Genomic DNA, 115,343 nt, shown 5'->3' on the forward strand with positions numbered 1-115,343 from the left:
TTCGGCAGCTTCTCGGCGGCCACCGACGCACTCCTGAGCAGCAGGTACGCGACGACGACATCGCCCGAAGCCAGCAGCAGGCGGGTGGTGTTGAGCCCCACCTTGTAGATGTTCCTGACGTCGTCGCCGGTCGAGGTCAGGTCGGTGATCATCGCGCCGACGATCGCCTCCAGGTCCACTGCGGCCTTGGCCAGCTGCTCACGGGCGCCGGTCAGCTCCTCGCCGCCGGGACCGGCCGCGAGGAACTTCTTGATCTCCTCGGAGAGGGTGTTCAGCGCGGTGCCCTGGTCGCGGACGATCTTCCGGAAGAAGAAGTCCTGGCCCTGGATGGCCGTCGTGCCCTCGTAGAGGGTGTCGATCTTGGCGTCCCGGATGTACTGCTCGACCGGGTACTCCTGGAGGTAGCCGGAGCCGCCGAAGGTCTGGAGCGACTGGGCCAGCTGCTCGTACGACTTCTCCGAGCCGTACCCCTTCACGATCGGCAGCAGCAGGTCGTTGAGGCCGTGCAGCGCCTTGGCGTCCTCGCCCGCGGCCTCCTTCTCCTGGATCGCGTCCTGGACGGAAGCCGTGTAGAGGACCAGGGTGCGCATGCCCTCGGCGTACGCCTTCTGCGTCATCAGCGAGCGGCGCACGTCGGGGTGGTGCGTGATGGTGACCTTGGGGGCGGTCTTGTCCATGAACTGCGCGAGGTCGGGGCCCTGCACGCGCTCCTTGGCGTACTCCAGGGCGTTCAGGTAGCCGGTCGAGAGCGTCGCGATGGCCTTGGTGCCGACCATCATCCGGGCGAACTCGATGATGCGGAACATCTGGCGGATGCCCTCGTGCTTGTCACCGATCAGCCAGCCCTTGGCGGGGTGGCGGTCGCCGAACGTCATCTCGCAGGTGTTGGACGCCTTGAGGCCCATCTTGTGCTCGACGTTCGTCGCGTACACGCCGTTGCGCTCGCCCAGTTCGCCGGTGGTCCAGTCGAACTCGAACTTCGGCACCATGAAGAGCGAGAGGCCCTTGGTGCCGGGGCCCGCGCCCTCGGGGCGGGCCAGCACATAGTGGATGATGTTGTCCGACATGTCGTGCTCGCCCGAGGTGATGAAGCGCTTCACGCCCTCGATGTGCCACGAGCCGTCGTCCTGCCGCACGGCCTTCGTGCGGCCCGCGCCCACGTCCGAGCCGGCGTCCGGCTCGGTGAGGACCATCGTGGAGCCCCACTGCTTCTCGACCGCGATCTCCGCGATCTTCTTCTGCTCGTCGGTGCCCTCCTCGAAGAGGATCCCGGCGAAGGCCGGACCCGAGGAGTACATCCAGATCGCCGGGTTGGCGCCGAGCAGCAGCTCCGCGTACGCCCAGATCAGGGAGCGCGGCGCGGTGGTGCCGCCGATCTCCTCGGGCAGGCCGAGCCGCCAGTACTCGGACTCCATGAAGGCCTGGTAGGACTTCTTGAAGGTGTCAGGCACGGGGGCGGTGTTGGTCTCCGGGTCGAAGACCGGCGGGTTGCGGTCGGCGTCGGCATAGGACTCGGCCAGCTCGTTCTCCGCGAGCCTGGCCACCTCGTCGAGGATGCTCCGCGCGGTGTCGACGTCCATCTCTGCGAACGGCCCGGCGCCGTACTGCTTGTCGCGGCCGAGGACCTCGAAGAGGTTGAACTCGATGTCGCGGAGATTCGACTTGTAGTGCCCCATGGCGACAGCCCTCTCGTAACGCATACCTGTAACGAATACCAGCAAGTAGCTATGATGATGCTACCCACGAGTAATAAGACGCAACCCCTTTCGGGCAAGTGTGACGAGACCGCCCCTGCGGCCGGACCCCTTTACTCAGTACTCTTGCGCGCATGTACGGCTACGACTCGAACCAGGGCGCCCAGCAGCAGTACGCCGCGCCGCAGCCCGGCTACGGGGATCAGCCGCTCTACCCCGAGCCGTCGCCGCCCTCGCTCGCCGACGGGGTGCGGGCCTTTACCACCGGCTCGATGGCCGCCGAGGACTTCCAGCAGATCTTCGCCACGTCGAAGGTCTACTGCCCGCGCGGCGACAACCCCGGATTCCTCGCCCTGCACAACACCCAGCAGCCGGTGATCCCGATGTTCACCTCGCTGAAGGAGCTGCGCAGGTACGCCGGGAAGGAGTCCAAGTACTTCGTGATCACCGGCGCCGAGGTGATCGACCTGCTGCCCACCGGGTACGGCTTCGTCCTCGACATGGAGGGCGAGCACCGGATGGTCTTCGACGCGAAGGCCGTGGAGCAGATGGTCGACTTCGCGATGCGGCGGATGTACGGCTGAGGCTCCCCGTACGCGGTTCGATCCGGCCATTTCCGGGCTGAAGCCGGAGCGGCCCGAACCGGCATGAACAGGTCTGCACTGTCCTGAACCACGGGGTCGGCCACGAGGTCGGCCACGGGATCGGAAGGATCCCGGGAATGGCCATGCCTTGCTAGATGTTCACCGTTCAACTACTTTGAATGCCGAGCATCCTGCCAGGAGGGCCGCCATGCCTGCCGTGACCGTCGAGAATCCACTGACCCTGCCGCGCGTCCACGCGCCGGACGGCGCCGTGCCGCGCCCCGTGCTCGCGGTCTCCACCGCGCCGGGGGGCTTCGAGGGCGAGGGGTTCCCGGTGCGCCGCGCGTTCGCCGGGATCAACTACCAGTACCTCGACCCGTTCATCATGATGGACCAGATGGGCGAGGTGGAGTACGCGCCCGGTGAGCCGAAGGGCACTCCCTGGCACCCGCACCGCGGCTTCGAGACCGTCACGTATCTGATTGACGGCACCTTCGTCCACCAGGACTCCAACGGCGGTGGCGGGACCATCAACGACGGCGACACCCAGTGGATGACGGCCGGTTCCGGCCTGCTGCACATCGAGGCGCCGCCGGAGTCGCTGGTGGTGAGCGGCGGGCTCTTCCACGGGCTCCAGCTCTGGGTGAACCTCCCGGCGAGCGACAAGATGATGGCCCCGCGCTACCAGGACATCGGCGGCGGCCAGGTCCAGCTGCTCACATCGGCCGACGGCGGCGCGCTGCTGCGGGTCATCGCGGGTGAACTGGACGGCCATGAGGGCCCCGGGATCACCCACACCCCGATCACGATGATCCACGCGACGGTACGGCCGGGCGCCGAGGTCACGCTGCCGTGGCGCGAGGACTTCAACGGCCTGGCGTACGTGATGGCCGGGCGCGGCTCGGTCGGTGCGGACCGCCGCCCGGTCCGCACCGGGCAGACCGCGGTGTTCGGGGCGGGCTCGTCGCTGACCGTCCGCGCGGACGAGAACCAGGACGCGAAGAGCCCGGACCTGGAGGTCGTCCTCCTCGGCGGGCGCCCGATACGGGAGCCGATGGCGCACTACGGGCCGTTCGTCATGAACAGCGAGGCCGAGCTGAAGCAGGCGTTCGAGGACTTCCAGCGCGGGCGGCTGGGCACGGTTCCGGCTGTGCACGGGATGTCTGAGGGCGGGCTGTAGGACGACTTGAGGCGGCGCCGCGTCAGGTCCCTCTGCGGCCGCCGGCCGCGGCCAGCGTGCGGGCGGCCTCGATGACGGCTGCGCGGCGGCGGTCCAGCGCGGCCGTGTCCGTCTCCTCGCCAAGGGTGACGCGGCATGTCCGCGGTACGGCGAAGTTCCATGAGATCAGGCTCATGACGGAGAACAGCAGGTCCTGGGCGTCGCGGAGCCGGACGTCCTCGGGTGCCCCCCGGTCGCCCGCGCGGGCGAGGCGCGCGGCCTTCGCGCGGAAGGCGTCCCGGAGCCCGGTCTCGGGGGCGTCCCCGTGCCCGCCCGCCGAGGCGCCCGCACTGTCCGGCCCCGTCGCCCCCGTTGATCCCGTCGACTCCAGCGCCTCCCACAGGAGCAGCCGGATCAGCTCGGGGTGTTCGCGGTGCCAGTCGAAGAGCTGGCCGACCGACTCGGCGACGTCGTCCGGGTCGATGGAGATCGCGGCCCCGACCTCGTCCAGCTTCGCGCGGACCACGGCGGCGAACAGCCGTTCCTTGTCGCCGAAGTAGCGGTAGATGGCCTGCTTGTTGGCCCGGGCGGAATCCGCGATCCGGTCCACTCGGGCGCCCGCCAGGCCCCGCTCGGCGAACTCGGCGGCGGCGGCCGCGAAGATCCGCCTTCTGGTGTCCTCGGCGTCGTAGGCCATGACCGTATTAAACCATCCGGTTGACTCGGGTCGTCGCGCGAGGCACCATCACGGCAAGAGGAAAACAACCAGATGGTTTATTGCTTGGAAGGGCTTCCCATGAGCACTGACGCCGCCGCGGTCACTCCCGCCCCCGCCCCCGTCACCACCGTTCCGCTGCCCGGGTCCCTCGCCGGCGCGACCATCGTGGTCGTCGGCGGCAGCTCCGGTATCGGGCTGGCAGCGGGCACGCTGCTGCGCACGGTCGGCGCCCGCTTGGTGCTGGTCGGCCGGGACCCGGACCGGCTGGCGTCCGCCGTCGACCACGTACGGAAGGCCGCCCCGGCGGGGGAGGACGACGCCGTCCTGAGCGTCGCGGGCGACGCCGGGGACGAGCGCACCATCGCCGCGGCCTTCGACGTCGCCGGCCGCGTCGACCACGTCTACGTCACTGCCGGCGGCCACGCGGCCCCGGGCCCCCTCGGCGGGCTGTCCGACGACGGGGTCCGCGCGGCGGCCGCCGACGGCATGGGGAGGACGTTCGCCCTCGCCCGTGCTGCGGCGGAGCGGCTGCCCGCGGGCGGATCGCTCACCCTCAGCTCGGGCGTCCTCCTGGCCCGCCCGCTGCCCGGTCTGTCCGTCACGCTGGCCGTCGGCGGCGCGGTGGAGGCGCTGACCAGGGCGCTCGCCATCGAACTCGCCCCGGCACGGCAGCGCGTGAACGCCGTCCGCTACGGCGCGATCGACACCCCGCTGATGCGCTCGCTGCCCGGCCTTGAGACGGACGAGGCCATCGCCGCCGCCGGAGCGTCCGTGCCGCTGGGCCGGTACGGGACGGCTGAGGAGGCGGCCGCTGTGGCGCTGTTCCTGATGTCGAACCCGTACGTCACCGGCCAGATCATCACCGTCGACGGCGGCCACGTCCTCGGCTGAGCCGAACCGGCCGCCGCGCCCGGAGCCCTCCCACCACCCGCCCGGCCCCGGCGAACGAGCCGTCGCCCGGCGCCCGTGATCGGCTGGGGGCGTGCATACCCAGAAGCCGCTGCTCCCCGTCCACGCCCGACGTCTGGCTGCCTGGTGTGCCGTCGCACTGCTCGTCACGGGCGTGGCGGCGGTGGGGGTCTGGCTCTGTGTCACGCTCAAGACCGCCGTCACCCCCGTGATGCTGGCCCTGCTCGGTACGGCGCTCCTCGGGCCGGTCCACCGGTGGCTGGTCCGGATGCGGCTGAACCGCTCCCTGGCGGCCGGACTCACCTGCGTCGCGCTCGTCGCCGTGGTCGGCGGGGCCGCGTACATCGTCGTCACCGCGCTGATCGACACCGGGGACCAGATCGTCGCCTCGCTCAAGGACGCCGGGAAGTGGATCGCCGACCACTTCGGGGTGGCCACCGGGGACGGCATCACCAACATCGCCGACAACGCCAAGAACCTGCTCGGCAAGTTCGGCGCGAACGCGGCCGGCGGGCTGCTCAACGGACTCAGCCTGATCGGCACGTTCATCGCGACCAGCGTGCTGGCGCTGCTGCTCACCTTCTTCTTCCTCCGCGACTCGGACCACGCCCGCGGACTCGCGTACGCCGTCGCACCGGGCCACGGAGCCACCATCGAGGCCATGGCCCGGCGGGCCTTCGAGGCGGTCGAGGGGTTCATGCGCGGCACCACGCTGATCGCGCTCATCGACGCCATCTGCATCACGGCCGGCCTGCTGATCCTGGGGGTGCCGGGCGCGCTGGGGCTCGGTGCGCTGGTCTTCGTCGGCGCCTACATCCCGTATCTCGGTGCGTTCATCTCAGGTGCGGTCGCCGTGCTGGTGGCCCTCGCCGACCGGGGGTTCGTGACCGCGCTCTGGGCGCTGGGCGTGGTCCTGCTGGTGCAGGTGCTTGAGGGGCATGTGCTCCAGCCGGTGATCCAGAGCCGTACGGTCCAGATGCACCCGGCGATGGTGATGATCTCGCTGACGGCCGGGGCGAGCGTCGCGGGGCTCCTGGGGATGCTGCTCGCCGTGCCGGTGGCGGCGGCGGCCTTCGGGGTGATCGGAGAGCTGCGGAAGCGCTACCCGCCGGAGCCCGGCCCGGAAGCGGGCGCCGGTTCCGGCCCGGAGCCCGGTCCGGGGTCCGGTCAGGAGCCGCGTCAGGAGCCGGGCCCGGCATCCGATCCGGCGTCCGGCCCGGACCGGGAGGCGTGAGCGGACCCGGGCTCGGGCTTCCCGGGCTCGGGCTGATCGGACTGATCCGGCTGCTCGGGCGCTGCTCCCCGCGAGCCGGCCGGCCGCCCGCGGTCTCCGTGCGAGCCGCTCTTGACCGCGTCACTCTTGTTCGCGTCGCTCTTGTCCGTGCCGCTCTTGACCGCGTCGCTCTTGGCCGTGCCGTTTCCGTTCGTGCCGTTTCCGTTCGCGCCGGGCCCCTCCGTCCCCTCCGTCTCCATCTCCAGCAGTTCGTCCGGTGCGAGGTCGGCCAGGAATTCGGAGAGGAGGTCCGACGACGGCCCCTCGGTGTCGTCGTCGCCCGGCCCCGCGGAACCGGCGGAGCCGGCCGACCCGTTCTTCGAGTCGCCGCGCGACTCGTAGAGCTCGAACCAGATCGACTTGCCGGAGCCCTGCGGATCCACCCCCCACATGTCCGCGAGTATCTCCATCAGCAGCAGCCCGCGCCCCGACGAGGCCATCTCGCCGGGGCGCCGCTTGTGCGGCAGTTCGTCGCTGTCGTCGGCGACCTCCACCCGCAGCCGCCGGGTGCCGGTCACCCCGGTGACGTCGGCGGTCAGCGTCGCGTCGCCGTCCGTGTGGATGAGGACGTTCGTCGCCATCTCGGAGACCATCAGCGCCGCCGAGTCGACCTGTTCGCTGTCCGCCCAGTCATGGAGCAGCTCCCGCAGTTGGCCACGGGCCGCCGAGATGCGTTCCGGCTGGGCCTGCGCGATCGCCAGGGACATATGGCGGGTGGTGCCCGCCTGTACGCGCTCACCCTTGCGGGACATCAGCAGGACGGCGATGTCGTCCTCGCGGCGGTCGGAGAACGGCCCCGTGTGATGGCGCTCCGGCGGGCCGTGCGCGGCCTGCACCAGGGCGTCGGCCAGGATCTCCAGATTGTCCCCGGTATGCCGCTCCAGCGTTCCGCGGATCCGCTCCCAGCCGGTGTCGAGATCGTGGCCGCCGGTCTCTATGAGCCCGTCCGTGCACATCATCAGCGTCTCGCCGGGCTGGAGCACCAGCCGGGTCGTCGGATAGTCGGTGTCCGGATGGATGCCCAGCGGCAGCCCGCCCTCGACGGGACGCACCAGCACCGTGCCGTCGGATGTGCGGACCGTCGGATCGGGGTGACCCGCGCGGGCCACGTCGAGGGTGCCGCTGGCCGGGTCGACCTCGATGTACAGACAGGTCGCGAAGCGCGGGGTCGGCGGCTCGTCGGATTCGCCCTGGTCATAGGTGTCCGTGAGGCCGTACAGAAAGCGCGAGGCCCGGGAGAGCACCGCGTCCGGCGGATGGCCCTCGGCCGCGTACGCGCGCAGGGCGATCCGCAGCTGGCCCATCATCCCGGCGGCCCGTACGTCATGCCCCTGGACGTCACCGATGACCAGCGCCACCCGGCCGCCGCCCTTGCCGTCCTCGTACGCGGTGCTCCCCGGCAGCGCGATCACGTCGTACCAGTCCCCGCCGACCTGGAGCCCGCCCCCGGTGGGGACATACCGTGCGGCCACCGCCATCCCCGGGATACGGGGGCCCAGCATCGGCAGCATCGAACGCTGGAGCCCGAGCGACAGCTCACGCTCGTTGTCGGCGACCCCGGCGCGGGCCAGGGCCTGGGCCAGCATCCGGGCCACCGTCGTCAGCACCGAGCGCTCGTCGGGCGAGAAGCTGACCGGGTACGCGAAGGCCGCCATCCAGGCCCCGATCGTAACCCCCGAGTCGACCAGCGGGACAAAGGCCCAGGAGTGCCGGTTGAGGGGTCGCACGGCGGGCCAGTACTTGGGGTAGCGCTCGCGGTAGGTGTCCGGCGTCGGCAGATAGATGGCCCGCCCCGTTCTGGCGACCTCGGCGGCCGGATAGTTCTCCTCCGTACTCATCGGGAACTCGGCCAGCAGCCCGTCCTCGGCCGGGTTGTGCCCGTGGTGCCCGATGACCGTCAGCCAGTCGCCGGTGATCCCGAAGACCGCGAGGCCGTCCGGCTCGAACCCCGGCATGGAGAGCGAGGCGGCGACCCTCAGCACCTCCTCGGTGGACCTGGCCTCGGCCAGCGCCCGCCCCGCGTCCAGCAGGAACGCCTCGCGGGAGCGGCGCCAGTCACCGGTGATCGGGGTGTGGGCCGCATCGCCCGGCTGCGGCTCCGCGACCTCCTGGAGGGTGCCGACCAGGACATAGCCATGGGCGCTGATCTGCGGCTTGGAGCGGCTGCGTACGGTACGCAGGACCCGGCCCGTCTCGTCCACGATGCGCAGCCGGGCCTCGGCGAGGGTGTCCTCGGCGATCGCCAGATTCACCGTCCCGTTGATCTCGTTCCAGTCGACGGGGTGGAAGCGGGAACGGACGGCGACCTCGGACAGACTGGTCGCTTCGGCGGGCAGACCGAGGAGCCGGGCGGCTTCCGCGTCGAGCGTGACGATCCCGGCGGTGTTGTCCCATCGCCACAGGCCGGTCGCGATGGCGGCCAGGACGTCCTCGGTGCGCATTGCCCCACTTTAAGAAGGGAGGACCGGCAGCCGCCACACAGGGTGCGCCCATGCGGCCGCTCCGGGGCCCCGGGGGCGGGCCGATAAAGGCGTAAAGGCATGGTGTGCCCGGCGGTACCCTGGTGCGAAGTACACCCTTCCCGCCTGTCTCGCGAAGAACTGGATGAACGATGCATCGGTACAGGTCCCACACGTGCGGCGAACTGCGCGCCTCCGACGTCGGCTCCGACGTCCGGCTGAGCGGCTGGCTGCACAATCGCCGAGACCTGGGCGGCATCCTCTTCATCGATCTGCGCGACCACCACGGCATCACGCAGCTCGTCGCCCGCCCCGGCACCCCCGCCAACGAGGCGCTCTCCAAGGTCACCAAGGAGACGGTCGTCCGCATCGACGGGAAGGTCTCCGCGCGCGGCACCGAGAACGTCAACGCGGAACTGCCGACCGGCGAGGTCGAGATCGAGGTCGGTGAGGTCGAGGTGCTCGGTGCCGCGGCCCCGCTCCCCTTCACCATCAACGCCGAGGACGGCGTCAACGAGGAGCGGCGCCTGGAGTACCGCTTCCTCGACCTGCGCCGCGAGCGCATGCACCGCAACATCATGCTGCGCACGGCCGTCATCTCCGCCATGCGCCACAAGATGACCGAGCTGGGCTTCAACGAGATGGCGACCCCGATCCTCACCGCGACCTCCCCCGAGGGCGCCCGTGACTTCGTGGTCCCCTCGCGGCTGCACCCCGGCAAGTTCTACGCGCTTCCGCAGGCGCCGCAGCAGTTCAAGCAGCTGCTGATGATCTCGGGCTTCGACCGCTACTTCCAGATCGCGCCCTGCTTCCGCGACGAGGACGCCCGCGCGGACCGCTCGCCCGGTGAGTTCTACCAGCTCGATGTCGAGATGAGCTTCGTCGAGCAGGAGGACGTCTTCCGGCCGATCGAGAAGCTGATGACCGAGCTCTTCGAGGAGTTCGGCAACGGCCGCCATGTCACTTCGCCGTTCCCGCGGATCCCGTTCCGCGAGTCGATGCTGAAGTACGGCAACGACAAGCCCGACCTCCGCGCCCAGCTCGAACTGGTCGATGTCTCGGACGTCTTCACCGACTCCGGCTTCAAGGCGTTCGCCGGGCTGCACGTCCGTGCGCTGCCCGTCCCGGACACCGCAGGCCAGTCCCGCAAGTTCTTCGACGGCCTCGGGGCGTACGCCGTCGAGCAGGGCGCCAAGGGCCTGGCCTGGGTGCGCGTCGGGGACGACGGCACGCTCGCCGGGCCGATCGCCAAGTTCCTCACCGAGGCCGATGTCGCGGCGCTCACCGAGCGGCTGGAGCTCAAGCCCGGGCATGCGGTCTTCTTCGGCGCCGGCGAGTTCGACGAGGTCTCCAGGATCATGTCCGCGGTCCGTGTCGAGGCGGCCAGGCGCGCGGGCCACTTCGAGGAGGACGTGTTCCGCTTCTGCTGGATCGTCGACTTCCCGATGTACGAGAAGGACGAGGAGACCGGGAAGATCGACTTCTCGCACAACCCCTTCTCGATGCCCCAGGGCGGCTATGCCGACCTGGAGGAGAAGGACCCGCTCGACATCCTGGCGTACCAGTACGACATCGTCTGCAACGGCATCGAGCTGTCCTCGGGCGCCATCCGTAACCATGAGCCCGACCTGATGCTCAAGGCGTTCGAGATCGCCGGTTACGACCGGGAGACCGTGGAGCACGAGTTCGCCGGGATGCTCCGCGCCTTCCGCCTCGGCGCTCCGCCACACGGCGGCATCGCCCCGGGCGTGGACCGTATCGTCATGCTGCTCGCGGACGAGCCGAACATCCGCGAGACGATCGCCTTCCCGCTCAACGGCAACGCGCAGGACCTGATGATGGGCGCCCCCACGGTGCTCGACGAGACCCGACTGCGCGAGCTGAACATCCAGCTGCGCAAGCCCGCGGCTCCGGCGAAGGACAAGCAGGAGAAGTAACTCTCCGTTGTTTCACGTGAAACGGCAGAACAGGCGGAACAGCCCCCGGTCGAGGGACCGGGGGCTGTTCCGCGCCCTCGGTCCCCTTCTCCGGCACGGGTGTCGACCGGAGCACACGGGACGAACCAGTACGACGGACTGATCGGCGTGCCGGTCGGGGGCAGGGACAGGGGCGGGGGCAATCTGATTCCGGCGACTCTCCGTGTGCGGCGACGCGCACGGCATGTCCTGGCCGTACAGCAGGCCCGGACGGGACGCAACGCGTGACCACGACGTCGAATCCGCCATCGAACGTCACACCGACTTCCGCACAGGGGCCGGCCCCGGGGGGAACCCCACAGGGTTCCCCGCAATGAATCGACGCCTACCGCACACACCAGTCGTTAACGGCATGGACCCGACGTGATCCGATGTGAAATGAAAGGCTCGTACATGTCTCTTCGCCGACTTCCCAGAGGTGCGCTCGTCGCGACCGCACTGGTCACCGGCGGGTTGGTGCTCTCCGGATGTGCGGGTTTCCCGGGACACGCGACCACCCCGGCGCGGGCGGTCGAGGACAACAGCGGTCACGGTGGTCCGCCGGCGGCATCCCCGACACCCGCGGCCGGCCCGCAGCTCCGACGGGCCGCTGAGCTCCAGGTCAAGGAGATCCCGGCGCTCGGCCCCAAGACCCTGGCGAAGATCCCGGACTCCGCCCGCCAGGCCGCCGTGGTCACCGGCGACGGCGCCGACTCCAGCCGCTCCACGGTCGTCCTCTATGTCCGCGATCCGGCCAAGGGCTGGGAGCCGGTCTCCGAACCGTGGCCCGCGCACAACGCGCTGCACGGCTGGACCGAGAAGCACTACCAGGGCGATCTCCACTCACCCGCCGGGGTCTTCGGCCTCACCGACGCGGGCGGCCGCAAGGCGGACCCCGGCACCCGCCTGCCGTACGACCAGGGGCCCGCCTTCGTCGCCGCGGGCACCGGCTTCCAGGGGGAGTCGCTGGCCGGGGCCTTCGACTATGTGGTGGCGATCAACTACAACCACAAGCCGGGCACCACCCCGCTCGACTGGACCCGCCCGATGGGCGCGGACCGGGGTGGCGGCGTCTGGTTCCACGTCGACCACGGCGGCCCCACCCACGGCTGCGTCTCCCTGCCGGAGGACCGGATGAAGGAGCTGCTGCGCTGGCTCGACCCGACGAAGAAGCCGGTGGTGGTCATGGGGGACGCCTCGATGCTGGGGGAGTGAAGCCGGACCCGGAACTGTGGCTCTACCCAGGCCAGGGCCTGCGGATCGAGAGTTACGGCAGGGGCAATGCTCGCCCCGATGGCGCCCTGGCTCCGAGCAGCACCTTTGTCGGCCAGGGCGAATGGGCCAGTGCGGATGGTGTGCTGATGGTGGTCGAGGTGACATCGAACGACGCCGACACGGACCGGCGGGACCGCGTGGAGAAGCCGCGCGCCTACGCCGAGACCGGGATCCCCGTCTATCTGCTGATCGACCGGGACACCGGCGAGGTCAAGGTCCACTCGCAGCCGGACGGGGTGCGCTACGAGCAGGTGGCCACGGTTCCGTTCGGGAAGACCGTCGAGCTGCCCGCTCCGGTCGGGATCGAGCTGGACACCGAGCCGCTGACGGCCTGGGTGCGCTGACGCACCACACGGAAGGAGGGCCCGGAACCGCTCGGCGGTTCCGGGCCCTCCTTCCGTGGTCCGGTCCGGTTAGGCCGGCTTCTCCTCCAGGCGCGGGAACAGCACCGCGCCCTTCGTGACCGTGGCACCGGCCGGGAGCTGCCCCCACGCACCGGAATCCCCGAGCTTCTGGTCCGCCAGCGCGCCGAGACCCGCCTCGGCTCCCAGCGAGTCCCACAGGCTCTGCGAGGTCTCCGGCATCACCGCGTTGAGCAGGACCGCGACACCGCGCAGCGACTCGGCCGCCGTGTAGAGGATGGTCGCGAGGCGGGCCCGGCCCTCCGGCGACTCGTCCTTGGCGACCTTCCACGGCTCCTGCTCCGTGATGTAGCCGTTGACCTGCTTCACGAAGTCGAAGATCGCCAGGATGCCGCCCTGGAAGTCCAGCTCCTCACCGATCAGCCGGTCGGACTCGGTGACCGCCCTGGCGAGACCGTCCTGTACGGCCTGCTCGGCCGCGCCAGCGGCCTCCGCGGCCGGCAGGGTCCCGCCGTAGTACTTGCCGACCATGGCGGCCACCCGCGAGGCGAGGTTGCCGTAGTCGTTCGCCAGCTCGGAGGTGTAGCGGGCCGAGAAGTCCTCCCAGGAGAACGATCCGTCGCTGCCGAAGGCGATCGCGCGCAGGAAGTACCAGCGGTAGGCGTCCACACCGAAGTGCGAGGTCAGGTCCTGCGGCTTGATGCCGGTCAGGTTCGACTTCGACATCTTCTCGCCGCCGACCATCAGCCAGCCGTTCGCCGCGACCCGGCCGGGGACCGGCAGACCCTGGGCCATCAGCATCGCGGGCCAGATCACCGCGTGGAAGCGCAGGATGTCCTTGCCGACCAGGTGCACATCGGCCGGGAAGGTCTCGTCGAACTTCTGCTGGTTCGCGCCGTAGCCGACCGCCGTGGCGTAGTTGAGGAGCGCGTCCACCCAGACGTAGATGACGTGCTTCTCGTCCCACGGCACCGGGACGCCCCAGTCGAAGGTGGAGCGCGAGATCGACAGGTCCTGAAGTCCCTGCCGTACGAAGTTCACGACCTCGTTGCGCGCCGACTCGGGCTGGATGAAGCCCGGGTTGGCCTCGTAGAACTCCAGCAGCTTCGGCCCGTACTCGCTCAGCTTGAAGAAGTAGTTCTCCTCCTTGAGGATCTCCACCGGCTTCTTGTGGATCGGGCACAGCTTCTGGCCGGGGAAGTCGGTCCCGCCGTCGATCAGGTCACCGGGGAGCTTGTACTCCTCGCAGCCCACGCAGTACGGGCCTTCGTACCCGCCCTTGTAGATCTCGTCCTTGTCGAACAGGTCCTGCACGAACTCCTGCACACGGTCCGTGTGCCGCTTCTCCGTCGTCCGGATGAAGTCGTCGTTCGCGATGTTCAGATGCTCCCAGAGGGGTTTCCAGGACTCCTCGACGAGCTTGTCGCACCACTCCTGCGGTGTGACGTTGTTCGCCTCGGCCGTGCGCATGATCTTCTGACCGTGCTCGTCCGTGCCGGTGAGGTACCACACCTTCTCGCCGCGCTGACGGTGCCAGCGCGTGAGCACGTCCCCTGCAACGGTCGTGTAGGCGTGGCCCAGGTGAGGAGCGTCGTTGACGTAGTAAATGGGGGTCGATACGTAGTACGCGTTCGTCCCCTGCTTCTCGGATCCAGTGGCCGCCATGGTCGAAATCCTAACTTCCTCACGGCGGCCCTCCGAACGCGATAACGGCCGGGGCCCCCGTCCGGTGGACGGGGGCCCGGTCGGCCGGTGCGCGTGCGGTGTCAGCCCTTGCGCGCCGCCAGCCAGGCCGGGAAGGCCGCGAGCAGCTGCTCGTACACCTCGGAGTCGGCCAGCTCACGGGGGGCGGGGCCCGCGTGGAAGAACGCGGCGTGCGGGGAGTCCAGCTTCCGCAGGAAGTCGAACGCCTTCGACTCGTGGTCGCCGAAGGCCACGAACTGCCAGAACAGCGGCTTGTCCGCCACGGCGGCGATGGCCTGCTTGGCCACCACCTTGGCGTCCGGTGCGCCGTCGGTCTGGAAGATCACTAGGGCCGGGGCGGTGGGGTCGGCGGACTGCTCGTGCAGGGACGCGACCTCCTCGACGGCCCGGTGGTAGCTGGTACGGCCCAGCCGCCCCAGTCCGGCGTGCAGCTCGTCGACACGGCCCTCGTACGAGTCGAGCGTCAGCTCTCCGGTGCCGTCGATGTCCGTCGAGAAGAAGACGACACGGACGGTGGCCCGCTCGTCGAGGTGCGCGGCGAGGGCGAGCGTCTGCTCGCCGAGGGCCTGCGCGCTGCCGTCCTTGTAGTACGGCCGCATGGAACCCGACCGGTCGAGCACGAGATAGACGGTGGCCCTGGCCCCGCTCAGTCCGGCCTTGTCGATCTCGGCGCCGGCGGCCTGGTAGGCACTGACGAGCTGGGGTGCGCGTGCCGCGAGGTCGGTGGGGGTGTCGGCCGTGGCTGCGGTGGTGGGGGCGGGCGCGGGCTCTGCGTCGCTGACAGCTTCGGGCTCGGCCGCAACGGCTTCCTTCTCGGGCGCGGCTGCGGTGCCTTCGGGCTCGGTCTCGGGCTCGGGCTCGGCTACGACGGTTTCGGCTTCCGGCTCGGCCGGTTCTGCGTCCGTGGGCTCTGCGTCGGCGGGCTCTGCCTCAGCCTGGTCCGCGACGGCCTGGTCCGCGACCGGCTCGGTCTCCGGCTCCGCCGTCTCGTCCTCCACCGCCTCAACGGCCTCCGCCTCAACGGCCTCCGCCTCAACGGCCTCCGCCTCAACGGCCTCCGCCTCAACGGCCTCCGGCTCAACGGCCTCCGGCTCAACGGCGACCGGTTCCGTCTCGGTCTCGGTCTCGGGCTCCGCAGCGACCGGGTCGGCTTCGGTCGCCGTTGCCCCGGCCTCAGGTGCCTCGGCCGCCTCCGCCTCGGTCGCCGCCGCCTCAGCGGTCTCCGGCTCAACCGCCGTTGCCTCAGCCGCAACCGGTGCCTCTTCGCCAGCCGCTGTGTCCTCGGCGGTTCCGGTGGCGGTGGCGGGAGCCGACTCCGGTTCCGCCTCCGGTGCGGTCTGGTCCGATGCCTTCGCCTGGGCCGGGACAGTCGGCTCGGCCGGCCTCGGCTTCGGGTTGTCGAAGGCCTCCGCCACCAGATCGGACGCGATGCCGGTGCCGGACCTCCGCGCCGGCTTCGGCACCGTCTTCTCGGCGGCGGGCACGGAGGTCGACGTCTTGTCGGCCTGGGCGGGCAGCGACACCGTGCGGGACTTCTCCGACGACGAGGCCGACGACGCGGCCCCGGACGACGCGCCCTCCGACGACGCCCGTTCCGAGGACGCGTTCTCCGGCGTACCGCCGGCGGTGGCTGCCTTCTCCTGCGAATCCGCCGCCGAGTCCTGCGAGGACTCGGCGGCGGATTCGGACGGCGTCACGGGCGTCGTCGTACGCTCGGCCTGCGCCGGAACGGTAGTGGCCGCCGACGGCTCACCGGACTCCACGCGGTCGCGTCCAAACACCTTGCGCAGCAAGCTCCGAATGCCCATGGGCGAGACCTTTCGCAATGATTCGCAATGATTCGCAATGACGTCGAGTACGAGACACATCCACGCCGACGGGAGTCGATCCCTGGCCAGGGCGGACACGTAAGGTTAGCGACCGCCTTCGGCGATCTTGGACCGGCTGGCCCTGAAGGGACGGTCTCAGGAGAGGGTAAGGGCTGTCCCGTAATCCCCGGTGGATCAGCGCGAGGCGCCGCAGCGGTGGTTGCCCGTCCGCCGTGGGTTCCGGGAAAGACCCGCGGAACTCACGCCGCCGGGCCCGGGTCCAGATCGAGCCGTGCGCGGGTCGTGTCGGCGAACAGCGCCGCCAGCCGCGCTCCGTCCGGCTGCCCCGGAGCGAACAGCCCGGCCGCGTCCGCCCGTACGACCAGCAGGGCGTACGCGTCGACGGTCTCCGAGACGCCCCGGGTCTCCACCACGTCCCACCACGCGTCGAGGTTCCTGCCGAACCAGCCGGGCAGCCCGCACGGCCCGGCCACCGCGTCCCAGAAATCGTCCAGCGAGACGAGCGGCAGCGTGCGCAGATCCACGACCAGTTCGGAGCCCATGGCAGCGGATGGTACGCGGAAGTCACCCCAGGCGTTCCGGGCCGACGGCCCCCGGACCTCCCGGTGTCTCCACGGCGAACCCGGCCTCACCCTCAGTGACCGATGACGCCCCGGCCGCTCCGGCAGGCAACCCGCCGACAACTCCCCGGCCGCTCCAGCAACCATCCGCCAAGCCCCCGCCCCTACAGCAACTCCCCGTACGCGGCGGCCAGCTCCTCGTACACCATGTCCAGCTCCGCCTCGTCGCTCCCGGGCCGTGCGGCGAGCAGCAGCCGTACCCCGAGAGGGTCCCCGTGCAGCGGTCTTATCACCAGGTCGGGTCTGGGTCTGGTGGTCGGCTGGCAGACCGTGACCACCTCGCCGGATGCGACCAGCGCGAACGCCGTGAGGTAATCGCCGTGCAGCACCCGGGGGTTGAGGCCCGCCGCGCGCAGCATCCGTCGCATACCGTCCAGTTCGCCGTCCACGGTGGGATCGACCATCCACTGGTCCGCCGCCAGGTCGGCCAGTTTCACCACCGGGTCGGCCGCGGCCGGATGGTCGGCCGCCAGCGTCACGGACTGCGGTTCGCGCTCGACCAGGACGCGGATGTCCAGGCCGTCCGGCAGGCGCAGCGGGCACCCCTCCACCTCGTGCACGAACGCCACATCCAGCTGGCCCGACGCCACCAGCCGCAGCAGCGCGTTGGCCGACACGTCCATATGGAGCGAGGTCTCGGTCTCCGGCAGCCGGGCGCGTAGCCTGCGCAGCCAGCCGGGGATGGCGCGGTTCGCCGTCGCGCCGATCCGCAGCCGGGGTCCGGCCGCCCGCGCGGCGGCGGCCTTCGCCTCGGTGACCAGGGAGCGCATCTCGTCGATCAGCGGGCGGGCCCGGCTGAGTACGGTGCGACCCAGCGGGGTGGGCCGACAGCCCGTGCGGGTACGGGAGAAGAGCTGCCCGCCCAGCGAGTTCTCGATCCGGCGCAGCTGGGTGGTGAGCGAGGGCTGGCTCATCCCCAGCTCACGGGCCGCCCGGTGGAGGCTGCCGGTGTCCGCTATGGCGCACAGTGCGCGGAGATGCCGCACCTCAAGGTCCATGGAACCCGAGAGTAGGGGCGGGCCAGGGGCCGCACCAGACCATCAAACCCCCACCGATAGCACCAAGTTATCGCCAGTTGCCATCATCCCGGCGGGGCGCCCGCACAGCACACTCTCCGGTACCACCCGTTCACCCCCACACCGGACGAGTAGGAGCCCCCCACATGAAGCACCGTAATACCGCGATCTCCGCGATCCTCGGCCTCGGCGTCGCCGCCGCTCTCGGCACCGTTGTCCCCGCCCAGGCGGCCTCCACCACGGTCGCCCCCGTGCCGCACACCGCGCAGAGCGCCCAGCACTACACGAGCGCACAGCAGGAGTCGGGGAACAAGGCGTTCTTCGACGCGGTCATGAAGTCGGTCGCGAAGAAGCAGGCGGCCCACCCCGGCCTGAAGTCGGTCACGATCACCTATGACGCGTCGGCCGCGCCCAGTTACCAGAGCCAGATATCGGCCAGCGCGCAGATCTGGAACTCCGCGGAGACCAACGTCAAGCTCCAGGCCGGCTCGTCCGGCGCCGACTTCTCCTACCGGGAGGGTGACGACCCGCAGGGTTCGTACGCCTCGACGGACGGGCACGGCAGCGGCTACATCTTCCTGGACCACGCGCAGACCCAGGAGTACGACTCGATCCGGGTCACCGCCCACGAGACCGGCCATGTGCTCGGTCTTCCCGACGACTACAGCGGCCCGTGCAGCGAGCTGATGTCGGGCGGCGGCCCCGGCCCGTCCTGCACCAACCGCCAGCCGGACGCACAGGAGCGCGCCCAGGTCGACTCGCTCTGGGCGAACGGTTTCGCCAAGGCCCTGGCCAAGGCGGAAGCGGCCCGCTCCTGACCGCAGGCTCCTGACCCGCATGCCCTGACGCCACCTCCCCGGCGTCGGCCCCCCACCCCCCGCACCCGGCGTCGCTGACGGCGCCGGGTGCGGGTGACCTGCCGGGGCGGAACAAACCGGGCCGGGCCACACACCCGGCCCGGTCTCAGCGCTGCGGGGAGGCGATCTCCCGGGCCGCGACGACCTCCTGGCGCAGTGGGGCGAGTACGCCCTCGTCGTCCCCCTTGATACGGGTCGCCACCTCCACCAGGGTCGGGCTGGACCGCAGCCCCTGCGCCAGTTCCCGCAACTCCTTCGTCACATCGCGGACTTCCTGCGGTGCGGGCGGCCGGGCCCCATGGTCGACACGGACCCGGGCGGCCGTCGTCGCGTCCACGATCCGTTCCGCCGCGACGACCAGCGGCCACCAGGCGGCGGCCCGCCTCCCGGTCGGCGGCGGCTCGGTCAGGGCCCGCTGGAACTCCGTCCGTACGACCGACAGATCGCGGTAGAGCCGCCGCCGCAGCCGCTCCCGGTCACCGGGGTCACCCGCTCCGTCCGGCGCACGCGCACCGTCGCCCGCCGGGCCGCCGCCACCCGTACCGGCCCCCGCCGGGCCGGATCCGTCCGCCGGGCCTGGTCCGCTCCCGCCGCCGAAGGCGCACTCGACGTACCGGGCGCTCTCCTCGACCGCGGTGGCGAGCCGGTCGCCGATCCGGGTGTGCCAGCTCTCCGGCCAGAGCAGATACCCCGCGACCAGGGTGATTCCGCAGCCGATCAGGCTGTCGAGCAGCCGGGGCAGCACCAGATGGAACCCCAGATGGTTGAGCTGGTCGGAGATCAGCAGGATCACCGGGGTGATGGCCGCGGTCTGGAAGGCGTACCCGTTCGCGGAGACCGCCGGGATCAGCGCCGCGAGCACCACCGTCACCGGCACGTCCCACCAGCCGCGCGGGACGACCCCGAGGACCAGGGCGGCCGTGAGCACCCCCACCGCCGTGCCGAGCGCCCGCAGCACCGCGCGGGAGAAGACCGAGCCGAAGTCCGGCTTCAGTACGAAGGTGACGGTGAGCGCGACCCAGTACGAGCGAGGAACGCTGACCACCGACACCAGCACCTGCGCCAGACCGATGCAGAGCGCGAGCCGCAGACCGTAACGCCAGGAGGCGGGCGAGAGCAGGACGGTGGCGGCGGCCCGGCGGGCCCGTACGCCGAGCGCGGCGGGGCGGCCGAGCCGGTCGTCCGTGCCGTACGGGCCGGGGCGGTCGGAATCCGCGTGGTGGACGACGGCGGCCGCGTGCCGCAGCGCCGCGTTCATGGCACGGTCGGCGGGGCCCTCCGGCTCGGGGAGCAGCAGACCGGGCACCGCGTCCGGCCGCCCGGAGGCGACCACGTCGGCCAGGTCCCGGACGGCGGCGGCGATCTCGGGGCGGCGCGAGGCGCGGCCGTGCAGATGGGCCGCCGCTGCCGCCTCCACCAGCGGAACCAGCACATTGAGCTGGGCGAGCATCCGCACCATCGACCTGCTGCGGCCGTGGTAGTGGGCGCGCCGGGCGAGGATCAGATCGTACGAGGCGTTGAGCGAGGCGGTCACGGCCTGGCGCCTGGGGCCGTACGCGGGTGTGCCCGCCGCCGCGAGCAGTTCGGCGACCGAGCGGTAGGTCGCGGCGACCGCGGTCCGCTCCGGGGTCCGCGCCCGCAGCGGCCAGCCGAGCAGGGCGAGCAGCAGCACGAAGAGCCCGCCGAGCGAGAGCAGCAGCGGCGCCTTCCACCAGGGTCCTGGCATCGGAAGACCCGCGCCGACCACGGAGTTGAGCAGGAGCAGCAGCCCCGATACGGAGGCCACCGCACCGATCGTGGAGATCATCCCGGAGACCAGTGCGACCAGCGTGAGCATCGCCACCGCGACCCAGCCGTCGCCGTACACCAGGGTGCCGAGCATGACGCCGACCGCACCGAAGCACTGCGGCACGGCGATGTTGAGGATCCGCATCCGGTACGCGTCGGCGGTGTCGCCGATGACACCCGAGAGCGCGCCCATGGCGACGAGCGCGCCGTAGCCGGGCTGCCCCGCGGCGAGACCCACCGCCAGCGGCGCGGCCAGCGCGATGCTCGCACGGACCACGGCGGCCCAGGGGACCGGCGCCGGCTGCGGGCGCAGCCCCCGGATCAGCCACTCCGGCGGCGAGACCAGCGGCTGCCTCTTCCGCGCTTCTGCTCCGACGTCGGCCGTGTCACCCATGCCCACAAGTTACGTCCTGGCCCGTGGCGCCCGCCGCTGCGCCGTACGAGTTGCCGGGACGCGGCTGCGGGTGTGCGCTGGTGGGAGGGCGAGTGGAAGGAATCTGCCATGGCCACACCCACCACACTCCGCGGACACCGGTCGTCCCACGGGCCGTCCCACCGGCGCCCGGCGGCCCACCGGCGCCTTCCGGCGGCCGCGGTGGCGGTGCCTCTCCTCCTCGGCGTCGTCTACGGCCTCTACACGGCGTTCATCCTCAGCTCGGGCCATGTGTTCAGCACCGCCAAGACGGTGCTCAGCATCGTCTCGGGGCTTGTTCTCGCGGTACTTGCCTTCGTTTTCGGCCGGATCCAGCACGCGCTTCCCAGGGAGGCGAGGGCTGCCGGGTACGGCGTGCTCATCGGCGGAGCGATGGGGTTCCTGTACTCGATGACCGGGTCGAGCGTCCTGTCGTCCTCGTTCATCGGCGCCGGGTTCGGCATCGGTGCCCTGCTCACGACGTTCTATCTGTTCTACACGCACGAGGAGTGACTCATCGCGCCGGACGGGAGCCCGCTGACGGGCTCCCGTCCGGCGTGCGCGGCTCGCCGTCGTCGGCCAGCAGCTCCACCACCGCCAGCGCGACGAGCGCGGAGAGGACGATGCCCACCGCGACGCCCGCGGTGGGCCGGTACCAGACCAGGTAGACGGCGAGGGCGACGGCCACCACCGCCCGGTCCAGCCAGATCCTGGCCCGCCACACCCAGAGCCCGGCCCGCCCGGTGCGCAGCCCCATGGCGTCACGTACGGCGCCGACGGAGCCCCGGCACGCCGTACGGACCCGTACCGCGGCCCGGCCCGGGCCGCCCAGCCAGGTCGCGAGCGCCACCACGGCGCCGGAGACGGCGATCATGCGGGCCGCCGTCCGCAGGAAGGCCGTCAGCGCGTCGAAGACGGCGGCCGCGGCGGGCTCCGGGACGCCGCCCGGTAGCCGGTCCAGATACAGGCTGCGGAAGACGGCGAGCGCCGGAGCGAGCAGCAGCGCACCGGCCGCCACCGCGAGGGCAGCGGTGACCAGGGCGCGCCTTCTGCGGACTGAGAGGAGGACGCCGCCCGCCGCGAGCAGCACGGTGACGTACGGCAGCCAGAGGGCGCCGGTCCGCAGCAGCCGGAAGGTGGTGCGCGCACGGCCCATTGCCGCGGAGTCCAGCACGGTCAGCCGGGTGTGCACCGTGGGGATCTTCGACGCGAGCGTCAGTCCGCTGTCCACGAGACGCTTCTTCGCGGCCTCCGTCACCGGGGACAGATCGATCGTGAGGGCGCTGCCCCGGTCGCTGGTCAGGGCCCGTACGGCGGCGGTGTGCGCGGTCCTGTTGAGCTGGACCCAGAGACCGGTGAACGCGTCGCTGCCGACGAAGTCCGCGACCGTGCGGTGCACCAGGTTCCTCAGCCCCGAGGTGATCGGCTGGTGGAGTGCGCCGATGGCCAGCTCGATCTCGGCCCGTTCCGCGGGCCCGACCGACTTGAGCAGTGCGTCGACGCTGACGTACTTCATGATGGCCTCCGTCGCCCGGTCGGTCACGGCGGACCGTACGGCGGGATCGGCGGCCAGCGGCCGCATCAGGGCGACATAGCGGCCGGTGTCGCCCACGACATCGCGGGTCCAGACGGCGACGGCCGAGACCGGGGTGAGGATCCCGGCGGCCACGATCAGCAGGACGGCGAGGAACGACCGCATCAGGCGGCCCGGCGGGCGCCGCTCAGGCGTCGCGGTCCGGGCCCGGAGCTCACCGGGCTCACCGAGTCCGTGGGTACCGTCGTCCGTCACGTATCCAGGGGAAGGCACCGGCCGGAAGCCCGCACTCCGGACGGCGCCATTCGGCCATTTCCGCCGCGCGCCCTGCCCGCACCGCGCCACCTGGCCTTGTCCCCGGGCGTCCGGGCGAGGCCGGATCCCGCACTGGCCGTTCCGCTGATCGCCCGGCGCTGGGACGATGGCCGGAAAACGGGAGGAACACATGGCAGAGGTCTTCATGCGCCGCCTGACCCGATGGCAGGCCGAACAGCAGCGGGAGGCCGTCGCGGACACCCATGTCGAGGTGTACCGGGGGCCGCGTGGCGAGGAGTTCCACGACCGCGGTCAGTTCCTGGAGCGCTTCGCCGAGGACATGCAGCGTCCCGGCTTCGACATGATGGTGGCCGACGGCCCGACCCTGGCCGGATGCGCGTACGGGTACGTCCTGGACCGGGACGGCGGGTTCTGGGAGGGCTTCCGGGGTGTGCTTCCGGAGGCGGTCGAGGAACTGACCGCGTCCGGGCAGGTGTTCGTCCTGGCCGAGCTGATGGTGCAGCCGTCCTACCGGCGGCAGCGGATCGCCACCCGCCTGGTCGGGCAGTTGCTGGTGCGTTCGCGGGCCGCGCTGGTCACGGCCCTGGTGGAGCCGGGGAACGAGGCGGCCAGGGGCGCGATGCGGCAGTGGGGCTGGACCCCCTTCGGCGACGTGCGGCCGAGCGAGCCGCCGGAACCGCTGGAGCCGGCCCGGCCGCGGCCCACGTACGAGGCATGGAGCCGGGCCATCGAACACGCGGGCAGCGCGGGGTAGGAGGCGGGGCGCGGGGCGGTCGGCCGGTGGCCCGGGGTTCTGGGCGTACGGGTGCGGGGGGTTCCGGGCGTATGAGCGGGGGGGGGCGTACGAACGGGGGTGCGGGGGGTTCCGGGGCGTACGGGTACGGAGGCAGGTACGGCTGCCGGGGTCGGCGGCTTCCGGGTCCAACTGCCGTGCTACAGCCAGCCGTTGCGCCGGGCCAGTGCACCGCCGGGCCCGGCCGCTGAGAGGCGGTGGCGCCCGGCCCGGCCGCTGAGACGCGGTGGCGCCCGGCCTCGCCTCCCCCGGCCTTCCCGCCGCTCCCGGGCTACAGCCCGGCGGCGGTGGCCGCCTCGCGGAACACCGTCTCCAGCATCGGACGCGTCAGCAGCCCGGTGTTCACATTGCGCCGGCTCGGGTGGTAGCAGCCGAAGAGCCTCAGCTCCTCGCGGCCGTCCGTACCGGCGAGCACCACCTGCGCGCCGTGGCCGAACACCGGTCGTGGCCGGGGCAGCACCCAGCCCGCCTCGGCCAGTACGGGCAGCAGGGCCTGCCAGCCGAATCCTCCGAGCACCACGACCGCACGCAGCCCGGGACGCAGCAGTGCCAGCTCCGCCGCCAGCCAGGGCCGGCAGGTGTCGCGCTCCTCGGTGGTGGGCTTGTTCTGCGGCGGCGCACAGTGCACCGGGGACGCCATCCGTACCCCGCGCAGGGTGAGGCCGTCGTCGGCGCCGGTCGCCGTGGGCTGCGAGGCGAGGCCGAGCGCGTGCAGCCCGGCGATCAGGAAGTCGCCCGCCGGGTCCCCGGTGAACATCCGCCCGGTCCTGTTCCCGCCGTGCGCCGCGGGCGCCAGGCCCACCACGGCCAGCGCGGCATCGGCGGGACCGAAGCCGGGGACCGGCCGTCCCCAGTACTCCTGGTCCCGGTACGCGGCCCGCTTCTCCACGGCCACCTGTTCCCGCCAGGCCACCAGGCGGGGGCAGGCACGGCACTCCACCACCTGCGCGTCCAGCGCACCGAGGTCGGCGCAGCCGGGTGCCCGCAAGGCGGGGAAGCGCCGGTCGTCGGCGCTCGGCTGCGGCTCTGACACTCCGTACTCCGACTCGGCCATCCCGCCACGGTACGGGGCCCCGGCCCACCTACCGGTCCCGGCGGCGCGGAAATCCTGTCGCGCACCCGGGAGACGTACCGCTACCCTCGCGTGGCTCGCGGTGACAGCCGGGCAGCCCGGACACTCAGCGGAATTTCAGCGGAAGAAGAGGCAGACGATGCGCCAGTTCCACGGATTCACCAGGTCGTCGTCCCTCTCTCCCACCCCCACTGAGGACCTCTGTGCCCGACACCCCGAATCCCGGCACCCCGAATGACGGAACTCCGAATGACGGAACTCCGAATCGCGGAACCCGGAATCCCGGAGCCACTCTCAACCTGGGCGTGCTCGCCCACATCGACGCGGGCAAGACCAGCCTGACCGAACGGCTGCTGCTCGACAACGGCGCCATTTCCGAACTCGGCAGCGTCGACGCCGGCAGTACGCAGACCGACACCGGCGACATCGAGCGGGAGCGTGGCATCACGATCCGTTCGGCGGTGGCGCCCTTCGTCGTGGGAGGTGTGGGAGGCCGCCAGATCAATCTGGTGGACACCCCGGGCCACCCCGACTTCATCGCCGAGGTCGAGCGGGCGCTCTCCGTGCTCGACGGTGCGGTTCTCGTGCTCTCCGCCGTCGAAGGCGTACAGGCGCAGACCCGTGTCCTGCTGCGGTCGCTGCGCCGGCTGCGACTGCCGACGCTGCTCTTCGTCAACAAGACCGACCGCCCGGGTGCGCGTACCGACAGCCTGCTGGCCGACATCCGCGCCCGGCTCACACCGGACGTCCTCGCCATGGCCACAGTGTGCGGCGCGGGCACCCCGGCCGCCCGGACGGCCGTACGGTCCCTGGAGCAGCCGGAGTTCCGCATGGCCGCCGCCGAGGCGCTCGCCGAACACGACGACGCCCTGCTCGCCCGGCTCGTGGCGGGCGAGCTGCCACCGGCCGACGAGGTACGGACGCTACTGGCCCGGCAGTGCGGGGCCGGAGTGCTGCACCCGGTCTTCTTCGGCTCGGCCCTGACCGGCGAGGGCGTCGCCGCCCTCACGGACGGCATCACCGCACTGCTGCGCCCGCCACGGCCCGCCCCGGAGCCCTCCGATCCCGCCCCGGCGGCCGGAACCGGCCCACGCGGCACGGTCTTCGCCATCGAGCGCACGGGGGCGGGCGAGAAGATCGCGTACCTCCGGCTCTTCTCGGGGGAGGTACGCGAACGGCAGCGCATCACCGGCATCCGCCGTGAACCGGGCGGCCGGCAGACCGAGTTCAGCGGCCGGATCACCCGTATCGACGTCGTGGGCGCCCCCGGCGGCCCGGACACCCGCGCGGCGCACGGCACCGCGGGCGGGAAGTCCGGCCGCGAGGCCCACGGCACCGCAGGCGGGAAGTCCGGCCGGCGGCTGACGGCGGGCAGTATCGGCCGGGTGCACGGCCTGCCCGGTATCCGGGTCGGCGACCAACTGGGCACATCCACGGACCACTTGGCGCAGCAGACCCACTTCTCCCCGCCAAGCTTGGAAACCGTCGTACGGGCATCGGTCCCCGGACATGAGGCGCGGCTGCACGCGGCCCTGCTGGCGCTCGCGGACGAGGACCCGCTGATCCGGACCCGGCCGACCGGTGGCGGCGCCACCTCCGTACTGCTCTACGGAGCCGTACAGCAGGAGGTGCTCGCGGCCCGGCTGGAGCGGGACTTCGGCCTTGAGGTGATCTTCGAGCCGGTCCGCCCGGTGTACTTCGAGCGGCCCGAGGGCAGCGGCGAGGCACTCACCGACGTCGGCCGGCACGGCCCGGACGCCGTCCTGGCGACGGTGGGCCTGCGCGTCGAACCGGCCCCGCCCGGCGCCGGTGTCACCTTCGCGCGCGAGACCGAGCGGGGCACGCTGCCCCGCGCCTTCCACCGCGCCATCGAGGAGTCCGCGCTGCGGACCCTTCAACAGGGCCTGTACGGCTGGGAGGTGACCGACTGCACGGTCACACTGACCCGGACCGGTTACGTGGCACCGCTCTCCGTCGCGGCACACTTCAGGCAGCTCACACCCTTGGTCCTCATGCGCGCACTGAAGCAGGCGGGCACCCGGGTCTTCGAGCCGTGCCAGACCCTGGAGGCGGAGATCCCGGAGGACACGCTCAACGTCGTCGTCAGCTGTCTCGCCCCGCTCGGCGCCCAGATCACCGGCTCCGCAGCGTCCGGCCCGTCCGGCTCGTCCTGGCTGGTCACGGCGGAGCTGCCGACCGGTCGCGTGCAGGAGTTCCAGCGGGCGCTGCCGGGGCTGACCCACGGCGAGGGAGCGGTCTGGTCCCACCCGGGCCGGGCCCGTCCCGTACGCGACCGGCCACCGTCCCGGCCCCGCACGGACGGCAATCCGCTGAACCCGGAGGAGTACCTGAGATTCCTCGCGGACCGGAGCCTTGCGGACTGAGTACGGGGCGGTGGGCGGGTGGGGACGGAGCCGTACCCACCCGCCGAACCACGGCACCGGCCCCTTCCGCTCAGCCTTCCGCCTCCTGCTCGGGGGTGTTCGACGCCGGCCGGGGGACGGTGTCGAGGGGGTGGCTGGACGCATTTCGCCCGGGACGAGTGGGGTTCGACGGGGGCTGGGCGGTGCGTTCCGGGTTGATGTGCCAAGGGATGTGGGTGGTCGGAAGGGGTGAGGGAAGAGGAGGCGGAGGCCCCAGGAACACCTCTGGGTTGCTCACTCCGGCGACCTCGGCCAGACCCTCAAGGTAGGGACGCGCCTCATGCTGGAGCACCTTGAGGTCGTAGCGGAATTCATCGTTGAAGGGCCACAGCGCCTCGTGCTGGTCCGGGTGGTGCTGGCCGTACCACTCGAGTTCGTGGTGCCACTTTGTGGTGAAAGGCCGTATGACCTTGTTGAGGAGGTCGGACGAGTAGTGCTCGACGGTCTCGACACCGTTGAGGGCCGCTCTGCCCGGGCCGGCAGGGCGGGTGACGTCACGCCGGAACGTGATCCAGGCATAGAGCGAGTTGATGGCCGCGCAGATCGAACCTCGTCCGTCCTCCAGCGGCTGGGCCACGATCCTGTCGGCCGCCTCATGAAAGAGCTTCTTTGCCAGGAGCCGCTTGTCGCCGTCGAATTTGATGGTGACTGTGCTCCCGGGGCCGCAGTACAACTGCGCCGATTCCAGGCGGAAGGAGTTGCGGTACAGGGCCCAGGCGATTGCCATCGCGGCGCCGGCCACCATACCTACAGCCATGAACTGGTTCTCAGCGCCCTGCCGGCTGATCGTATGGACTTCCATACCGACAAGACCGCCGAGCACCAGACCGGCTAAGCCCCAGCCCGCAGCCCGTACTGCGGCGGGCAAGCGAACTCGTATACGCGCCAACGTCCCCCCTCATGAACCGTGTTGTACGTACCGCTACCTCCCGAACGTATCTGCTCCAGGCAGAACGTGTCAGGGCTTCCTGACGGGCGTCTTCCCGGCTGCAGGGGTGGGGGGCTTCCGGCCTTGTGATACCCGTCAGGCGGGGGGCCGCGGTGGAACGACGAGGTCCGTGCCGGACAGTTCGGCCAGTGAGACGGCGACGGATCCGAGCGGCTCCTGGAGTGCGTCGAGCGCAGCGCGCATCTCGCCCGAACGTGCCCAGAGCCGTTCGTGCTCGACGGGGCTCATCCCGTCGGGACATGCGGCCTCGTGTATCTGGAGTGCCGTGTGCCAAGTGGAGAGAAAGGGGCGGAGGTGCGTGTTGGCGAGAGCTGAGGCGAGATGGGGAAGCGCTGCTCCGGTGGGGTTTTCCGCAGCCATGCGGTGCAGCACCTGGCGCGTCGTACCAAAAATGGAATGGAGCGAGTTGAGAGCCTCCCGCAGGGAGCCCTGATCCGGTTCGAGGGGTTGTACGCCCACTCTCGTGATCAGTTCGATTTGAAGGTCGAAGGCAGCTGTGCGCTCGGCCCGGCCGACACCGCTCATCCTTCTGTCCGTCACAGTGCTGGTGGAGGGGCTGTTGGCGGCGGGGACCGTGGACGTGGTGCTTCCAGCGAGTGCGGCCAGAGCATGGAGCAGAGCACGCCGGAGGTCTTCGTGGCGGGCCGGATCGGTGTCGTGGCGTCGCACCGCACGGGCGAGCAGTGGGTGAATGGTCCAGGCTGCTTCGCCGGTGACGGACGGCTGGACGAATCCTTCTCCCAGAAGTGTCTCCAGCGCCTCTGCGATCAGCTGGGGTGCTTCCCAGGGGTCGTAGGGGCTCACCGCCAGCAGCGCTTGTTCGATGACAGGCTGTGTGAGGGGAGCGGGGCAGGCGAGTGCCAGAAGCCGCAGGACATCGTCGGCGGGGCTCCGGGAATCGAGTGACCGGGTGAGCAACTGGGCCGTCAGTGGCCTTCGGCCCGATGGAAAGCGAGCGTCGGATGCTGGAGTGGGCACAGACAGAACGTCTGTGAGCGAGTTGTGCAAGCGGTTACGAATATGGCTGAAAGTGCCGGAAACCGTGAGCTCTGCGACCAGGTCGAGAGCATGGGGGTGCCCCCCGAGATCGTGGACGAGGGAGAGGGCTGCCGATCGGTCCGGGGTCGCCTGCGGCGCGCGACGTGAAACAACCAGGTGGTAGCCGTCGCGTTCCGGTAGAGGACCGATATCGATGGCCTCGGCGAAGGAGGGATAGCGCCGCGAGCGTGTGGTGATGAGGGTGGACGCCAGCAGATGGGGGCCGCGCAGCAGATGCAACTGGTCGGCGGAGAGGCCGTCGGGAACGCCGTCCACCACCCAGAGGCATGGCGCGTTGCGCTCTCCCATTGCCACGGCGAGACGGCTGAGCAGGCGTGGGAGCGGCACAGAGTCACGTTCCGGGCCGAGGACGGAGGCTACGGTGATGATCTGTTCCAGGTAGGCATCCATCGTGTCGGACGGTGTCCCGGCCTGGCAGCCATGGAGATCGAACCAGAAGATGCCGCCGGGGAAGGCGGGACTGAACCTCAGCGCGTACTCCTGGGCGAGCAGCGACTTCCCGATACCTGGCATGCCACGCAACTGTGCGGCGCGGCCGTCGCCGCCCTGCCCGCTGACCAGGGGTGCGCGATGCCGGTGCAGCGCGGTGTGGATCCGCCACTGCTCGGCGAGTCGGCCAGTGAAGTGCGGGGAGCCGGGACGGGCTGGAGCGGGGAGCCAGGGAACGTACGGCACCGCTGCCCCAGTCCCCATGGGCTGATCGAGTGTGGCGCTGTAGGCAGCGACGCTGGCGGCGAGTTGCTGCGCCGACTGATTGTCGAGGGGCCACGGCCAGTGTCGTGCATCGCGCAATTCGACCGGGTGTACGTGGGCAGCCGCCGGTTCAGGATTGACCACCAGGATGCGGCGGCGCGGGTCTCCCTCACCTAGGCCGGTCAGGTAGGCGTAGGTGAGTTCCCATTGGCATGCTCGGCGGTGCGGATACTCATCGGAGTACAGGGCCAGGAGGACTCGGGAGCGTGCCAGGGCACGAGTGATGGTCGAGGTGATGGACGCGAAGTCGTCCACGGCGCTGTCGTCGACGAAGACCCGCAGCCCCTGGTCTCGAAGAGCGACAATCAGTCCCGCTGCCCTTTCGGCATCGGACCGGCTGTAGCTGACGAAAACGTCCCATCCGTCGGTCGGAGCACTGAGCGACGATTCTCCGCCGGCCATCAACGGGCCTCCTTCATGCCGGCGCCGACTGCCTCAGTCCGATACGCGGCAGACGGGGCCGTAGACATGGCTGTTCTGGTGCATTCGTCCACCGAGCTGCCAGTACGTTGGCGTGGCCGACGGTCGACTATACGACCCCGGGTCTGTTCCTCTTGAGAAGGACGGCAACCTACGGGCACAGTCGTACGGCAGGATATCGCCACCGCAACATCCCGCATCAGCGACCACCCATGTGCGCAATGGGGACTGCGTCTACTCAGAAGAACCGACGCCAGTGCCTTCCCCCCATTGAGTTGATGCGGGGTGGAAGCGCACAGGTCCTCCCGAGCGGATTCCGATCCCTCCACACGGTGTGGCGCACCGTGGCGATGAGTCGAGTCAACTGTCTCCTCGGGGGTCGGGTGCTCGCTCGCCCATGACGGAGCCTGGGCTCAGCATGACGTGGGGGAGGCCGGGAAACGATTTCATTCCTGTGGACCGTTTGAAGTCATCGTCCGATACTCCGGTGCCATCGGACCTCGCCTTCGTGCCATGCGCCGGTGGGCGTGAGCCCGGCGGCCGTGGCGACGGCGGCGGATGCCCGGTGTTCGGGGTGGATATGAGCGATGACGGTGTGCACCGGCTGGCGGCTGAGCCAGGCGACGAGTCCCCGGCTTGCTTCGGTGGCGATGCCCCGCCCTTGCCACGGGGTTCCGACCACCCAGGCGATCTCGGCGGTGGAACCGTGGCCGGAGGCGCTGACCGTTGCCTGGACCGTGCCCGTCAGGCAGGACTCATCGCGAAGCCGGATCACCCAGTTCAGCCACGAGACGGCCGGATCGGGAGAGCCTGCGGTCATGCGCCGGTAGCGCGAGCGCAGGGCCGGCGGGGAGTCCGGAGCGCCGCCGGTGAAGGCGTGCAGGGCCGGATCGGACAGCACGCCCGCCATCTCATCGGCGTGCTGGACCTGGAGCGGCAGCAGGTCCAGCCGCCCGGTGCTGATGGCCTGTGCTTCGAGGGCGCTCACGCGGTGATCTCGGGGCGTTCGTCGAACTGACCGCGTAAGAAGCGGGTTCCGGCGCGGGCGAGGGCGACGAGAAGGGCTGTGTTCACGGCCCGCCACCGTTGCTGGGCGGACTCGATGACTTCGAGGGCCATGGCCGGGTCGGCGTCGCCGACCGCGCGGACGGGGGCGCGCACGCCCCGACGGGCGCCATCGCGCTTGATGGCCATCCCCATGCCTCTTCCCCCCCTCGATCGCCCAGTGGGACGAGACGATATGACAACGGCCGCGGACAGGGCGCCCCCCCCACTCACCCCCGCTCCCATACGGCCCGCCTCCGGCCCGCACACCGTGGAGCAGGTGCGGCGTTCTCACCCCACCGGCTTGTCCAGGACCGCCTTGCGGTGGCTGAAGGTCTCCAGCGAGTAGCGGCCGTGGTAGCGGCCCATTCCGCTTTCGCCCACGCCGCCGAACGGCAGGTCCGGGATGGTGAGATGGGCCACCGGGAGGCCGAAGCCCAGGCCGCCCGATGAGGTTTCCGTGGTGAGGCGGTCGCGGGTCAGTACCGAGTCCGTGAACGCGTACAGCGCAAGCGGCTTGTCCCGGTCGTTGATGAACGCGATGGCCTCGTCGAGCCCTTCGACCTCCACGACGGGCAGGATCGGGCCGAAGATCTCCTCGGCCATGACCGGCGAACCGGGCGCCACTTCGGCGAGCACCGTGGGCGCGAGATAGCGCTGCGCGCGGTCGCTGTCGCCGCCGACCACGACCCGGCCCGAGCCGAGCAGGCCCGTCAGCCGGTCGAAGTGGCGTTCGTTGACGATGCGGCCGTAGTCGTCGGAGGCGGCCGGGTCGGCGCCGAACAGTTCCCGTACGGCCGAGGCCAGCTCACCCTCCAGCTCGCGGGCGGTGCCGGGGTCGGTGAGGACGTAGTCCGGCGCCACGCAGGTCTGGCCCGCGTTGAGGAACTTGGTCGCGACGAGCCGGGCGGCCACCGCCGCGAGGTCCGTGCCCCGGTCGACGAACGCCGGTGACTTGCCGCCCAGTTCCAGGGAGACCGGTGTCAGATGCTCGGCGGCGGCGCGCATCACGATGCGTCCCACGGTGCCGTTGCCGGTGTAGAAGATGTGATCGAAGCGCTCTTCGAGCAGGGCGGTGGTCTCCGGTACCGCGCCCTCGACCACGGTCACCGCGTCCCGGTCGAGGTAGCGGGGCAGCAGCTCCGCGACGGCCCGGGAGGTGGCGGGGGCCAGTTCGCTCGGCTTGGCCACGACGCAGTTGCCGGCCGCGAGGGCTCCGGCCACCGGGGCCAGCAGAAGCTGGACCGGGTAGTTCCACGGCGCGATCACCAGGACGACACCCAGCGGGTCCAGCACGGTCCAGGCGGCGGCCTTCCCGAGATGTTCCGGTACGTCGACGGGTTCGGGCCGCAGCCAGCCCTCAAGGCGTTCCAGGGTGTGGTCGATCTCGCGCACGGTGAAGTCGATCTCCGTACGGGACGATTCGCGCTCGCTCTTGCCCAGGTCGGAGTGGAGCGCGGCGGCCAGCTCCTGACGGTGCCCGGTCAGCAGCGCCCGCAGGCCCCGCAGCTGTTCGGTACGCCAGGAGAGGGTCCTGGTCCGGCCGGTACGGAAGGTGGCACGCAGCCGGGCGACGGCTTCGGCGGGCTTCTCGGCGGGTCGGCCGGTGGGCTGCGCGGTGGGCTGTGCGGACGGCTTCTTGGCGGGTTCCACGGGTGCTCCTTGTTCGGTACGGAGGCTGGGCCGGTTTGTTCAGTACGGAGGGCTGGGGCGGTTCTTGGACGGCCGGTTCTCGGGGAAGAGGGGGCCGGTTGGCTCTGGGCGGTCGGCCTTGGGCTGGTTGGCGGTGGGCTGGTTTGCGGGCGGACCGGTCCCGGGAGGTCTGTTCCCGGAAGGGCCGATCTCCCGGAAGGACCGTCCCAGGAAAGCCGGTTCGGGTATTTGTATGTACCAATAATGCGGCTGCGTGGCTTCTTCCCGCGCCGGGTCAGCGGCCTCGCCGACCCCGCCCGGCCGGAGATGCGCGCCCCGGGCAACCGTTTCGTCATTCATTCGGGTACGCCGTGTGGCATTCGGTCTCAGCGGGCGGGACCCGTACCCCCCTCTTGCCCAAGGCTCGGGGAGACACCCGTGCTGTCCGGCGCGGGGAAGGAGATGGGACGCGATGGGTACCGATCACATCGACACCGGGTTGTTGAGGGAGCTGACCGAGCAGTCGCAGGATTTGAACAGCGACGCGCTCCGGGTGACGAACTCCGCACTGGCGGACTTCGCCGAAACGGCCGAATCTTCGAGCCGCCGCTGGTGGCAGCGCCGGGGCACCCTGCTGGGCGCCGCAGGAGCGGCGACCCTGCTGGGCGCCGGACGCGCGGCCGCCGCGTCGAGCACGGACGTCATGGCACTCCAGACGGCCGCTTCGATCGAGAACCTGGCGGTGAGCGTCTACCACACCGCCGCCGGGCTGCCGTTCATCAAGAGCGGCAACAAGACCGTGCTGGCCTTCATCACGAAGACCGCGCAGCAGCACACCGCGCACGCCCAGGCGTTCAACGCCGCCGCCAAGAAGGCGGGCGGCAAGGAGCAGACGGGCACGGATCCGAAGTACGCGGCGGTCGTCAAGAAGACCCTGCCGACGATCAAGAACTCGGCGGACGTGGTCAAGCTGGCCATCACGCTGGAGGACGTCGCGGCGCAGACGTACACCAAGAACATCGGCCAGGTCCACGACACCAGCCTGCGCCAGCTCTTCGCCTCGGTCGCGCCGGTGGAGGCCCAGCACCGCGCCACGCTGCTCGCCGTGCAGGCGCTGCTCGCCGACGGCAAGCAGAGCCTCATCGCGATCCCCACGGACGTCGCGAAGCTGCCCGCCAACATCGGCAGCGTCGGCTTCCCGGACGCCTTCTACCCCACCAAGATGGCTTCGCCGGTCAGTGAAGGGGCCGTCAAATGAGCAGCAGCAGGGGCAGCTGGGAGCTGCCGATCAGCGAGGGCGAGATGTCCCGTCTGACGAGCGAGATGGACGAGGCCCACCGGGAGCTCCTTCCCGTGATGACCGCCTCGGCCCGTGAGCTGTCGACGGAGCTGAAGGACCTGGAGAGCTCCGCTCCCGACCGTCGCCAGGAAGAGCGTGTGCATCTGGCGCGCCGTCGCTTCCTGACAGGTGCCGGGGCATCGGCGGCCATGCTGGCGCTCGCCGCCTGTGGCGGGAAGCCGGGCGACACCCCGGCCGGCGGGAGCGCCTCCGGCTCCGCATCGACCGGTGCTTCCGCCTCCTCGTCGGGCAAGGCCGGGCAGTACACGGGCGACCTGAAGGTCGTCGCCCTGGCGACAGCCCTGGAGAACCAGGCCGTCGGCGCCTACCAGGCGGCTCTCAAGGCGGCCAACGCGGGCAAGCTCGGCAAGGTGCCGCCGGCGGTCGCGACGTTCATCCAGACCGCCATGGCGCAGCACAAGGACCACGCCGACGCGTGGAACGGGGTGCTCTCCAGCGCGGGCAAGCCGAAAATCACCGGTGTGCCGCTCTCCGACCAGCCCACCGTCACCAAGGAGCTCGGCCAGGTCAAGGACGTCACCGGGGTGGCCAAGCTGGCGCTCCGGCTGGAGGACCAGGCCACCGAGACCTATGTGTTCGCGACGTCCAACGTCAAGAGCATGGGCGGGGTCAACACGGCGGCGACCATTGCTCCGGTCGAGGCCATGCACGCAGCGATCCTGCACTTCGTGCTGGGCCAGTACCCGGTGCCGGACGCCTTCATCGGTACGAAGAACGCCGCCAGCCCCAGCCTGCTGACGGTCTGACCCCGCGCGACCCCGCGCGGCCGGCACGACCCCGCTCCGCCCCTCCGGCTCCCGGCCGGGTGCGTCACCCTCCTCCATGACGCACCCGGCCGGGGCCGGATCGGCCGTTCCGAGACCACCGGAGACCCGATGCTCACCCGTAACCGCAGACCGCGTGCGGCGGTCGCCGCTGTGACGCTCTGCCTGCTGACCGCCGTCACCAGCTGCTCGGACAGCGGATCGAAATCCTCCTCGTCGTCGTCCACCACGCCCACGAACGCGGCTTCCACGGCGAGCGGCAAGGGCCACCAGATCACGATCAAGAACTTCAAGTTCATGCCCGCAGCCCTGACCGTCTCCCCGGGGACGAAGATCACGGTGACGAACAAGGACTCGACGACCCACACCGTGACGGCCACCGGCAAGAAGGCGTTCGACACCGGTGACATCGCCGCCGGGAAGACGGTCACCTTCACCGCGCCGTCCGGCAAGGGCAAGTACCCCTACATCTGCACCATCCACCAGTACATGAAGGGCACGCTCACGGTCAGCTGACCTCGCGGCCGGGACCTTTCCCGTACGGATCGTCCCGGTACGGATCGTCCCCGTACGGATCGCGCCCGTACGGCCTGCCGAATCTGCCCGTACCGACCGTGCTCGACCGACTGCCTGCCAAGACCGTGCCGGGAAGGGGCCCCATGCCGTCCGATCTCTCGTCAGCCGCGCCGCCCGGCCCGGCCGGCCCCGTCCGCCGGGTGCTGCGGGCGCTGCTCTGTGTGCTGGCAGCGGCGGGGCTCGCCGTCGACGCCTATGTGCACGCGCACCTCGCCGACCAGTACGACCCCGTCTCGGCCGGCATCAGCCAGGGCGATCTCTTTCGTATCGAGGCCGGTCTCGCCTCACTGGCGGCGCTGCTCGTGCTGGTCTGGCGCCGGGCCGTGTCGGACGTGTTCGCCTGGCTGGTCGCCGCGGGCGGGCTCGCGCTGATCCTGATCTACCGGTTCGTCGACGTCGGGAAGCTCGGCCCGGTGCCCAACATGTACGAGCCGGTCTGGTTCTGGGACAAGACGCTCGTGGTGATCGCGCAGGCCGTGACCATCGTCGCGGCCACCCTGCTGCTGCTCACCGGCGCCTACCGCCGCAGGTTCACCGCGCGCCGCCGGAGCCGTCGCCGGGTCGAGTGACGGCGGACGGTTCGGCCGCCGGCCCGGCGGATGCCTGCGGGGCCGGTGCGGTCTGTGCCGCGGGCCGGACCGCGGACCGTGCCTTGCGCAGGGTCACCGCGCTGAGCAGGGCCACCGCGACCAGGCAGCCGCAGTAGAGGGTCAGACCGTTCCAGGCCCCTGCGGAGTACGCGATTCCGCCCACGGATCCGCCTACCGCGCTGCCGATGTAGTAGAAGAACAGATAGACCGCAGCACCCTGCACCCCCAGCACGGCGGACCGTCCGCCGACCCAGCCGCTGGCCACCGCGTGGGCCGCGAAGAAGCCCACGGTGAAGATCACCAGGCCGGGGATGACGGCACCGAGCCGCGGTACGAGCATCACCGCGAGGCCCGCGAGCGTGACGAGCAGCGCGGGCAGCAGGACGCGCGGCCTGCCGTACCGGTCGACCAGCCGGCCCGCCGCGGCCGAGGAGAACGAGCCCGCGGTGTACGCGATGAAGAGCAGCCCGGCCGTCGTCTCGGAGAGATGGAACGGCGCATCGATCAGCCGGAACCCGAGGTAGTTGTAGACGGTGACGAACCCGGCCATCGCCAGGAAGCCGATCAGATAGAGCCTGAGCAGGGCGCTGTCCGGCAGCGCCCGGCCGATCGCGGACGCGAGCGCGCGCGGCCGTGCCTCCCGGCGTACGAAGCGTACGGAGGCGGGCACCGTCAGATGGAAGACCACCGCGCAGACCGCCGCGACCGCGCCCACGGCGCCGATCGCCCAGCGCCAGCTGCCGGTCAGGTCCAGCACACCGTCGGCGACGAGCCGGCCCGCCATCCCGCCGATCCCGTTGCCCGCCACATAGAGCCCCATGGCCTGGCCGAGCGACTCGCGGTGCACCTCCTCGGAGAGATACGACATCGCCGTGGCCTGGAGACCGGCGAGCGCGAGGCCCTGGAGCACCCGGAAGACCAGCAGCACCGGGTAGTTGGGCGCGAAGGCCGCCGCGATACCGAGGAGGGCTGCCGCGCCGAGCGAGAGGCTCATCATCCCGGTCCTGCTCCACGCGTCGGAGAGGGCGGTCAGCGGCACCACGGCGACCGCCATGGCGGCGGTGGAGACCGAGATGGTCAGCGACGAGGCCGCGGGCGACAGAGCGAAGTGCGCGGAGAGGGAGGGCAGCAGGGCCTGGACGCAGTACAGCGTCATGAACGTGGTCAGCCCGGCGGCGAACAGCGCCCCGGTGGCCCGGCGGAAACCGGGCGTCCCACGCGTGTGCGCGGCAGGCGGTATGAGCGGGTCAGTCACCGGACGACGGTAGGCCGGGGGTCGTTCATGCGTCCAATGCATGGATGCCCGATATATGTTCCGTATATGGAACAACGCCCGGACCGGGCCACCGGTCGCCCCGCACCCGACCCCGTACGGCCTGCTGTTCCGACTCCTGTACGGCCGGCCGCCTCGACCCCCGTACGGCCCGACGCCGCGCCTCCCGCCCCCTTGGCGCCGGACGGGGCGCGGCTGCCCGCGCCGCTGCTGGGGATGTGTCCCGATCTCGTGCGGTTCGTGACGGTGGCCGGACTTGAGCATCTCTCCGCGGCGGCGAGCGAGCTGGGCACCCCGCAGTCGACGGTCAGCCGCAGCGTCGCCCGGCTGGAGGCGGCCGTCGGCACCCCGCTCTTCGACCGGGAGGGCAGGGGGCTGCGGCTGACCCGGCAGGGGCGCGCCTTCCTGGCCCGGGTCCAGCGCGGTCTTGAGGAGATCGCGACGGGGTGCGAGGAGCTGCGGCTGGCCACCGACATGCCGGGCACGGTCGCGCTCGGCTTCCTGCCCGCGCTCGGTTCGGCCCCGGTTCCGCTGCTGGTCAGCTGGTTCCGCGACCGGCACCCCCAGGTCCGCTTCCAGCTGGTCCAGGACAACGCGCAGGGGCTGCTCGACCGGCTGCGCGCCGGTGAGGTCGATCTCTGTCTGACCTCACCGCTGCCCGATGAGCCGGGCATCACCACGCTGCCGGTCGCCGCCGAGCCGCTGAGTCTCGTCGTACCTGCCGGTCACCGGCTGGCGGGGCGGGACCGGGTCCGGCTGTCCGACGCGGAGCACGAGGACTTCGTGATGGCCACCTCCGGCTATGGTCTGCGCCGCCTGGTCAACAGCCTCTGCGCCGCGGCCGGTTTCCCGCCGCGCGTGGCGTTCGAGAGCGCTGAGATCGCCACGATGCGCGGCTTCGTCGCGGCGGGCCTCGGCGTCGCGGTGCTCCCGCCGTCGCCGGTCCGGGTACCCGGCCTGGTGGACCTGCCGCTCGACGATCCGGGGGCCACCCGAACGGTCGGCCTGACCCGGGTGACGGCCCGCACCCGTACCCCGGTCGTCGCCGACTTCATCGACCTGGTGCTCAGCCGGGCCCAGGAGTGCTTCGGCGCACCCGCCCCCGACCGGGAGCCGCCGGACGGCCCGTGAGTGCGTCGGGGATCACCCGTAGGGGCGGGGGCTACCCCCCGCCCGATGTGTCGTGCCAGTCGTATGGGCCCGGGAGACCGTTTCAACAACCCTTGTGTCCATGACCAGTTACGCCCTCAGGGGCCTCATCGGCACCGTGTCCGCGGCAGCCGTCGCCGCCGCTCTCACCGCCATATCCGTGCCCGCCGCCCACGCCGCCCACGCCGCGACGGCGCCCGCTCCCGTGCTCACCTGGCGGGACTGCGCCCAGCCCGGCGGCCCGGCAGGCCAGGAGTGCGCTGAGCTGCCCGTACCACTCGACTACCGGCACCCGGACGGGCCGCGGCTCACCCTCGCGGTGTCCCGGCTGCGCAGCGACCGGCCCGCGGCGCGGCGCGGGACGCTCCTCGTGATCCCCGGCGGGCCCGGCGGATCAGGGGTGCAGCGGCTGACGCAGAAGGGGGCCGCGCTGCGGGGGCAGTTGGACGGGGCGTACGACATCGTCAGCCTCGACCCCCGTGGCGTCGGGGGCAGTTCCCGGGCGGGCTGCGGTCTCGACGCGGCCGACCGGCATCTGGTGACGGTACGGTCCTGGCCCGCGGCGGACGGCGGGATCGCGGAGAACATCGCGAGATCCCGGCGGACCGCCGATGCCTGCGCCCGCAACGGCGGCCCGGTCCTGCGCAGCCTCACCACCGCCAACGAGGTCCGTGACATCGACCGCTTCCGGCAGGCGCTGGGCGAGGAGAAACTGTCGGCGTGGGGGCAGTCGTACGGGACGTACGTCGGGGCCCAGTACGCGCAGAAGTATCCGCAGCACACCGACCGCTGGGTCCTGGACAGCAACGGCGACCCCGACCCGTCGCGCGTCGCCCGCGGCTGGCTGGCGAACATGGCGGTCGGCGCGGACGACCGGATGCCCGACTTCGCGGCCTGGGCAGCGGATCCCACCAGGGCGGACGACGGGCTGCGACTTGCCCAACGGCCGGACGAGGTGAGGCCGTTGTTCCTCTCGCTGGCCGCCAAGCTGGACCGGGAGCCCAAGGAGACGACCACCCCGGGCGTGCCGCTCACCGGCACCCTGCTGCGGCAGGCACTCCAGAACGCGCTCTCCGACGACGCCGCGTTCCCGCAGCTGGCCCAGCTGATCAGGGCCGCGCAGGACCCGGCCGCGACACCCGTCCTTACGCCTGATCTCTCCCAGGCGATGCCCGACGCGGACGCCGCGGTGACGATCGGGGTGATCTGCAACGATGTGCGCTGGCCGGACCCGGTTTCCTCGTACGGGCCCGCGGTCGCGGCGGACCGGGCCGCCCATCCGCTCACCGCGGGGATGCCGGCCAACATCACGCCCTGCACCTTCTGGAAGGACGCACCGGCCGCGCCGCCCGCCCGGATCACCGACCGGGGGCCGTCGGACATCCTCATGATCCAGAACCGCCGGGACCCCTACACGCCGTACGCGGGGGCCCTCAAGATGCGGGCCGCGCTCGGTGACCGGGCCCGGCTGGTGACCGTCGACAGCGGCGGGCACGGTTCGTATCTGGGCACCGGGAACGCCTGCGGGGACCGTACCGTGACGCGGTTCCTCACCACGGGGCAGCGGCCGGCGCACGACACGGAGTGCGCGGGCTGAGAACGGCGGCCGGAGCGGAGCAGGCCGGGAAGACGGAACCGGCCGGGGAAGCGCCCCGGCCGGTTCCGTACGGGTGCCTCAGTCGTGGGCGGCCAGCAGGTGGTCGAGGCGGGCGTCCGGGAACGCCCGCTGGAAGGAGTTGGCCTGCCACTTGTCGGGGAAGAGCGCCAGCACCTCCTTGTCGCGGACCCGGGTCAGCGCCTCGCCCTGGACCAGCCGCGCACTGTTCAGCGCGTCGCCGCCCGCCGCGTCCGTCGACCTGGCCAGGTGGTACGGCAGGAACTCAAGACGGACCGGCGAGGAGAACTCGCCCGCCATCCGGTGCGTCACCACGTCGAACTGCATGGGCCCCACCGCGGCCAGCACCGGCGACTGGTCCCCGCGCCGGTCCGAGACCAGCACCTGGACCACGCCCTCCTCGTCGAGCTGGGCGATACCGCGCCGGAACTGTTTGGAGCGGCTGATGTCGACCGGGCGTACGGCAGCGAAGTGCTCGGGCGCGAAGGTCGGCATCGGCGGGAACATCGCGGCCGGCCCGTCGTACAGGGTGTCGCCCACCCGGAGCGCCGCCGCGTTGCCCAGGCCGACGACGTCACCGGGGTAGGCGGTGTCGACCATGGAGCGGTCCTGGCCGAAGATGCTGTGCGCGTACTTGGTGGCGAACGGCCGCCCGGTCGCGGCCCGGGTGACGGTCTCACCGCGCTGGAAGACCCCCGAGCACACCCGCAGGAACGCGATGCGGTCCCGGTGCGAGGGGTCCATGTTCGCCTGCACCTTGAAGACGAGCCCCGAGAAGGGCGCGTCGACCGGGCGGGCGCCGCCGCCCTCCAGCTCGCGGGCGTGCGGTGCCGGGGCCAGGTCGACGATCGCGTCGAGCAGCAGCCGTACCCCGATGTTGGAGACCGCCGCGCCGAAGAAGACCGGTGTCGACGTGGCGCCCAGGAAGGACTCCGGGTCGAACTCGGCGCCCTCGGCCTGGAGCAGCTGGAGCTCCTCCGTCGCCTGCTCCCAGCGGTCGCCCTCCTCGGTGGCCGCCCGGTCGGCCGTGATGATCTCCTCGTCGGCCTGGTGGGCGCCGCCGGGGGCACGGGTGTAGCGCAGCATCTGCTCGGGGGAGCGCGCGTCGATCAGACCGCGCATCTCGCCGGCCTCGCCGACCGGCCAGGTCACCGGTGTGGGCCGGACGCGCAGCTCGCGCTCGATCTCGTCCAGCAGCTCCAGGGCCTCCCGGCCCGGCCGGTCCCACTTGTTGACGAAGGTGATCACCGGGATGCGGCGGTGGCGGCAGACGTCGAAGAGCTTGCGGGTCTGCTCCTCCAGGCCCTTGGCCGCGTCGATGAGCATCACCGCGCAGTCGACGGCGGCGAGCACCCGGTAGGTGTCCTCGGAGAAGTCCGCGTGGCCGGGAGTGTCGAGGAGGTTGAGCACATGGCCGCGGTGGTCGAACTGGAGGACCGCCGACGTCACGGAGATACCGCGCGCCTTCTCCATCTCCATCCAGTCGGACGCGACCGCGCGCCGCCCCGACTTCCCGTGCACGGCGCCCGCCTCGGTGATGGCGTGCGCGTGCAGGGCCAGGGCCTCGGTGATCGTCGACTTTCCCGCGTCGGGGTGGCTGATGACCGCGAAGGTCCGCCGCCTGGCGGCCTCGCCCGCCACTCCGCTCACACCCGTTCCGCCGGGGGCGTCCCCCTTGCCCGCGGAAGTCCCGTACGTCTGCACCCTCGCCACCAGTCCCTCGTCCGTCCGAACCACCAGTGTGCGGCAAGGCGCGACCCGCCCGGGACCGGCCTCCGGCGTGGCCGGGTGCCGGGTGCCCGCTGTGGGACCCTCCAGGGGCGGGGCAGGGGCAGGCCGCCGGGGAAGCACCAGGGACGAGGACAGCGGATGAGTGCACGGTTCGAGGAGATCGACTGGCGTCCCACGCCGCTGGGCGACATCAGCCTGCGGCGCCGCAGGGACCCGGCGTCGGGCGACGACGTGTACGAGGTGAAGCTCGGGGACGAGTTCCTGATGTCGAGCCTCTTCACCCTGGGTGAGACCGAGCTCACGCGGCTCGGCCTCACGGGACTGCCGGACACCGCGCTGGACGTCGCCGTGGGCGGCCTCGGCCTCGGCTACACGGCGCGGGCCGCGCTCGACGACCGGCGGGTGGCCTCGCTGCTCGTCGTCGACGCCCTGGGCGAGGTCATCGACTGGCACCGGCGCGGACTGGTCCCGCTCGGCGCCGGGCTGGCGTCGGACCCCCGGTGCCGGCTGCTCCACGGCGACTTCTTCGCGCTGGCCACCGGAGCCGGCGGCCTGGACCCGGAGGAACAGGGCCGGCGCTTCCACGCGATCCTGCTCGACGTCGACCACTCGCCGCGGCACGTCCTGCACCCGAGCCATGCGGCGCTCTACCGCCCCGAGGGGCTGCGCGCGCTCGCCGGACTGCTGCGTCCCGGCGGCGCCTTCGCCCTGTGGTCGAACGACCCGCCGGACGCGGAGTTCACCGCCGTACTCGCGGAGGTCTTCGCGCGGACGGAGGCCCATGTCGTCACCTTCGGCAACCCGCTCCAGGGGGGAACGTCGACCAATACGGTCTATGTGGCGCGCAGGGGCGAGCCCGGCGAGGCTTAGGGGCTGTCCGGCGGGCAGCCCCAGGGGGAACGGAGCGGGAGGCCATCGGGAACTGGCTGTTCCACTCTGTCTCCGGCACGGGGCCCAGCGGCGGGCCCGTGAGGAGGAGAGCCGGTGGACACCCCCCTGAAGATCGTTCTTGTTTCCGGCAGTACGCGCCGGGATTCGGCCAACACCGCGCTGCTCGCCACCGTCGAGCGGCTCATCACGGAGCGGGCCGGTGACGTCGAAATCCGCTGGCTGCGCGTCGGCGAACTGCCCCACTACGAGCGGGATCTTGAGCTCTCCGGAGCCAGCGAACCCGTCCTGGCCGCGCATGAGGCGGTCGCGTCGGCCGACGCGCTGGTGATCAGTACCCCCGCGTACAACGGCGAAATGCCGGGAGCGTTGAAGAACGCCCTGGACTGGTTGTCGCGTGCGCAGGGCGGCGCGGAACAGGGGGCGCTGCGCGGTCGGCTCACCGCTGTCCTCAGTGCCTCCCCGGGCGCTCGCGGGGCAGGCGACGCGCAGGCCACACTGAAAACGGTGCTGGGGCGTTGCGGGGCGCGCGTGGTGGAGCATCCGCCGGTCGCGATCGGCAACGCGCCGGCGCTGCGAGGGGCGGACGGGTTGGTCGCCGACCCCGATGTGGTGACCGTCCTGGGTGGTCTGACCGACGCCCTGCTCGCTGCGGTCGGGCCCCGCGAGACGGTGCCGGTGTGAAGCGGCCTTCGGGGGCGGGCAGCGGCCTGGCCGCTGCTGGGGCCGCGGGTGCGGTTACCGGTACGGGCGTTGGCGCGGATACGGGCGCGGAGCCGGACACCGCCGAGCTGGGGCTGCTGCGCACGCTGCGGGAGGACCTCGACGTGGTCGTCGCCCGTGACCCCTCGATCCGTAACCGGCGTGAGGGCCTGCTGCACGCGGCACTCCCCGCGCTCTGGGCGCACCGGATCGCACACCGGCTGCACCGCCGGGGGATGCGGCTGCCCGCCAGGCTGGTGGCGGCGGCGGCACGGCGCGCGACAGCGGTGGAGATCCACCCGGGGGCGCGCATCGGACGCCGGGTCTTCATCGACCACGGGGCGGCCGTCGTCATCGGGGAGACCGCCGCGGTCGGCGCCGACTCGACGCTCTACCACCAGGTGACGCTGGGAGCGGTCGGCTGGTGGAGCGATGTGCTCCGCCCGGTGGGCGAGCGCCGCCACCCCGTGGTGGGCCGGCATGTGGTGCTGGGCACCGGCGCCACCGTCCTCGGCCCTGTGACCGTCGGCGACCACGCCGTGATCGGTGCGCAGGCGCTCGTCCACCGGGATGTGCCGGCGGGGGCGCGGGTGCTGGCCCCGACCGCGGTGGTGCATACGGCGGGCGGGGGCCGGCGGCCCGTGTCCGAGAGCTATGCCGTGACCGCGTCCGCCGGTTCCTGGTAACCCCCGCGGGGGCGTCCGCCCCTCCTCAGCAGAGCTTCCGCCCCTCCTCGTGCGGCCCGTGAGAGCGCCGCGCGGCCCGACGACGTGGAGAACACAGTGAAGAGCACCGAGAGCACCGAGAGCACCGAGAGCACCGAGAGCACCGAGAGCGCTGGCAGCACCGAGAGCGCTGGCAGCACCGGCAGCACCGGGCTTCCCCGTACGACCGAGAACCCGCGCACCACCGAGCAGTCCCGCGACACCCGTCGCCCCCGTATCGCGGAGAGCATCGAGGACCTCGTGGGCGGTACGCCGCTGGTCCGGCTGCGGGTCGAGGGCGCCGTACCCGGCGCCACCGTGCTCGCCAAGCTGGAGTCGGCCAACCCGCTCTCCAGCAGCAAGGACCGTGCGGCGCTCTCGATGCTGCGGCACGCCGAGCGCCGTGGCGACATCGCCCCCGGCGGCACCGTCATCGAGGCGACGAGCGGCAACACCGGTATCTCCCTCGCCGCCTTCTCGGCGAGCCGCGGCTACCGGTGCGTCATCGTGCTCCCCGACAGCGCCACCGCCGAGCGCGTGGCGCTGCTGAAGGCGCTCGGCGCCGAGGTGGTGCAGACCCCGCAGGCCGACGGATACCCGGGCGCGATCGCCAGGGCGGAGGAGCTGCACGCGGTGACGCCCGGTGCGTGGTTCCCGTGCCAGCACGAGAACCAGGACAACGTCGCCGCCCACTACGAGACCACCGGACCCGAGATCTGGGCCGACACCGCGGGGCAGGTGGATGTGCTGGTGTGCGGGGTGGGGACGGGCGGCACGCTCACCGGTATCGCCAAGTACCTGAAGGAACAGTCGCCTTCGGTGCATGTCGTGGCGGTGGAGCCGGAGAACTCCCCGGTCCTCTCGCGCGGCACCGCGGGCCAGCACCGTATCCCGGGGCTCAACGGCGGTTTCGTCGCGCCCACCACGGATGTCTCGCTGATCGACCAGGTGATGACCGTCGGCGACGAGGAGGCGCTGGACGCCGCCCGTGAACTCGCCCGCAGCCAGGGCATCTTCGCCGGGGTCTCCGCGGGCGCGGTGGCCCACGCCTGCGCCCAGCTGGTCGCCAAGCCGGAGTACGCCGACAGGACCGTGGTCACCGTCTTCCCCGACACGGGGGAGCGTTACCTGAGCCTCTGGGGCGCCTCCTGAGCCGCCGGACCACCTCCGTCCCCTTCTTCTTCCCCCTTTCTTCCCCCCCTTTCTTCCCCCCTCTTCGGAAAGGCTCGACATGCCGGTGATCACAGTGGACTGGTGGCAGGGCAACGACCGTGCGCAGCGCGCGCAACTCGTCAAGGAGGTCACCGACACCGTCAGCCGCGTCGCGGGCTGCCCCACGGCGGCGGTGACCGTCCTGGTACGGGACGTGGACCGCGGCTACTGGGGTATGGGCGGCGAGCTGGCCGACGCGGGCGACGCCCAGCCGCCCGCCGGTACCCCACAGTCCGCCGGTGCCCAGCCACCCACGGACCCCCGGCCGGCCGGCGCGGAACCGCCCAGGGGCGGGGTGTCGTGAACTTCCGTCAGCTCCACCCCAACATCAAGCTGCGGATGGGCGTCGGCTTCGTCCAGCGGCTGCTCTCGGTCATGCTGGTGCCGCTCATGGTCATCCACCTGGCGGCGCTGTACGGGGCCGCGGCGGCCGGTGTGCTCACCCTCCTGGTGGCCGCTGCGGGCATCGCGAGCAACTTCGTCGGCGGCCATCTCGCCGACATCGTCGGCCGCAAGCCACTGCTCGTCGCGGGTGAGGCGGGCGCCGCCGTCTCCTTCGCCGCGCTGGCCCTCGCCAACTCGCCCTGGTGGCAGTCGGGTGTGGCGACCTTCGTGTTCTACCTGGTCAACACCTGTCTCTCCGGGGCCGCCACCCCCGCGGCCGACGCGATGATGGTGGACGTCTCCACACCGGAGAGCCGCCCGCTCGTCTACACGATCAACTACTGGTCGATCAACATGGCGTTCACCGTCGGCGCGCTCGTCGGCGGCTTCCTCTACGGCGGGCACTTCGCGCTGCTGCTGACCGGCGGCGCCGCGCTCTCCGTCCTCACCGCGTTCGTCACCTGGCGGTGGCTGGCCGAGACCGCGCCCTCGCTCGACCCGGCACTCGCGGGCACACCGGACGCCGTCGAGCCGCCCGCGGGCGGCATCATGCCGATGCTGCGCGGCTATCTGTCGGTGGCGCGCGACCACGTCTTCTTCCGGCTGCTGGTCGCCGCGGTCCTCACCCGCTCCATCGAGGTGCAGATCAGCTACTACATCGCGGTGCGGCTCTCCGCCCACTTCCCCCGGCAGACCCTGGCCGGCCTCGGCGCGTGGACCCCGAGGCTGGACGGGGTGGCGATGCTCGGCGTGCTGCGGGCCGTCAACACCGCGCTGGTGGTGGCGCTCGCCCTGTTCGCCAACTCCCTGTTCCGCAAGTTGTCCGACCGGGCCAGGCTCTACGTCGGCATCGCCCTCTTCACCGCGGGCTACATGGTGTGGGCGGTGAGCGACTCCGGCTGGGTGCTGATCGCCGCCGCGGTCGTCCTCACCGTCGGCGAGGTCGTCAACGTCCCCGTGAAGCAGGCCATCCTGGCCGACCTGGTGGACCCGGCGGCCCGCAGCAAGTACATGGCGGCCTACGGCCTGAACGCCCGGATCGGGCTGCTCGTCGGATCGCTCTTCGTCACGCTCGGCGCGCTCGTGCCGCCGCTCGGCATCAGCCTCCTGTACGGGATGTTCGGGGTCGCCGCGATCGTGCTCTACCGCTCGCTGCTGCGGCTGCGCGAGAGCCGGGCCGCCGTGCCCGTGAAGGCCACCGTGGCAGCGGCACCCCAGCCGAAGGGAGCGACCTCATGACCGAACGACGCGACGCCGGACGGCTGCTGATGGTCATGCCGTACCACCAGCTCGTCCGCAAGGCCGTCGACGCCGGATTCCGGGTCTGGTCGATCTGGGACCCGTCGCTGCGCGACGCCGGATATCTGCGCGAAGTCGCCGAGCACTCAGAGGAGTTGCTGTTGGTGGACTTCGACGACGAGGACGCGCTGTGCGCCCTCGTCGAGGAGACGGCGCTCGCCCACCGGGTCGGCCATGTCCTGCATCTGGGCAGCGAGGCCAGCATGGTGCCGGTGGTGCGGGTCGCCGAGCGGCTCGGGCTCTCGCCCAACAGCGCCGAATCGGTGCGGCTCCTCAACGACAAGGCCGCCACCCGGGAACTCCTCAACCGCAACGGGGTCTCCCCGGTGCGGGTGGCCGAGGTCGGGCGATGTCCCGATGTGTACGAAGCGGCGCGGGGCATCGGCTTCCCGTGCGTCGTCAAACCGGCCAGGTCGGCCGGGAGCCGGGGTGTCGCGCTGCTGAACTCCCCCGCCGACCTGGCCGGCTGGGCGGACCGGATCGAGGCGGCGGGACTGACCGGCCCCTTCGTGGTCGAGGAGTATCTGCGCGGGCCCGAGTACAGCGTGGAGACACTCACCGTCGCAGGCCAGCACCATGTCGTGGGCATCACCGCGAAGGAGACCAGCGGCCCGCCGTGCTTCGTGGAGCGCGGCCACATCCACCCGGCGCCGCTGCCCGAAGCGGACACCGCGGCGGTGCGGGCCACCGTCGCCGCGCTACTCGACCTCGCCGACTACGAATTCGGCCCGGCGCACACCGAGGTCATCCTCACCGCCGAAGGGCCCCGGGTGGTCGAGTCGCAGGCGCGGCTCGGCGGGGACCGTATCCCGCTTCTGGTGGACGTGGCGTACGGCTTCGACCTGGAGGCCGCCATCTTCCGGGCGCTGGCCGGCGACGAGGTGCCGCGTACCGTGTCCGGCCGGTACGCGGCGGTCGGGTTCTTCGAGTTCACCGCCGGGACCCTGGCATCCGTGACCGGCCTCGCGGATGCGCGGGCCCTGCCGTACGTCCACGCCCTCACCTTCCGGTTCCGGCCGGGCGATGTGCTGCCGCCCACCACCGACTCCGCGAGCCGCCACGGCCATGTGGTCGTCGACGCGTCGACGCCCGCCGAGGCCCGGGCGCGGATCGCCGCCGTGCGCGCCGCCATCCGGGTCGAGATCCACCGCGACGACGCCCCCCTGCCCACCTCGACCCCCGAAGGGGCCCTGCGATGACTGCGAAGACCCTGCTCCTGGTCGGCGGCACCGACCGCCATCTGGAGCGTGCGAAGGAACTGGGCGTGCGTGTGGTCATGATCCAGCACCCCGACAAGCTGACGACACATCAAACCGCTGCCGCCGACGCGCTGCTGATGATCGACTACACCGACTGGGAGACCGTGCGTCCGCTGGCGGGCGCCGCACACCAGGTGTGGCGGTTCGACGCAGTGGTCTCGCTCACCGAGGGCGGTCTCGCCGTCGCGGCCCGGCTGCGCGAGGAGCTGGGTTTCCCCGGCACCCCGCACGCGGCGACGGTCCGGCTGCGGGACAAGGGCCGGATGCGTGCCCGGCTGCGGGAGGCCGGTTCCCGGCTGACGGTGGAGTGCGAGCAGGTCACCGACCGGGCCTCGCTCACCGCCTTCGGGGAGCTGGCCGGATACCCGTTCATCGTGAAGCCGACCGACACCACGGCCGGTTTCGGGCTGATACGGGTGGCCGACGCCGCCGACGCCGACCGCGCCTGGGCCCGTATCGAGGAGCTGAGGGGCGGGCGCACCGACCGCGGCTCGACGCTGTACACCGTGACCGCCTTCCTGATGGAGGCGTACATCGAAGGACCGGAGTTCAGCGTCGAGGCGTTCAGCTTCGCGGGCTCGCACACCGTGATCGCCGTCACCGAGAAGCTCGTCGACGAGTCCCACTTCGCCGAGCTGGGCCACGCCGTACCGGCGCGTCTGACCGGCGACGACCATGCGTCGCTCACCGGGGCCGTGGTGGAGTTCCTCACCGTGATGGGCGTGACGGACGGCCCGAGCCACACCGAGGTCCGGCTCTCCGGGCGCGGCCCGGTCGTCATCGAGGGCCACAACCGGGTCGGCGGCGGGCAGATCGGTGAACTGGTCCGCGAGGCATACGACTTCGACCTCACCTCGTACGGGGTGGCCTGGCCGCTCGGACTGGTGCCGGAGCTGACCGGGGCGCCCCGCGCCCGGGCCGCGGCCTGCACCCGGTTCCTGCTGCGTGACCCCGGGCGGGTGGTGGCGGTCGGCGGGGTGTCCGACGTGGCCGCGCACCCCGGGGTGCTGTCGGTCGAGGTGGCGGTCGAGCCCGGTGACACGGTCCGGCCGGTGCGCGACAACTGGGACCGGCTCGGTCATGTCGCGGTGCGCGCCGCGGACACCGACGCGGCGGTCGGGCTGTGCGAGCGGCTGGCCGCCGACCACATCCGGATCGAGGTCGCGGGTGACCGCGCCCTGGCGGGGGTGACCGCATGAGCGTCCTGGTCCTGCACCGCAACCCGCTGGGTCCGTTCCCGTTCGACGACTGGCTGTCCGACGCGCCGGGCGGCGTGGTGCTGCTCGCCGCGGGCGACCGGATCCGCGCGGCCGGCGAACGCCTGCCGGACGGCCCGGGGGGCTACCGGCATCTGGAGGTGCTGCCCGACTTCGAGGACGGCGAGCGGGTGGTGCGGCGGGCCCTGGAGCTGGCCGCCGAGTTCGGCGTACGCCAGGTGGTCGCGTTCCACGAGGGCGATCTCGAACTGGCCGCCGCCGTACGGGAGAAGCTCGGTCTGCCGGGGGCACGGCCGGAGCAGGTGCGGCCGTTCCGCGACAAGGCGCTGATGAAGGAACGGGCCGTCGCGGCCGGGGTGGAGGTCGCCCCGCACACCGTGCCCGCCGACGCCGACGATGTCGCCCGTTTCGTGGCCGGGCACGGGCTTCCGGTGGTGCTCAAGGACCGGGACGGGTTCGGATCGCGGGGCCTGCGGGTGCTGCGCGGCGAGGACGAGCTGGCGCGGGCGGTGGCCGAGGTGTTCCCCGTCGGCGCCGCGCCCCGCGACGACCTGCTGCTCGAAGCGTGGGTGCCGGGCCGGATGTGCCATGTCGACGGGCTGGTCGTGGACGGGGTCACGGTGCTCGCCTGGCCGTCCCAGTACCAGTACGAACTGGCCTCGTTCCAGGCGGATCCGGGCGCCCGGGTCGATCTCACGCTGGAGCCGGACGACCCGCTGACCGGGCGGCTGCTGCGGATGGCCGACACCACGCTGGCGGCGCTGGACGGCCCGCGCACCCACGCCTTCCACCTGGAGGCGTTCCACACCCCGGACGACCGCCTCGTGCTCTGCGAGGTGGCCGCCAGGCCCGGCGGTGCGCGTATCCGTGAGGTGCTGACCGCGCTCTTCGGCGTCAACCCGGCCCGCTGCGCGGCCCGTGCGGAAGTGGGCCTCGGCGACCTCGGGATCGCGGTGGAGGCCGGGGAGCGGCCCGCGCCCCGGTGCATGGCGGGGCAGGTGCTGCTGATGAAGCGGCCTGGCCGGGTGACGGGTGTGCCGTCGCACCCCGGTGACCCGTGGGTGGAGTTCTTCGGGGTGTTCGCCGAGCCGGGCCAGGTGCTGGACGGTGCGGCGGGATCGGCCGACTTCCTGGCGGCGGCCGTCCTCTCGGGGCCGACGCGGGAGGAGTGCGAGCGGCGGCTGCGGGCGCTCGGGGCGCGGTTCGAGACGGAGACGGTGATCGTCTGAGGGGGCCGCCCGAGGGAGCACGAACACCCTGTACGCGGACGGGCGCGGGCCGTTACCGGGGGCTGGTCGCCGAACGGGAACCATCGGGGAACGGGCCCTGTGACGATCTGTTCGTCCTCCTTCCACACCGCGTGAACAGGAAATGAAGAGCCGATGCCCAGTCACAGAGCCACCGTCCTCTTCGGAGCACTCGCCACCGTCCTCGCCGTCGCACTCGGCACCGGCGCGCACGCCGGAAACGCACAGCACACGGTGGTCAGCGCGACGAACGCCGGTCCCGGCCGCACGAACGCCGGGCCGGGGCTGACCCCGTACACCAATGCGGGGCCCGGTACGACGACGGACACGAATGCCGGCCCGGGCGCGACCGTCGACACCAACGCCGGTCCGGGCGCGACGACGGACACCAACGCCGGTCCCGGCACCACGGCCAGCGGCGCCCCCGTCGTCTGAGCCGGACGCCGGACGCCGGACGCCGAGCGCAGGCCGCCGAGCGCCGACAGCCGGACGCCCTCGCCGAGCGCAGGATGCCCATCGCCGGACGCCGCTCGCCGAGCGCCGGACACCGGACATCGGCCGCCGGAGGCCGTACGCGTCCGGCGCCGAAAGCCGTACGCACCGGCCGCCGGTCATCGGCCACCGGTCACCTGTCACCAGCCACCGGACCGCCGCCCCGACCAGCGGCCGCGTCGGCCGCCCGGCCGCCACCCGCACCACCCTGAGGCGCCCCCCGCCGCCCGGCCGGGGGCGCCTCAGGCTTTCGGCCGTCCGGCCGGGGCGCCTCAGGCTTTCGCCGTGCGGTCGTGGAACGCCTCAGGCTTCACCGTCGGCCGCCCCGTGACCGGTACCCGCATCCGCTCGAAGAGTTCCTCGGCCCGCCGTCCGAACTCCGTTGCCTCCGCGCCGAATCCCAGCGCCACGGACGCGGCCGCCATCCCGGTGAGCGCCCGCGCCTGCTCGAAGCGGTAGCCGATCGACTCCGACGACCGGTGGGCGTGCCGGTGCAGGGCGAGCGCGGTCTCCGGTTCGCCGCGCCGCAGATGCACGAAGCCCGCGATGTTCTCGATCGTGGCCCGCCGGATCGGTGTGCCGCGCGATCTCGCCAGCGTCAGCGCCCGGTCCAGCCTGCTGCCCGCTCCCTCGGCGTCCCCCAGGCGGTGGTGGACGTCCGCGGCCAGCACCAGGGTCAGGGCCAGGTTCTCCGGCATCCGGCTCTCGTCGACCATCTCCTCGGTGTCCGCCACACAGCGGCGGGCGGCCTGCGGATCGCCCCTCTGCAGATGGGCGATGGCGAGGTCGTTGAGCGCGGCCACCTCGTTGTCGCGGTCGCCGAGCCTGCGGTAGATGGCGCGGGCCCGCTCGGCGGCCCGGGTCGCCTCTTCCAGGTCACCGAGCCAGGTGCTGACCGTACTGAGGTTGCACAGCGCCGTCGCCTCCTGGCCCGCGTTGCCGGTCGCCACATGAAGGGCGACGCTCTGCCGCAGATGGTGCCGTCCGGTCGAGAGGTCGCCCAGCGACATATGGAGCAGCCCCAGCAGATCGAGGCTGAACGCCTCGCCCCGCCGGTCGCCGATACGCCGGGCGGTCTCCACTGCCTCGTGCGCCGATTCGGCCCCCTCCCTGAGACGGCCCAGCTTCCACTGGGCGGCCGCCAGGTTGGAGAGGCTCATCCGGAGGGCCAGCGCGTCGCCGAGGGCGCGGGCGGCGGCCACCGAGACCGTCGAGACCTCGTGGAACTCCTCCGTACGGCTGCGCAGGTTGAGATGGAAGACCACATTGCGCGCGAGCCCCACGGCATGCCGGTGGAGCCCCCACTCATGGGCGATGCGCACGGCGGCCTTCAGCGAGTCCAGCTCCCGGTCGAACCAGGCGCGGGCGCGCTCCGGGGTGTCGAGGCGCGGCAACTCGGCCTCGGCCGCCGGCTCCCGGCCGGGCGCCGGGTACTCCGCGCGGCCGGGGAAGAGCACGGCGCAGGCCCGCTCCGTCGCCAGGAACCAGAAGTCCAGGAGGCGTTCGAAGGCGGTGACGTCGGCCGTCCGCGTCCCGTCGTTGCGCAGGCTTCTCGCGAACGCCCCCACCAGGTCGTGGAAGGCGTACGAGCCGACCTCGTGCTGCTGGAGGAGGTGCATGTCGAGCAGGTTCTCCAGGACCTCGTCGGCCTCCTGGATGCCGACCTGGAGCAGGGCCGCCGCCGAGTGGACATCGGCATGGGTGCCGGGATGCAGGCCGAGCAGGCGGAAGGCGGTCCGGTGCCACTGGTCGAGCGCCTGGTACGACAGCCGCAGATTGACCGCGACGCCCCGGTCCCCGGAGTGGAGTTCGTCCAGACGGCGCGACTCGTCGCTGAGCCGGTCCACCAGATTGCGGACCGTCCAGCGCGGCCGGTTGCGCAGCCGGGCGGTGGAGATACGCAGGGCGAGCGGGAGATGGCCGCAGAGCCCGGCGAGCGCCGCGGTGGCCTCCGGGTCGCTGTCGGCGAGGTCCTGGCCGAGGGTCCGGGCGATGAGGGCGGTGCTGTCCTCGCGGGTCATCTCACCGAGCGAGATCCAGTCCGCCCCGTCGAGGTCGACCAGCCGGACCCGGCTGGTGACGAGGACCAGTGCGCCCGGCGACGCCGGGAGGACCGGCTTGATCTGGGAGAGGTCGGCCGCGTTGTCCAGGAGGAGCAGGATGCGGCGGCCGGTGAGCGTCGACTGCCACAGCGCGTCCCGGCCCGCGTCGTCCTCGGGCACCCGCTCGGGCGCGACGCCCAGCGCGCCCAGCAGGGTCGAGATGACCGCTGCGGGCCGCAACGGCTGCTCGCCCGGGGTGTACCCCCGCAGGTCGATGTGGAGCTGGCCGTCCGGGTAGCGGTCGGCCAGCCGGTGCGCGGCGTGCACGGCGAGCGTCGTCTTGCCGGAGCCGCCCATGCCGTCGACGGCGACGACCCGCAGTCCGTTCGCCGGCTCGGGCGCGGTGGCGTACGCGAGGAGCCTGCCCAACTCGGCCTGGCGGCCGGTGAAGTCGCCCAGGTCGCTGGGGAGCGTACGGGGCCCCGGAAGGTCGTCTCCCGGTTCGGCGTGGCCGGTGTCGGGCGGCGCGGGGCGCCGGGCGCGTTCCGGGGCCGCGGCCTCCGGGGCTTCCTGGAGGATGGCCTGGTGGAGGGCCTTGAGGTGCGGGCCCGGGTCGACCCCCAGCTCGTCGCGGAGCATCGAGCGGACCGCCTCGTACTCCTTGAGGGCCTCGGCCTGCCGCTGTGACCGGTAGAGGGCCAGCATCAGCTGGCCCCGCAGCGTCTCGCGCAGCGGGTGGGCGGCGACGGCGGCCCGCAGATCGCCCACGAGTTCGGCGGCCTCCCCGTCGTCGAGGCGTATCCGGAAGAGCTGTTCGGCGGCGGTCAGCCACCGCTCCTCCAGCGGGGTGGAGGCGACCGCGATGACCTCGCCGCCGTCCCCGGCGAGCACCGGACCGCGCCACAGGGCGAGGGCCGCCTGGAGCAGACCGCGGGCCCTGACCGGGTCGCCTTCGGCGAGCGCCTGGGCGCCCTGCCGGGCGGAGCGGGAGAACACCCGTACATCGAGCTGCTCGTCGGGGACGGCGGCGCGGTAACCGGGGCCGTCGGTGAGGAACAGGTCCCGGCCGCCCGGTATCCGGCTGCGGAGCGCGGCCACCGCCTTGCGGATCTGGTGGGAAGCGGTGGTGGGCGGTTCCTCGTCCCAGGCCGCGTCCACCAGGCGCGCCACCGGCACCACATGACCGTTCTCCAGCAGCAGCATCGCGAGGACGCGCTCGTGCACCGGCCCTCCGGCGTGCACGCGGTTCCCCCCGGCCCAGCATTCCAACGACCCGAGGACATTGAAATGCGCCACCGGGTCTTCCTTCTCGTCCATACCCCGTCCCCCCTTGTGGACGCCAAACACCCTGGCAGGAGAGGCGTCCGGGGAGAGTCTAGGCGGTTACCCCCGATCGGGATCCGGACAGGAGGTGATCGGGAATAACCGCACGCACACTCTTAGCGACCACCAGGAACCGTCCGGCTGATCGTTGTTGACCGGCCCGCGGCCTCCGGTGTGGTGCCTCGCAAAGGCGGCGGAACGCCCCCGTACCGGACGTAGCGGAAACGTACCGGGGCGGCTCCGGCTCCACCCGCGTGGCGCCGTGCCGGAGGCCGCGGGTCCATGGAGAACGGCCGTACGGAGCCTGGGGATTCGGCGGCCCGGCTCCGACGGGGGACCCACGGAGCGAGCGTCACGGTGCCGCCGTCCCGCGTCGGGTGAGCCCCCCACCTAGTCCGTTCCGTAGACCCGTTGCCGTGTCCGTTCCGCAGACCGTTGCCGTGTCAGGACCACGCCACGGCACCTCGTGCCACGAAGGATCCCATGGAGACTCAGACCCACCCGACAGTCCGGGCGGCCGCCGCCCCTCTCCACGAACCGGCCCTCTTCGACCTGCTCAGACGTGAGGCCGACGCGCACCCCGGTGCCACCGCGCTGGAACACCCGGGCGGCCGCCTGACCCGGCGCGGACTCGTCGGCGCGGCGGAGGCACTCGGGCACCGGCTGGCCCGCCTCGGCGCCGGGGCCGATGTCACCGTTGGCCTGTACGCGGAACCCTCGGCCGACCTGGTGATCGGGGTGTGGGGGATCCTCGCGTCCGGCGGTGCCTATCTGCCCCTGTCGCCCGAGTATCCGGAGGAGCGCCTACGGTTCATGGTGCGCGACTCCGGGACGCGGCTGCTGGTCACACAGTCCCACCTGGCCGACAGGGCGCGGGCCCTCGCGGGCCCGCAGGCGACCGTGATCGTCCTGGACGGGCCCGCGGGTGAGCGGCCGGCCGGGCCGTCGGCGGCCGGTGAGACGGCCGCCCCACTGTCCGCCGCCCGGCCGCAGGACCTCGCCTATGTCATCTACACCTCGGGTTCGACCGGGCGCCCCAAGGGCGTGATGATCGAACACCGCGCTGTCGTCTCGCAGTTGACCTGGCTGCGGTCGACCGGCCATCTGGGCCCCGATGTGCGGATCCTGCAGAAGACCCCCATGAGCTTCGACGCGGCGCAGTGGGAGATCCTCGCCCCCGCCGTGGGCGGCGCGGTGGTGGCGGGCCTGCCGAACGTCTACCGGGACCCCGACGCGCTGGTCGCCCTGGTGCGCGAGCACGGGGTGACGACGCTCCAGTGCGTCCCGACGCTGCTCCAGGCGCTGCTGGAGACCGACGGCTTCACCGGGTGCGCCTCACTGCGCCGGGTCTTCTGCGGTGGCGAGGCGCTGACCACCGCGCTGGCCGGGGAGTTCGCCGCCGCGCTGCCCGGCGTGTCGCTGGTCAACCTCTACGGTCCGACGGAGTGCACCATCAACGCCACCGCCCACGTGGTGGCGTCCGGCCCGCCCGAGAGCGGCGCACCGGCCACGACCGTGCCGATCGGGACGCCCGTGGACGGGGTCACCGCCTTCGTACTGGACGACCAGGGCCGGCCCGTCGACATCGGCGAGAAGGGCGAACTCCACCTGGGCGGCGCCCAGGTGGCCCGCGGCTATCTCAACCTCCCGGAGCAGACGGCGCAGCGTTTCGTACGGAGCGCGCTCTCCCCCGACGGCCCGCTCTACCGCACCGGCGACCTGGTCTCCTGGAATCCGGACGGCACCCTGCAGTTCTCCGGCCGCATCGACAGCCAGGTGAAACTCCGCGGCTACCGGGTCGAGCTGGAGGAAGTCGCGTCGGCGGTCGAGGAGCACACCTGGGTCCGCAGGGCCGCCGCCGTCGTGACCAGCGCACCCGGCACCGGCTGGCAGACCCTGGTGGCCTGCGTGGAGCTGAACCCGCGCGAGGCCGCCCTGATGGACCAGGGCAACCACGGGTCGCACCACCAGTCCAAGGCCAGCCGCCTCCAGGTGCGGGCCCAGCTCTCCCACCCCGGCGTCCGGACCGACGAGGAGCTGGCCGGGCTGCCCGCGGTGGCCCTGCCGGGCGCGCAGGGCAGCGCCGCGCAGCGCGCGGAGGTCTTCGCGCGCAAGACCTACCGCTTCCACGACGGCACCGAGCCCGTGACCCGGGACGACCTCGTACGCCTCCTGTCACCGTCAGCAGATCCGGCACCGGCACCGGCGGCAGATCCGGCACCGGCACCGGCACCGTCACCGTCTGCGGCTACGACCGCGACATCCGCCCCCGCCCCGGCCGCACGCGGTCTCGACCTCGACTCGCTCGGCGAGCTGCTGCGCTGGTTCGGACCGTTCCACAGCGAGGAGCGGCTCCTCCCGAAGTACGCCTACGCCTCGCCCGGTGCCCTCTACGCCACCCAGATCCACCTGGAGACCGACGGGAGCCGTGGCCTCGGAGCGGGCCTGTACTACTTCCACCCGGCACGCCACGCGCTGGTGCGCTTCGCCGACGCCCCGGGCGGCGGCGCCTGCGGGACCCGCGTCCATCTGCTGGGCCGGCGGGCCGCCATCGCCGCCGTCTACAGCAACAACATCGACGAGGTGCTGGAGTTCGAGGCCGGGCACCTGCTCGGTGTACTCGACCGGGTGCTGCCCGCGTACGGCCTGGCCGTGCGCCCGGCGGGCCTGGACACGGCGTTCCCCGCGCTGGTGGGCGCGGCGGCCGACGACCACTACATGGGCGCCTTCGACCTGGTGCCCGCCACGGCCGGTGCGGGCACCCCCGCCGCGGACCTCGCCGTCGACCTCTTCGTCCAGGCGCACGGCGACCGGGTCGCCGGGCTCGCGGAGGGAACGTACCGGTACTCCGGCGGCGAACTGCACCCCATATCCGCCGATGTGGTGCGCCGCCGCGATGTGATCGCCATCAACCAGGGCGTGTACGGGACGGCGTCGTTCGGCATCTCCGCCGTCAGCCGGGAGGAACGCCCCTGGCTGCGTTACGTGGTGCTGGGCCGACTCCTCCACCATCTCCAGTGCAACGGGCTGCGGCTCGGTCTGATGTCCTCCGGCTACTCGTCCCGCAGCGGAAACCCGCTGCCCGCCGCCCTGCGCCTGGACGACCTGCTGGCCGGGGCCGGCATCGCCCCGGGGCCCTCGTACTTCTTCATCGGCGGCCGGGTGAGCGACGAACAGCTGACGTCGCAGGGGATGCGCGAGGACTCCGTCCATATGCGCGGCCCGACCGAGATGATCCGCGACGACCTGGTGCGGCTGCTGCCCGACTACATGATCCCGGACCGGGTGCAGGTGGTGGACGCACTGCCGCTCACCGCCAACGGCAAGGTGGACATGGCCGCCCTCGCGGCCTCGGACGCGGTGCGCGACGCGGGGGCGCCGGGGGAGCCGCATGTGGCGCCCGCGACGGACACCGAGCGGAGACTCGCAGCCCTGTGGGGCGCGGCGCTCAAGTACCCGGACGTCTCGATGGCGGACACCTTCTTCGCCCGCGGCGGCAACTCCCTGGTGGCGGTCACCCTCACCCATCGCGTCAACCGCGAGTTCGGCACGGCGCTGCCCCTCCAGGCCCTCTTCGAGTGCCCGCGCCTCTCCGACCTGGCGGCCCGGGTCGTCCAGGACTCGCCCGCGCCCTCGTCCCGGCTGCTGCCGCTGCACGACAACGGCGCGGGGAAGCCGGTCTTCTGCTGGCCGGGCCTCGGCGGATACCCGATGAACCTCCGTACGCTGGCGGCCGATTCGGCGGCGGGCGGACCGTTCTACGGCATCCAGGCGGCCGGCATCAACGAAGGGGAGCGCCCCTTCGCCACCATCGGCGAGATGGCGGCGGCCGACATCGCGGAGATCCGCGCCGTGCAGCCCGAGGGCCCGTACACGCTCTGGGGGTACTCCTTCGGCGCCCGGGTCGCCTTCGAGGCGGCCTGGCAGCTGGAGCGGGACGGCCACAAGGTGGACGAGGTCCTGCTGATCTGCCCCGGCAACCCGACGGTGGAACTCGCGGAGGGCGAGCGGTACTCGCGCGAGGCATCCCTCACCAACCCCGTCTACACCGCCGTACTGCTCTCGGTGTTCCTGGGACGCATCGGCGGCCCGGAGCTGGCCGAGTGCCTGCGCACGGTGCGCGACGAGGAGGGCTTCGTGGCGTTCGTCCACGGAGCGGTCCCCGCGCTCGACCCGGGCGTGATCCGCCGCATCACCCGGATCGTGGCGGCGACCTACGAATTCGACTACACCTTCGCCGAGTTGCTGGAGCGCCGGCTCACGGCCCCCGTCACCGTCTTCAAGGCGTCCGGCGACGACTACTCGTTCATCGAGGGCCACTCCGGCTACTCGGCGACACCGCCCACGGTGGTCGAACTGACCGGGGACCACTACCAGGTACTGCGGGAGAAAGGGGTCGCGGAACTCGTGGCGGCGATCGGCTCGCGCTGAGGGGAGCGCGCGTACCGCAGACTGGCCCTCAGCACACCACACTTCACCAGCAGGCTGGGGGCCACATGACGGAACAGCCCGACGGGAACAGGGACGGGAACCAGCGTGTCGGCCGGCCGAAGAAGCCCTTCCTCTACGTCGTCGTCTGCGCGTCCGGGATCGCGGGCGGGGTGGGCGAGCTGATCGCGGCCGCACAGGAGCAGGGGTGGGACGTGGGGGTCGTCGCCACCCCCCAGGGGCTCGGCTTCATCGACGCGCAGGCGGTGGTGGCGCAGACCGGGTACCCGATCAGGTCGGCCTGGCGCGCCCCGGGGGACCCGCGTCCGCTGCCGCCGGCGGACGCCATCGCGGTGGCGCCCGCCACGTTCAACACCATCAACAAATGGGCGGCCGGTATCTCGGACACCCTGGCACTCGGCATCCTCTGCGAGGCGTTCGGCGCGCGCGTCCCCACCGCCGTACTGCCCTGTCTGAACGGGGCCCAGGCCGCCCACCCCGCGTACCGCAGGAGCGTGGAGGCGCTGCGCTCCATGGGCGTCCTGTTCAGCGCGTACGATCCGGGCCGGCCCGGGGCCCCGGACCCCGCGGCCGGCTTCCGCTGGACCGAGGCGCTGGAACTGCTCGGCACACCCTGACGGGTCGGGGGCTCAGCGCCGGGACATGTACAGGTCGAGGGCCTTGTGCAGGAAGCGGTTGAGGGGGAAGTCCCACTCGCCCAGATACTCGACGGCGTGGCCGCCGGTGCCGACCTTGAAGCGGAGCAGGCCGAGGAGGTGGTTGTCCTCGTCCAGGGTGTCGGTGATGCCCCGCAGGTCGTAGACGCCCGCGCCGAGTGCGTGGGCGTCGGACATCATGCGCCACTGGATGGCGTTGTTCGGCTGGACCTCGCGCTTACGGCTGGTGGAGGCGCCGTAGGAGTACCAGACGTGTTCCCCGACCGTCAGCATGGTGGCCGCCGCCAGGATCTCGCCCTCGTGGCGGGCGAGGTAGAGCCGCATACGGTCGGGGTCCTCGGCGGTCAGTACGGTCCACATGCGCTGGAAGTAGGAGAGCGGGCGGGCGATGAACCTGTCCCGCTCGGCCGTCTCGGCGTAGAGGCCGTAGAAGGCGGACAGGTCCTCGTAGCCGCCCCGTTCGACGGTGACGCCGGCCTTCTCGGCCTTCTTGATGTTGCGCCGCCACTGCTGGTTGAAGCTCTGGTGCACCTGGTCGAGCGAGCGCCCCGCGAACGGCACCTGGAACACATAGCGGGGCTGGCCCACCGCGAAGCCGTCCTCGCCGCCCGGCTCGGTCTGCTGCCAGCCCATCCGGCGCAGCCGGTCGGCGATGTCCAGGGCCCGGGGGTCGTGCCAGGTGGGGTCCGCGTCGCGCAGCCGCCCGGCGGCCGGGTCGGCGATCGCGGCCTTGACCGCCTCCGTGTCCCAGCGCCTGGTGACCACGGGCGGCCCCATCTTCACCGAGAAGGCCCCGCGTCTCTTCAGATGGGCGAGCATCGGCTCCAGCCACCGCTCCAGATCGGCCGCGTGCCAGTCGATGACCGGGCCTTCGGGCAGATAGGCGAGGGAGCGCCTGAGCCTGGGCAGCGGCCTGAACAGCACCAGGCCCGCCCCGACGAGCCGGTCGTCGGCGCCGAACCAGCCCAGGCTCTCCGCCCGCCAGTCCGGCTTCACCTCGCCCCACGACGGAACCTGCATATGGCTCGCCGAGGGCCGGGACCTGATGAAGGCCAGGTGTTCGTCGCGGGTGATGCCCTTCAGCCGAAGACTCATGTGCAGCGCTCCTCTGCCCGGTCGGCCTCTCCCGAGGCGCAGGGCTCGTTCAGGTCTCTCCGTACGCAACCATGTCAACGCCACACACCCGGTGTCACAGCGCGCCACGCCGCACGGCCGGGTCCGGGGCCGCGGACGGGGGGCCTGGGGCGGAAGCGGGATCAGCGGCTGGTGACGCTCATGACCAGCGGCGGGAAGGGGCGCACGATCCTGGGCGGCCGCCCGGGTCAGCCGGTGTGGGTCACGCCGCGGATGATGATCGCGACTTCCTCGGCGAAGGTCTCGGCGGGGTCGCCCTCCGGTTTCCCCCGGAGGATCCGCTCCGTCGTCGGATAGCGCCCGGTCGCCAGCCGGCGGCCGAGGTAGTCCCCGACCGACGCCTGCCACTGTGCCTCGTCGGCGCCGCTCTCCCGGCTGACGCGCCGTTCGGTGACCTCGTTGCGGACGGCGCCGACGAGGTAGGCGTTGAAGACACCGAGGGCCGCCATGATGCGGCTGTTGCTGTTGCTGTTGCTGTTGCTGTTGCCGTCGCCGTCGCCGCCCTCCGGGCTCAGGGCGCCGGCCAGGGCGGTGGCGGTGGCCTCCATCACCGTCAGGGCGTTCGGGCCCAAGTGCGGCCTGCCGCCGATCAGTTCGACGAACCACTCGTGCCGCAGGGCGCACTCCCGGGTGGTGACGGCGATCGCGGTGAGTGTCTCGTCCCACTCGGGGGAGTCGCCGATTCCCGCCGCGATCTCGCCGTAGACGGCATCGGCCATCAGGTCGAGCAGCTCGTCCTTGGTGGCGACATAGCCGTACAGCCGCATCGGGCTGACCCGCAGCTCGGCGCCGACCTTGCGCATCGAAAGGCCGGACAGACCCTCGGCGTCGGCCAGGGCGACAGCGGTCGCCACGATCCGGCCCCGGTCGACGGGGACCACCGTGCGGCCGCGCGGTTCGGGGCGCTCCCAGATCAGCTCCACACGGTTACCGTACGCCGTCATCGTTCCGTACGATGTACGGTAATTTCCGTACGCTGTACAGAAATGGGATGGCCGGAGGGCAGCATGGACACCATCAACAGGGTCCCGATCAACAGGGTCCCGACCAACAGGGTCCCGATCGGCAGGGTCACGACCGACGCCGAGAAGAGGCCGAGGATCGCCGTCGTCGGCGGTGGTATAGGCGGCCTGGTGCTGGCAGCGATGCTGCACCGGCAGGGCATCCCAGCCACCGTGTACGAGCGGGACACCGGCCTCGACGCCCGCGCGCAGGGGGGCTCACTCGATCTGCACCCCGGGTCGGGGCAGCGGGCCCTGGCGGAGCTGGGGCTGGCCGACGCGTTCCGGGCCGAGGCCCGGCCCGAGGGCGAGGCCCTGCGGATCCTCGATCCGGCCGGCAGCACCGTGGGGGAGCACGCCCCCGAGCCGGGCAGCGGCACCCGGCCGGAGATCGACCGCGGCGCCCTGCGGAAGCTGCTGATGTCCGGGGTGCCGGACAGCGCCCTGCGCTGGGGGCGCCATCTGACCGGTACCGAGGAACTGCCCGCGGGCGGCCACCGGCTGCTCTTCGCCGACGGCGGCCACGGCGACTGCGATCTCCTCGTCGGAGCGGACGGTGGGCGCTCCCGTATCCGCACCCTCCTCACGGACGCCCGGCCGGTCCATCTGTCCGCCTACCTCCAGCTGACGATCGCCGACGCCGACCGGCGGCAGCCGCACGTGGCGGACTTCGTCGGACCGGGCAGCCTGATGGCCCTGGGCGACAACATCAACCTGGGCGCGCAGCGGTCCGGCGACGGCTCCATCCGCGTCTCGGTGACGCTCCGCACCGATGATGGCTGGATCGGCCGCCAGGGGTTCGGCGGCGCGGAGTGGGCCCGAACCGTGGCGCGTCTGCATGGCCTGTTCCCCGGCTGGGCCCCCGAGTTGACCGGGCTGATCGACGCCTGTGACCCCGGATCGCTCATGGGGCGGAACATCGAGGCCCTGCCGGTCGGCACCCGGTGGCGGTCCCGCCCGGATGTCACCCTGCTGGGAGACGCCGCACATCTGATGCCCCCGGTGGGTGAGGGCGCCAACCAGGCGATGCTGGACGGCATCCTGCTGGCGCGGGCCATCGTGGAGAACAGTGACGATCCGGCTGCGGCCGTCGCCGCCTACGAGGCGGAGATGTTCGACCGTACGGCGGAGATCGCGGAAGGGTCGGCGCAGACGGAGAGGATGGGCCTCGCGCCCGACGCGGCGGAGCGGCTGAAGTCCTTCTTCGCCCAGGGGTAGGGCAGGGTGACCTGCCCTCCGGACCGGGCCGGGCATCCGAGGGCGGTGCAGGCCCCTGGACCGTACCCTCGCGGAGGCCGCCGCGCTCAGCGGCCCCTCGTCGCCGTTCCTCAGCCGGGCCGAGAACGACCGGAGCCCGCCCCGGCACGCGGTCGCCGCAAATCGTCGCAGACGCGCTGGAGACCACGGCCGCGCAACTGCGGGCCGCCGCCGGCACCCCGCGCCGGGCGGACGTCGTACGCGCCGACGCCGACCACCTGGAGATCTCGGAGGCCCGGCCGGAACCCGCCTGACCGGTGAGACCGCGAAGGCCCGGCCGGATCCCGCCTGACTGCGGCGGTGTTCCGGCCGGGCCCCGCTGCGCTGTGCGATGCGGTCCCGGGCAGCCCGGGAGCCGGGTGGGATCAGGCTCCGCTGTGGCCGAGCATGTCCTCGCGCTCGACGACCTTCACACGCTCGCGCCCCTCCGCCTCGCCCAGGGACCGCTCATGGCTGTCGAGCCGGTACCAGCCGTCCCACGTCGTGTACCGGATGCCGCGCTCCCGCAGGAAGTCGGTGACGGCGTCCGGCTCCGGCAGGGCGGCCCCGGGCAGCCGGCCCGCGGTGTGGTCGTCGAGGAGGCAGGCGACCGTCTCGTTGGCGTCGCCCTTGGTGTGGCCGATGAGCCCGACCGGCCCGCGCTTGATCCAGCCCGTGACGTAGACGGAGGTCTGGTGGCTGCCGTCGGCGGCCAGCACCCGCCCGGCCTCGTGCGGGACAGTGCCGGACGCCACGTCGAAGGGCAGCTTCGGCAGCTCGTCCGAGCGGTAGCCGACCGCACGGTAGACGGCCTGGACATCCCAGTCGGTGAAGCGGCCGGTGCCACGGACATTGCCGGTGCCGTCCAGCTCGGTGCGCTCGGTGCGCAGCCCGGCCACGCGCCCGTCCTCGCCGATGATCTCCTCCGGGGACTCGAAGAAGTGCAGGAAGAGCTTGTGCGGCCGGTCGCCGGTGTCCCGGATGGCCCAGTTCTCCAGGGTGGAGGCGACCATGTTGGCCTGCTTGTCGCCGCGGCGGGTGGCGATCGAACCCTCGTCGTAGTCGATGTCCTCGGGGTTGACCACGACCTCGATGTTCGGCGAGTGGTCGAGCTCGCGCAGCTCCATCGGGCTGAACTTCGCCTGCGCGGGTCCGCGGCGGCCGAAGACATGGACCTCGACGGCCTTGTTCTGCTGGAGCCCGGCGTGGACGTTCGGCGGGATCTCGGTGGGCAGCAGCTCGTCGGCGGTCTTGGCCAGGACCCGTGCGACGTCCAGGGCGACATTGCCGACCCCGAGTACGGCGACCTTCTCGGCCTCCAGCGGCCAGGTGCGCGGGACGTCCGGGTGGCCGTCGTACCAGGAGACGAAGTCCGCGGCGCCGAAGGAGCCGTCGAGGCCGATCCCGGGGATGTCCAGGGCGCGGTCCGCCATGGCCCCGGTGGAGAAGACGACGGCGTCGTAGAAGCGGTGGAGGTCGTCCAGGGTGAGGTCGCCGGGGTAGTCCACATTGCCGAAGAGACGTATCTGCGGCTTGTCCAGCACCTTGTGCAGGGCGGTGATGATGCCCTTGATCCGCGGGTGGTCGGGGGCGACCCCGTAGCGGATCAGCCCGAACGGTGCGGGCATCCGCTCGAACAGGTCGATGGAGACGCCCGGGGCCTGGGCGGCGTCGGACTTGAGCAGGGCGTCGGCGGCGTAGATGCCGGCCGGACCGGCACCGACGATCGCGACACGGATGGGACGAGACATACGGGACGTTCCTCCAGGCAACGCGGACAGGTTCGACAGGCCCGCCGGGCGGCGGCGGGCAGCGGGCGGCAGCGGTCGGAGGGCCTGCGGCCCCCCACAGTCATGACCCCCACGTCCGGTCCACCTGGGGATCCCCTGACGGGATCGATGCCACCGCCGCCGCCGTGAGCCGGACAGGCGTGTCACCCGAAAGCATATGGCACCGGGTGACAGAATCCCCTGGCTGCCCACCATCCGGGCCGCCCATGCCCCTGGCCGCGCACGGTCCGGGCCGCCGGTACGCAGTCCCGCCCAGGAGGAACCCGAATGCCACCCAGCCCGGCCGTACGCACCGCGTCCGCCGGCCTGCGCGCCCGCAAGAAGCTCCGGACCCGCGACGCGCTCTGCCATGCGGCCCTCGACCTGTTCGGCTCCCGCGGCTTCGACGGCACCACGCTGGACGACATCGCGGCCGCGGCCGACGTCTCCAAGCGGACGCTGCTGCGCTACTTCACGGGCAAGGAGGACGTGCTGCTCGGGGTCTTCCGGGAGATGGCCGTGATCACTCTGCGCGAGCTGGACCGCAGGCCCCCGGACGAGCCGCCGCTGACCGCGCTGCGGGCGGCCACGCGCCAGGCGCTCACCGAGGTGGCGCGGGCCCTTCCCGCGTACCGCTCGACGCCGGTCTGCCTCGCCGTACTGCGTCTGGTGGCGGTCACGCCCGGCCTGCTCGTCTCCCTCCACCAGGTGCTGCTGAGCGAGCAGGACGCACTCGCCGGGGTCCTCGCCGCACGGGAGCGCCTCGCGGATCCGGCCGACCCGCGGCCGCAGCTCCTGGTGTCGATGCACGCCTGCGCCCTGACGGTCGCCGTCCGCACCTGGCAGGCGAGCGGCAGTCATGGCCTCGACTCCCTGCTGCACGGCGTGGACGTATGCCTGGACAACCTCGGCCCGTCGGTCGCGGGGCCATGGGCGCCCGCACCGCCGGCCTGCGGTCCTGACGCGTGCCCGATGTGCGGGCCCGCTGTCTGAGGTGCGGGCAGGGCGCCCGAGGAGACGCCGGGGCTCCCTGAGAACCGCCCTGGCCGGAGCCGAGGCTCACCCGAATGGCTCAATCGGGCTGGTGGCCGGTGCTGTGCGGGAGGAGCGTCGAAATGACGCCGGACAGCGTGACGACCCGGCGAAGGAGGCTCTCATGGCTCAGCCCGCAGGCCCCTCCGGGGCGCCCACGCCTCACCACGCACAGCCCGACAGGGGCAGCGGGAGCAAGTGGGCAAGTGGTGGAACCCTGTTCGCCGGTGTGCTGCTGTTCGTGGACGGCGTACTCGCCGTGCTCAACGGCATCGTCGGTATCGCGAAGGACCACGTCTACACCCGCGTGGGCCACTACGCGTACGAGTTCAACCTGACGGCCTGGGGCTGGACCCATCTGGCGATCGGTGTGGTCCTCGCCCTCACCGGCCTCGGCATCCTCATGGGCGTCCCGCCGGCCCGCTGGCTCGGCGTGTTCATGGCCGCGATCAGCATCGTGGCGAACTTCATGTGGCTGCCGTACCAGCCGATCTGGGCGTTCATCGCCATCGCGATCGGCGTCTTCGTGATCTGGTCCCTGCTGACGGACCACAGCAGGACGCACCACCACCGGTGAACACCGGGCCGTGACGCGTCGGAGCCCCGGGCGAGCGGCCCGGGGCTCCGACGCGTCCGGCTGCCCGTACCCGGGCCAGTCCTGCTGCCGGGGGCCGCCCTACCGCCGGGTACGGGTCCTGTCGTGGACACGGACGATCCCGCCGTACGTCGAGATGTAGGCGGAGCCGTCGGGCCCGAGGGTGAGGGGGGACCAGTTGTTGTTGTAGGCGTCACCGGTGCCGGTCAGGACACGGAAACGGGTCCGGCCGGTGCGCCAGTCGATGGCCGTGAGGTACCAGGCGTCGGTGCCCCCGCTGTCGGACGGCTTGGAGTAGGCGTACAGCAGGCCGTTGGAGCGGGAGAGTTTGGTGACGACGGTGGGGGACTGCTCGGCGCTGGTCCAGGCGGTCGTGCAGCCGGTGCCCGCCCTGTTGACCTCGATCTTGGTGATGCCGCCGGGGGTGCTTCTGCCGCCCTGGGTGCTGCGGACCGATGTGTAGCCGTAGTCGTTCTCCACCGTGAAGCCGTTGCCCCAGGCGGTCAGCGAGTTCTCGGTGGCACCGGCGCCGGGCCGGAACACGGGGACGGAGCAGACCAGACGGTGGTCCCCCGCGTGGTCACCCCGCTTGTAGACCAGGACGTGCATCCGGGGGTCGGCGTTGTCGGTGATGCCGACGTAGCCGCCGCCCAGCAGGGCGGGGGTGGCGCCGGTGCCCTGGTTGATCTGGCCGGGCTTGGTACGGGTGCCCCGGTCGTAGGTCTCGCGCCAGTCGGTGCGCGGGGTGCCGTCCGGCGTCGCGTGCATCTTGTACAGGGCGTGGTCGGTGGCGATGAAGACGCCGTCGGGGCCGGTGGAGAAGGAGTTCTCGATCTGCTCGCCGGTGAGGCGGACCGTCCTGACGGCGCCGGTGGCCGGATCGACGGTGCCGACGCGGCCGTGGTCGCTGACCCACCACATCAGGCCCCGGTAGTCCGCCTGGACCGCGGTCACCGGGTCGCACTCGCCCTCCGGGTCGGGGGCGGCGGCGGTGGCGCAGTCGTGCGGCAGCCGGGGACGCAGGTTCCAGCTCTTGTCCTGCTCGAACTCCCATCGCCCGGAACGGGTGTGATGAGCCGTCAGCCTCTGGATGCGCTGGTCGGCGGCGGCGATGACGATGCGGTCCCGGTTGTCCAGGTAGTAGTAGGAGCCCGAGGTGTCGGAGAACATCAGGGCGGGGTTGTGGGTCGCGGCGGCCCGGTATGTGGAGGGCCGCACCGGGAGCGGGTAGGAGGCCAGGTCCCTGAGGGTGACGGGATCCTCCAGGCGCAGGGTCGGGTGGTGGGACGCGCTGCCGCAGTTGAGGACCATCAGCCCGTTGTGCAGGAAGGTCGCCGTGGCGCACTGGGCCGGGTCCGCGGGATCGGTGACCTTGCTCGCGCTGGTCACCCGCGGCCGGCGCCCCAGGGGGCCGCCCTGCGGCTGAGTGTTGCTCGCATAGCTGTCGCCGTGCATGGCGCTGAGCCCGTCGGGTGCCATGGCCGGGTTGTGGATCTCGCCGCCCGGCACGGGGTGCGGGGCGGCGGGACGGCCGGTGAAGCCCGGCACCTGGTCCATGCCGGGGCTGGTCGGCAGGGGGCCGGGCAGAGCGGGGTCGGCCTGGGCGGGGTCGGTTTGTGCGGGTGCGGGTGCGGGTGCGGAGATGGTGTGGGCGCGGCCGGATGCGGCGTCGGCGGGTCCGGCGACGGCCAGCGCCAGGGCGGCCGCCGCGGCGAGAGAGGCGGCCGCTGTCACGGCGCGGCGCGGCTTCCCGGGTATCGGGGGTTTCGGCGTCGGGGGCATCTGCGTGGTCCTTCCCTGACATGCATACGGAGAGAGATGCATACGGAGAGATGCATACGGATGATGAAGGCAGGCGCTATTAAGGTACACGCCTTATTAAGGTATCCGCCTTACCGGAGACGACTCCATTAAGAAACGGGCCTTAACATGGCCCCATGAGCCGAGGGAGTGCGACGCGCGAGGTCATGGCCGAAGTGGCTCTGCGGATGTTCGCCGAACGCGGCATCGACGCCGTCTCGCTCAGGGAGATCACCACCGCGTCCGGCCAGCGCAACAAGTCGGCCGCCCAGTACCACTTCGGCACCAAGGAACAGCTGGTCCGGGAGATCTTCGAACGGCACACCGGGCAGGTGAACGCCCACCGCCACCGTCTCCTGGCCACCCTGCGCGAGCGGACCGGGCGCCCCACCCTGGAGGAGCTGGCCGACGTGCTCATCCGCCCGCTGGCCGAGACGGTCGACGGGCACAGCCACTACGCGCGGTTCCTCGCCCAGGTGTCGACACCCCCCTGGACGGGCGCCCTCGTACGGGCGGACCCGGCGGCGACCCAGAGCGTGCAGACCGTCTTCACCGCGCTCGCCCAACTCCTCGACGACCTGCCGGAACCCGTCCTGCGCACCCGTCTCGCGCTGGCGATGATGCTCACCGTCCGCGCACTGTCCGCGTGCGAGCACACGATGGCTCCCGGCGGCGGCCCGGACGGTGCCCAGCCGGACGACGTACGGGCGGATGACACCCGGCCGGACGACGTACGGGCGGATGACACCCGGCCGGACGACGTACGGGCGGATGACACCCGGCCGGACGACGTACGAGCAGGCGGCACCCAGGGGGACGACGTACGAGCCGACGAGGCAGGGGCCGACGGCGCGCAGACAGCCGACGCCCGCCGCGTGGCGCTGCTCGCGGCCCAGCTGGTCGACATCACCGTCGGTATCCTGCGCGCCCCCGTCTCCGAGACCACCAGAAACCTCCTCCCGCCCGCCCCGCACACCCCGGCCTCCGCCGCCGGCGACACCTGGCCCTGGCATCTGCTCATCGGCGCGGAGGCCGGACTCTGACCGCTGCGGCCAACCCCCGTGCCCCGGTGACGAAGGCGGTGGCGCATCGGCCGCCCACGCGCGGACGGTGCTCCGCGTGCCGCCGGAGTCTCACCCTGTACGCCGTTGACTCCGGCCGAACGGCCGTGCGACGGTGAGGAAGCGCTCATCCGGCGAGCGCTGGGGACTGGAGGCGGACCGCTGTGACCTTGGGAAACGATGAATCCCGCTCGGCCATGAACCGCAGTCTGACGCCGGACCAGCTCGAATTCTTCGAGAAGGGATTCGCCGCCCGGCCCGCGAACAGGCTGATGCAGAACGCCGTGACCCGGACACCGGTCGACGATGTCGCCCTGGACCGGCGGGTGCTCACCGGCATCGACCACTCGGTCTCCCACCACCTGGACGACTGGAAGGTCACCAACCAGAAGCAGAGCGGGCGCTGCTGGATGTTCGCCGGGCTCAACCTGCTGCGGGTCGGGGCGGCGGAAGCGCTGGGCGTGAAGGACTTCGAGTTCTCGCAGAACTACCTGCTCTGGTGGGACAAGTTCGAGCGGGCGAACCACTTCCTTGAGACGGTCATCGAGACCTCGGACCGGGACGTGGACGACCGTACGGTGGCCCATGTGCTGGCGGACCCGATCAGTGACGGCGGGCAGTGGAACATGTTCGTGGCGCTGGTCGCCAAGCACGGCCTGGTCCCCAAGTCGGCCATGCCGGAGACGCACAGCTCATCCGCGACCCGGTCGATGAACCGGGATCTGGAGACCTTGCTCCGCCAGGGCGCCCGCGATCTGCGCGCGCAGGCGGCCGAGGGTGCCGGGGCGCAGCGGGAGCGCAAGCGGGAGGTGCTTGAGGGCATCCACCGGGTGCTCAGCATCCACCTCGGCACGCCGCCGCAGCGGTTCCTGTGGCAGTGGGAGGACAAGGACCGCAAGTTCCACCGCGACGGCTGGCTCACCCCGGCGGAGTTCGCCGCTTCGTATGTGCGGCTCCCGCTGGACGAGTACGTCTGCCTGGTGCACGACCCACGGGAGTCGAGCCCGGTCGGGCGCACTTTCACCGTCGAGTATCTGGGCAATGTCGTCGAGGCCCCGCCGGTGGCCTATCTGAATGTGCCGATGGAGCTGCTGAAGCGGCTGGCCATGGACGCGATCGTGGGCGGCGAGCCGGTCTGGTTCGGCTGCGACGTGGCCAAGATGATGCGCGCGGACGCCGGTGTCTGGGACGCGGAGCTCTTCGACTACGCGGGTGTGTACGACGCCCCCTTCACCATGGACAAGGCCGCCCGGCTGCTGCACCACGACACACAGATGACCCACGCGATGCTGTTCACGGGCGTGGACGTGGTGGACGGGGACCCGCGCCGCTGGCGGGTGGAGAACAGCTGGGGCGAGGAGAAGGCCGACAAGGGCTTCTGGACGATGAACGACTCGTGGTTCGGCGAGCATGTCTTCGAGATAGCGGTCCGGCGCTCGGCGCTGCCACCGGAGCTGGCCGCCGCCCTCGACGAGGAGCCGATCGTCCTGCCCGCCTGGGACCCGATGGGCGCGCTGGCCGGCTGAGGGCGCGCTGGTGAAGGCGCGCGCCGGTCGGGTGAGGGTGCGCGCCGGTCGGCTGAGAGTGCCCGTCGGCTGAACTGAGGCCGTGCGCCGACCGGTTGGGGACGCCCTGGCCCATGAGCCGAGGCCGTACGGGGGACCGCCCGCCGCACGGCCGCCCCGGGCGACCCTTGACCCTGGTGCTCACGGCAACTACTTTGCGGGAGAAGCACACCCCTGACGACCCGCCCGGCCACGCGAAGGAGGCGACCAGCAGATGTACACCAGCTCTGATCTGGGCCGCCTCGCCCGCCGTACGGCCTGGGTTCCGGGCCGGGTCGCACACGGCTGCTGAGTACGCCGTTCTGATGTGCCCCGTCCGCGGCACATTCCACCTGTGACACCACCCCTTTCCCGGCACACGCCGGTGTGACGTCACCTCTTTCCCGGCACGCCGCTGTCGCGTGCCGATGTGCGCTCACCTCTCCTGCGTGCGGCGCCGAAGACCCAGAAAGCGGCCCGAAAAATGGCGAATACGATGCATCGACCCGTTCCGAGGCGAAACGAAGGCCCGGCATGGTAGCGGCGCGGATCACGGTCAACGGGAACGAGACACCGCTCGCACCGGCCACGCCCCACACCACCGCGCTGGACTTTCTGCGCGAGCGCGGCCTCACCGGCACCAAGGAGGGCTGCGCCGAGGGCGAGTGCGGCGCCTGCTCGGTCCTGGTGGCGCGCCCCGGGGTGAACAAGCCCACCGACTGGGTGGCGGTCAACGCCTGCCTGGTCCCGGCCGCGGCGCTCGACGGTCAGGAGATCATCACCTCCGAGGGCCTGGCCACCGCCGGTGCACCCGGCACGCCGGACACCCTGCACCCGGTGCAGGAGGAGATGGCGGTCCGCGGCGGCTCCCAGTGCGGCTACTGCACCCCGGGATTCGTCTGCAGCATGGCCGCCGAGTACTACCGCCCCGACCGCTGCGCGCACCCGGAGCAGTCCGACGGCGCTGCCCCCGCCGACCCCGCCGATCCCGCAGCCCCCGCCGCCGACCCCGAGCACGGCCCGAACGGCTTCGATCTGCACGCGCTGAGCGGGAACCTCTGCCGGTGCACCGGCTACCGGCCGATCCGCGACGCCGCGTTCGCCGTGGGTACGCCTCCCGAAGCGGACCCGCTGGCACAGCGCCGCGAGCAGTCACCGCCCGCACCGGTCGCCACCGATTACACCCGGGACGGCAGCGCGTTCCTGCGGAAGAACACCCTCGCCGAAACCGTACGGCTGCTGTGCGAGCGGCCGGACGCGGTGGTGGTGGCGGGCTCCACCGACTTCGGTGTGGAGGTCAACATCCGCTCCCGAAGGGCGGATTGCGTCATCGGTATCGACAGGCTGCCCGAACTCCGTGAGCTGCGCGTCGCATCCGACTCCGTCCTCATCGGGGCGGCCCTGACCCTCACCGAGATCGAGCGGCGGCTTGACGGCGAAGTCCCGCTGCTGGCAGAGCTGTTCCCACAGTTCGCGTCCCGGCTGATCCGTAACAGCGCGACCCTCGGCGGCAACCTCGGCACCGGCTCCCCCATCGGTGACAGCCCGCCCGTGCTGCTCGCCCTGGAGGCATCGGTGGTGCTCACCGGCGCCGAAGGTGAGCGCGAGGTCCCGCTGGCCGAGTACTTCACCGGCTACCGGCAGAGCGTACGGCGCCCCGGCGAGCTGATCCGCGCGGTGCGCGTGCCGCTGCCCCTGTCGCCGGTCGTGGCCTTCCACAAGATCGCCAAGCGGCGCTTCGACGACATCTCCAGCGTGGCGGTCGCCTTCGCGCTCGACATCGAGGACGGGACCGTCCGCAAGGCACGTATCGGCCTGGGCGGTGTGGCCGCCACCCCGATCCGCTCCCTCGCCACCGAGGCCGCCCTGGAGGGCAGGCCATGGACGGCGGAGACCGTCGAGTCCGCCGCCCGGGAGCTGCGCGGCGAGGGCACCCCGATGAGCGATCACCGGGCCAGCTCCCTCTACCGCTCCGCGATGCTCGGCCAGAGCCTGCTGAAGCTGTACGCACAAACCACCGAGGCGGTGCCGTCATGAGCCAGCTGTCCGAACGCCCCGAGAAGCCCGTCGTCGGTCTTCCGATGCCGCACGAGAGCGCCACCCTGCACGTCACGGGCGCCGCGCTCTACACCGACGACCTGGTCCAGCGCACCAAGGACGTGCTGCACGCCTACCCGGTCCAGGTCATGAAGGCCCGCGGCCGGATCACCGCGCTGCGCACCGGGCCCGCGCTCGACGTGCCGGGCGTGGTCCGCGTACTGACCGGTGCCGATGTGCCCGGGGTGAACGACGCCGGGATGAAGCACGACGAGCCGCTCTTCCCCGACGAGGTCATGTTCCACGGCCACGCGGTCGCCTGGGTGCTCGGCGAGACCCTGGAGGCGGCCCGGCTGGGCGCGGCGGCCGTGGAGGTGGAGCTCGACGAACTGCCTTCCCTGGTCACGCTGCAGGACGCGATCGCGGCCGACAGCTACCACGGCGCCCGGCCGGTGATGGTGCACGGCGACATCGACGCGGGCTTCGCCGACTCCGCGCGGGTGTTCACCGGTGAGTTCCAGTTCTCCGGCCAGGAGCACTTCTATCTCGAAACGCACGCGGCGCTGGCCCTGATCGACGAGAACGGGCAGGTGTTCGTCCAGAGCAGCACCCAGCACCCCTCGGAGACCCAGGAAATCGTCGCGCACGTGCTCGGCCTGCCCGCCCATGAGGTCACCGTCCAGTGCCTGCGCATGGGCGGCGGATTCGGCGGCAAGGAGATGCAGCCGCACGGCTTCGCGGCCGTCGCCGCCCTGGGCGCCAAGCTGACCGGCCGGCCGGTGCGCTTCCGGCTCAACCGGACCCAGGACCTGACCATGTCCGGCAAGCGCCATGGTTTCCATGCCAGTTGGCGGATCGGCTTCGACACCGAGGGCCGCATCCAGGCCCTCGACGCCACCCTGACGGCGGACGGCGGCTGGAGCCTGGACCTGTCGGAGCCGGTGCTGGCCCGCGCGCTGTGCCACATCGACAACACGTACTGGATCCCGCACGCGCGCGTCGCCGGCCGGATCGCCAGAACCAACACCGTCTCCAACACCGCCTTCCGGGGCTTCGGCGGGCCGCAGGGCATGCTGGTGATCGAGGACATCATGGGCCGGTGCGCGCCGCTGCTCGGCCTGGACGCCAGGGAGCTGCGGGAGCGCAACTTCTACCGGCCGGGCCAGGGCCAGACCACGCCGTACGGACAGCCGGTCACCCACCCCGAACGGATCGCCGCCGTCTGGGAGCAGGTCCGCGACGAGGCCGGTGTCGCCGGGCGCGAACGCGAGATCGCCGCCTTCAACGCCGCCCACCCGCAGACCAAGCGGGCCCTCGCGATCACCGGGGTCAAGTTCGGCATCTCGTTCAACCTCACCGCCTTCAACCAGGGCGGCGCGCTGGTGCTGATCTACAAGGACGGCTCGGTCCTGATCAACCACGGCGGCACCGAGATGGGGCAGGGCCTGCACACCAAGATGATGCAGGTCGCCGCCACCACCCTGGGCATCCCGCTGCACAAGGTCCGGCTGGCCCCGACCCGTACCGACAAGGTGCCCAACACCTCGGCCACCGCGGCGAGTTCCGGGGCGGACCTGAACGGCGGGGCGGTGAAGAACGCCTGCGAGCAGCTGCGCGGGCGGCTGCTCCAGGTGGCCGCGTCCCAGCTGGGTGCGAACGCATCGGACGTACGCATCGTCGAGGGCGTCGCCCGGGCCCTCGGCAGCGAGCGGGAGCTGGCCTGGGACGACCTGGTGCACACCGCGTACTTCCAGCGGGTCCAGCTGTCGGCTTCCGGCTTCTACCGGACCGAGGGTCTGCACTGGGACGCAAAGACGTTCAGGGGCACGCCGTTCAAGTACTTCGCACACGGCGCCGCCGCGACCGAGGTGGAGGTCGACGGCTTCACCGGCGCGTACCGCATCCGGCGGGTCGACATCGTGCACGACGTCGGCGACAGCCTCTCCCCGATGATCGACATCGGTCAGGTCGAGGGCGGCTTCGTCCAGGGCGCGGGCTGGCTGACCCTTGAGGACCTGCGCTGGGACACCGGGGACGGACCGCACCGCGGCCGGCTGCTGACCCAGGCGGCGAGTACGTACAAGCTGCCGAGCTTCTCGGAGATGCCCGAGGAGTTCAACGTCACGCTCCTGGAGAACGCCACCGAAGAGGGCGCGGTGTACGGGTCCAAGGCGGTGGGCGAGCCTCCCCTGATGCTGGCGTTCTCGGTACGGGAAGCCCTGCGGCAGGCCGCCGCCGCGTTCGGGCCGAGCGGAACCAGCGTCGAACTGGCCTCGCCCGCGACGCCGGAGGCGGTCTACTGGGCGATCGAGGAGGCCCGCAGGGGCGGGGCCTCCGGGGGCGTGGCCGACGCCGGTCCGGGCACGGTTACGGGTACGGACACGGACACGGGTACTGACACAGGCACCGGTAAGGGCCCCACTACGGACGCCGACGCCGATGCCGGCACCGATGCCGACGCCGCGGTGTTGAGCAGTGCCTGACATGACCTGGGTCGCCGCGGTCGCCCGGTTGCGAGCACGCCGGGAGCCCGGCGTCCTGGTGACCGTCGCGACCGTGCGCGGCCACGCCCCGCGCGACGCCGGCGCGAAGCTGGTGGTGGGGCGGAGCGAGGCATGGGGCTCGATCGGAGGCGGCAATGTCGAGGCCGTCGCGATCGACCGGGCCCGCGAGATGATCGTCGCGCTCCAGCCCGAGACCGAGCTGATCGACTTCGCCCTGAACGACAAGGTGACCACCCGGCACGGCGTGCAGTGCTGCGGTGGCACGGTCTCGGTGCTGCTCGAACCTCTGCCGGTGATGCGGGCCGTCGCGGTCTTCGGCGTGGGCCACGTCGGCCTGGAACTGGCCCGCATCCTGGCCCGCCAGGACCTCGACCTCCATCTGATCGACACCCGTGCCGAGATGCTCGGCGAGGAGCGGCTCGACGTACTGGCGGACGCGGTGGCCCAGATCCATGTGCACCACACACCGCTGCTGCCCGAGGAGGTACTGGCCGAACTGCCGCACGGCACGCACGTTCTGATCATGACCCATGACCACGCCGAGGACGCCGCCCTGTGCGACGGCGCCCTGCGCACCACCCATCTCGGCTCCATCGGGCTGATCGGTTCGGCGGCCAAGTGGGTGCGGTTCCGTAAACGCCTCGCCACCGAGGGAGGTCACAGCGAGGCCACCATCGACCGGATCAAGACCCCGATCGGCCTGGCCGACATCAACGGCAAGGAACCGGCGACCATCGCCGTGAGCGTCGCGGCCGACCTGCTGCGCACCTTCTGACCCCGGGCTGCCCCCCGGGGGACGCTGCGCGACGGCGCTGTCCAGGACAGCGCCGTCGCACACCTCACCGGTCCTTGAACTCTTCGACGGCCGCCCGGGTCGCCCTACGCATCGCGTCGCTTCCGGTGTGCCCCGAGTCCTCGATGATGTGCAGCCGGGCCCCCGGCCACGCCTTCGCCAGCTCCCACGCGGTGTGCACCGGAGCGGCCATGTCGTGCCGGCCGTGCACCAGCACCCCGGGGATCCCCGCCAGCTTGTACGCGTTCCTCAGCAGCTGATCCTCTTCCAGCCAGGCGCCGTGGCTGAAGTAGTGGGCACAGATGCGCACCAACGCGACCTGGGCATCGTGGGCATGGCCGCTGTACACACCGGGAACGCCATGGGGTTCGCCCGAGACGACCGCGTCCTCCCAGGCGATCCACGCGGCGGTGGCCTTCTCCCGGACCGCCCGGTCGGGGCTCTCCACCAGACGGGCGTAGGCCGCCAACAAGTCACCTTCCCGCTCCCTTTCGGGTACGCCGTCACGGAACCGGTCCCACGCCTCGGGGTAGAACCGCCCCGCGCCCCGGTAGAGCCAGTCGATCTCGGAGCGACGGGTGGTCGTCACCGCGGGGATGACGATCTGGCTGACCCGCCCGGGATGCCGCTGCGCATAGGCGAGGATGAGCGTGGAGCCCCAGGACCCGCCGTTGAGCAGCCACTTCTCGACACCGAGATGCTCACGCAACCGCTCGATGTCGTCGATCAGATGCCGCGTGGTGTTCAGACTCATGTCGGCCACGGGGTCACTGGCGTGCGGAGTGCTGCGGCCACAGTTGCGCTGGTCGAAGCGGATCACCCGGTAACACGCGGGATCCCATTCCCGGACCGGCTGCCGCGCCGCACCCGACCCGGGTCCGCCGTGCACGTTCAACGCAGGCTTGCCCGCCGGGTTTCCGAGCTGCTCGTAGTAGATGCGGTTGCCGTCGCCGGTATCGAGAAATCCGTCATCGTAGGGAGCGGTCGGAGGATAGAGGTCAACCATGACCGCTCATCCTACGAAGACCGCGCGGTCAGACCGCCCAGACCGGCAAAACCCGGGCGGACCACCGGACGTGGCAGGAACTGGGCGGACCCGCACGAGTGACCGGTGGACGGCCGGCTACTCAGGCGGACCGGCCACGCCCACGCAGGCTTCGTTGCCCTCGGGGTCGGCCAGTACCCAGTTCGACGGCGCGTCGGCGTCGTTCACCAGCCGCCCACCGACCGCCAGCGCAGCACCTATCCGGGCCTCGGCCTGGTCGTACGGCACCCAGACGTCTATATGGACCCGATTGCGCTGCGGGCGCGGTGCATCCATCTGCTGGAAATAGAACGGCGCCCCGCGACGGAGCGGATCGATCAGGTCCTCGCCGCTGTTGGCGCGCCCCTGACAGCCCAGCAGGGCCCTCCAGAACGCCACCCCATCGGGAGCGGCGAGGGCATCGACGGTGACCTGAACGGTCTGCACGGCGGAGGGGTCGGCCGGTATGTCCAGGGCGCGAGCCACGGCCGAAATCTGCCGGGCCACCTCGACCTGCCGTTCGGTCAGCCCGTAATAGTCGCCAGTGACCGTGATCAGCCGCACCATCACGCCCTCCTGCCGCACATCGACGTCCGGGTGATCGCCCCCGACGCCCAGTATCTCACTGATCGCCTGCACGAACCGAGCACCAACCGCGAACGACCCGGTACGGAAGTACGCACAGGCCCCCTCACCCACGACACGCCAGTCCTCCCCACCGTCGGCCCCGTGGAACTGCTGCGGCCTGATGCCCCCGGTCTCACCGTCTCCGTAGGTCATCCGCTCAACGTAGCTGCCAGGTCCGACAACCAACGATCGCCAACCTCATGGCAGCGGCGGCCGCCATCGCCACGGCGACTCCGACGGCCGGCCTGGACGACAACCCCATGACTTGGACAACCACGGAGAAGCCCCGGGCCGCTGGCCTGGGGCTTCGTCATGGAGCGAGTGACGGGAACCGAACCCGCGCTCTGAGCTTGGGGATCAACGGGTCACACGAAGCTGAGCTGCCGCTTGAACTGCGGAAACCTGGGGTGGAGCGACTTCGGGGGAAGGGCTCCTTGTACCGTTGTTGACCAAGGATTTCCGGTCTGGAGGGCACAGCTGGGGCACGCAGTGATGAACGTGGCTTGCTGGGCGTGAGGACCTCGCTCATCGGTCTGGTGACGTGAGTAGGCTTGCATGGCAAGAGGATCCGTTGCAGGAGTAGGGCGATCGAAAATGGCCCATTTCTCGGCGCGACGTGGACTCCACGCCGAGCGTGGCTTTCACTGAGGCGGCGTCAGTCTCCATCTTCTGTCGCCCCTGCCGAGGGCTGCCCGGTATGCCTGCTCGAAATCGTCCACCAGTGCCTTCTCCAGGGCTGCCGCGGACCGGGGCCCCCGAAGGAACGAGCCGACCTTTATTCTTTGACTGGTAGCACTCAGCTGTGGCTTGCAATCATGTTGCCAATGAATTCCTCCGTATCGCTCGGTTGTAGGGCTTTGTTCGTAAGTCGTTCCATGAATCTTGTGTACGCTCGCTCCTGCACCGCTGGTACCACGTTCGGCGAGTCATCGTCTGCAGCATGATCAGGATCTTCGACGAGCCGAGACAGGTATTCCCCGCTTGCGAGAGGGGTTTCGGCGTAAGCAACCAATCGATCCATTGCCCCTCGATAGCTTTCGACCTCATCCGCCTTGTCGAGGTAGATGGCACCAGAGAGTTGCTCCAGGTGGACGACATCGGGTAGTTCTGGCTCCGCGAATTGCATGATGGTCACCGGTGCGCCGATCGCGGCATGGCCGCCCGCCTGGAACGGCAGGATCTGGAGCCTGATGTTCGGTAGTTCGGACACCTGGATGAGATGCCTCAATTGCTCCCGCATCACGTCTGGACCGCCTACTTCACGACGCAGCACCCCCTCATCCAAAATGGCCCAGACTTTCGGGGCCTCCGGGGTTGAAAGGAATTCCTGTCGCCTCATGCGCAATTCCACTCTTCGATCGATCGCCGTCTCGGACGCGAGCGGATCACCGATCCTGGTGACAGCCTCGGCATATTTCGCCGTCTGGAGCAGACCGGGGATGAATTGCACCTCGAAGGTGTGGATGTGGATGGCGCTTCGCTCAAGGGCGAACTGTGTCTGGAGCCACGGTGGCATGATGTCGCCGTAGTCGCTCCACCAATCCCTCTCATTTGCCGCGCGGGCAGATTCCTGGAATGCTTGGCGCACGTCCGGATCGTGCACCCCATACAGGGTGAGCAGTTCGCGGACTGCCTGGTCCTTGAAGGCGACCTGGCCGCGCTCCATTCGACTGATCTTGGCTGCGGACCAATGCAGCGCTGCCGCGACCTGGTGGCAATTGATCTGCTTGGACTCACGGAGCTCTCGCAGCCTGACTCCCAGGGCAATGCGCTGGGCGACCGGAGAGAGCCGAGGACGAAGGGGGGTGCCCGCACTGGCAGTGGGCTCCGCGTCGGCGGGAGGGGCGTCGCTACTGTCTGCTGCCACGCGCTCCAACGGAGGAGTCAACGGAACGGTATCCGCTGGCGCGGGCAGCGGTCTCACGTCGTCGGGCGCGGCCGTGGGAACCCCCCGAGGGAGCAGTGCCCGCTGAGCTCCGGCCACGTGATGGCGGGCGGCTGTGCGCAACCAGCACAGCGCGCGCTCCCGATGTCCCTGCTCAAGAAGCTCAAGAGCCAATGCGTAAGCCTCGTAGCCGAATTCAGCCTGATCGGCCTGCAAGGCCAGCGCCGCGCGTTCCTCGGCTGTCAGACGGTCGATGCTGTCCATGACGGCGTGAAAGCCACTGTCGCTCTGATCCTCGATGAGGCGCTGGTGCTGGTCGTCGCTGGTCACTTGGGCACCTCCTGCGAAGTGGCTGCCGTCCGGTAGCCCGTAAGCGCGGGTGCCGCACGGAGTTTGGACAGGGCCTTCTTTAGCAGTTTCTTCACGCCGTTCTCTCCGATGCCCATGAGCAGCGCGGTCTCCAAGACTGTCAGGTTGTCAATGTGGTGTAGGTGCAGAGCTTCGCGCTGCCGCTCCGGTAAGCAGGCCATAGCGCGTTCTACATCGACACGACGTTCGATTCCGAGAGGCAGGTCGGAGGTCATTGCATGGGTCAGCAGCGCCAAGTCCTCGCCTTCGAAAGGGGCCTCTCGCATCCGTCCGCGCCGCTCCCAGAACTCCGCGATGCGGCACCGGGCGATCGGGTAGAGCGCCTTGACCGGTTCGTCGTACGCTTGTAAATAAGCGTCATACTTGACGAAGAAGAGGCGCCAGATCTCCTGGCACACGTCCTCGATCCCCGGTTGGCCATCCACGCGCCGGCCCACGAACGCCGCCAATTTGGGGTGATGGGTTGTGTAGAAAATCTGCATGGCGTCTCTGCGTTCACGATCTCCCGCCCACTCGGCCGACGTTTCGCCGTCCTCCGCTTGACTCACCGGCCCTCTCCACCGCCTGCCGACCTCGCGGCCTCAGACTCGTAGGCGCCGGACACGCCCTCCGCTAGTACACCGCTCTCTTCTCGGAAGTCGATGGACCACGCCATGCCCCAGTGCGTCCGCTGCCGGGCCCTGGCCGGCTGGCAGTTCCCGGCAGCCGCGGTGATCACAGCAGCCATGGCCCGCCCTTGCTCGCGGGCAAGCGCTACCCGTCCCCGTATACGAATTCCAAGGGCGGTCAGGCCGCACAGGCATGAGATGGCCGTCGTCACCTCACCGGGACTCACCGATCGCAGCACTGCGGGACCACCGACTTTCACTCAACTGGAAACAGTGACACCTCTACATCGTCCCGAGTGAGGAAAACAGGTACCCCCACCCGCGACGGGCCCTGGCAACGCCGCCGCGCCGTGCGCAGAGGGAACCGAGATCGGCGGCCATGTTCAAGGCTGGAACGCGCTGCATTGTCCCTTGGCTGCCTGGGACTGTGTTCGGTGTTCCTGGGCACGTACCGTGCCATGAGCGGAGCAACAATGGAGAAGTGGCCAAGCGGTGTGGCCGAGGCGGAGTTGAGCGAGTCACTTCCTCGTAGATGGGCGCTCACAGGGGGCGCCCCGGCGCGCGGCCGAAGGGGCCGGGATTTTCGGGGACGACGCGGATCTGCTGACCTGCTCGGCCGTACTGCATGATGTTGGCTACGCTCCGCGGCTGGCCGTAACCGGGTTTCATCCGCTGGATGGAGCCCGGTTTCTTCGTGACGCTCACGCTGCGGAAGACCGGCTGGTCCGGTTGGTGGCGAACCACTCGCTGGCCCTGCTAGAGGCCGACGAGCGTGGATTGCGGGACGTGCTGGAGACGGAGTTTCCGCTGTTCGACGACCAGCGCCTCGTGGACTCCATCGTTTACTGCGACATGACCACAACTCCCGATGGCGAACCTCTCTCTTGAGATGGAGCAGGGGGTTCGCGCTGGCTGGTTGGCCCCAGACGTGCGGGTTGATCAGCAGGTCGCTGTCGTAGCGGAACAGTGGAGGTGTAGAGCATGGTGTCGTGCGGCCTGACCTCGCATCCTGCCTCGGAAGTCGAGGGCGGTAGGAGGTCAGGGAAGATCGGATCTTGGCGGCGAGGGCCACGGCACCGAAGGTGGTGTGAGGTTATGCCCCGGGGCTCCTCAGTACAGGGCTGCGCGGCGCATTACCCTGCCGAGCATGATTCGCGCTGTGGTGTTCGATGTCGGTGAGTGCCTTGTGGACGAGACCCGGGAGTACGGAACATGGGCTGATTGGCTGGGGGTGCCCCGGCATACCTTTGCAGCCATGTTCGGGGCGGTCATCGCGCAGGGGCGGGATTACCGCGAGACGTTCCAGGAGTTCCGGCGGGGGTTCGATCTGGCGGAGGAGCGGGACAGGCGGGCCGAGGCCGGTAAGCCGGAGTGGTTCGGCGAGGACGATCTCTATCCGGATGTGCGGCCGACGCTGGCTGGGCTGCGCGAGGCCGGTCTCTGGGTCGGCATCGCCGGTAATCAGACTGTGCGGGCCGGCGGTCTGTTGCGTGGGCTGGATCTGCCGTCCGATCTCATCGCGACCAGTGATGACTGGGGTGCGTCGAAGCCTGATGTGAAGTTCTTCGAGCATGTCATCGAGGCGACGCCTGCCGAGCCGGGCGAGATTCTGTACGTCGGTGACCGGCTCGACAACGACATACGCCCCGCCGTGCAGGCGGGGCTGCTGACAGCGCTGATCCGGCGTGGGCCCTGGGGCACGATCCAGCAGGGCGATCCGGACGCGGCTGCGATCACCACGATGCGGATCGACTCGCTTGCGGAGCTGCCGGAGCGGATCGCCAGGTTCAACGCTGGAGAGCGCTGACCGTCGTCCCCCAGTCGTAGAGCCGGTCGTCGAAGTCCCGCACGCACTGCTCGTTCTGCCACGGAGCGAGCGTGCGCCGCACTTCGCGTACACGGTCCATGCCGGTGGCGTACCAGGTGGCGGCGAGCTGGTCGAGGGCCTGGCCGGCGTAGCGACATGCCTCCTGCGGATTACTGTCGGCGGCTGCCACCGCAGCCAAGTCCCCGAAGACGACAGTGCGTTGCTTGGCGGACTCGGGCGGGAGGTCTTCGAGTACCTGCTGAAGGGTCTCGCGGGCTTGCGGGAGGTGGCCCGCTTTGAGCTGGGTGTTGCCCTTGAAGGCTGCCAGGCGTACAGGGCTGAACCAGTCCATCCAGACGGGTGTGGTGTGCTCAGACCCGGTGGCGAGGGTGTCTTCGGCGTGGCTGATGAGGTTCAGGGCGGTACGGGTGTTGCCGCAGCGGGTCTCGCACTCGGCTTCGACGGCGTCCAGCCAGGCGTGGAACTCTGCGGACGCGGGGCCGCGGCGGGCGTAAGTGCGGGCCGCCACCATTCGCTCTACTGCCGCCTCGCGTTCGCCTGACCAGCCCGGGATGAAGGCCGTGTGCGCGAGGATCGCCGATCCCAGGAGCGGATCGTCAGCCTCACCGGCGGCTTGGAGGGCGCGCAGCAGCGTGTCGCCGGCCTGGTCGGGTTGGCGGAGGTCGAAGAATTCGATGCGGCCTGCCAGCAGGTAGGACTCGGCGAGTGCGGCTGCGAGTCGGTGTCGGGCGGGTTCGACCGTCTCGGGCAGAAGCGCGCAGCCCAGCCGTGCATGCTCCAGAATCGCGGGGTGCAAGGCGGCTGGTGCCACGGACCAGTAGAGGTGGCGATGGGAGCGGGTCACGGCTTCGAAGTTGGCTCCGACGCTCGTGGGCTGAGTGATCGCGACAGATTGGGTGGGCACCGTGGCCAGGCGTGTGCCGGGCATGGAATGGGCTGTCGAGATCGGGCGGGGCTGACCGTCTGGATGTTGTCCTGAGCCCCAGGGAGCGGTGAAGCCGAGGTCTTCGGCGTCCTGGCCCAGCAAATGAGTGAGGACGCGACGGATGTCCGGCTGGGGCCACGGCGGATTGTCGGACTCCCACCGCCGGACCTGCCGGACCCCGACGGCCAGTCCTCGGATGCCGAGCTGCGGCGCGTCCCTCATGATGGCGTCGGCGAGGGCCTGCTGCGAATTGTAGCCAGCCGCCACCCGGGCAGCTTTGAGACGAGTGTTGCCTATCGGACGGGACATGAACTCCTCCGTGGTGTCTGGACCTCACCTGAGGCTCCCACGCTATGTCCCTATCACGGCCCGAACTCATCAATCAGGCGAATAAAGGCCCTGCCAAAGTCCTCTGAGTGACCCTTTGAAGTCCTCGAATAGGACGTGAGGTCTCGCGAAGATGACGGCTCCACACATTCAAGCCTTAGTGCTCGGTGAGGAGTTGGCTCTTCGTGTCACAAGAGATCCCGGAACCACCCGCGATGCGCACGGTAGGTAGCTGCGAGATTCAGGGCGTCGGATTCCGCTGGGACGCCGTGCGCGTGCCACGAAGCGTCGGGGTGCGTGTGCTGGTCGCTCTCGGTTCTCGTAGCGGTGCTGTGATCGAAGATCCGCGCGAACCAGCCCTCTACTGGTTCGTACGGACGGGTACCGCGGTCGCCTGGGACGTGCCTGACACGCGGCCGCTCGGCCTGTCCCAGCACCTTGTCGTCCCTCCGCCGCATCGCGTGCGCGGGCCGGGTCCCCACTGGCGGATCAGTCCCGGGGACTGCCAGATGCTGACGGACGCCCAGGTGCTTCACGCGGCGGTTGAAGGCGTGACAGCTCCTCTCCGAGCACCAGTTACGGAGACGGCATGACCACTTCCCTGTACTCGGACCCTTCACGGCAGAGCTTCGCTGCGTCGGCCCCGGCACCGCCTTCGGGCCGTGACCTTCTCGGCATGGTGCTCGGCGTCATATGGGCCCTTGGTTCGCTCGTCGCCGTGGGCGGGCTTATCCACGTCATCCAGTACAGCCCAGCGGCAGTACAGACGGGCAGCGCAGCCGCGTCCGTCCCTGACTCGGCTATCAGTTCCTGACCCGGCCAGCACATCAGCCAATTCGCCGGGCCCGCTCACTCTCCCAGGTTGCCGGCTTGCCATGCCGAAGGAGCAACGTCACATGTTCCAGCACCGCGCTTTACGGAACGTCAGCGATGACGTTCCCATCCATGTCTCGATGGACCGGACTCTGCGCGTCAAAGTCATCGACGCATGCGGTATGACGTGCACGTTCTGTCACAACGAGGGCACACCGGTCAGCGCCGACAATCACCCGCGCTGGCCCGAACGTTTCACCCCCACAGGCCCCTCCGGACGGACCTCCCTGTACATCGCCACCAATGGCGCCCGCTTCACCAGCGCCCCCGTCATCCCGGACGAGGCGTTCCGCGCTGCCCTCACTCGCCTCCGTGACGCACTGGACTTCGACGAGGTCCACCTCACCGGTGGGGAACCGACCCTGCACCCCAAGCTGCCGCAGATCGTCGCTCTCGCACGGCAGGCTGGCTACTCGGCCAGTGTCACCTCGAATGGCGAAAACGGTGTGAGGTCTTTGCCTGGCTGTGCGGACGCCGGGCTTCGGCATGTCAACTTCTCGATCTTCGGCACCACTCCTGACGAGCTCGCGCAGGTTCAGAGCACACGGTTCAGGGTGCGGGCACTGGCAGCGCGCAAGATCGAAGCGCTGGAGGACTCGATCCGCGTCGCTGTGTCGCTCGGTATCGGAGTACGGGCGAACGTCGTCATCCCCGATCACACCCACGTACAGCGGGTCCACCGGCTGCTGGAGAAGTACTCGCCGAGGTTATCCGTGCGGATACTGACGTCGCTGGCCGACGGCGATGAGTCCCTCGATGCTGTCGATCTTCTTCTGGCCGAGCTTGGTGCCGTCCCGCAGGAGATCCGGCTGGTCGCAGGTACGTCAGGCTTCCGCATCACCTATCGCCTTCCGTCAGGCCGGCAACTCGTGGTGAAGCACATCCGTTCCCTGCGGCTGCCCGATACGTGTGCCGGCTGCAGGTTCAACAACAGCGTTGACTGCCAGGAGGGTTACTACGGGGCGCGGCTCTATCGCGACCCGGACGGCACCTTCCACGTCGGCGTATGTATTCAGCGCATGGACCTGTGTCTGCCCGTGGAAGAGTTCGTGAGCAGTGACGCGTGCGCCGAGATCAGGAAGATGCGCGAGCAGGACCTGCACGACCTGACCGCGTAGAAGCGAAACAAACGAGAGCGAGGATGCTGTGGCCCAGCACGAATACGAAGCCAAGTTCCTGGAGATCGACGCGGACGCGGTACGCGACCGCCTGCGAGCGGCCGGGGCCGAGCTGGCCTTCGACAAGACCCTGTTCACCCGCCTGATCTTCGAGAACGACGCCGTCCAGGGCGAGCAGTGGCTGCGCCTGCGGGACGAGGGCGGCAAGACCACCCTCACGCTCAAGCAGGTCACCGACGCCACCCACATCAACGGCACCACCGAGATCGAGATCGAGGTGAATGACCTGGAACGGACCGCGGAACTTCTCGCGGCCCTGGGCCTGCGCCAGGTGCGGTACCAGCAGAACTACCGCGAGGAATGGCAGCTCGACGGTGTCAGCTACGACTTCGACACCTGGCCGGACCTGCCCACCTTCCTGGAGATCGAGAGCAGCTCCGAAGAGGCCGTACGCAAGGCGGTGGCCTCACTCGGACTCGACTACACCGAGGCCCGCTTCGGCAGCATCGATCTGATCTACAAGAGCGAGCAGGGCAGGGACATCCTCGCCGAACCCACGCTGCTCTTCGCCTGACACCCTCCTCCGGACCGCCCGCCCCGGCTCTGGGTGGGCGGCCCTCGGAGTGGTCCGCCAGGAAAAGAGAGTCACCCAGAGAGGTCCGTCGCGATGTGGGGCACGCGGAGGGCACGCCGCACTCCAGCAGGTCTAGACAACAAACAAGGCCCTGGTCTCCGACCAGGGCCTTTGTCATGGAGCGAGTGACGGGAATCGAACCCGCGCTCTGAGCTTGGGAAGCTCATGTTCTACCATTAAACTACACTCGCGCAGCGATCTTCCCGGAGGGAATCGCATCGCGTTTACTCTACCTCATGCTCGGCCCGTCCCGGTGTTCACGTCCCGGTGCTGCGGGCAGCGGGCTGTGCCATGGGCTCGGTGGTGGTGGGTGGTCGGGCGGGGCGTCCGTGCCGCAGTCGCCCGAGTGTTGTGCCGGGCTTTCTTCGGTTTCGGTTTGCTGACTGAGCCCCTCTTCCGGGCCTTCCCGGCCCCGCCCCCCTCCCCCGTCACCCCCTGTCCCCACCCGGACGACCGTCCGTACAGCCGTCCGGTTTGTCGGTTTCCGGGGGTTGGTTCCGGGTGGGGATCCGGGTGTTGGGTGCGGTAGTTGGGGCGTACCGTGGCCGAGCGGAGTGCCGGTTGTGGTGGTGTCCTGTACATCCCCTAATGTGGTGTTTTCTCTCGTCCACGCTTGATGGGGAAGGGACTTGATGAATCCGATGGAACGCACCGTCGTCCGCTGTGCCGAAGGGCACGTGTTCAGTACTGCCTCGTTCCCGCTGCAGCAGCTCGGGACCGACCGGATCGGGCCCGGGAGGCTCATCCGGTGTCCCCGCTGTGCGCGGTTGCGGAATGCCGTACCCGTGGGTCTGGAGCAGCAGTAGCAGGTCCGGCAGGGAAAGCCGGAGCGGCGGAGAGTGTGGCCGCTTCGGTGGGGCGCTGCCTGGGGTGCGCCGTCCGTGGTGCGGGGGGTGCCGGTCGGCCGATTACGGCGGGGCCGTGCGGTCCCCGTATCCTCGGGGCGTGCTTCTCTCAGACAAGGACATCCGGGCCGAGATCGACGCCGGGCGCGTGCGCATCGATCCGTACGACGAATACATGGTGCAGCCCTCCAGTATCGATGTGCGGCTCGACCGCTACTTCCGGGTGTTCGAGAACCACCGCTATCCGCACATCGACCCCGCGGTCGAGCAGGCGGATCTGACGCGCCGGGTCGAGCCGGACGGGGACGAGGCGTTCATCCTGCACCCCGGGGAGTTCGTGCTCGCCTCCACCTACGAGGTCGTCACGCTGCCCGACGATCTCGCCTCGCGGCTCGAAGGCAAGTCCAGCCTCGGGCGGCTCGGGCTTGTCACGCATTCGACCGCCGGGTTCATCGACCCCGGCTTCTCGGGGCATGTCACGCTCGAACTGTCGAACGTCGCGACCCTCCCCATGAAGCTCTGGCCCGGGATGAAGATCGGGCAGCTCTGTATGTTCCGGCTCGCCTCGCCGGCCGAGCACCCGTACGGCAGTGAGCGGTACGGGTCGCGCTACCAAGGGCAGCGCGGGCCGACCGCCTCGCGGTCCTTCCTCAATTTCCATCGGACCCAGGTGTGATATCCAGCCATGAGTGACGTACGCGAGAACCTGACTTACGACGGTTTCGGCGGCGCGGTGCGCGAGCTCGCGCAGACCATCGCCGACGACGGCTATGAGCCCGACATCGTGCTCAGCATCGCGCGCGGCGGTGTATTCGTGGCCGGTGGGCTGGCGTACGCCCTCGACTGCAAGAACATTCATCTCGTGAACGTCGAGTTCTACACCGGTGTGGGGACCACGCTGGAGATGCCGGTCATGCTGGCTCCCGTCCCCAACGCAATCGACTTCTCGGACAAGAAGGTGCTCATCACCGACGATGTCGCCGACACCGGGAAGACCCTGAAACTGGTGCACGACTTCTGTGTCGGTGCGGTCGCCGAGGTGCGCAGCGCGGTGATCTACGAGAAGTCGCACTCGCTGGTGAAATGCGAGTACGTGTGGAAGCGCACCGACGAGTGGATCAACTTCCCGTGGAGCGTCGAGCCGCCCGTCGTGCGGCGCGAGGGCCAGGTCCTGGACGCCTGAGGGCGGGCCTGAGGGTGGAAACGTGAATGCGGGGGAATGGTGAAGGATTTGCGGGCCGGCAGGTGCCCGGATCTGCTGAGAAGCCTCCTTCCGTCTCTGTTCTGTCTCTGTTCTGTACCTGTTGCCGGTGACGCTCCGGAAGGGTTATTTCACTGACAGGCGGCACTGCGTTCTCTGTTCCGCAGTGGTTTGTCCGGCTTTCTGGTCTTGTTCCCGGCGCGATGGTGTGCTGGCCGCTGTCGTAATGCGCCTCATCCGTACGGGAGTTCATGGCCCGGCCATCTCCGGGCGCCCGGGTATGTAACTGATCGGATACGGGCGTGTGAGAGGCTTTCCGGTCGGTGGTCGCCTTAATGCCGGGCTGTCCGTCTCGTGCCGGTCTCGTGCAGAATCACGAATACGGACACCATCAGTCACAGGAGTGCGGACTCCCGTGATTCCGCCGGATCACGGTGTGACGGATCATGGTGTTCTGCGAGAAGGTGAGGGGTTGACTATGCGGACGTCATTAGATTCGACGGGACCTGACGCCAGGATCCCGGTCGCCATTTACGCGTCCGACCCGCTCTCACTGGCGGGGGCTACCACTCAGCTGCGCCAGCAGCCGGCCGTCGAACTGGTCGACGAGGCGAGCGGTCGGCCGGGAACGGTGGCGGTCCTGCTGGCGGATGCGCTGGACGAACCGACCCTGTCGCAGTTGCGGCGGCTGGTACGGATCGACGGCACCCGGGCCGTTCTCGTGGCGGGCCTGATCCGTGAGGCGGAACTGCTCCAGGTGATCGAGAGCGGCGTCGCAGCCATCGTCTGGCGGCACGAGGCCACCGGGCACCGGCTCCTTCAGGCGGTCATCGCTGCCTCAAGGGGCGAGGGAGACATGCCGTCCGATCTGCTCGGGCGGCTGATATCCCAGGTCGGTGCCCTCCAGCGCAAGGCCACCAGCTCACCGGGGGCACCCGCTTCGGGGCTCTCCTCGCGTGAGCTGGAGGTGCTGCAACTGGTGGCCGAAGGCATGGATACGGCGGAGGTCGCCCGGAAGCTCTCGTACTCCGAACGCACCGTCAAGAACGTGATGCACGGTCTGACGACCCGGCTGCACCTTCGCAATCGGGCCCATGCCGTCGCTTATGCCTTCAGAGAGGGTTATATCTGACCGGTTCAGGACGGGTCCGGTTCGTGGCATTGCGCGCAGTTGCGTGTATTTCATGTGGTTGCACTGCACTTCATGGCGCTTCGTCCGGGCGGTGTCCTGCCGGTCACTCCGCCGGTCCTCCGGGGCAAGCCGTACTGCCCCCGGGGACCGGCGGAGTGGTACCCGGCCCGTCCCTCCCACGCCTGGGTACGGGAGAGGCCACGGTGCAGGATGGCGGTGCGGACCCGCGACCCGGAGCGGGTGCCGCCTGTGAGACCGGCACCAGTGAAGGGCGCGACAGTGATCCACGAGGTGGACAAGGTCCTGAAGGGGCTGCTGTCCGGCGGAGCCCTGGAGGGGACCGGGGTCGACATCGCCTTCGAGGCCCCGACCCGCGACTGGGCGGCCCGGCGCAACTCGCCGACGATCGACGCCTATCTGTACGACATCCGCGAGGACGTCAAGCGCCGTGAACGCGGCGCCATCGCGGTCAAGGACGAGCGTGGAGTGGTGCTGAAGCGGCGGCAGCCGCCGCGCTGGTTCCGCCTCTCGTACCTCATCACCGCCTGGACCAAGCAGCCTCAGGACGAACACCGGATGCTCTCCGCCGTACTGGCCACGCTGCTGCCGCGTGAGGTGCTGCCCCCCGAGGAGCTGACCGGCCCGCTGGCCGAGCTCGGGCTCACCGTGCCCATGACGATCGCCGGGCTGCAGACCGACGCGCGGTCCTTCGCCGAGATCTGGTCCGCGCTGGGCGGCGAGCTCAAGCCGTCACTGGACCTGGTCGTGACCGCGCCCTTCCCGGCGTTCCCCGAGTACGAGGTCGGGCCGCCGGTCACCGAGGGCGCCGGGGTGCGGGTACGCGGTACGGACGGCACCCTCGACGACTCGCAGCGACGAGACCACCAGCCGCGCCACTTCGCCAGGACCGGCGGGCGCCGCCGGCCCGGCGCTCCCGGCGGGGCGACGAGCACAGGAGCGCAGCCCGAGTGAGCGCAGGTTCCGAAACCGGACGTGAGGACGGACGTCAAGCCGGGGCCGATGCCGGCTCCGGGGGTGCCAACTCCGGTGGCGGGGCGGCCGACGCGCTGACCGCCCGGCTCGGGCTGCTGCGGCAGCGGGTCGCGGAGCTGGTGGAGGCGCGCAGCGCCACCGACCCGACCGCCGCCGATCCGCTGCGCGGGCTGTACCTCTCCGACGAGGCCGTTCAGCATCTCCTCGGGGCGCGGGACAGGGACGCGGACGGGGGCAGGACCGGGGCCGCTGCCGGGGGCGTTCCCGCCGCGCGCACCGGCCCCGGGAGCGAGGCGGACGGCGCCCCGGAGACCGGCGCGGGCTCCGGCCGGCACGCCGGCGCACCCGGCGGCGCGGCCTCCGGCGTGCGGACCGGCCGGGATCCCGCGGCGCCCGGCGGCGACGGTGACCGGCTGCGCCGTCTCACCCGCCGGCTCGGGCTCGGGCCGCTGGACGAGGCGATACTGCTGCTGGCCCTCGCGCCGGACCTGGACCGGACGTTCGAGCCGTTGTACGGCTACCTCAACGACGACGTCAGCCGCCGCCGGGCCACCGTCGGACCGGCCATCGAACTGTGCGGCCTGCCCGTGCACGACGCCGGTGCGCGGGCCCGGTTCCATCCCTCGGCGCCGCTGTTCGCCCTGGGGCTCGTCCAGCTCGATGAGACCGAGCGGCCCTTCCTCAGCCGGTCGCTCCGGGTGCCCGACCGGGTCACCGCGCATCTGCTCGGCGACGACACCCCGGACGCCTCGCTCGCCGGGCACGTCACGCTGCTGCCGCCGCGCCCCGTGGAGTCCGGGCAGTCCGGCGGCGCCCTGGCGGAGCTGCTGGCCGGGCGGCTGACCTCCGGGCGGCTGACCGCGTACCTCCGCGAGGACCGGGACGGCGACGCCCTCTCCTGTGTCACCGCCGCACTGGCTGCCGCCGGCCTTGAGGCCCTGCACTACGCGCCCGCCCGGCGTACGCCGGCGGAGATGCCGGCGCCGGACCAGGCGGCCCCCTACCCGGCCCCGGGCGACCAGGGGCCGCCGGAACTCCTCCCCGTGCTGCTGCGCGAGGCCCGGCTGCGCGGCTGCCCCATCGTGGTGGCGCCGGTACCGGAGAACCCGGGGCCGCTGCTCCGCGCGCTGCTGACGGAGGGCCCCGCCCAGGACATGGCGGGCGGCCCGGCGCAGCACATGACGGGCAGTCCGGCGCAGAACGCGGTGGCCGATGCGGTGCACGAGGCGGCAGGCGGTCAGGCCCGGGGAGCGGCGGACCGTGCCGCCCACGGTGTCTCGGTGCTGCTCGGCGGTGGGCGTCCGTACGACCCCGACTGGTGCGGCCGGGACCCGCTCGTGCTCGACGCGCCCCGGCAGCGCTCCGGCGATCTCGCCGCCTGGTCGGCGGCGCTCGGCCTGGCGGACGGGCCGGAGTCCCTCGGCTTCGATCTGGCGCCCGTCGTGGCCCCGTACCGGCTGGGCGGCGACCGTATCCGCCGTACCGCGCGCGCCGCGCTGGACCTCGCCGCCTTCGACGGTACGGAGCTGTCCCCGGCCCATGTACGGCTGGCCGCCCGGCAGCAGTCCGCGTCGGGGCTCGAACAGCACGCCCGCCGGATCAGGCCCGACGTGGGCTGGGACGATCTGGTGCTGCCCGAGCGGCCGTTGGGGCAGCTGCATGAGCTGGCGCTGCGGGCCCGCCACCGCGACCGGGTGCTCGGCGACTGGCGGCTGAGCGCCGGCGGTGGGCGCGGGCGGGGCGCGCTGGCGCTCTTCGCCGGTGACTCCGGGACCGGCAAGACGCTGTCGGCCGAGGTGGTCGCGGCCGAACTCGGCCTGGATCTCTATGTCGTGCAGCTCTCGTCGGTGGTCGACAAGTACATCGGTGAGACCGAGAAGAACCTGGAACGGATCTTCGCCGAGGCCGACCGTACGGACGCCGTGCTGCTCTTCGACGAGGCCGACGCCGTCTTCGGCAAGCGCTCCGAGGTCAACAGCTCGAACGACCGCTACGCGAACCTGGAGAGCGCCTATCTGCTCCAGCGGCTGGAGTCCTTCGACGGCATCGTGCTGCTCACCACCAACCTGCGGGGCAATATCGACGAGGCGTTCACCCGGCGTCTGGACCTGATCATCGACTTCCCGTTCCCCGACCCCGCCCAGCGGCTGGCGCTGTGGCAGCACAGCCTGGTGCATGTGCCGTGTGTGGACGACATCGATCCGGGGCCCTGCGCCAAGGAGTTCGAGCTGGCGGGCGGTTCGATCCGCAGCGCCGTGGTCACCGCCGCCTACGCCGCCGCGGGCCGGGGCTCACCGGTCACATCGGCGGATCTGCTGGCGGGTGCCCAGCGCGAGTACCGCAAGGCCGGGCGGCTGGTCCTGGAGGAGGGCGGCTGGTGAACAGCGGCTGATGTGACGCACGGCCGACGAAGAGCGGGCGGTGGGTGAGAACCCGCCGCCCGCTCTTCGTCACTCGCCGCTCACGGCCCCGTCCGGCACCGGCCGTGAACTGGCAGGCGTCACGCGTCCTTGGGGATCGGGATGAAGACCCACTCATGGGCGTCCGGGAGGTCGCACCGCCCGATCAGGAGCTCGTTGTCGTCGTTGTCGCCCTGCTTGCCGTTCGGACCGTTCTGCGTCGTCTTCAGGCAGAGGTCGTTGCTCGCGTAGTTCCGGATCAGGTAGTGGTCGTTGCGCTGCTTGTCGAGCCACCACAGCTGGTTGTCGGCCTTGGTGCCGTCACAGGTGAACTCGGCGAGGCCGGTCCCGGCCGGCCTGGCGCCCATCTCCCCCAGGTCCATGCAGAGGCGGTCCTTGATGTTGCGCATCTGGAAGAGGCTGTTGTGGTGCGGGCCGCCGTGCGAGTAGCGCACCTCCAGATCCCAGATCTGGTTGTCCGCGTCCGTGGGGTTGCAGTCGTTCTCGATCACCCAGCCGTTGATCTGGCCCTTGTCCCTGCCGGGGAGTTCGGCGCACAGCTTGGACCCGGTGTTCTTGATCAGGACGTGCTTGGCGTTCGCCGGATCGGGCGCCTTCTTCTTGGGCGCGCCACCGCCACCGCCACCGCCGCCGCTTCCCCCGGCGCCGCCACCGCTGCCGTCGCTGTTCTGCGGCGTGGGGGCGTCCGGTGAGGGCGGTGGGTCCGAGGGTGTCGGAAGGTCGGGGGTGGGGGTGGGTGTGGGAAGTGCGACGCCTGCCTGCTGGAGTTTCTCGGTGGCGCGGGTGGCGACCTGGGGTTTGTGGGTGAACCAGTACATGACGAAGACGATGGCGACGGCCATGAAGACCGCGAAGAGGGTGGCGAGCCAGCGGGGCAGGAAGCCGCGCTGGACGTAAGTGCCGTCGACGTCCAGGGGTTTGGTGCCCGAGCGCTGGATGGCGAGCTTGTACGGGCGGTCCTGTTTGCGGCCGAACCAGATGATCTGGCGGGGCCGGAGGGTGGCTTTCACGAAGGCGGCGCGGCCCGGCTCGATCTGGACGTTGGCCGGGTACATCTCGTACGTGAGCTGGTCGCCGTTCTCACTGCCGTTGACGGAGGCGGTGAGTTTGGTGTTGCCGAGGTTGTCGATCGCGAGCTTGGGGCGCCCGCGGAAGCGGCCCTTGACGGTGTGCGGGACGAGCTCCGCGCGGATCTCGGAGAACGGGGTGATCGTGACGTTGCCCTCGGGGACGGTGGTCGCCTCGGGGTGCTCGGTCGGGATGACCTGGATGCCGTACGGGTTGGGTCCCGCGATGGCGTCGGGGGTGCGCGGCGGGGCGAACGTGAGGGTCACGGTGCCGGTGGTGCCGGGGAAGAGACGGATGGTCGGTGGTTCGACGGTCACGTACGGGGCGAGGTCACCGACGGGTACGCACCGGTACTCGTCGACGACGTCGCCCGTGTTGCGCAGCCGAAGCCGCACGGTGGCCGTACTGCCGGGGTCCACGGTGGTGGACGCAGGCTCCAGAGAAGTCCAGATGCTCACGCGCCGGACACTAGTCAAGGGCGTGACGTCGTGTCACCAGGCTGGGGGGCAGCCCCATTGCCCCGTGCGGCCACTCCGGCTGCCCTCGGCGCCGGCCGGGAGCACTTGTACGCGCCTGTGCGGGCACCGCGTATGGCTCCTGAGGGCAGCCGCGGCGTCGCGGCGCCCGCCGGGCGGGGTGTGCCGGGGGTACCGCGCTCCGTTCCGCTGCCTCCGGGGGCGGACGCGTGCGGTCCGGAAGGGTGAGAGCGGCCCGCCGGGAGAGCACCGGGTGACAAGACGGCGCCGGGCTGTAATCATCGGGCGGTTCGCCTGCTGCCGCACCGTCACCTGACGGGCTCCGGCCGTGGACCGACGGTGGCCTCGTGGGGGCGCGGCTGCCCATCAGGGCATTCGGCATGCCCTCGGATAGGTACCGGCGGACGTTTCGCCACCGCTTCCCGCCTCGCAGTGTGGAGGGCAGGTCGTGTCTCGTACCCCGAGGAGAGCTGAGCATGCCGTCTTACCTGTCACCAGGTGTGTACGTGGAGGAGGTGGCCAGCGGCTCCCGTCCGATCGAGGGGGTGGGCACCTCGGTCGCCGCCTTTGTCGGTCTCGCGCCCGTTGGGCCGCTGAACGAGCCGACGCTGGTGACCAACTGGACGCAGTACGTCGCGTCGTTCGGTGAGTTCACCGACGGCTATTTCCTGGCGCACTCGGTCTACGGATTCTTCAACAACGGCGGCTCGGCCGCCTATGTGGTCCGCGTCGGGGGTGTCCCCGGTGGGGTCTCCGGCGAGGAGGAGGGGAAGAGCCAGGCGTCCGTCACCGGACGTTCCGCCCCGGCGGCGCTGCCGGCCGGCGAGCCGAAGCAGCTCGGCACCTTCGCGGTGTCGGCGATCGCGCCCGGCGAGAGTGGCTCCATCAGCGTCGAGGTCGCGGACTCCGAGGGGCCCGCCGACCGCTTCAAGCTGGTTGTCAAGGACGGCGAGAAGGTCGCGGAGACCTTCGACGTGTCGGCCAAGAAGGGCAACCGCAACTATGTCGTCACGCAGGTCAAGGAGCGCTCGAAGCTGATCCTCCTGCAGGAGGACGCGGCTGCCGCGCAGGTCGCGAGGCCGGAGAACCAGACGGTCGCGCTCGTCGCGCCCGCCGCCGCCCCGACGCCCGCGCCGGTGGAGCAGCAGCAGCCCGAGCAGGTGCGGATCGGCGACTACCTCGGCGACTCCGCCGACCGGACCGGCTTCGGCGGTCTGGAGGCCGTCGACGAGGTCTCGATGGTCGCGGTCCCCGACCTGATGGCCGCCTACCAGCGCGGTGCCATCGACCTGGAGTCCGTCAAGGCGGTCCAGCTCGGTCTGATCGCGCACTGCGAGCTGATGGGCGACCGGCTGGCCGTCATCGACCCGCCGCCCGGTCTCAACGCCCGCCAGATCCGTGTCTGGCGCCAGGAGACCGCGGGTTACGACTCCAAGTACGCCGCCCTGTACTACCCGTGGATCAAGGTCTTCGACCCGGCGGGCGGCCAGACCCGGCTGATCCCGCCGAGTGGCCACGTCTCCGGCATCTGGGCCCGCAACGACTTCGAGCGCGGTGTGCACAAGGCGCCGGCCAACGAGGTCGTACGCGGTGCGGTGGACCTGGAGATGCAGATCACCCGGGGTGAGCAGGACCTGCTCAACCCGCTCGGCATCAACTGCATCCGCGCCTTCCCCGGCCGTGGTATCCGGATCTGGGGTGCGCGCACCCTCTCCTCCGACCCGGCCTGGCGCTACCTGAACGTCCGCAGGTACTTCAACTACCTGGAGGAGTCGATCCTCACCGGTACCCAGTGGGTCGTCTTCGAGCCGAACGACCAGGCCCTCTGGGCCCGGATCCGCCGGAACATCTCCGCGTTCATGGTCACCGAGTGGCGCAACGGCGCCCTCTTCGGTGCGACGCCGGAGGACGCCTACTACGTGAAGTGCGACGCCGAGACCAACCCGCCGGAGTCGGTGGACCTCGGCCGTGTCATCTGCGAGATCGGTGTCTCACCGGTCAAGCCGGCCGAGTTCGTGATCTTCAGGCTGGCCCAGTTCTCCAGCGGTGGCGGAGAGCTGGAAGAGTAGTAGCGCTCCGGACCCGGCGGCCGCCACAACCGGCCGCCGGGTCCGGCCCGCGCACCACCCGGTGCCCGCCTCCCACGGCCAGCAGAGCCTGTGCGGCGGGCACCGGTACCGGCACCACCGGCACCACCGACACCACGGACAGCGCGAAGAGAAGGAAAAGCGTCCATGAGCCTCATGCCCGGCGATTCGCTCACTTCACATAATTTCGGTCTTCAGATCGACGGCGTCATGGTCGAGTACCTCCAGGAGGTCAACGGCCTGGACATGACGCAGGACGTCATCGAGTTCCAGCAGGTCTCGTCGAACGGCCAGCCCATCACCAAGAAGCTGCCCGGCGTGAAGAAGGCGGGTGAGGCCACGGTCGTCCGCGGTATGACCCAGTCCAAGTCCTTCAACGACTGGATCAACGCCTCCATCCGCGGTGACATGGGCTCGGCCCGTAAGAACGCCTCCATCATCGTGATGGACTACCAGAACAGCCCCGTGAAGCGTTACCACCTCCGCAACGCCTGGTGCAGCAAGGTCGCGGCCAGCACCGTGAAGGCGGGCGAGGCCTCGGCCCTCACAGAGACCGTCACGATCACTTACGAAGAAATGATGATGGAGTAATGCGCAGGGGAGCAGCTGCCCAGCCGGCACCGGCCGCCGACGCGGTCACACCCGAGGCCGCGGCTCCGGCCGTGGCCCCGGTCGCAGCACCGCCCGCGCGCCGGGAGTTGCGCACCGAGTTCGCCTTCGAGCTGCCGCGCGGCTACGTGGACGAGTCGGGGACCGTGCACCGCGAAGGCGTGATGCGCCTGGCCACCGCGCGGGACGAGCTGATCCCGCTGCGGGACATGCGGGTGCAGGAGAACCCCGCGTATCTGTCCGTCGTCCTGCTCGGCCGGGTCATCACCCGGCTGGGCAGTGTGACGCACATGCACGACGGCGTGGTGGAGAACATGTTCGCCTCCGACCTCGCCTTCCTGCAGGACTTCTACCGTCAGGTCAATGCCGAGGGCCACACCAGGGCCGGCGTGACCTGTCCGCACTGTGAGCAGCCGTTCGAGGTCGAACTCGGCGGGAGCCGCCTGGGGGAATCGTGACGTACGCGACCGAACGTGTCCACGAGGAGATCGCGTACATCGCCTACCACTTCCACTGGAGCCTGGAGGACATCCTGGACCTCGAACACCGCGACCGGCGCCGGTACGCTGAGCAGATCGCCACACTCGTGACGCGCGCGTCGGCAGAGCGGTAAGGGGGCGGGGCCACCGTCATGGGATTCCTCGACCGGTTCAGGGGCCGTACGGATACGGGCCCCGTCACGTCTGCCCGCACCACTCCGGCACCCGCCGCCCCGGCGGCTCCGGCCCCGGCGGCTTCCGCGCCGGACGCGGTGGGGGCCTCCGGGCGCGGCTGGCACGGGCTGCCCGCGATCCAGCGGGCGACCCAGCACACGGCGGGGCACGCAGTGGCCACCGCCGACTTCGCTTCCCGGCTCGCCACTTTCCAGAACCCGTCCTTCTCGGGGTCGCTCTCGCACGCCGTGCTCGACGGCGCCCCGGGCGGGCTGCTCCGTGATGCCCTGACACCCGCAGCCGCTCCCTCCGGGGGCGACTTCGGGATGCCCGCGCTCTCGCTGCCGGTCGCGGTGGTCGACGACGGCGCGGACCTCGTGGGCGAGGCGCCCGGACCGTACGAGGGCTCCGGCCCGCTGCCGGAATCCCCGGTCCAGCGTGCGGTCGCCGCCGCTCGCCCGGCCGGCCCCCGGGTGGCGCCCGTACGGCAGCCGGCCCCCCGGCGGGCCCCGCTGACCAGTGCGGCTCCGCCGGCCGCCGTGCAGCGCCGGGTGCTGCCCGCCTCGGCCCGCCCGCAGGCGGGTGAGCCTCCCGCCAGGGAGGCGGAATCTCCGGCTCCGGCCGCACCCCTGCCCTCTTCTTCTTCTCCCGGGCCTGCCCCCGCGCCCCGGGCTTCCGGGCCTTCGGCTGCTGCCCCGGGTCCTGCCGGGGGCGCGGGTCCTGCCGCGCCCGCCGTCCAGCGGGCCAGTGCCGCGTCCCGCCCGTCCGCACCGGTGCGGAAGCCGGCGGGCGAGTCGGCCGCGCCTTCGCAGCGTCCCGTACAGCTCTCGAAGTCGCCCTCCCGCAGCGGCGGTTCGGTCGGCTCTACCGGTTCGTCAGGTGCGTCTGGTTCGTCAGGTCCAGTCGCCTCCGGCGCCGCGTCCGGTTCCACTGCTTCGCCCGCTTCACCTGTTTCGCCTGCTTCGTCCGGTGCGGCCGCTTCGGCCGGTTCTTCGCCGGGCGCGCCGTCGTCGGCGTCCGTACCGGCGCGTGCCCCGGGTGCGGCCGGACCGGCGGTATCGCCACTGTCCACGCCTTCTGCGCCGCCCGCAGGGCCTGTGGGGCCCGTTGCCCCTGCTGCCGGGGGCACGGTGCAGCGCAGTGTGTCCGCACCCGGTGGGTCCGGGGACAGCGGTACGGGTACGGGACCGGAGGGCGCCGCCGCCGGACCCGCTGCGTCGGAGGGGCGGCCGGCTGGCCGTACGCCGGCGACTCCTCCCGGGGCGGACAGCCCCGCGGCGGGGAGTTCCGCGGCCGGGGGGCCCGCGACCGGGCGCCCCGCCACAAGTTCCGTCCCCGAAACGGCCGTTCAGCGCTCGATCACTTCTGAGCGTGCGGTGCAGCCGCGTTCGGGCCCCGCCTCCGTCCAGCGTGCGGCGGCTCCGGGTGCCGGCCGGTCGGCCGGGCTCGGTGCGCCGGTACGGGGCGATGCGGCGGCCGACCAGGGCGCGGCCGGAGCGGCGCATCCGGTGCGTTCCAGCAGGCTCGGTCCGCCCGCGGCGGCCGAGGGCCCGCAGCACACCCCGTCGCCCGACGGCGGCCGGGCCGACCAGGCGCAGGGGAGCGGCACTTCGCCGTCGCAGGCGACGGGGCCCGGCTCCACGACGTCCTCAGGTCCGTCGTCCGGTCCGTCCGGCGAGGCTTCTCAGCCCCAGACCCAGCCCCGGTCCTCCTCGGCCGCGTCATCCGCATCGGCGGCCCCGGCCGCGACACCCGCCCCCGTACAGAGGCGTGCGACGGGAAGCGGCAGCAGCAACAGCGGTAGCGGCAGCGGTTCCAGCAGTAGTTCCGGCAGTGGTGCGGCCAGCGGGTCCGCCGGTGGTTCCAGCGGTGGGTCCGCCTCCGCGGCTCCCGCTCCGCGCCGCAGGCCGCTTCTCGGTGCGCCGGTGGCCGGGCCGCCGACCGGAGCGCGGCCGGTCGGGAATGAGGCGAAGGGGCCAACTCCGTTGCAGCGTCAGCAGAAGAGCACGCCGGGCAGTGCGGCTGCCCCGCAGCCCGTACAGCGGGCTGCCATGCCGTCCGCCGTTCCGGCGCCCGTTCGGCAGGACGGCGGCGCCACCGGCGCCACCGGCGCTGCTGGACCCGCCCGGTCTGCCGGATCCGCAGGCAGCGGTGGCGCGGGCTCCCCGGACGTCACCGGCCCCGGCAGCACGGGCCCTGACACCACCGGCCCTGACATCACCGGCCCCGGCATCACCAGCCCCTCGGCATCCGTACCATCTCCGCTGCCCCCGGCCCCCGTTGCCCCGATCGGCATGCCCGCCCCCGGTACGGCGTCCACGGCTGCCCCCGGCAGCGGCGCCGGTCCCGTGGCGTCCGCTCCCGGCAGTGGTAACGGCCCGGTGACCGCGCCTCCGGCCGTGCAGCGTGCGTCCAGTGGTCCGGCACCCGCCGCCACCGCCCCGTCCGCGACCAGGCCGCCCGCCGCCGCGCCGTCCGCACGCCGTACCCCGGCCGTGTCCCCGCCCGTCGTACGTCCGCTGGCCCCGGCGCGCGCCGTGCGTCCGCCGGCCGAGCCGTCGGGCTCCGTACAGCGGAAGAGCGCCCCCGCCGCCGCCGCGCCGCTGCGCCCCGTCGCCCCCGCTCCGGGCGCCCCGTCGCTTCCGGTACCGGAGGGCGGCCCGGCGGCCACCGGCCCGGCGGCCGTTCAGCGTTCCGCGGCACCCGGCGCGCCCGCCGTGTCCGCACCGCACCCGGCGCCCGAGCCGAACCGGGCCCCCGCGCCCGGCAGTTCGGCGGCGCCGCGTCCCGTGGTCCGGCCCTTCGGCTCCGCCGAGCCGGTGGTCCAGCGCGCTGCGGCGCCGTCCACGGGAGCGGCTGCGCCCGCGCCCCTGCGGAGCGGTGCCGGGGCTTCCGGACCGGCCGGTGTGTCCGGTGCCTCCGGTACGACCCCCTCCGGTACGACCCCCTCCGGTACGACCCCGGTGGCGCGCCCCGTTCAGCGTGCGGCCGGACTCCCGGGCCCGGCTCCCCTGCCGGGTGGCCCGTCCGCCCAGCAGCCCGCCGGATTCCCGGCCCCGCAGCCCCTTCAGCGTGCGTCGGCCCCGGGGACCGCGGGCCCCGCACTCCCGAGCCCGGCGGCGCCTGCTGTCGGCGCGGATTCCGCCCCCCAGGACGCTGCTCCGGTGCGGCGCGGGGCCGAAGGGCTGCGGTTCAGCGGGGTCGCTGAGGCGTTCCCGCCGCTGCCCGTGCAGCGTGCCGCCGCATCGCCGGGGACGTCCTCAGCACCGGCCGCGCCCGCTCCCGTGACCATGGCCTCGGCGCTGGCTCCGCTCACGGCCGGGACCACGCTGTCCGCGCCCGGCGCCCCGGCCGCCCCCGACACGGCAGGGCGCCAGGCCGCCCCGGTCGTCGGTCTCGCCCGCGCGGTATCGCCCACGCCCGCGGCGCTGCCGGTGCAGCGGGCGCCCGGCACCCCGCCCGAAGGGTCGCGGCCTCCCCTCCTGGTCAAACCGGCCGCGCCTGCCCCGCCCCAGCTCTCGGCCGTCAACGTCACGGCCCAGGGCACACCGGTCGGCGCCAGCAACGGCAACAACAGCAGCGGCGGGGACGGGCCCCCGCCCCCGTACACCGAGAGGCCCGAGAGCCCCCCGCCGTACAGTGCGGTCGCGCCGAACCTCAACAACGGTCCGCGCTGCGACGGTTCCACCGAGGAGGCCGGGAGCAGATTCGACGCCCGGGACCTCTCCGACGGCCAGGTGGACGAGCTGACCCACCGGCTGGTCGGGCCGCTCACCCGGCTGCTGAGGACGGAGCTGCGGATGGACCGCGAACGGATCGGCAGACTCCGGGACCCCCGGCGCTGACACCGGCCGGCAGGCGCGGCCCCCCGGCAGCACGGGGAGCAGCGCACCGAGAACCGCGAACGGCACACGAGAACAACGGCACACGAGAACCGATAACCGCACCACCCGCACCACTCCACTCGCACCACCCGCAACGACCCGCAGGAAGGAAAGCAGCGCCCGATGCCTCAGGACCAGGATCCCGGCTCCACCATCTTCTTCAGCCTGTCCATCGACGGAGAGAGCCTGGGCACGTTCAACGGCTGCGAAGGGCTCTCCTCCCAGGTGGAGATCGAGCAGCGGCAGGAGGGCGGCAACAACGGCTTCGTCTGGCAGCTGCCGTCCCGGGTCACGTTCTCCAACATCACGCTGACCCGACCGCTCACGCCGGACACCTCGAAGGTCGCGGCCTGGATCTCCTCCATCACCACCGGGGTCACCCGGCCCACCGCGCAGATCTCCGCGCTGCGCGCCGACGGTTCGCTGGTCGCCCGCTGGGGCCTGATCGACGTGCTGCCGGTGAGCTGGCGGGGTCCTTCGCTGAACCCGTCGAACCCCTCGGTGGCCGTCGAGACCCTGGAGATCACCCACCACGGATTCACGGACTAGGGGGCTGCGCAGATGGCGAGCACCGGAGGCAAGGGCGGCGCGGGCAAGAGCCTGGTGCGGGCGACGCTGGCGATCCACCAGCCGCCCGTCGGCTACAGCACCACGCCCGGCGGGCTGATCCGCACGTTCAATTTCGACTTCAACCCGTCGCAGCTGGCGCTGAGCCGCCGCGCCCAGTGGAAGACGACCCCCACGGCGGCGGTACGCGACGGCGCCGTACCGGAGTTCATGGGGCCCGAACCCCGTGAGATGACCGTCGAGGTTTTCCTGGACAGCTCCGACGAACCGGACAGCAACGACGTGCGCAAGAACGTCGAAGCGCTCTTCTCCTGCTGCGAGGTGACATCGGCCAGCATCGCGGCGAAGCAGCCGTCGACCCCGTGGGTGGTCTTCCAGTGGGGTGCGTTCTCGACCGCGCGCTTCACCGCGTACGTCAGCTCGGTCGACGCCTCGTACAGCCTCTTCAGCACCACGGGTGTCCCGATCCGGGCCACCTGCCAGGTGCATCTGCACGAGATCCCGAGCAAGACCGCCGGGCAGAACCCCACATCGGGGGCGCTCACCGCACGCCGGGTGCACCGGGTCGTCGCGGGCGACTCGCTGCAGTTCCTCGCCTTCCGCGAGTACGGCGACGCCACCGTCTGGCGGAGCATCGCCGAGGCCAACGGCATCGACGACCCGGGGCAGTTGACCCCCGGCACCGAACTCATGCTTCCCGCCGCCGAAGAGGTCGGCCACTGATGACCAAGATCGGCTACTCGAATGTCCTCCATGTCACCATCGGCGGGGCACCGCTGAACAAGGAGCTGGCCTCGCTGCTCGTCGCGGGCTGGGTCGACTTCGGCGCGGGTGTGCCCGGTTCGTTCCAGCTGACCTTCCGCGATCCCAAGAAGAAGGTGCTTTCGGACTCCGGCGCCGACATCGGCAAGAAGATCGTCATCGCGCCGGTCGCCGACGGCCAGGGGGCCCAGTCCCCGCTGCTCACCGGCGAGATCACCGGCCTGGAGACCGACTACGACGGCACCGGCACCATGACGGTCATCCGCGGTTACGACGGCGGCCACCGGATGCTCCGGCAGCGGCGGGTGGTCGGATACCGGAACATGACCGCGTCCGACATCGCCCGCAAGCTCGCGGGCCAGGACAAGCTGAAGATCGGCAAGATCGACGCCACCAAGAGCATCTACGAGTACATCACCCAGGCCAACGTCACCGACTGGGACTTCCTGTGCCGGCTCGCCGACGAGAACGAGCGGGTGCTGTCCGTCGACTCCGAGGGCGAGTTCCAGTTCGCCAAGGCCGACAAGGCGTCCGGCGCCCCGCCGGTCAGCACGCCCAGCGAGAAGAGCGTGTACGTCCTGGAGGCCGGCGTCGACATCCTGCGCTGCCGGGCCGCGGTCACCTCCGCCGACCAGGTGTCGTCCGTCGAGGCGCGCGGCTGGGACGTGACCGCCAAGCGCGACCTCGTCGGCAAGTCGCCCGCCGCGTCCAACCCGCAGATAGCGATCGGCACCACCCCCGCGAAGGCCAGCAGCAAGTTCGGACCCGCGACGATCGTCGAGACGGACACCCCGTACGACAAGCAGAGCGAGGTGAAGAACGCGGCATCGGCCCTCGCCGACGACGTCACCGCGGCCTTCGCCGAGGTGGAGGTCACGGTCCGCGGCAACCCGAAGCTGCGGCCCGGTGTCCCGGTCGCGCTCGCCGACGTGGGCGAGCCGTTCGAGGGCAAGTACACGGTGACCGCCGCCCGCCACACGTTCGGCGACGGACGGCACTACGAGACGTTCCTGACGGTCAGCGGCCGCCAGTGGCGTTCGCTGTACGGGCTCACATCGGGCGGGGCCAGCCCGTCGGCCCGGATGCCCAGCGTCGCCAACGCGCTGGTCACCGACATCAAGGACCCGCTGAAGCAGGGCCGGGTGAAGCTGCGCTTCCCCTGGCTCGACGACATGTACATCAGCGACTGGACCCGTACCGTGCAGTTCGGCGGGTTCAAGGGCGGCGGCATCATCGCGCCCGACGCCGGGGACGAGGTGCTGGTGGGCTTCGACCGCGGCGCCCTGGACCACCCGTTCGTGATCGGCGGCCTCTACAACGGCAAGGACAAACCGGGCAGGAACGACGTCCAGCCGTACGACCGCACCAGCGGCCGGGCCGTCCGGCACACGCTGGCCGACCGCAACCGCAACCGGGTCGACCTGCTCGACGAGCGGGTGGGCGGCAAGCGCGGTGTGCGGATCAGCAGCGGCGACGACCGGCTGACCATCAACCTGGACCGCACCAAGACCGAGATCACCGTCGACAGCAAGGGCTCCGTCACCATCAAGGGGACCCGCTCGGTCTCCGTCGAGGCGGGGAAGGACCTGTCGCTCAAGGCGGGCGGGAAGATCTCGATCATGAGCGGTGGGATACTCGACCTGACAGGGTCGATCATCAACGCCAAGGCCGCCGGTGCGCTCAACATGGAAGCGGGCGGCGAACTGGGCATGAACGTCGGCGGCCTGATGGCCATCGACGCCGCCGGCAGCATCCAGATGAACGCGCTCGCGGAAATCGGCATCAAGGCCATCAGGGTGGATTTGCTGGGCCTCGTCTTCGCCAACGACATCCCGGTGGTCTGACATGGCAGAGCAATTCGTCGGCACCGGCTGGGCGTTCCCGCTCCGTATCGGACCCACCGGCGGCATCGCGATGGTCAGCGGGGAGCGGGAGGTCGAGGAGGCGATCCGGCTCGTCCTGGCCACCGCGCCGGGTGAGCGGCCGATGCGCCCCGACTTCGGCTGCGCCATCCACGACATGGTCTTCGCCCCGGTCAACGAGGCGACAGCCGGCCGGATCCAGCACGAGGTGTTCGTGAGCCTCGACCGCTGGGAGCCGCGTATCGAGGTGGAGGACGTGGAGGTGAGCGCCGGGGACCAGCAGGGGGTGCTGTTCATCGACGTCCGGTACTCGATCCGCGGCACCAACAACCCGCGCAGCCTGGTCTTCCCCTTCTACACGATTCCCTCCCACGACGAGCCGTCCTCGGATGCGGGACCGGCCACCGAAAGCGAACGCTGATGGCACTGCCCTCTCCCCACCTCGACGACCGCCGCTTCCAGCAGTTCGTCGACGACGCCAAGCGCTACATCCAGCAGCGCGCCCCGGAGTGGACGGACCACAACGTGTCCGACCCCGGCGTCACGCTCGTCGAGACGGTCGCCCACATGGCCGACCAGATCGTGTACCGGCTCAACCGCGTCCCCGAGAAGAACCACCTGGCCTTCCTGGACCTCATCGGGATCACCCTCTTCCCGCCGTCGGCCGCCCGTACCGATGTCACTTTCTGGCTGTCGGCGCCGCTGGACGAGGCGGTCCGGCTGCCCGAGGGCACCGAGGTCGCCACCGCCCGCACCGAGAGCGAGGAGGCGGTGGTCTTCGCGACCGAGCGCGAACTCACCGTGTTCTCCTGCGAGCTGGCGTACCTCGTGGTCCAGCGCCAGGGCGAGGCGGCCGCCGACCGTACGTCCGAGCTGGCCGAGGCCAAGGACCTGCTCTGCTTCTCCGAGTCGCCGCAGCCCGGCGACTGCCTGATGTTCGGGCTCACCGCGGCCGTGCCGCACTGTGCGGTGGCGCTGACCCTCGACAGCCGTGTCGACGGTGTCGGTGTCGACCCGCGGCAGCCCCCGCTGATCTGGGAGGCGTGGACCGAGGACGGCTGGACGGCCTGCGAGGTCGACCGGGACGGCACCGGCGGTCTCAACCGCCCCGGCGAGGTCGTCCTGCACGTCCCCGGCGGCCACACCCGGTCCCGCTCCGGGCGCCGTGAGGCGGGCTGGCTGCGCTGCCGGGTCACCGAACCCGCCGCCGGGCAGCCCTTCTACACGACGTCGCCCACCGTGCGGTCGGCCGAGGCGTTCACCATCGGGGGCACCACCGGAGCCGTGCACGCGGAGACCGTGCGGGACGAGGCGCTGGGGGAGTCCACCGGGCTGCCCGGCCAGCAGCTGCGGCTCGCCGCGGCCCCGGTCGTCGGTGACGTACCGCCGCTGAACCTCCAGATCGCCGAGCGCGACGGCTGGGTCGACTGGCATGTCGTCCCGCACTTCGCCGCATCCGGCCCCGACGACCGGCACCTGACCCTGGACGCGGCCACCGGCGAGATCGCCTTCGGCCCCTCCGTACGGGAGCAGGACGGCACCCTGCGGCAGTACGGCGCGGTGCCGCCGAAGGGCGCCGTCATACGCGCCCGCAGCTACCGGACCGGCGGCGGCCGGGCGGGCAACGTCGCCCGGGGCGCCGTGCAGGTGCTGCGCAACTCCGTCCCGTACGTCTCCGAGGTCATCAACCGCGAGGCGGCCAGAGGCGGGGTGGACGGGGAGACCGTCGCGGAGGCCAAGGCCCGCGCCCCGATCACGCTGCGCGCCCAGGACCGTGCGGTGACCCTGCGCGACTACGAGGAGCTGGCCCGGCGCGCCGCCCCGGAGACCGCCCGTATCACCTGTCTCGAAGGCAAGTCGGACGAGCACGGCGCCCATGCCGTACGGGTCCTGGTCGTGCCGCAGGCGGTGCCGGACGCGGGCGGCTGGCTGCGCTTCGAGCAGCTCGTGCCCGGCGACGCGCTGCTGGAGCGGATCACCCGCTACCTCGACGAGCGGCGGCTGCTCGGCACCCGGCTGGCCGTGGGGCCGCCCTACTACCAGGGCGTCACGGTCGTCGCGACCCTGCACGCGTTCCGCGGCGCGGACGTCGACAAGGTGCGGCGGCAGGCGCACGAGGCGCTCTACCGGCATCTCGACCCGCTGACCGGCGGGGCGCACGGCACGGGGTGGCCGTTCGGGCGCCCGGTGCAGTCCGGCGAGGTCTTCGCGGTCCTCCAGCGGGTGCCGGGTGTGGAGCTGGTGGACGAGGTGCTGCTGCACCCGGCCGACCCGCTGACCGGCAAGCGCGGTGACCCGACCGAGCGGATCGACCTCGAAGCACCCGCCCTGGTCTTCTCGTTCGACCACCGGGTCCGGGTCATCGGGGACGGGTCATGAGGGGCTCCGTCGACGGGCTGGGCTCATCGGCGCCGCTGGGCCTGATGCTCCCCGCGGTCTTCGCCGACGACGAGCTGGCACAGCACTTCGTCGCCGGTCTCGACGAGGTGCTCGCCCCGATCCACAACGTCCTCGACTGCCTCGACTCGTACTTCATGCCGTCGCTCGCGCCCGCCGACTTCACCCGCTGGCTCGCGGAGTGGGTCGGCGCCGAGACGGACGGCGCCGAGCGCACCGGCGGGCCCGAGGGTGAGGCCGCGCTGCGGGCCGCCGTGGCCGCCGCCGCCCATCTGCACCGCATCCGTGGCACCCGGCGGGGTCTGGCCGAGGTGGTCCGGCTGACGTTCGGCGTCGAGCCGGAGATCACCGAGAGCGGTGCGGCCGACTGGGACGCCCGCCCGCTCGGCCCCGTCCCCGGCGACCGCCGTCCGCGGCTGCACGTGTCGCTGGCGCTGCCGCATCCGGCCCCCGGCGACCAGCACCGTCTGGAGAGCCTCGTCGAGGCCGCCCGCCCCGCCCACATGCCCTTCACGGTCCAGGTGACCGCGGCCGAAAGGACCGGCAAATGACTCCTCAGCCCTCAGGTGCCGACCCGGGACAGACGCGGGAGCGGACCCGTGCCTGCGTCGAGTGCGGTACGCCTTCGACGCCCGGCCACTCCTTCTGCGAGGGTTGCGGCGCGGTCCTCAGCTGGTCACCCGCCAAATCGTCCGCCGATGCCCCGGAACCGGCCCCGGAACCGGCCGCCCCGGACGAGGACGACGAGCCGAGCACCGTGCCGGTCCCGGCGGTACGGGACGGCGGCCGCGGGTCACAGGACACACCGGGCGCACCCGGCGCGGCGGCCCCCGGCGGCAACGGCCCGGCGGCCCCGGCCGCGGACCGCCCGGCCCAGGACCGTCCCGCCCAGGACCGCCCGGCCCAGGCCAGTCCGGCTCCGGGGGGCGCGGCCCCGGGCTCCGCTCCCGCCGCGTACCACGCCCCCTACGACGCCCCGTACAACTCGGCCCCGTACAGCGCCGCTTCGCAGACCGCGGACCCGTACAACGCCGCCCCGGCAGGCGCCGGTCCGGCCCACGGCGGCCAGGCCCCCGCGGCGCCGGGCACCCCTCCCGGCACGCCCGGGTCCGACTGGGACCCGCACGCCGAGCGGGAGGAGGCGGCCCGTGCCGCGGCGGCGGCTGCCGCGAACGACCGGGCCCGCGCCCTGCTCGTCCCCGTGGCCGACCCGGAAGGGCGCACACCGGACGCCCCGTCCGTCGCTCCCGTGCTGCCGGGCCGCCCGGACGCCGCCCGCCCGCTCGTCCAGGCCCCGGCCGCCGAGCCGGACGGGGCGGGCGGCTACGCCTGCCCGTGGTGCGCCACCGGCAACAGGCCCGACCGTCACTACTGCCGCCGTTGTGGCATGAGCATGGCATCGAGCCCGGAGGGTCCGGCCAGGCTCCCGTGGTGGCGCAGGCTGCGCGCCGGGAACCGCGAGGTGCCGTGGGCCGGTGACCGGCCCCGGCTGCGCGGCGGCTTCGGCCGGGTGCTGAGCTGGGTGGCGGGTCTGGCGGCCCTCGGGCTCGTCATCTGGGGCGCGCTCAACACCGGTGCGGCGGTCCACGCGATCGGCGACCACTTCGCCAAGCGCCACCCCCTCACGCCCGACCACTACAAGGCGTCCCGCTCCTTCGCCGGTCACGGCGAAAAATATGCCTTCGACGAGCTGAACAACACCTACTGGGAGCCCGGCGTCTCGCAGGACGGCCGCGGGGAATGGCTGGAGGCCAGCTTCCAGGACCCGGTCCGGATGCTCAACATCATCATCACGCCCGGTATCTCCGTCCAGGCCGCCGACCTCTCGAAGGCCGCCAGGCCGCACCGGATCGACGCCGAGATCACCCAGGCCAACGGCAAGGTCATCGAGCGCCACCTCAACCTCGACCAGGGCAGCGGGCCGCAGACCATCGACTTCCGGGTCGGGACGGTCTCATCGGTCCGCTTCATCCTGCGCAGCGCCTACGGGATCTCGAACAAGAAGCAGGTCTCGATCGCCGAGATCGAGTTCTTCGGACGCACCGGAGGCACTTCCTGAAGCACCCTGGACGGCCCTGTGCCGTCCCGTGACAGCAGTGAGGCCACCCGGGCGGTTACCGGGTGGCCTCACTGCTGTGCGGCGCGCGGGGAGCCCCAGGGGGCCCGAGGCTGCGGCACAGTGCTCGGATCGTGCCGCGCTCGGATCGTGCCGCAGCTGCTTCAGATCGTGCCGAGCTTCAGGAGCAGCAGCAGGGCGATCAGCTGGATCGACGAGGCGGCCAGCGCCTTCGGCCACGGCAGATCGTGCGACTTGCTCACCATCGAGGTGAACAGCGCGCCCGCCGCGAGCCAGGTCACCCAGCCCAGCACCTGGACGAAGCCGTTCTCGCCGCCCAGGAAGAGCGCGAAGAGCAGCCGCGGCGCGTCCGTGATCGACATGATCAGCATGGAGAGGCCCACGGTCGGCTGCCATGAGCCGTCGCCGCCGAGCTGACGGGCCAGCGTATGGGTCACCGCGCCCAGCAGCAGACCGCCGATGACGAAGGCGACACCGGTCGTCAGGACGTACGGAACGGCGTTGGCCAGCGTCGCGTGGACCGCGTCCTCACGGGCCTGGTCGAAGCCGAAGAGGGCGAGCAGCCCGTAGACGAACGTGACGGTCAGCGCCGGGCCCCACACCTTGTGGTCGCGCATCTGCCAGAAGGTCGGCCCCGGGCGCATGACGATGCCGCTCAGCAGCTCCTTCCAGTGCAGCCGAGGCCCCACGGGCGGTGCGGCGCTCTGTCCTGCGCGGTAGGTGTTGCCGTCGCCGTACGGGTCATCGCCGATGCTGAAGGCCTGCGTGTGACCGGGGTTGTCCGCGCTGTTCGCGTACGGGTCGGCGGGCGGCCCGCCGTACCCGGCCTGCCCGCCCTGGTACGGATCGCCCGGCCCCTGCCCGTACCCCTGGCCCGGGTACGGCTCTCCGAAGTACTCGGGCTCCCCGTACGGCTGCCGGCCCTGCGGGGGCCACTGGGGCTGCTGCGCACGCGGGGGCGCCGACCGGGGCGCGGCGGTGCCGCCGTACGGCGGAGGCGGCGGTGCCTGCCTGCCGTACGGCTGCTGCTGCGAGCCCCGCTGCTGCTGCCGCTGCGGGTTCTGTTGGGAGGTGCGGTTGTCCCGGCCGCGTCCGATCCTGAATCCAGCCACGCTTTCGAACGTACCCGCTCCCGCCCGGCCGGGGGCCCGACCTGGGAGAACGGGCCGGGCTTTGCGGCCGAGCTGTGACATCCCCTGGCCGTGTCCGGGGCGCGCGGGCGCCTCCCGGAAGGGTGCGGGGCACGCGAAAGGGCCGGGACCGCCCGGAGGCGGAACCGGCCCCTGCCGCGTACCGCGTTACTTCACCGGCTCGGGCTCCGGTGCGTCCTCGTCGGCCTGGTCGTCCGCCGGGTCCGCGGGAAGCTTCACCGAGTCGAGCAGCAGCTGCGCCACATCGACGACCTGGAGCGATTCCTTCGCCTTGCCGTCGTTCTTCTTGCCGTTGACCGAGTCGGTCAGCATCACCAGGCAGAACGGGCAGGCGGTGGAGACGATGTCCGGGTTGAGCGAGAGGGCCTCGTCGACGCGCTCGTTGTTGACGCGCTTGCCGATGCGCTCCTCCATCCACATCCGGGCGCCGCCGGCCCCGCAGCAGAAGCCGCGCTCCTTGTGCCGGTGCATCTCCTCGCTCCGCAGTCCCGGCACCTTGGCGATGATCTCGCGCGGCGGTGTGTAGACCTTGTTGTGGCGGCCCAGGTAGCAGGGGTCGTGATACGTGATCAGACCCTCGACCGGGGTGACGGGGATGAGCCTGCCCTCGTCGATGAGGTGCTGGAGCAGCTGGGTGTGGTGGATGACCTCGTACTCGCCGCCGAGCTGCGGGTACTCGTTGGCGATGGTGTTGAAGCAGTGCGGGCAGGTCGCGACGATCTTCTTCGAAGCCTTCGGCTTCTTGGTGCTCTCGTCCTCGCCGTACGCCATGTTCAGCATCGCGACGTTCTCCTGGCCGAGCTGCTGGAAGAGCGGCTCGTTGCCCAGGCGGCGGGCGGAGTCACCCGTGCACTTCTCGTCGCCGCCCATGATCGCGAACTTGACGCCCGCGATGTGCAGCAGCTCCGCGAAGGCCTTGGTGGTCTTCTTCGCCCGGTCCTCCAGGGCGCCCGCGCAGCCGACCCAGTAGAGGTAGTCGACCTCGGTGAGGTCCTCGACGTCCTTGCCGACGACCGGGACCTCGAAGTCGACCTCCTTGGTCCACTCGATGCGCTGCTTCTTGGCGAGCCCCCAGGGGTTGCCCTTCTTCTCCAGGTTCTTGAGCATCGTGCCCGCCTCGGACGGGAACGCGGACTCGATCATCACCTGGTAGCGGCGCATGTCGACGATGTGGTCGATGTGCTCGATGTCGACCGGGCACTGCTCCACGCAGGCACCGCAGGTGGTGCAGGACCACAGCACGTCCGGGTCGATGACGCCGTTCTCCTCCAGCGTGCCGATCAGCGGGCGCTCGGCCTCGGCGAGCGCCTCGGCGGGCACGTCCTTCAGCTGCTCATCGGTGGCCTGCTCCTCGCCCTCCATGTTCTTGCCGCCGCCTGCGAGCAGATACGGCGCCTTGGCGTGCGCGTGGTCGCGCAGCGACATGATCAGGAGCTTCGGCGAGAGGGGCTTGCCGGTGTTCCAGGCGGGGCACTGCGACTGGCAGCGTCCGCACTCCGTGCAGGTGGAGAAGTCCAGCAGGCCCTTCCAGGAGAAGTGCTCGACCTGCGAGACACCGAACACGTCGTCCTCGCCCGGGTCCTCGAAGTCGATCTCCTGGCCGGCCGAGGTCATCGGCAGCAGCGCGCCGAGCGCCGTGGAGCCGTCCGCCCTGCGCTTGAACCAGATGTTAGGGAAGGCGAGGAAGCGGTGCCAGGCGACACCCATGTCCGTCTTGAGCCCGACGACGATCATCCAGATGAAGGACGTGCCGATCTTGATCATCGCGGTCAGGTAGACCATGTTCTGCAGCGTGCCCACGCTGGTCCCGCGGAACGCCGCGACCAGCGGGTACGACAGGAAGTACGCGGCGTCGTAGCCGTGCACCCCGGCCAGGGCGCCCTCCAGGCCGCGCAGCGAGTAGATCGCCAGGCCGATGATGAGGATGACGGCCTCGACGAAGTACGCCTGGCCGAAGTTCGAGCCCGCGAACCGGGACTTGCGGCCCGGCCGGTCCGGCTTCGAGAGCTGGCGGATCACGATCAGCGTGAGGATGCCGAGCGTCGTCATCACACCGATGAACTCGACGAACATCTCGTACGGCAGCCAGTGGCCGATGACCGGCAGCACCCAGTCGGCCTTGAAGAGCTGGCCGAGTGCGTTGAGCAGGGTCAGCACGAGCGAGAAGAACCCGACCGCGACGAACCAGTGCGCGAACCCGACGATGCCCCAGCGGTTCATCCGGGTATGGCCGAGGAACTCCCTGACCACCGTGATCGTCCGCTGGGCCGGTTCATCGGTACGGGTGCCCGCGGGCACGTTCTGACCGAGCCGCACATAGCGGTAGATCTGGGCGATGGCTCGGGCGAACAGCGCGACACCGACCACGGCGAGTACCAGCGACACAATGATCGCGGCGAGTTGCATGGGGGCTCCTCGGGCCTGCGAGGTGGGGATCCGCTGGGGGTCCAGCGGTGACAGTGATTCTCAAGTGATTACTAAGCAGTAACTTAATGCAGTCCGTGCTGAGAGTACCCACTTATCCCACTGCGATGTACCGGAGCAGGCGGTGATCTGCGTCGCTCAGGGTCCCCTCATCGGATGTCTGCCGTCCAATCGTGTTACTCACCGCATAGTGGTGCATAACGAACTAGCTTGTGGATCGTTCGAGCTGGATGCCCGGGTGGCATCACCCCGATACCGCAACCGATGGACGGCGCATGAGCCAGGCGATCTCCCGCACCGACGGCCCCGACGACCTGCCCGCCCACGGCCTCCCCGCCGGAGACGCCGCTGCCCACGGCGTTCCTGCCCAGGGCCTTCCCGCCGGAGACTTCCCGGCCCACGGCGTTCCGGCCCACGGCGTTCCGGCCCGCGGCGTTCCGGCCCGCGGCCTGCCGCCCACCGTCCGCTGCGCCGGAATCCCGCTCACCCCGCTCGCCCCGGCAGCGGCCGCGGAAGCGCTCGTACGTCTCGCCGTGCGGGGCGCCGCTGCGGACGTCCACCTCTGCGGGGCCGCCACTTTCGCCCACGCCGACCGGGACCCCGCACTCCGGCGGCTGCTGCGCTCGGCCGCGCTCGGCCTGCCCGCCGGGCGGGGCCCGGCGTGGGCGGTGCGGCACGGCGGACGGCCGGTGGCACCGGTGTACGGGACGGACCTGCTGCTCGACACCGTCAGAGCCGGGCTGCGCGAGGGCCTCAGCCACTATCTGCTCGGAGCGGAGGAGCCCGGGGCGTACGGACCGGCCGCGGCGGCCCGGCAGCCGGCCGGCGACGGGCCGACCGCCGCGCTGCTGGTGCGCTACCCCGGCGCCCGGGTCGCGGGCGCAGGACCGCTGCCGGGCCGGGGAGCCACCGCCGAGGTCTGGGCGGCGACGGTGGACCGCGTCCGGGAGAGCGGCGCCCGGATCGTCTGGATCAGCGGGTCCGACACCGCCCGGCAGCACAGCGCGGCCGCCCGCCTCGCCGCCGCACACCCCGCGGTGTACGTCGCGGCGGGCCCGGCCTTCGCCCTCGTCCGCGGTGGCCGGGCGCCGTTGCGGACGCGGTGGCGGCGGGGGGCGGCCGAGGTGCGGAACCAGGTGGGCTTCCTGCGGGCCGCGGCCCGGGGGAAGGCCCGGGGCCGCGGCCCGTACCGCGAACTCGCCCAGCTCCTCGCCGACGCCGAGATCGACCTCGTCCTGGACACGGGTCCGGACGCCGGGGCGTACCGGGCGGGGCTGCGCCGGGCCGGATACCGGGGGCGCGTGGTCTCGTTCGAGGTGCTGCCCGTACCGCGCGGGCAGCTGCTGCGGTGCGCGGCGGACGACCCCGGGTGGTCCGTACTCCCGTACGCGCTGGGCGACGGGCGCGGCCCCGGGGGCGGTCACCGGCTGGACCTGCTGTGGGAGGCGGTGACCGCGCCGGGCGAGCGGCTGTTCGTACGGCTGCGGGCGCCGGGCCACGAGGAGCGGCTGCTCGAAGGGGCCGGGGCGTACGCGGCCGAGTGTGTCGGCCTCCAGACGCGGGGGGAGCGCCCCGGCCCGCTGCCCGGCTACACGGCGGTGCCGTCGCCGGTGCCGGGCGACACGGTGCTGTTCCGGCGCGGGTGAGGCGCCCGGCCACCGTACGTACGGATGCCGAGGGCGCGTGAGGGCGGACATCGTGAGGGCGGACATGAAGAGGCCCTGGTAGCGGCTTGCGCTGCTACCAGGGCCTCTTCACTGCTCCACCGGGACATCAGTGTCCGGAGGTCGGAGGAGCGTCGGTGGTCAGCGACCGTTACCGGCGCCGTTGCCCGAGAGGATCGGGATGTTGTCCAGGAGGTGCGACAGGGCCTCGTCACCCTTGGCCTGGGTGGAGTTCTCGGTGCACTGCTGGGTCTGCGGCGAGGACAGGATCGGGATGTCCTGGACGGAGATCGGGACCACGCCGACGAGCGAGCCGAGGTTGGCCTTGGCCGGGAGGGCGATGCAGGGCTTGTTCAGCGAACCCTGGATCAGGCCGATCTGCGGGCTCATGTTGCCGTACGTGGCGGAGTTGCCGAACGCCTGCTGGGCACCGTTGCCACTCAGCGACGTAGTGCTGTCGCCGTGGCCGACAGCCATGGCCGGCGACGCCATCATCGCGCCCGCGCCTGCCATCGTGAGGGTGGCCGCCGCAGTGGCCATAGCCTTCTTGATCATTTCGCGTCCTTCTGTTGTGCACGAGTGCCCGCTTCCGGAGCGCTCTGATCAACTGCCGGACCGCCGATTGGTTCCGGCGCTTCACTCATATGGCTTCTTGTCGCGGGCGTGCGGGAAGCGGGTTGACGCACCACGCCGGCCAGGTTTTCCGCCGTTGGGCCGAACAGGTTCCATGGGCCAACCGGCCGTGTCGCGGCGCGCCGGCGTTCGTTGCGCATCGAGTGGGTCCTGATTCAGGGCACAACATCGAAGAGAAGGTGCGACTCCCATGAACACTGCCAAGAAGGCAGC

The 115,343-nt window shown here is 71.3% G+C and carries 88 protein-coding genes, 1 tRNA gene and 5 pseudogenes (2 of these 94 running past the window's edge); 60 read left to right on the forward strand and 34 right to left on the reverse strand.

Going from position 1 to position 115,343, the window contains the following annotated elements; genetic code table 11:
* Positions 1-1,676 carry the 5' portion of an acyl-CoA dehydrogenase gene (locus ACWGKJ_RS14110; RefSeq protein WP_385019647.1) on the reverse strand. The gene continues 151 nt to the left of window position 1, outside the view, so only the first 1,676 of its 1,827 coding nucleotides appear in the window; the start codon lies at positions 1,674-1,676; the stop codon falls past the left edge of the window.
* Positions 1,677-1,828: 152 nt separating this feature from the next.
* On the opposite strand from ACWGKJ_RS14110, the gene ACWGKJ_RS14115 reads away from it, so the two are divergent.
* Together ACWGKJ_RS14115 and ACWGKJ_RS14120 are read left to right on the forward strand one after the other, a co-directional pair.
* A complete protein-coding gene (locus ACWGKJ_RS14115; protein WP_385019474.1) occupies positions 1,829-2,278 on the forward strand; it encodes an SseB family protein in 450 nt (149 codons plus the stop codon).
* A 208-nt stretch (positions 2,279-2,486) separates the two neighbouring features.
* Complete coding sequence (locus ACWGKJ_RS14120; protein WP_385019472.1) at positions 2,487-3,458, forward strand: pirin family protein; 972 nt, start codon at positions 2,487-2,489, stop codon at positions 3,456-3,458.
* Positions 3,459-3,480: 22 nt separating this feature from the next.
* On the opposite strand, the gene ACWGKJ_RS14125 is transcribed toward ACWGKJ_RS14120, so the two are convergent.
* Positions 3,481-4,134, reverse strand: a complete 654-nt coding sequence (locus ACWGKJ_RS14125; RefSeq protein ID WP_385019470.1) for a TetR family transcriptional regulator — start codon at positions 4,132-4,134, stop codon at positions 3,481-3,483.
* Between the two features lie 99 nt (positions 4,135-4,233).
* On the opposite strand from ACWGKJ_RS14125, the gene ACWGKJ_RS14130 reads away from it, so the two are divergent.
* Positions 4,234-5,046: an SDR family oxidoreductase gene (locus ACWGKJ_RS14130; RefSeq protein WP_385019468.1), complete on the forward strand. Its 813-nt coding sequence runs from the start codon at positions 4,234-4,236 to the stop codon at positions 5,044-5,046.
* A gap of 91 nt (positions 5,047-5,137) precedes the next feature.
* On the forward strand, positions 5,138-6,298 hold the full coding sequence (locus ACWGKJ_RS14135; protein WP_385019466.1) for an AI-2E family transporter: 1,161 nt from the start codon (positions 5,138-5,140) through the stop codon (positions 6,296-6,298).
* 365 nt (positions 6,299-6,663) lie between these two features.
* On the opposite strand, the pseudogene ACWGKJ_RS14140 reads toward ACWGKJ_RS14135, so the two are convergent.
* A pseudogene (locus ACWGKJ_RS14140) lies at positions 6,664-8,778 on the reverse strand (ATP-binding SpoIIE family protein phosphatase); the annotation flags it as partial.
* A gap of 170 nt (positions 8,779-8,948) precedes the next feature.
* Between ACWGKJ_RS14140 and aspS the strand changes: the two are divergent.
* From aspS to ACWGKJ_RS14155, 3 genes and pseudogenes are all read left to right on the forward strand, one after another.
* Positions 8,949-10,733, forward strand: a complete 1,785-nt coding sequence (gene aspS, locus ACWGKJ_RS14145) for an aspartate--tRNA ligase (protein WP_385017469.1) — start codon at positions 8,949-8,951, stop codon at positions 10,731-10,733.
* A gap of 432 nt (positions 10,734-11,165) precedes the next feature.
* The gene (locus ACWGKJ_RS14150; RefSeq protein WP_385017466.1) at positions 11,166-11,966 is read left to right on the forward strand and encodes a L,D-transpeptidase family protein; all 801 of its coding nucleotides are present in this window, start codon (positions 11,166-11,168) and stop codon (positions 11,964-11,966) included.
* A gap of 8 nt (positions 11,967-11,974) precedes the next feature.
* Positions 11,975-12,370, forward strand: a pseudogene (locus tag ACWGKJ_RS14155) (Uma2 family endonuclease); the annotation flags it as partial.
* A gap of 69 nt (positions 12,371-12,439) precedes the next feature.
* On the opposite strand, the gene metG reads toward ACWGKJ_RS14155, so the two are convergent.
* The 4 genes from metG to ACWGKJ_RS14175 form a co-directional block, all read right to left on the reverse strand.
* Entirely contained in the window at positions 12,440-14,053 is a 1,614-nt protein-coding gene (gene metG, locus ACWGKJ_RS14160) for a methionine--tRNA ligase (protein ID WP_385034086.1), read from the reverse strand.
* A 101-nt stretch (positions 14,054-14,154) separates the two neighbouring features.
* Positions 14,155-15,900: a VWA domain-containing protein gene (locus ACWGKJ_RS14165; RefSeq protein WP_453315737.1), complete on the reverse strand. Its 1,746-nt coding sequence runs from the start codon at positions 15,898-15,900 to the stop codon at positions 14,155-14,157.
* Between the two features lie 260 nt (positions 15,901-16,160).
* Positions 16,161-16,463, reverse strand: coding sequence for a barstar family protein (locus ACWGKJ_RS14170; protein WP_385033894.1), 303 nt, complete (start codon positions 16,461-16,463; stop codon positions 16,161-16,163).
* A gap of 182 nt (positions 16,464-16,645) precedes the next feature.
* Complete coding sequence (locus ACWGKJ_RS14175) at positions 16,646-17,539, reverse strand: LysR family transcriptional regulator (RefSeq protein ID WP_385033897.1); 894 nt, start codon at positions 17,537-17,539, stop codon at positions 16,646-16,648.
* Between the two features lie 164 nt (positions 17,540-17,703).
* Between ACWGKJ_RS14175 and snpA the strand changes: the two genes are divergently transcribed.
* Entirely contained in the window at positions 17,704-18,375 is a 672-nt protein-coding gene (gene snpA, locus ACWGKJ_RS14180; protein WP_385033900.1) for a snapalysin, read from the forward strand.
* Positions 18,376-18,520: 145 nt separating this feature from the next.
* Here snpA and ACWGKJ_RS14185 read toward each other — a convergent pair whose 3' ends face one another.
* Positions 18,521-20,596: an FUSC family protein gene (locus ACWGKJ_RS14185; protein ID WP_385033903.1), complete on the reverse strand. Its 2,076-nt coding sequence runs from the start codon at positions 20,594-20,596 to the stop codon at positions 18,521-18,523.
* A gap of 108 nt (positions 20,597-20,704) precedes the next feature.
* Here ACWGKJ_RS14185 and ACWGKJ_RS14190 point away from each other — a divergent pair, with 108 nt between their 5' ends.
* On the forward strand, positions 20,705-21,127 hold the full coding sequence (locus tag ACWGKJ_RS14190; protein WP_385033906.1) for a hypothetical protein: 423 nt from the start codon (positions 20,705-20,707) through the stop codon (positions 21,125-21,127).
* A 1-nt stretch (position 21,128) separates the two neighbouring features.
* Here the strand turns inward: ACWGKJ_RS14190 and ACWGKJ_RS14195 are convergent, their stop codons facing one another.
* The gene (locus tag ACWGKJ_RS14195) at positions 21,129-22,403 is read right to left on the reverse strand and encodes a hypothetical protein (protein WP_453315738.1); all 1,275 of its coding nucleotides are present in this window, start codon (positions 22,401-22,403) and stop codon (positions 21,129-21,131) included.
* Between the two features lie 190 nt (positions 22,404-22,593).
* Between ACWGKJ_RS14195 and ACWGKJ_RS14200 the strand changes: the two genes are divergently transcribed.
* Positions 22,594-23,178: a GNAT family N-acetyltransferase gene (locus ACWGKJ_RS14200; RefSeq protein WP_385027536.1), complete on the forward strand. Its 585-nt coding sequence runs from the start codon at positions 22,594-22,596 to the stop codon at positions 23,176-23,178.
* Between the two features lie 310 nt (positions 23,179-23,488).
* Here ACWGKJ_RS14200 and ACWGKJ_RS14205 read toward each other — a convergent pair whose 3' ends face one another.
* The gene (locus tag ACWGKJ_RS14205; RefSeq protein WP_385027533.1) at positions 23,489-24,271 is read right to left on the reverse strand and encodes a uracil-DNA glycosylase; all 783 of its coding nucleotides are present in this window, start codon (positions 24,269-24,271) and stop codon (positions 23,489-23,491) included.
* A gap of 323 nt (positions 24,272-24,594) precedes the next feature.
* On the opposite strand from ACWGKJ_RS14205, the gene ACWGKJ_RS14210 reads away from it, so the two are divergent.
* Positions 24,595-26,673 (forward strand): GTP-binding protein, encoded by a 2,079-nt coding sequence (locus tag ACWGKJ_RS14210; RefSeq protein ID WP_385027530.1) that lies wholly within the window; start codon positions 24,595-24,597, stop codon positions 26,671-26,673.
* A gap of 70 nt (positions 26,674-26,743) precedes the next feature.
* On the opposite strand, the gene ACWGKJ_RS14215 is transcribed toward ACWGKJ_RS14210, so the two are convergent.
* The 5 genes and pseudogenes from ACWGKJ_RS14215 to ACWGKJ_RS14235 all read right to left on the reverse strand — a co-directional run bounded on the left by ACWGKJ_RS14215 (position 26,744) and on the right by ACWGKJ_RS14235 (position 32,590).
* Complete coding sequence (locus ACWGKJ_RS14215; protein ID WP_453315739.1) at positions 26,744-27,580, reverse strand: hypothetical protein; 837 nt, start codon at positions 27,578-27,580, stop codon at positions 26,744-26,746.
* A gap of 156 nt (positions 27,581-27,736) precedes the next feature.
* Positions 27,737-29,875 (reverse strand): tetratricopeptide repeat protein, encoded by a 2,139-nt coding sequence (locus ACWGKJ_RS14220; protein WP_385027525.1) that lies wholly within the window; start codon positions 29,873-29,875, stop codon positions 27,737-27,739.
* 487 nt (positions 29,876-30,362) lie between these two features.
* Complete coding sequence (locus ACWGKJ_RS14225; RefSeq protein ID WP_385027523.1) at positions 30,363-30,881, reverse strand: GNAT family N-acetyltransferase; 519 nt, start codon at positions 30,879-30,881, stop codon at positions 30,363-30,365.
* Positions 30,878-31,015, reverse strand: a pseudogene (locus tag ACWGKJ_RS14230) (IS256 family transposase); the annotation flags it as partial. The gene ACWGKJ_RS14225 and the pseudogene ACWGKJ_RS14230, both read right to left, overlap by 4 nt.
* A gap of 213 nt (positions 31,016-31,228) precedes the next feature.
* Positions 31,229-32,590: an aldehyde dehydrogenase family protein gene (locus tag ACWGKJ_RS14235; protein WP_385027517.1), complete on the reverse strand. Its 1,362-nt coding sequence runs from the start codon at positions 32,588-32,590 to the stop codon at positions 31,229-31,231.
* A 451-nt stretch (positions 32,591-33,041) separates the two neighbouring features.
* Between ACWGKJ_RS14235 and ACWGKJ_RS14240 the strand changes: the two genes are divergently transcribed.
* The 4 genes from ACWGKJ_RS14240 (at position 33,042) to ACWGKJ_RS14255 (ending at position 35,838) form a co-directional block, all read left to right on the forward strand.
* Positions 33,042-33,827, forward strand: coding sequence for a ferritin-like domain-containing protein (locus ACWGKJ_RS14240; protein ID WP_385027515.1), 786 nt, complete (start codon positions 33,042-33,044; stop codon positions 33,825-33,827).
* Entirely contained in the window at positions 33,824-34,675 is an 852-nt protein-coding gene (locus ACWGKJ_RS14245; protein WP_385027512.1) for a ferritin-like domain-containing protein, read from the forward strand. The genes ACWGKJ_RS14240 and ACWGKJ_RS14245 overlap by 4 nt, the downstream gene beginning before the upstream one ends.
* 129 nt (positions 34,676-34,804) lie before the next feature.
* Positions 34,805-35,209, forward strand: coding sequence for a cupredoxin domain-containing protein (locus ACWGKJ_RS14250; protein WP_385027510.1), 405 nt, complete (start codon positions 34,805-34,807; stop codon positions 35,207-35,209).
* Between the two features lie 143 nt (positions 35,210-35,352).
* Complete coding sequence (locus tag ACWGKJ_RS14255; protein ID WP_385027507.1) at positions 35,353-35,838, forward strand: hypothetical protein; 486 nt, start codon at positions 35,353-35,355, stop codon at positions 35,836-35,838.
* Here the strand turns inward: ACWGKJ_RS14255 and ACWGKJ_RS14260 are convergent.
* Positions 35,801-37,114, reverse strand: a complete 1,314-nt coding sequence (locus ACWGKJ_RS14260) for an MFS transporter (protein WP_385027504.1) — start codon at positions 37,112-37,114, stop codon at positions 35,801-35,803. The genes ACWGKJ_RS14255 and ACWGKJ_RS14260 overlap by 38 nt on opposite strands.
* A gap of 66 nt (positions 37,115-37,180) precedes the next feature.
* On the opposite strand from ACWGKJ_RS14260, the gene ACWGKJ_RS14265 reads away from it, so the two are divergent.
* On the forward strand, positions 37,181-38,263 hold the full coding sequence (locus ACWGKJ_RS14265; RefSeq protein WP_385027501.1) for a LysR family transcriptional regulator: 1,083 nt from the start codon (positions 37,181-37,183) through the stop codon (positions 38,261-38,263).
* 100 nt (positions 38,264-38,363) lie between these two features.
* A complete protein-coding gene (locus tag ACWGKJ_RS14270) occupies positions 38,364-39,878 on the forward strand; it encodes an alpha/beta hydrolase (protein ID WP_385027498.1) in 1,515 nt (504 codons plus the stop codon).
* 78 nt (positions 39,879-39,956) lie between these two features.
* On the opposite strand, the gene ACWGKJ_RS14275 is transcribed toward ACWGKJ_RS14270, so the two are convergent.
* Positions 39,957-41,609, reverse strand: coding sequence for a peptide chain release factor 3 (locus ACWGKJ_RS14275; RefSeq protein ID WP_385027496.1), 1,653 nt, complete (start codon positions 41,607-41,609; stop codon positions 39,957-39,959).
* Positions 41,610-41,765: 156 nt separating this feature from the next.
* Between ACWGKJ_RS14275 and ACWGKJ_RS14280 the strand changes: the two genes are divergently transcribed.
* The 10 genes from ACWGKJ_RS14280 to ACWGKJ_RS14325 all read left to right on the forward strand — a co-directional run bounded on the left by ACWGKJ_RS14280 (position 41,766) and on the right by ACWGKJ_RS14325 (position 50,974).
* Complete coding sequence (locus tag ACWGKJ_RS14280) at positions 41,766-42,497, forward strand: polyamine aminopropyltransferase (RefSeq protein WP_385027493.1); 732 nt, start codon at positions 41,766-41,768, stop codon at positions 42,495-42,497.
* Between the two features lie 114 nt (positions 42,498-42,611).
* Complete coding sequence (locus ACWGKJ_RS14285; RefSeq protein WP_385027490.1) at positions 42,612-43,199, forward strand: NADPH-dependent FMN reductase; 588 nt, start codon at positions 42,612-42,614, stop codon at positions 43,197-43,199.
* A gap of 113 nt (positions 43,200-43,312) precedes the next feature.
* Positions 43,313-43,903 carry a serine O-acetyltransferase EpsC gene (epsC, locus tag ACWGKJ_RS14290; protein WP_385027545.1) on the forward strand — a complete coding sequence of 197 codons (591 nt, stop codon included), beginning with the start codon at positions 43,313-43,315 and terminating at the stop codon, positions 43,901-43,903.
* A 255-nt stretch (positions 43,904-44,158) separates the two neighbouring features.
* Positions 44,159-45,073: a PLP-dependent cysteine synthase family protein gene (locus ACWGKJ_RS14295; RefSeq protein ID WP_385027542.1), complete on the forward strand. Its 915-nt coding sequence runs from the start codon at positions 44,159-44,161 to the stop codon at positions 45,071-45,073.
* A gap of 79 nt (positions 45,074-45,152) precedes the next feature.
* Complete coding sequence (locus ACWGKJ_RS14300; protein WP_385027487.1) at positions 45,153-45,437, forward strand: tautomerase family protein; 285 nt, start codon at positions 45,153-45,155, stop codon at positions 45,435-45,437.
* Positions 45,434-46,756, forward strand: coding sequence for an MFS transporter (locus ACWGKJ_RS14305; RefSeq protein WP_385027484.1), 1,323 nt, complete (start codon positions 45,434-45,436; stop codon positions 46,754-46,756). Before ACWGKJ_RS14300 ends, ACWGKJ_RS14305 begins: the two co-directional genes overlap by 4 nt.
* A complete protein-coding gene (locus ACWGKJ_RS14310; RefSeq protein WP_385027481.1) occupies positions 46,753-48,015 on the forward strand; it encodes an ATP-grasp domain-containing protein in 1,263 nt (420 codons plus the stop codon). The genes ACWGKJ_RS14305 and ACWGKJ_RS14310 overlap by 4 nt, the downstream gene beginning before the upstream one ends.
* Positions 48,012-49,274, forward strand: a complete 1,263-nt coding sequence (locus ACWGKJ_RS14315; RefSeq protein WP_385027478.1) for an ATP-grasp domain-containing protein — start codon at positions 48,012-48,014, stop codon at positions 49,272-49,274. The genes ACWGKJ_RS14310 and ACWGKJ_RS14315 overlap by 4 nt, the downstream gene beginning before the upstream one ends.
* Positions 49,271-50,521, forward strand: coding sequence for an ATP-binding protein (locus ACWGKJ_RS14320; protein WP_385027475.1), 1,251 nt, complete (start codon positions 49,271-49,273; stop codon positions 50,519-50,521). Before ACWGKJ_RS14315 ends, ACWGKJ_RS14320 begins: the two co-directional genes overlap by 4 nt.
* 153 nt (positions 50,522-50,674) lie before the next feature.
* Complete coding sequence (locus tag ACWGKJ_RS14325) at positions 50,675-50,974, forward strand: hypothetical protein (RefSeq protein ID WP_385027472.1); 300 nt, start codon at positions 50,675-50,677, stop codon at positions 50,972-50,974.
* A gap of 329 nt (positions 50,975-51,303) precedes the next feature.
* On the opposite strand, the gene ACWGKJ_RS14330 is transcribed toward ACWGKJ_RS14325, so the two are convergent.
* A complete protein-coding gene (locus ACWGKJ_RS14330) occupies positions 51,304-54,390 on the reverse strand; it encodes an AfsR/SARP family transcriptional regulator (RefSeq protein WP_385027469.1) in 3,087 nt (1,028 codons plus the stop codon).
* 489 nt (positions 54,391-54,879) lie between these two features.
* Here ACWGKJ_RS14330 and ACWGKJ_RS14335 point away from each other — a divergent pair, with 489 nt between their 5' ends.
* Positions 54,880-58,827, forward strand: a complete 3,948-nt coding sequence (locus tag ACWGKJ_RS14335) for an amino acid adenylation domain-containing protein (protein WP_385027466.1) — start codon at positions 54,880-54,882, stop codon at positions 58,825-58,827.
* A 65-nt stretch (positions 58,828-58,892) separates the two neighbouring features.
* On the forward strand, positions 58,893-59,462 hold the full coding sequence (locus tag ACWGKJ_RS14340; RefSeq protein WP_385027463.1) for a flavoprotein: 570 nt from the start codon (positions 58,893-58,895) through the stop codon (positions 59,460-59,462).
* Between the two features lie 12 nt (positions 59,463-59,474).
* Here ACWGKJ_RS14340 and ACWGKJ_RS14345 read toward each other — a convergent pair whose 3' ends face one another.
* On the reverse strand, positions 59,475-60,596 hold the full coding sequence (locus tag ACWGKJ_RS14345) for a lipid II:glycine glycyltransferase FemX (RefSeq protein ID WP_385027460.1): 1,122 nt from the start codon (positions 60,594-60,596) through the stop codon (positions 59,475-59,477).
* A 227-nt stretch (positions 60,597-60,823) separates the two neighbouring features.
* Positions 60,824-61,558, reverse strand: coding sequence for a TetR/AcrR family transcriptional regulator (locus ACWGKJ_RS14350; RefSeq protein ID WP_385027457.1), 735 nt, complete (start codon positions 61,556-61,558; stop codon positions 60,824-60,826).
* 84 nt (positions 61,559-61,642) lie between these two features.
* On the opposite strand from ACWGKJ_RS14350, the gene ACWGKJ_RS14355 reads away from it, so the two are divergent.
* Positions 61,643-62,854 (forward strand): FAD-dependent oxidoreductase, encoded by a 1,212-nt coding sequence (locus ACWGKJ_RS14355; protein WP_385027453.1) that lies wholly within the window; start codon positions 61,643-61,645, stop codon positions 62,852-62,854.
* Between the two features lie 404 nt (positions 62,855-63,258).
* Here the strand turns inward: ACWGKJ_RS14355 and ACWGKJ_RS14360 are convergent, their stop codons facing one another.
* Positions 63,259-64,623, reverse strand: a complete 1,365-nt coding sequence (locus ACWGKJ_RS14360) for an FAD-dependent oxidoreductase (protein WP_385027450.1) — start codon at positions 64,621-64,623, stop codon at positions 63,259-63,261.
* A gap of 306 nt (positions 64,624-64,929) precedes the next feature.
* Here ACWGKJ_RS14360 and ACWGKJ_RS14365 point away from each other — a divergent pair, with 306 nt between their 5' ends.
* The gene (locus ACWGKJ_RS14365; RefSeq protein ID WP_385027447.1) at positions 64,930-65,634 is read left to right on the forward strand and encodes a TetR/AcrR family transcriptional regulator; all 705 of its coding nucleotides are present in this window, start codon (positions 64,930-64,932) and stop codon (positions 65,632-65,634) included.
* Positions 65,635-65,797: 163 nt separating this feature from the next.
* Positions 65,798-66,250 carry a DUF7144 family membrane protein gene (locus ACWGKJ_RS14370; protein WP_385027444.1) on the forward strand — a complete coding sequence of 151 codons (453 nt, stop codon included), beginning with the start codon at positions 65,798-65,800 and terminating at the stop codon, positions 66,248-66,250.
* Between the two features lie 99 nt (positions 66,251-66,349).
* Here ACWGKJ_RS14370 and ACWGKJ_RS14375 read toward each other — a convergent pair whose 3' ends face one another.
* Positions 66,350-68,050, reverse strand: a complete 1,701-nt coding sequence (locus ACWGKJ_RS14375) for a hypothetical protein (protein ID WP_385030982.1) — start codon at positions 68,048-68,050, stop codon at positions 66,350-66,352.
* A gap of 155 nt (positions 68,051-68,205) precedes the next feature.
* Here ACWGKJ_RS14375 and ACWGKJ_RS14380 point away from each other — a divergent pair, with 155 nt between their 5' ends.
* The 5 genes from ACWGKJ_RS14380 to xdhC all read left to right on the forward strand — a co-directional run bounded on the left by ACWGKJ_RS14380 (position 68,206) and on the right by xdhC (position 75,989).
* Positions 68,206-69,111, forward strand: coding sequence for a TetR/AcrR family transcriptional regulator (locus tag ACWGKJ_RS14380; RefSeq protein WP_385030985.1), 906 nt, complete (start codon positions 68,206-68,208; stop codon positions 69,109-69,111).
* Between the two features lie 215 nt (positions 69,112-69,326).
* A complete protein-coding gene (locus ACWGKJ_RS14385; protein ID WP_385030988.1) occupies positions 69,327-70,655 on the forward strand; it encodes a C1 family peptidase in 1,329 nt (442 codons plus the stop codon).
* A gap of 552 nt (positions 70,656-71,207) precedes the next feature.
* The gene (locus ACWGKJ_RS14390; protein WP_385030991.1) at positions 71,208-72,710 is read left to right on the forward strand and encodes a xanthine dehydrogenase small subunit; all 1,503 of its coding nucleotides are present in this window, start codon (positions 71,208-71,210) and stop codon (positions 72,708-72,710) included.
* Positions 72,707-75,193, forward strand: a complete 2,487-nt coding sequence (gene xdhB, locus ACWGKJ_RS14395) for a xanthine dehydrogenase molybdopterin binding subunit (RefSeq protein WP_385030994.1) — start codon at positions 72,707-72,709, stop codon at positions 75,191-75,193. The genes ACWGKJ_RS14390 and xdhB overlap by 4 nt, the downstream gene beginning before the upstream one ends.
* Before the next feature lies 1 nt (position 75,194).
* Complete coding sequence (gene xdhC, locus ACWGKJ_RS14400) at positions 75,195-75,989, forward strand: xanthine dehydrogenase accessory protein XdhC (RefSeq protein WP_385030997.1); 795 nt, start codon at positions 75,195-75,197, stop codon at positions 75,987-75,989.
* A 64-nt stretch (positions 75,990-76,053) separates the two neighbouring features.
* Here the strand turns inward: xdhC and pip are convergent, their stop codons facing one another.
* The 4 genes from pip to ACWGKJ_RS14420 all read right to left on the reverse strand — a co-directional run bounded on the left by pip (position 76,054) and on the right by ACWGKJ_RS14420 (position 80,394).
* The gene (gene pip, locus ACWGKJ_RS14405; RefSeq protein WP_385031000.1) at positions 76,054-77,013 is read right to left on the reverse strand and encodes a prolyl aminopeptidase; all 960 of its coding nucleotides are present in this window, start codon (positions 77,011-77,013) and stop codon (positions 76,054-76,056) included.
* A 117-nt stretch (positions 77,014-77,130) separates the two neighbouring features.
* Positions 77,131-77,811: a VOC family protein gene (locus ACWGKJ_RS14410; RefSeq protein ID WP_385031003.1), complete on the reverse strand. Its 681-nt coding sequence runs from the start codon at positions 77,809-77,811 to the stop codon at positions 77,131-77,133.
* Positions 77,812-78,454: 643 nt separating this feature from the next.
* Positions 78,455-79,873: a helix-turn-helix domain-containing protein gene (locus ACWGKJ_RS14415; protein ID WP_385031006.1), complete on the reverse strand. Its 1,419-nt coding sequence runs from the start codon at positions 79,871-79,873 to the stop codon at positions 78,455-78,457.
* Positions 79,870-80,394 carry an RNA polymerase sigma factor gene (locus tag ACWGKJ_RS14420; RefSeq protein ID WP_453315740.1) on the reverse strand — a complete coding sequence of 175 codons (525 nt, stop codon included), beginning with the start codon at positions 80,392-80,394 and terminating at the stop codon, positions 79,870-79,872. Before ACWGKJ_RS14420 ends, ACWGKJ_RS14415 begins: the two co-directional genes overlap by 4 nt.
* A gap of 584 nt (positions 80,395-80,978) precedes the next feature.
* Here ACWGKJ_RS14420 and ACWGKJ_RS14425 point away from each other — a divergent pair.
* Positions 80,979-81,396, forward strand: a pseudogene (locus ACWGKJ_RS14425) (HD domain-containing protein); the annotation flags it as partial.
* A gap of 4 nt (positions 81,397-81,400) precedes the next feature.
* Here ACWGKJ_RS14425 and ACWGKJ_RS14430 read toward each other — a convergent pair.
* A pseudogene (locus tag ACWGKJ_RS14430) lies at positions 81,401-81,586 on the reverse strand (XRE family transcriptional regulator); the annotation flags it as partial.
* Between the two features lie 81 nt (positions 81,587-81,667).
* Here ACWGKJ_RS14430 and ACWGKJ_RS14435 point away from each other — a divergent pair.
* The gene (locus ACWGKJ_RS14435; RefSeq protein ID WP_385031012.1) at positions 81,668-82,327 is read left to right on the forward strand and encodes an HAD family hydrolase; all 660 of its coding nucleotides are present in this window, start codon (positions 81,668-81,670) and stop codon (positions 82,325-82,327) included.
* Here ACWGKJ_RS14435 and ACWGKJ_RS14440 read toward each other — a convergent pair.
* Positions 82,308-83,582, reverse strand: a complete 1,275-nt coding sequence (locus ACWGKJ_RS14440) for a transcriptional regulator (RefSeq protein WP_385031015.1) — start codon at positions 83,580-83,582, stop codon at positions 82,308-82,310. The genes ACWGKJ_RS14435 and ACWGKJ_RS14440 overlap by 20 nt on opposite strands.
* A 914-nt stretch (positions 83,583-84,496) precedes the next feature.
* Between ACWGKJ_RS14440 and ACWGKJ_RS14445 the strand changes: the two genes are divergently transcribed.
* Positions 84,497-85,591 carry a radical SAM protein gene (locus ACWGKJ_RS14445; RefSeq protein ID WP_385031018.1) on the forward strand — a complete coding sequence of 365 codons (1,095 nt, stop codon included), beginning with the start codon at positions 84,497-84,499 and terminating at the stop codon, positions 85,589-85,591.
* 28 nt (positions 85,592-85,619) lie between these two features.
* Positions 85,620-86,165, forward strand: coding sequence for a class IV adenylate cyclase (locus ACWGKJ_RS14450; protein ID WP_385031021.1), 546 nt, complete (start codon positions 85,620-85,622; stop codon positions 86,163-86,165).
* 177 nt (positions 86,166-86,342) lie between these two features.
* Here ACWGKJ_RS14450 and ACWGKJ_RS14455 read toward each other — a convergent pair.
* Positions 86,343-86,416 (reverse strand) — tRNA-Gly (locus ACWGKJ_RS14455).
* A 754-nt stretch (positions 86,417-87,170) separates the two neighbouring features.
* On the opposite strand from ACWGKJ_RS14455, the gene dcd reads away from it, so the two are divergent.
* From dcd to ACWGKJ_RS14480, 5 genes are all read left to right on the forward strand, one after another.
* Positions 87,171-87,746 carry a dCTP deaminase gene (gene dcd / locus ACWGKJ_RS14460; protein ID WP_385031024.1) on the forward strand — a complete coding sequence of 192 codons (576 nt, stop codon included), beginning with the start codon at positions 87,171-87,173 and terminating at the stop codon, positions 87,744-87,746.
* 9 nt (positions 87,747-87,755) lie between these two features.
* Positions 87,756-88,253, forward strand: coding sequence for a phosphoribosyltransferase (locus ACWGKJ_RS14465; protein WP_385031027.1), 498 nt, complete (start codon positions 87,756-87,758; stop codon positions 88,251-88,253).
* Positions 88,254-88,749: 496 nt separating this feature from the next.
* The gene (locus ACWGKJ_RS14470) at positions 88,750-89,403 is read left to right on the forward strand and encodes a helix-turn-helix transcriptional regulator (RefSeq protein WP_385031030.1); all 654 of its coding nucleotides are present in this window, start codon (positions 88,750-88,752) and stop codon (positions 89,401-89,403) included.
* 279 nt (positions 89,404-89,682) lie between these two features.
* On the forward strand, positions 89,683-90,375 hold the full coding sequence (locus ACWGKJ_RS14475; RefSeq protein WP_385031038.1) for a DUF4255 domain-containing protein: 693 nt from the start codon (positions 89,683-89,685) through the stop codon (positions 90,373-90,375).
* Positions 90,372-92,777 (forward strand): ATP-binding protein, encoded by a 2,406-nt coding sequence (locus tag ACWGKJ_RS14480; protein ID WP_385031032.1) that lies wholly within the window; start codon positions 90,372-90,374, stop codon positions 92,775-92,777. The genes ACWGKJ_RS14475 and ACWGKJ_RS14480 overlap by 4 nt, the downstream gene beginning before the upstream one ends.
* A gap of 119 nt (positions 92,778-92,896) precedes the next feature.
* Here the strand turns inward: ACWGKJ_RS14480 and ACWGKJ_RS14485 are convergent, their stop codons facing one another.
* The gene (locus tag ACWGKJ_RS14485) at positions 92,897-94,342 is read right to left on the reverse strand and encodes an RICIN domain-containing protein (protein ID WP_453315741.1); all 1,446 of its coding nucleotides are present in this window, start codon (positions 94,340-94,342) and stop codon (positions 92,897-92,899) included.
* 494 nt (positions 94,343-94,836) lie between these two features.
* Here ACWGKJ_RS14485 and ACWGKJ_RS14490 point away from each other — a divergent pair, with 494 nt between their 5' ends.
* The 4 genes from ACWGKJ_RS14490 to ACWGKJ_RS14505 all read left to right on the forward strand — a co-directional run bounded on the left by ACWGKJ_RS14490 (position 94,837) and on the right by ACWGKJ_RS14505 (position 97,669).
* Positions 94,837-96,429 (forward strand): phage tail sheath family protein, encoded by a 1,593-nt coding sequence (locus tag ACWGKJ_RS14490; protein WP_385034168.1) that lies wholly within the window; start codon positions 94,837-94,839, stop codon positions 96,427-96,429.
* Positions 96,430-96,594: 165 nt separating this feature from the next.
* Complete coding sequence (locus ACWGKJ_RS14495) at positions 96,595-97,038, forward strand: phage tail protein (protein ID WP_385032662.1); 444 nt, start codon at positions 96,595-96,597, stop codon at positions 97,036-97,038.
* On the forward strand, positions 97,038-97,514 hold the full coding sequence (locus ACWGKJ_RS14500; protein ID WP_385032665.1) for a hypothetical protein: 477 nt from the start codon (positions 97,038-97,040) through the stop codon (positions 97,512-97,514). Before ACWGKJ_RS14495 ends, ACWGKJ_RS14500 begins: the two co-directional genes overlap by 1 nt.
* Positions 97,511-97,669: a DUF6760 family protein gene (locus ACWGKJ_RS14505; RefSeq protein ID WP_328537638.1), complete on the forward strand. Its 159-nt coding sequence runs from the start codon at positions 97,511-97,513 to the stop codon at positions 97,667-97,669. The genes ACWGKJ_RS14500 and ACWGKJ_RS14505 overlap by 4 nt, the downstream gene beginning before the upstream one ends.
* Positions 97,670-99,057: 1,388 nt before the next feature.
* Here ACWGKJ_RS14505 and ACWGKJ_RS14510 read toward each other — a convergent pair.
* On the reverse strand, positions 99,058-99,351 hold the full coding sequence (locus ACWGKJ_RS14510) for a hypothetical protein (RefSeq protein WP_385032668.1): 294 nt from the start codon (positions 99,349-99,351) through the stop codon (positions 99,058-99,060).
* A gap of 739 nt (positions 99,352-100,090) precedes the next feature.
* Between ACWGKJ_RS14510 and ACWGKJ_RS14515 the strand changes: the two genes are divergently transcribed.
* The 8 genes from ACWGKJ_RS14515 (at position 100,091) to ACWGKJ_RS14550 (ending at position 109,240) form a co-directional block, all read left to right on the forward strand.
* Positions 100,091-101,554 (forward strand): hypothetical protein, encoded by a 1,464-nt coding sequence (locus ACWGKJ_RS14515; RefSeq protein ID WP_385032671.1) that lies wholly within the window; start codon positions 100,091-100,093, stop codon positions 101,552-101,554.
* A 162-nt stretch (positions 101,555-101,716) separates the two neighbouring features.
* Positions 101,717-102,142, forward strand: a complete 426-nt coding sequence (locus tag ACWGKJ_RS14520; RefSeq protein ID WP_266855031.1) for a phage tail protein — start codon at positions 101,717-101,719, stop codon at positions 102,140-102,142.
* Positions 102,143-102,154: 12 nt separating this feature from the next.
* The gene (locus ACWGKJ_RS14525) at positions 102,155-102,883 is read left to right on the forward strand and encodes a CIS tube protein (protein WP_385032674.1); all 729 of its coding nucleotides are present in this window, start codon (positions 102,155-102,157) and stop codon (positions 102,881-102,883) included.
* Complete coding sequence (locus ACWGKJ_RS14530; protein WP_385032677.1) at positions 102,883-104,766, forward strand: VgrG-related protein; 1,884 nt, start codon at positions 102,883-102,885, stop codon at positions 104,764-104,766. Before ACWGKJ_RS14525 ends, ACWGKJ_RS14530 begins: the two co-directional genes overlap by 1 nt.
* Position 104,767: 1 nt before the next feature.
* A complete protein-coding gene (locus tag ACWGKJ_RS14535) occupies positions 104,768-105,205 on the forward strand; it encodes a GPW/gp25 family protein (RefSeq protein ID WP_385032680.1) in 438 nt (145 codons plus the stop codon).
* The gene (locus tag ACWGKJ_RS14540) at positions 105,205-107,163 is read left to right on the forward strand and encodes a putative baseplate assembly protein (RefSeq protein ID WP_385032682.1); all 1,959 of its coding nucleotides are present in this window, start codon (positions 105,205-105,207) and stop codon (positions 107,161-107,163) included. The genes ACWGKJ_RS14535 and ACWGKJ_RS14540 overlap by 1 nt, the downstream gene beginning before the upstream one ends.
* Positions 107,160-107,732, forward strand: a complete 573-nt coding sequence (locus tag ACWGKJ_RS14545) for a phage tail protein (protein ID WP_385032685.1) — start codon at positions 107,160-107,162, stop codon at positions 107,730-107,732. Before ACWGKJ_RS14540 ends, ACWGKJ_RS14545 begins: the two co-directional genes overlap by 4 nt.
* Complete coding sequence (locus tag ACWGKJ_RS14550; protein ID WP_385032688.1) at positions 107,729-109,240, forward strand: NADase-type glycan-binding domain-containing protein; 1,512 nt, start codon at positions 107,729-107,731, stop codon at positions 109,238-109,240. The genes ACWGKJ_RS14545 and ACWGKJ_RS14550 overlap by 4 nt, the downstream gene beginning before the upstream one ends.
* Positions 109,241-109,401: 161 nt before the next feature.
* On the opposite strand, the gene ACWGKJ_RS14555 is transcribed toward ACWGKJ_RS14550, so the two are convergent.
* Together ACWGKJ_RS14555 and ACWGKJ_RS14560 are read right to left on the reverse strand one after the other, a co-directional pair.
* On the reverse strand, positions 109,402-110,370 hold the full coding sequence (locus ACWGKJ_RS14555; RefSeq protein WP_385032691.1) for a Yip1 family protein: 969 nt from the start codon (positions 110,368-110,370) through the stop codon (positions 109,402-109,404).
* 186 nt (positions 110,371-110,556) lie between these two features.
* A complete protein-coding gene (locus tag ACWGKJ_RS14560) occupies positions 110,557-112,815 on the reverse strand; it encodes a heterodisulfide reductase-related iron-sulfur binding cluster (RefSeq protein ID WP_385032694.1) in 2,259 nt (752 codons plus the stop codon).
* Positions 112,816-113,108: 293 nt separating this feature from the next.
* Here ACWGKJ_RS14560 and ACWGKJ_RS14565 point away from each other — a divergent pair, with 293 nt between their 5' ends.
* Entirely contained in the window at positions 113,109-114,479 is a 1,371-nt protein-coding gene (locus ACWGKJ_RS14565; protein WP_385032697.1) for a WecB/TagA/CpsF family glycosyltransferase, read from the forward strand.
* A 159-nt stretch (positions 114,480-114,638) separates the two neighbouring features.
* Here the strand turns inward: ACWGKJ_RS14565 and ACWGKJ_RS14570 are convergent, their stop codons facing one another.
* Positions 114,639-115,052, reverse strand: a complete 414-nt coding sequence (locus ACWGKJ_RS14570; RefSeq protein ID WP_385032701.1) for a rodlin — start codon at positions 115,050-115,052, stop codon at positions 114,639-114,641.
* 268 nt (positions 115,053-115,320) lie between these two features.
* On the opposite strand from ACWGKJ_RS14570, the gene ACWGKJ_RS14575 reads away from it, so the two are divergent.
* Positions 115,321-115,343, forward strand: the beginning of a protein-coding gene (locus ACWGKJ_RS14575; RefSeq protein ID WP_453315742.1) for a chaplin. 217 nt of this gene lie beyond the right edge of the window; the window shows 23 of its 240 coding nt (coding positions 1-23); it begins with the start codon at positions 115,321-115,323; the stop codon falls past the right edge of the window.

The sequence above is a fragment of the Streptomyces sp. NPDC054757 genome, assembly GCF_053612185.1.

Excerpts from the sequence above, each read along its gene's own strand:
- ACWGKJ_RS14115 (WP_385019474.1), top strand. The coding sequence starts at position 1,829 with ATGTACGGCTACGACTCGAACCAGGGCGCCCAGCAGCAGTACGCCGCG.
- ACWGKJ_RS14120 (WP_385019472.1), top strand. The coding sequence starts at position 2,487 with ATGCCTGCCGTGACCGTCGAGAATCCACTGACCCTGCCGCGCGTCCAC.
- ACWGKJ_RS14125 (WP_385019470.1), bottom strand. The coding sequence starts at position 4,134 with ATGGCCTACGACGCCGAGGACACCAGAAGGCGGATCTTCGCGGCCGCC.
- ACWGKJ_RS14130 (WP_385019468.1), top strand. The coding sequence starts at position 4,234 with ATGAGCACTGACGCCGCCGCGGTCACTCCCGCCCCCGCCCCCGTCACC.
- aspS (WP_385017469.1), top strand. The coding sequence starts at position 8,949 with ATGCATCGGTACAGGTCCCACACGTGCGGCGAACTGCGCGCCTCCGAC.
- ACWGKJ_RS14150 (WP_385017466.1), top strand. The coding sequence starts at position 11,166 with ATGTCTCTTCGCCGACTTCCCAGAGGTGCGCTCGTCGCGACCGCACTG.
- metG (WP_385034086.1), bottom strand. The coding sequence starts at position 14,053 with ATGGCGGCCACTGGATCCGAGAAGCAGGGGACGAACGCGTACTACGTA.
- ACWGKJ_RS14165 (WP_453315737.1), bottom strand. The coding sequence starts at position 15,900 with ATGGGCATTCGGAGCTTGCTGCGCAAGGTGTTTGGACGCGACCGCGTG.
- ACWGKJ_RS14170 (WP_385033894.1), bottom strand. The coding sequence starts at position 16,463 with ATGGGCTCCGAACTGGTCGTGGATCTGCGCACGCTGCCGCTCGTCTCG.
- ACWGKJ_RS14175 (WP_385033897.1), bottom strand. The coding sequence starts at position 17,539 with ATGGACCTTGAGGTGCGGCATCTCCGCGCACTGTGCGCCATAGCGGAC.
- snpA (WP_385033900.1), top strand. The coding sequence starts at position 17,704 with ATGAAGCACCGTAATACCGCGATCTCCGCGATCCTCGGCCTCGGCGTC.
- ACWGKJ_RS14185 (WP_385033903.1), bottom strand. The coding sequence starts at position 20,596 with ATGGGTGACACGGCCGACGTCGGAGCAGAAGCGCGGAAGAGGCAGCCG.
- ACWGKJ_RS14190 (WP_385033906.1), top strand. The coding sequence starts at position 20,705 with ATGGCCACACCCACCACACTCCGCGGACACCGGTCGTCCCACGGGCCG.
- ACWGKJ_RS14200 (WP_385027536.1), top strand. The coding sequence starts at position 22,594 with ATGGCAGAGGTCTTCATGCGCCGCCTGACCCGATGGCAGGCCGAACAG.
- ACWGKJ_RS14205 (WP_385027533.1), bottom strand. The coding sequence starts at position 24,271 with ATGGCCGAGTCGGAGTACGGAGTGTCAGAGCCGCAGCCGAGCGCCGAC.
- ACWGKJ_RS14220 (WP_385027525.1), bottom strand. The coding sequence starts at position 29,875 with ATGGCCGGCGGAGAATCGTCGCTCAGTGCTCCGACCGACGGATGGGAC.
- ACWGKJ_RS14240 (WP_385027515.1), top strand. The coding sequence starts at position 33,042 with ATGGGTACCGATCACATCGACACCGGGTTGTTGAGGGAGCTGACCGAG.
- ACWGKJ_RS14245 (WP_385027512.1), top strand. The coding sequence starts at position 33,824 with ATGAGCAGCAGCAGGGGCAGCTGGGAGCTGCCGATCAGCGAGGGCGAG.
- ACWGKJ_RS14250 (WP_385027510.1), top strand. The coding sequence starts at position 34,805 with ATGCTCACCCGTAACCGCAGACCGCGTGCGGCGGTCGCCGCTGTGACG.
- ACWGKJ_RS14255 (WP_385027507.1), top strand. The coding sequence starts at position 35,353 with ATGCCGTCCGATCTCTCGTCAGCCGCGCCGCCCGGCCCGGCCGGCCCC.
- ACWGKJ_RS14265 (WP_385027501.1), top strand. The coding sequence starts at position 37,181 with ATGGAACAACGCCCGGACCGGGCCACCGGTCGCCCCGCACCCGACCCC.
- ACWGKJ_RS14270 (WP_385027498.1), top strand. The coding sequence starts at position 38,364 with ATGACCAGTTACGCCCTCAGGGGCCTCATCGGCACCGTGTCCGCGGCA.
- ACWGKJ_RS14280 (WP_385027493.1), top strand. The coding sequence starts at position 41,766 with ATGAGTGCACGGTTCGAGGAGATCGACTGGCGTCCCACGCCGCTGGGC.
- ACWGKJ_RS14300 (WP_385027487.1), top strand. The coding sequence starts at position 45,153 with ATGCCGGTGATCACAGTGGACTGGTGGCAGGGCAACGACCGTGCGCAG.
- ACWGKJ_RS14310 (WP_385027481.1), top strand. The coding sequence starts at position 46,753 with ATGACCGAACGACGCGACGCCGGACGGCTGCTGATGGTCATGCCGTAC.
- ACWGKJ_RS14315 (WP_385027478.1), top strand. The coding sequence starts at position 48,012 with ATGACTGCGAAGACCCTGCTCCTGGTCGGCGGCACCGACCGCCATCTG.
- ACWGKJ_RS14320 (WP_385027475.1), top strand. The coding sequence starts at position 49,271 with ATGAGCGTCCTGGTCCTGCACCGCAACCCGCTGGGTCCGTTCCCGTTC.
- ACWGKJ_RS14325 (WP_385027472.1), top strand. The coding sequence starts at position 50,675 with ATGCCCAGTCACAGAGCCACCGTCCTCTTCGGAGCACTCGCCACCGTC.
- ACWGKJ_RS14330 (WP_385027469.1), bottom strand. The coding sequence starts at position 54,390 with ATGGACGAGAAGGAAGACCCGGTGGCGCATTTCAATGTCCTCGGGTCG.
- ACWGKJ_RS14335 (WP_385027466.1), top strand. The coding sequence starts at position 54,880 with ATGGAGACTCAGACCCACCCGACAGTCCGGGCGGCCGCCGCCCCTCTC.
- ACWGKJ_RS14340 (WP_385027463.1), top strand. The coding sequence starts at position 58,893 with ATGACGGAACAGCCCGACGGGAACAGGGACGGGAACCAGCGTGTCGGC.
- ACWGKJ_RS14345 (WP_385027460.1), bottom strand. The coding sequence starts at position 60,596 with ATGAGTCTTCGGCTGAAGGGCATCACCCGCGACGAACACCTGGCCTTC.
- ACWGKJ_RS14355 (WP_385027453.1), top strand. The coding sequence starts at position 61,643 with ATGGACACCATCAACAGGGTCCCGATCAACAGGGTCCCGACCAACAGG.
- ACWGKJ_RS14360 (WP_385027450.1), bottom strand. The coding sequence starts at position 64,623 with ATGTCTCGTCCCATCCGTGTCGCGATCGTCGGTGCCGGTCCGGCCGGC.
- ACWGKJ_RS14365 (WP_385027447.1), top strand. The coding sequence starts at position 64,930 with ATGCCACCCAGCCCGGCCGTACGCACCGCGTCCGCCGGCCTGCGCGCC.
- ACWGKJ_RS14370 (WP_385027444.1), top strand. The coding sequence starts at position 65,798 with ATGGCTCAGCCCGCAGGCCCCTCCGGGGCGCCCACGCCTCACCACGCA.
- ACWGKJ_RS14375 (WP_385030982.1), bottom strand. The coding sequence starts at position 68,050 with ATGCCCCCGACGCCGAAACCCCCGATACCCGGGAAGCCGCGCCGCGCC.
- ACWGKJ_RS14380 (WP_385030985.1), top strand. The coding sequence starts at position 68,206 with ATGAGCCGAGGGAGTGCGACGCGCGAGGTCATGGCCGAAGTGGCTCTG.
- ACWGKJ_RS14385 (WP_385030988.1), top strand. The coding sequence starts at position 69,327 with ATGAACCGCAGTCTGACGCCGGACCAGCTCGAATTCTTCGAGAAGGGA.
- ACWGKJ_RS14390 (WP_385030991.1), top strand. The coding sequence starts at position 71,208 with ATGGTAGCGGCGCGGATCACGGTCAACGGGAACGAGACACCGCTCGCA.
- xdhB (WP_385030994.1), top strand. The coding sequence starts at position 72,707 with ATGAGCCAGCTGTCCGAACGCCCCGAGAAGCCCGTCGTCGGTCTTCCG.
- xdhC (WP_385030997.1), top strand. The coding sequence starts at position 75,195 with ATGACCTGGGTCGCCGCGGTCGCCCGGTTGCGAGCACGCCGGGAGCCC.
- pip (WP_385031000.1), bottom strand. The coding sequence starts at position 77,013 with ATGGTTGACCTCTATCCTCCGACCGCTCCCTACGATGACGGATTTCTC.
- ACWGKJ_RS14410 (WP_385031003.1), bottom strand. The coding sequence starts at position 77,811 with ATGACCTACGGAGACGGTGAGACCGGGGGCATCAGGCCGCAGCAGTTC.
- ACWGKJ_RS14420 (WP_453315740.1), bottom strand. The coding sequence starts at position 80,394 with ATGCAGATTTTCTACACAACCCATCACCCCAAATTGGCGGCGTTCGTG.
- ACWGKJ_RS14435 (WP_385031012.1), top strand. The coding sequence starts at position 81,668 with ATGATTCGCGCTGTGGTGTTCGATGTCGGTGAGTGCCTTGTGGACGAG.
- ACWGKJ_RS14440 (WP_385031015.1), bottom strand. The coding sequence starts at position 83,582 with ATGTCCCGTCCGATAGGCAACACTCGTCTCAAAGCTGCCCGGGTGGCG.
- ACWGKJ_RS14445 (WP_385031018.1), top strand. The coding sequence starts at position 84,497 with ATGTTCCAGCACCGCGCTTTACGGAACGTCAGCGATGACGTTCCCATC.
- ACWGKJ_RS14465 (WP_385031027.1), top strand. The coding sequence starts at position 87,756 with ATGAGTGACGTACGCGAGAACCTGACTTACGACGGTTTCGGCGGCGCG.
- ACWGKJ_RS14470 (WP_385031030.1), top strand. The coding sequence starts at position 88,750 with ATGCGGACGTCATTAGATTCGACGGGACCTGACGCCAGGATCCCGGTC.
- ACWGKJ_RS14490 (WP_385034168.1), top strand. The coding sequence starts at position 94,837 with ATGCCGTCTTACCTGTCACCAGGTGTGTACGTGGAGGAGGTGGCCAGC.
- ACWGKJ_RS14495 (WP_385032662.1), top strand. The coding sequence starts at position 96,595 with ATGAGCCTCATGCCCGGCGATTCGCTCACTTCACATAATTTCGGTCTT.
- ACWGKJ_RS14500 (WP_385032665.1), top strand. The coding sequence starts at position 97,038 with ATGCGCAGGGGAGCAGCTGCCCAGCCGGCACCGGCCGCCGACGCGGTC.
- ACWGKJ_RS14520 (WP_266855031.1), top strand. The coding sequence starts at position 101,717 with ATGCCTCAGGACCAGGATCCCGGCTCCACCATCTTCTTCAGCCTGTCC.
- ACWGKJ_RS14525 (WP_385032674.1), top strand. The coding sequence starts at position 102,155 with ATGGCGAGCACCGGAGGCAAGGGCGGCGCGGGCAAGAGCCTGGTGCGG.
- ACWGKJ_RS14530 (WP_385032677.1), top strand. The coding sequence starts at position 102,883 with ATGACCAAGATCGGCTACTCGAATGTCCTCCATGTCACCATCGGCGGG.
- ACWGKJ_RS14535 (WP_385032680.1), top strand. The coding sequence starts at position 104,768 with ATGGCAGAGCAATTCGTCGGCACCGGCTGGGCGTTCCCGCTCCGTATC.
- ACWGKJ_RS14540 (WP_385032682.1), top strand. The coding sequence starts at position 105,205 with ATGGCACTGCCCTCTCCCCACCTCGACGACCGCCGCTTCCAGCAGTTC.
- ACWGKJ_RS14545 (WP_385032685.1), top strand. The coding sequence starts at position 107,160 with ATGAGGGGCTCCGTCGACGGGCTGGGCTCATCGGCGCCGCTGGGCCTG.
- ACWGKJ_RS14550 (WP_385032688.1), top strand. The coding sequence starts at position 107,729 with ATGACTCCTCAGCCCTCAGGTGCCGACCCGGGACAGACGCGGGAGCGG.
- ACWGKJ_RS14560 (WP_385032694.1), bottom strand. The coding sequence starts at position 112,815 with ATGCAACTCGCCGCGATCATTGTGTCGCTGGTACTCGCCGTGGTCGGT.
- ACWGKJ_RS14565 (WP_385032697.1), top strand. The coding sequence starts at position 113,109 with ATGAGCCAGGCGATCTCCCGCACCGACGGCCCCGACGACCTGCCCGCC.
- ACWGKJ_RS14570 (WP_385032701.1), bottom strand. The coding sequence starts at position 115,052 with ATGATCAAGAAGGCTATGGCCACTGCGGCGGCCACCCTCACGATGGCA.